A 115,343-nucleotide genomic window follows, 5' to 3' on the forward strand; every position below is an offset into this window, starting at 1 on the left:
AATCGCAGTTGTTGTTGAGCCAGCGCTTGCAATGGAAAAACGCTGCGAGCAAACACCCAGGGCTGGTCATCGCACCAAAGAATAACTTCACGCACCACACAGCTTTGCTGTTCACCCAGCCAGCGTCGTTCGTCGGTCAGCAAGGGCACCTGATGCTGGCCTAACAGCTGCACAGCGAAATCTGATGTACGGGCTTTTAGTTTGGCTGTAAGGGAAGCTGGATCCAGTAACCAGTCGCGCGCACACGCTGACCAGGAAGCAGTATTCTGTGGTGTATGCCAGCGCGCTTCACCACCCAACTGCACAACGGGAAAACCAACGGCGGGAAATTCAGCTGCCATGCGCGGTTTTGGTCTTATTGATATGTTCAATAATGCGAATGGCGATGCCCAGCACCAGCCCCGCTATGAGTCCAGCCGAGTGTGCGGTATTGGCAACATTGACCCAGAGCAGATCAGTGTAGCCAAGGAGTAACCACACCAGCATGAAACCTATTAATCCGATGGGCAAATACAATGGATGCCGGGGACGCTGCCAGGCGACGACAACGGCGATGCCGAACAGGCCATAGACCACGCCGGAGAGACCACCAAAATAAGGACCACTGACCATAAACTGCATCACATTGGAGAACACTGCGCAGCTAAACAAAGCGATAAGCAGGTATACCGAGCCATACGTGCGCTCAAAACGTCCGCCTAAATACCACCACCAGAACACGTTAAACAGAAAATGTAAGATGCTGAAGTGTAAAAGTGTGGGCGTCAGAAACCGCCACGGCTGTTGCCAGGGTAAGTCGCTGAAGGTATCGCTGATGCGCAGGTTTTCAAATAACGGCATCGCCAGTTGCGTATTAAGCGCGATAAAAACCAGACTCACTAGCACGGCATAAATAATGGTGACGATGCCTGCCTGCTGCAGTATCTGTTGTAGCAGTGACGCGTTTTTGCGCGGCGCCGTGGTGGCGGAGGAGGTGGATAACTCTGCCTCGGCACCTTCAGGGTCGGCTTTAAACTCAGCGATTAAATCTTTTGCCAGCGCGCTGTAACTGGACTGCACCAGCCAGAGCTCGAGTTGATTACCATGCTCACTGACCGTTACCGGGACCCCGCGGCGTTGGAGAAAACTGTGCAGGCGTTTCATCATATCGGCGTTACGGGTGGTCAGTAGTTTCTGCATGTTAGTTGCGCTCCACCGCTTCGGGGAAAAATTGTGCCCAGGCGGTAAAGCCGCCGTCGAGACTGCTCACCGGCTCAACGCCCTGTTGCGCCAGATACTGGGCAGCACCCTGGCTGCTGTTGCCATGATAACAAACCACGACGACGGGCTGCTCATCGGCTAAGTCAGCAAGAAAGTCACTGAGTGAAGCATCGGTCAGATGGACGGAGCCAGGTATATGGCCCAATTCGAATGAGCGGGCATCACGTATATCAGCAAAGGCTGCTTGCCCACTTTGCCACAGCTCGTGTGCTGTCGCGGTGTTGATACGACTGAACTCGCTCATTGAATTGTCCTTCTTTTTGCTGATTTAGCTTTGCTGACTTAGGCTTCCCAATCGAGAATAACCTTACCCGACTGCCCGGAGGTCATGATTTCGAAACCTTTTTCAAAATCGGCCACTGGCATGTGGTGGGTAAGAATAGGCGACAGGTCAAGTCCGGATTGCAACAAACTTGCCATTTTGTACCAGGTTTCAAACATCTCGCGGCCATAAATACCTTTGATCGTAAGACCTTTGAAAATCACCTGGTTCCAGTCGATCGCCACGCTCTGTGGTGGAATACCCAGCATAGCGATTTTGCCGCCATGATTCATGGTTTCGAGCATTTGGCTGAATGCTGAAGGCACGCCTGACATTTCCAACCCAACGTCGAAGCCTTCTTTCATGCCCAATTCGGTCATGACGTCACGGAGCTTTTCTTTGCTTACATCAACCGCGCGTGTGGCGCCCATTTTCGTCGCCAGCTCTAACCGGTACGGGTTCACGTCGGTAATGACCACGTGTCGTGCACCCACGTGCCGCGCTACCGCTGCAGCCATGATACCTATTGGTCCGGCGCCGGTGATCAGTACATCTTCGCCAACCAGATCAAACGCAAGGGCGGTATGTACCGCATTGCCAAAAGGATCGAAAATAGCGGCCAGGTCGTCACTGATATCATCGGGCAATTTGAATGCGTTTTCCGCCGGGATCACCAGGTACTCAGCGAATGCTCCGGGGCGGTTTACCCCGACGCCTACGGTATTACGACAGAGATGGCGTCGGCCCGCCCGGCAGTTGCGGCAATGACCACAGGTGATATGGCCTTCGCCCGAAACCCGGTCACCTTTTGCAAAACCACGGACGCCATCGCCCATCGCAGCCACTTCGCCGACGTACTCATGACCGACAACCATAGGTACCGGAATGGTTTTCTGCGACCATTCGTCCCATTTGTAGATATGAACATCGGTACCACAAATTGCAGTTTTCTTGATTTTGATTAAGAGATCGTTGTAACCGTACTCTGGCTTCTCGGTATCTGTCATCCAGATACCGGGTTCAGCATGTAATTTTGCTAAAGCTTTCATCAGCTCCTCCGCGTTTTAAATAACGCCTAAATCTTTGCCAATACTAATGAACGCGGCAATGGCACGTTCCAGTTGTTCGCGCGAGTGGCCGGCTGACATCTGGGTGCGAATACGCGCTTTACCACGTGGTACCACCGGGAATGAAAAGCCGACGACGTAAATACCTTGTTCCAGCAACCGATCCGACATCTCTGATGCCAGCTTCGCATCGCCAATCATAACCGGAATAATGGCATGGTCTGCACCACTTAAGGTGAACCCAGCTTTGGTCATTTCGGTGCGGAAAAAGTTGGCATTGTCCCATAAACGTTGACGTAACTCGTCACCTTCTTCAAGCATTTCTAATACGCGAATCGAAGCTTGAACGATCGCTGGCGCGACGGAATTAGAAAATAAGTACGGACGTGAGCGCTGGCGTAACCAGTCAATGACTTGTTTCTTGCCGGACGTGTAGCCGCCTGATGCACCACCAAGCGCTTTACCCAAGGTACCGGTAATGATGTCAACACGACCTAGAACGCCGCAGTACTCGTGAGTTCCTTTGCCGTTGGCACCTAAAAAGCCGGTGGCATGACAATCATCCATCATGGTCAGGGCGCCATACTGGTCGGCAAGGTCACAGATGGCTTTCATATTCGCGATCACACCGTCCATGGAGAATACGCCATCGGTTGCAATCAGGATGTGACGGGCGCCGTCGGCTTTTGCCTGTTTAAGCTGCGCTTCCAGGTCCGCCATATCGTTGTTCTTGTACCGGTAGCGCTTGGATTTACTTAAACGGATACCGTCAATGATACTGGCGTGGTTGAGCTCATCACTGATAATGGCGTCTTCCGGCCCCATCAAGGTCTCGAACAAACCGCCATTGGCATCAAAACACGACGAGTAAAGAATGGTGTCTTCAGTGCCAAGGAAGTCACTGAGTTTGCTTTCCAGGGTTTTATGGATATCCTGAGTGCCGCAAATAAAGCGCACCGAGGCAGTGCCGAAACCATGCTCGTCCAGGCCCTGTTTGGCTGCCGAGATAAGATCCGGGTGGTTGGCTAAGCCTAAGTAGTTGTTGGCACAGAAGTTCAGTACCGACTTGCCTTCACCTACCTGAATTTCGGCAGCTTGCTCGCTGGTAATAATACGCTCTTTTTTGTACAAGCCTTCTTGCTTAAGCTCTTCGAGCTGGGTATCTAGCTGTTGATAAAAATCGTTCTTCATGTAATTCTCCGTGCTTTGAATAGCGTACGCGGATGTAATAAATAGGATTTGTCCTATAGTTTACCTGATCTGCAGGGTATCGCGCATCCTCATTTCTGTTGCCGGAGAAAATTCATGCACAAGCGTGCTATCTATCCAGGAACTTTTGATCCCATTACTAATGGTCACGCTGATCTAATTGAGCGTGCGGCAAACCTGTTCAGTGAGGTTGTTGTCGGCATCGCTAACAACCCCAGTAAGAATCCCATGTTCACTCTCGAAGAGCGGGTTGAGCTGGTGCGTCAGGTGACGGATCAACTGCCCAACGTGAGTGTCGTCGGTTTTAGCGGTCTGTTAGTGGATTTTGCCAAAGAGCAGGGGGCAACTGTCCTGATCCGTGGCTTACGGGCGGTCTCCGATTTTGAATATGAATTTCAAATGGCGAATATGAACCGGCGACTTTATCCCGGACTCGAAAGTGTGTTCCTGACGCCGTCTGAAGAGAACTCATTTATCTCATCGACGTTGGTTAAAGAAGTGGCACTACATCACGGTGATGTACGGCAGTTTACTGATACCCGTGTGGCGAACGCGTTGAATGAAAAGATAAAATCACGTTAAAACCTCCATAGCGCGGCGTCAATGCGCCGCAGAAGCTACCAATTTTCATGGTTTCGGGTTAGAATCGCGCCCCAAAATTCGTTTCTTTATTTCGTTTCTATTTTTTTGCTCAGACTAGACCCGCAGGAGTCCGCCACATGACTGATCTGGATTTAAGCCAGTATGGCATTACAGACGTCAACGAAATTATTCATAATCCTTCGTACGACCAGCTATTTGCAGAAGAAACGCGTAGCGATCTGCAAGGTTACGAGAAAGGTGTCGTTACTAAGCTTGGTGCCGTCGCCGTAGACACTGGTATTTTTACTGGTCGTTCGCCAAAGGATAAGTACATTGTGCGCGATGAGACAACCAAAGACACACTTTGGTGGGCTGATCAGGGCAAAAATGATAACAAAGCTATTAGCCCGGAAGTTTGGGCGGATTTGAAAGCAACGGTCACTGAACAGCTTTCTGGTAAGCGATTATTTATCGTTGATACTTTTTGTGGCGCCAATGAAGATACCCGTTTATCGGTGCGCTTTATTACCGAGGTGGCATGGCAAGCGCACTTCGTGAAAAATATGTTTATCCGCCCGTCAGCGGAAGAGCTGAAGACTTTTAAGCCTGACTTTGTGGTCATGAATGGTGCCAAGTGCATCAATTCAAAGTGGCAGGAACATGGTTTGAATTCGGAGAATTTTGTTGCCTTTAACCTGACTGAGCGAATTCAGTTAATTGGTGGTACCTGGTATGGCGGCGAAATGAAGAAAGGTATGTTCTCAATGATGAACTACTTCCTGCCACTGCAGGGAATAGCGTCAATGCACTGCTCGGCCAATGTTGGTCAGGACGGCGATGTAGCGATTTTCTTTGGTTTGTCCGGAACCGGGAAAACCACGCTCTCGACGGATCCTAAGCGTGAATTGATTGGTGATGACGAGCACGGTTGGGACGACGACGGAGTATTTAATTTCGAAGGCGGTTGTTATGCGAAAACGATTAATTTGTCGCAAGAAGCCGAACCGGATATTTATAACGCCATCCGTCGCGATGCGTTATTAGAAAACGTTACCGTACTTGAAGATGGTACTGTCGACTTTAATGACGGTTCTAAAACTGAAAACACCCGTGTTTCTTACCCGATTTATCACATCGACAATATCGTCAAACCAGTTTCTAAAGCTGGTCACGCGAAAAAAGTTATTTTTCTGACGGCTGACGCTTTTGGTGTGCTGCCACCCGTCTCAAAACTGACCAAAGAGCAAACCAAGTATCACTTCTTATCGGGCTTCACTGCTAAACTCGCGGGCACAGAGCGCGGCATTACGGAACCGACACCAACCTTCTCCAGCTGTTTTGGCGCGGCTTTCTTAAGTCTGCACCCAACCCAGTATGCTGAAGTTTTGGGCAAGCGGATGGAAGACGCTGGTGCTGAAGCTTATCTGGTCAACACCGGTTGGAATGGTACTGGCAAGCGTATTTCGATTAAAGCAACCCGGGCAATTATTGACGCGATTTTAGACGGCAGCATTGAAGATGCTGAATTTGTGAATCTTCCTTACTTCAATCTTGCCATGCCAATGCAATTGGCAGGCGTAGAAGATACGTCGATTCTGGATCCGCGTAATACCTACGCAGACGCATCAGACTGGGACATGAAAGCGCAAGATTTGGCCCGTCGTTTTGTCGCCAACTTCGAGAAGTTTACCGATAACGAAGAAGGTAAAGCACTGGTTGCTGCAGGTCCACAGCTTTAAGCCGGAAAGAAGTACCAATGCATACAGAAACCCGCCCTACGGCGGGTTTTTTTATATCCGTCTGTGCGTTTGAAATATTTGTAAACATAATATTAAGAATAGGAGCCTAGGTTTTTGACTTGCTTATGGAATAATCGAGACCTGTCATTCAAAGTTCTGGAGCACCTAGCTAATGCATGTTGAAGTTCATGAAGTCTGCAAAGATTACGCAACAGTCAGAGCGGTCAATCAAGTCAGCTTGGTGGCGAAAGGCGGTGAAGTACTGGCGCTACTGGGGCCAAATGGCGCCGGCAAATCATCATTGGTGCGGATGATGGTGGGCTTGACGCAACCGGACTCGGGCCAGATTCGTTACCGCGCGGATGATACTCAACCAGCGCTGGCCACCCTTGAAACTACAGCTTTCGGCTATCTGCCAGAAGATCGTGGCCTTTACCAGGAGCGCACGGTTCTTGACAATTTGCGTTACATTGCGCGATTACGCGGATTGAATAAGGCGGTTGCGGACCGGAATACCAGCCGCTGGTTAGAGCGTTTTGAACTTAGCGATCGTGCCACCGAACCTATGCGTCAGTTATCGAAGGGTAATCAGCAGAAAGTTCAGCTGATAGCGACCTTGCTTCACGACCCGCAAGTTGTCATGTTGGATGAACCTTTTTCCGGGCTGGATCCGATGAATCAGGAATTTGTCCTGAGTGTGCTCAACGAGTTGCGCGAGGCCGGTACCACGGTGATTCTGAGTGCCCATCAAATGGCGTTAGTTGAGCGCATGGCAGATAAATTGGTGTTAATGAACAAAGGTAGTGTCGTCGCGCAGGGCAGTCTGCCAGAAGTTCGGCAACAGCTGTTGCAGCATCACCATCTGCAGGTTGAATTCGCCCACCCCGTAGCAATTGAAAAGCTCGCAGGGCTATCTGGTATCAATGACGTCTCGGTCTTAACTGACACGCTTTATGAGCTGTACTGTGATGAGCATTTGGCAACTGAGCAGTTGCTGAAAGAGCTACAGAAATTTGCCCCGGTTCGGCAATTTAGCCGTCATCAACAATCATTACACGACTTGTACCTACAAGCTGTTCGCGCGGAGACGAGCTGATGCAACACTGGCAACAAATTATCCGTATTGGTGGTTTTGAATTCCGTCGCTTTTTTAAGTGGAAACAAGAAATTTTCTCATTGTTGTTAATGGCCGCCCTGTTTGGAGTGACTATCGGGTGGGGCGTATTAAAGAGCTCACTTGAGGAGACCCAGACGGTGGCGGTTGTCGCCCCTGTAACTTTACCCGAATTACCGAACATCCGCTGGCAACCGGTTACCGATGCTGCAGCGGCACAAGCAGAACTTGGCTCGGCTTATTCTGGGGTATTGGAGGTAAGTGCCAATCCGGAAGACGGGTATCACGCTGAACTTTGGGCAGCCAACAGTGGCGGTTGGCAAGAGCGTTTACAAACGCAACTACAAGGTTGGCTACAACAGCAAAAACTTCAGGCGTTACCCTTGAGCGACAGCCAAATCGCGATGTTAAATCAACCCGTTGAAGTTACCCTTACGGTGCAACGTGGTGAGGAAGAAACCAGTCACTCAGCCAGTCAGGCAATTCCACTGATCATTCTGGTAAGTATTATGGTTGGCGTATTCGGCAGTTTTGGTCTGATGATGACCGCTATTACGCAAGAAAAACAGCAACGCGTAACCGAGCAACTGTTAACCATTATCCGACCTGCAGAATGGATAGACGGCAAAATTCTGGGTATTACCTTGCATTGCTTGAAAAGTATGGCGACGGTACTACTGATTATTGTCCTAGTCTCGACCTTAATGATGGTCATCGAAGGCGGTGCGTTTGAGCTGCCCGGCATCAATTGGACCGTACTGGGCGCGACCACGTTATTTGCGATAATTGGACTGGTTATGATTAACGCATTGATGGCAGGCTTTGCTGCGACTATAGATGACCCAAACCACTCGGGCCGGACCGCGATTATGTTGATCCCGGCACTTTTTGTTGGGGCCGGTTTTGGTGTGATGGACAATTTGCAGGGAATTCTGGCGCAGGTTTTATCATGGTTCCCGCTGACTTCTTTTGCTGTCATGCCTTTGCGTATTGCCGATGGCAGCGTCAGTGGCTGGGAAGTACTGATAAGCCTGATACTCCTATTAGCCACAACCTACGTTATTCGTTCTGCGGCGATTCGCCTGTTCACTATGGGGATTACAATGTACGGCAAAGAGCCCTCGTGGCGGATGATGGGACGCGCCTTTATTGGGCGTCGCTAATGGTGCGGTTGCGGCCCTGGGCTTTGGCTGCATAAAGAGCTTTATCTACGCGTCGAATGATGCTCGAGGCGTCATCTTCGGCGCGATAGCTGGCGACACCAAAACTTGCGGTAATCCGAATACCAGCGTGGAACTCAAACGCGGCGATGACGTTACGGATGCGCTCGGCGTGCATGACGGCCTGTTGGCGCGTATGTTCAGGCAGTACCAATAAAAACTCTTCCCCACCCCAGCGGCCTGCGACATCGGTGCTACGGACATTGCTACGCAACAACTGGGCGAGTTCTATCAAGATCAGATCACCAACCTGATGGCCATAGGTATCGTTAACTTTCTTGAAATGGTCGATGTCGAGCAGAGCAATGGCAAAATCGCGTTGTTCGCGCTGCGCGCGGGTGAGCGCGACACTTAGGGCATGGTCAAGTTTACTGCGGTTGCAGAGCCCGGTAAGGGGGTCTGTGACGGCAATATATTCGAGCCTTTGACTATGCTCCTCCAGAAAGTGGAATGCTTCCGCTCGGGTTCGTTCAATATGGCGCAGGATAACGATAAGTGCGGCGGTTGCGATCAAAATATTCAAAAATGAGTGAACAGAAAATGGTGCCGCTGCCCATTCCGCAGATACCCGGGATAGGTAGATAAAAATGCCGGTAAAAAAAGTAACACTTGTAAGGAAGCCCCATTTACCACCCAGTAAGAAGTAGCTTACTGGTGGGAAAATTGCGAGCCAATAAAGAGCGTAAGACTGTCCTTCGCTTAATGCCACATAAATACCTATGGCCAACGCGAGTATTGCAGTCACGATCCAGCTGATCACAATGACAGCCCCTGGCATGCGGCGCAACCAGATGTAGAGGCCAATCCCGCAAACGAACAGAAAGTACTCGAGTGCGACCATGGTCGGGTGCTGCTCGAACAATTGATTAAGCAGGGCAAGCAAAGGTGACACTACCATGAGTACCCATAGTAGTGATCTTAAGAATTGGACCCGCCGATAACGCGGGTCCAATGGTGAGTTGACGCTAGTCGATGTGCTCAGCATGTGGTAACTCGTGGGGTGGTGCTTCGCTTGCACCTTCTTTCAGGAAGTGCTCCATCCAGCGCATCAGTCGCATACTGTAATCGAGTTTCGCAGCGACGCGACGGTTGCCATGGCCTTCACCTGGGTAAAGTACCAGCCGTACAGGCACATTACCGTGAGTTTTCAGGTAGCGATACAATTCCATCGACTGACTTGGGTGGACGCGGGTATCTTCTTTACCATGCATGATTAAAATTGGCGTGCGGGCCTTTTCCGCGTGGTAGATCGGGCTGCGCTCAAGGTACCACTGCCATTTCTCCCACGGGTAGCTACGGGCGTGTACCGCATGCATTTCTTTGGCGATATCTGTGGTACCAAATTTAGAAATATTATCGCTGATACCAACGAACATGACGCTTGCCGCCCAGTGTTCAGTTTGTGCTGTGGCGCCCCATGCCGACGCGAAACCACCGTAAGAACCACCGGTAATACCGGCACGGTCGTTGTCAACCAGACCACGCTCTACCAGGTAGTTTTTACCATCTACAATGTCGTCAAACTCTTTACCGGCATAATCGTTTTGGCCAAGTTTCGAAAACTCAACGCCACGACCAGTACTGCCACGGTAGTTCGGGAAAAATAACGCATAACCGCGCTGTGCTGCGTACTTAACCGGACTCGAATAACGATCCAGCCAACCATTGCTGTAATGTGACTCGGGACCTCCATGAACCACAGTGATCAACGGATAGCGCGTTTCTTCCTGATAATCAGTGGGGTAAACCAGAATACCTTCGAGCTCAAGCCCGTCGCGAGCCTCATAGCGGACAGTTTCCTGTTTTGGCATGGTAATTTCTGTCAGCCAGGGATTGGAATCAGTGAGTCGGATCAAGTTTTGCATTTGCAGGCGGAAGAGTTCCGTTGGATGCTCAGGCCGGTGCGCCCGCACATAGACGCCAGACTGCCCTACGGTAGCTTCAATATCGACCACAATGGCTTCACCTGCCTCAAGTAGTGGACGAGTTTCCAGCCACTGCATCGTGATCGCGTGAACTTCGGATTCGGTGCCGATGTGGCCGAGGTAAATCAACTCATCATCGTTACGCCAGTCGATGTCCTGCACGTGGCCCGGATAGTCGGGTAACACGTCGCGCACGGTATTTTGGTTCTGCAGATCAAAAACCAGTAAACGGCCGGTTGCCGGGTCATTGTAATCAGCCGCAGCAATTACCGCGAGGTAGCGGCCATCGGGAGAGAACTCGGCTTTGCCTAATTTCCCAACGGTAGCAAAGCTCGACTCTTGCACTCCAGCAAAGGATATTAGTTCATACCGGCTGCTCATGTAACTGTCATCGACCAGTGGTGTTGGCGCAGTTCGAAGTAACAGCTGTTCCTGGTTTGGTCGGAAAGCTACCGAATAAACCTGGCGATCATCCGTTAACTGCACAGCGATTTGACTTTCGGCACTCAGATCAACAAACCAGGCGTGGGTAAACTCGTGTTCTTCTTCGTAAACTTCAGCTTTAAAGCCTTTTTTTTCCAGTTCTTTTTCTTTCTTGTCAGCCTCACTGCGCGCAGTAAAGCTGAGGTAACGACCATCGGCACTGAGCGCATAGTCATAAATGCTGTTGGCATGTGAGAAGACTTGTTGCGCTTCACCACCATTAAGTGAAATTTTGTACAGGCTGGTATGCTTGTCATCATCGCGTTTGCTGGTGAAATAAATTGCGTCACCGTGAATGCTCAAGTTACTGATGCCTTGCTTATCAGTGATGAAAGGTACGGGTTCACTTTCGCCACGGACGACATAAAGTTCGACGAAATTACCACCATCCTCATCTACATAAGGGGTGCGAGGTATAACTTTGGTAAACGCGGCAACTTCGCCATCTGCGCTGACCGCAACACTGTTTATAGATTGGGTGGTCACCGTTTCTACCAGCGAGATGTCACGCGCTGAAACACTCAAGCTTAGTGCCGCAAAAAGTGCTGTTAGACCTATCCGAAGGAACATCGTTTTCTCCTATACATGTTATTTTTCTTCAACATAGTACCAGTAAAATAGTTGACTTCCCACGAAATCAAGCCACTCTAACTCTAGTGAATTTTGGGAGGAAGTATTAGATGGCAGATCAAATCTGGATTGGCATTATTCTGATCACAGCTTTGGTACTTTTTGTGGTGGATCGCTGGCGCTACGACTTTGTCGCAATGGGTGCGTTATTTGCCGCGTACATCGCAGGGTTAGTGCCACGGCAAGAGGTCTTTTCCGGATTTGGTAATGCTGCTGTAATTACTGTCGCGGCGGTATTAGTGATTAGCCATGCGCTATGGCGGTCTGGTGTCGTTGACTCGATGGCCAGTAGTGTTAAGAAAGTAGGCGACAGGGTCTGGTTACAGATGATTGTGCTGACCGGGTTAACGACGTTTGTGTCTGCGTTTATTAGTAATACCGGCGCCATGGCCATTATGATCCCCGTCGCCCTTCACTTGTCGCGCAACGGCGCCGGCCATGCTTCTCTGATGTTAATGCCGATGGCGTTTGGTTCACTGCTGGGTGGTACCATCACCATGATCGGAACCCCGCCGAATATCATCATTTCAGATATACGGGCCAGCCATGGGGCGGAACCCTTCGGTATTTTCGATTTCACTCCCGTTGGTCTAAGCGTGGCTGTCGCCGGATTGCTGTTGATGTGGCTCACCGCCCACTTTTTAGTGCCACGCAGTAAGAGTCGGGATACTTCGCACTCCCCCTATGATGTGAGTGCTTACTTAACCGAGTTATACCTGCCTGAAGGTGCCAGTTTAGTCGGCGATACGCTGTTTGAATTCGAGTCAAAGATCAAAGAAAACTTCGCAGTGATTGCGCTAAAACGTGGCAAACAATTGATCACTGCACCGCCACGTTACCAACGCTTAAAAGCTGAAGATGTTCTCATCGTTGAAGCGGATGCTGAAACATTGCAGCAAATTCTCGATATCACCAGGTTTGAGCTTAATGCTGAAGAAAAGCTGGATCCGCGTTTTCTAGTGTCCGACGAGATAAAAGTTATTGAAGGTATTGTTGGCCATGACTCGCGGCTGATCGGCCGCTCAGCGTCGGACTTGCGTTTACGCCATCGTTTCGGCGTCAACGTTCTGGCCGTAGCCCGTGAGGGGCAACCGCTAAAGCCGACGCTCGCCAATGTCAGGTTTAAACCCGGTGACGTACTGTTACTGCAGGGGGATGCCGAAGTTCTGAACGATGTGTTTAATCGATTTGGTTGCTTTCCGTTGGCACAGCGCAGTATGCGGCTAGGTAGCAAAAGAAAACTGATGTTGCCGCTGGCCATTTTTGCTGGCGCAATTGCTTTGAGCGCGTTTAACATCTTAAGTGTGCCGGTAGCGTTTACGATGGCTGCGGGGGCAATGGTGTTAGCCAATGTGATTCCGATCCGTGAGCTGTACGAGCATATCGAATGGCCAATTATTGTATTGTTGGCTGCGACCTTACCTTTAGGCGATGCGTTGGAGCGCAGCGGAGCTGCAGATACTCTGGCCCATGCTGCGTTAATGGTCAGTGAAGGTGCGCCTGATTTTGTGGCTTTGAGCGTGTTGTTAGTGGTGACCATGCTATTGTCAAACGTGATCAACAATGCCGCCGCCGCGGTGCTGATGGCGCCCATTGGTATCAGTATGGCCGAGACCCTTGGCACGTCGATGGACCCGTTTTTGATGGCGGTTGCCATTGGCGCAGCGTTACCATTTCTGACCCCCATCGGACATCAGTCGAATATCTTAGTCATGGGGCCTGGCGGTTATCGGTTTGCTGACTACTGGCGATTGGGGTTGCCCTTATCGGTGGGGATGTCGGTGGTTGCTGTGACTATGATTTCGCTGACCTGGCCAATGTACGGGTAGCTTCTGCGCCGCGTGCCACTATACGCACCTGCGCTATGGTCATTTCCAGCAGCTCCTGGCGTTCGGCGCCGGAAGCGTCCAGCACATCAGCTCCTGCGCTAAACACGATGCGCACGATGGCATCCGCCTGCAGTGCAGCGAGCTCACGCGGGAATTGCTGTTCGGCGACCAGGTAATCAGCGAGCTCTGCGGTAAAGTGTTCAACCTCCCGCTGTACAGCCAAGCGGAACTCTTTGGAATTCCCCGATTTCTCCTGCAACAGAAGCCGGAAAATGGCGGTATTGTTGGCGACAAACTCCATAAAGGTTGTGACCGATGCGCGTACGATTGAGCCGCCTTTTGCGATTTGCTGGCGTGATTGCCGTAGTAATTGACGCAGGGCGAGACCACCTTCATCGACTAGGGTCAGTCCAAGTTCTTCCATATTCTGGAAGTGCCGGTAAAACGAGGTCGGCGCAATTCCCGCTTCCCGCGTGACTTCACGCAGACTTAATGATGCATAGCCGTGTTCAGCACTCAGCTGATTCATCGCCGCCTGAATCAGGGCGCGACGGGTTTTCTCTTTCTGCGCAGCGCGAATACCGGCCATAGATTGAACTTCCTCATGAGTTTTGTTGCCTAACAACTGTTAGCTGAAACGATTATGTCAGTGAACGCGTGTTCACGCAATTCATCGCTTTTTATCAAATAAACATTGCACGGAGAGTGGAATGTCGGTAAATTCAGCGTACACATGTTCGCTAATTTGAAAATGCGCAACATGCCGATTTTTTTAAGTAGGTAATTTATGTCGAAGTCGCAATCTGATAAACCAGGTATCATCTGGTTAAACACCCTCGTATTTGCCATCACCTTTGCGGTCGCCGCTATCGGTGTGCCTTGGTATGGGTTGACCCATGGCTTTTCCCTCGGCCTCTGGCTGGCGCTTATCGGCACCATAGCTTTTGCCGGAATTTCTATTACGGCGGGTTACCACCGGCTATGGGCGCATCGCACTTATGATGCCCATTGGTCGCTGCGGATACTATTTGCTCTGGGTGGCGCATTGGCGGTGCAAAATAGCGCGTTGCACTGGTCATCAGACCATCGTGAGCACCACAAGCACGTTGATGACAACGACAGAGACCCTTATTCGGCAAAACGCGGCTTCTGGTATTCGCATATCGGCTGGATGCTGCGTGAGTATCAGGCATCGCGCTACCACGACTACAATAACGTGAAAGATCTGCAGAAAGATCCGGTCGTGATGTGGCAACACCGCCATTATCTGGCGTTAACACTGCTGACGAGTATCGGTTGGCCCATTGCGATTGGCTTGCTGCTCGGCGATGTATGGGGTGCGGTGATCTTAGTTGGCTTTGCCCGTTTAGTGATTAATCATCACACAACCTTCTTCATTAACTCGCTGGCGCACATCTGGGGTAAACAACCCTATACCGATCGCAATACAGCGCGTGATAATGGCTTCCTTGCGTTCCTGACGTTCGGTGAGGGCTATCACAACTACCATCATATCTTCTCGGCCGATTATCGTAATGGTATCCGCTGGTGGCAGTTTGACCCGACTAAATGGTTAATTCGTAGTTGTTCGTGGTTGGGGCTGACAAGCAATTTGAAGCGCACGCATGGCTATCAGATTGAGAAAGCGAAAATCGAGATGCAGTTCAAGAAGCTGACCGCGAGAACACCAATTCGCTGTGAAACCACCTTGCAAAAGTTGCAGGACGAATACGATGCGTTATTGCTGCGTTTACGCGAATACTATCAGGCCCGCAAACAGCTTCTCGATAATAAAACCAAAGCATTGACCGAACAAATGCCAACGCTGGAAGAGATGCAGGACAAAGTCACTGAATTGCGTGCAGCTTTCCTTGAGCATAAGCATCATTTCAAGATGTTATTACGGCATCCACAAGCCTATTAACCGTTGAGACGGAGCGTCTTTAAAGACGCTCCGTTACTTCCTTCCTCGCTACTTTTTCGCTTTCGCGAACGCGTCAGCAAAGGCTGAGCCCATCGCTGAATTGCCGACCGGAGCAGGTTTCTTTGCCGCCGGTCGTTTGCCAGTGGTTTGTGATTTTGGCTTGCTGGCGGCTTTGCCTGTGGCATTTTTAGGTTCAGTACCGGTGCCACTGGTGACCTCATCGTGCATGCGCATGGAAAGGCTGATGCGCTTACGTTGCACGTCTACTTCGAGTACTTTGACTTTGACGATATCGCCGGCTTTTACAATTTCCCGCGGATCGCTGACGAAGCTATCCGATAGAGCGCTGACATGTACCAGACCATCCTGATGTACACCTACGTCAACGAAAGCGCCAAAGGCCGCTACGTTTGAAACTACACCTTCGAGGGTCATGCCCGGACGTAAATCCTGCAGTGTATCGACGCCTTCTTTGAAGCTTGCGGTTTTAAACTCAGGGCGAGGGTCACGACCAGGCTTATCGAGTTCGCGAATAATGTCGCGTACTGTCGGTAAACCAAAGTTCGCATCGGTGTAGGCTTGCGCATCAAGATTCTTCAGGAAAGTACTATCACCAATCAACTGCTCCACCTGCTTACCGTGATCGCTGGCCATGCGCTCGACTAAGGGATAGGCTTCCGGGTGTACCGCTGAACGATCCAACGGCTGATCGCCATCCATGATACGCAAGAAGCCAGCTGCTTGTTCGAAGGATTTGGGACCCATACGGCTAACTTTCAGGAGATTTTTGCGCTCGGCAAAACGGCCGTTGGCGTCACGGTGCGCAACCATATTCTGGGCAAGCGTTTTATTTAACCCAGCTACCCGCGCCAACAAGGCAACTGACGCAGTGTTGACATCAACCCCAACGGCGTTAACACAGTCTTCGACCACGGCATCAAGACTATGAGCCAGCTGTGCCTGACTGACATCATGCTGATACTGACCAACACCAATAGATTTAGGTTCAATCTTCACTAGTTCTGCCAGCGGATCCTGCAAACGGCGGGCGATGGATACCGCACCACGTAGCGAGACATCCAGATCAGGAAACTCTTGCGCGGCCAGTTCTGATGCTGAATAAACCGAGGCGCCCGCTTCGCTGACTATCACTTTACTCGCTTTTAGCTCTTGGTCGGCTTTCAGTAAATCGGTGATAAGCTTATCGGTTTCCCGTGAATGGGTACCATTACCAATCGCTATAAGTTCGACTTTGTGCTGTTTACACATGCCGGCAATGGTGCGCATGGCCTTGTCGACCTGGTTTTGTGGTTGGAACGGGAATACTGTGTTGGTGCCGAGCACCTTGCCAGTGCTATCAACAACTGCAACCTTAATGCCGGTACGTACACCCGGGTCTAAGCCCATGGTGGTTTTGGCACCTGCGGGTGCAGCCATTAACAGATCTTTCAGGTTATTGGCAAAGATCTTAATGGCATCCGCTTCTGCACGCTCACGCACTGTGCCAAACAATTCGGTTTCCATGTGCAGCAGCAGTTTGATGCGCCAGGTCCACTGAATCGTTTGCGCTAACCAGGCGTCCGCGGCGCGTGAGGCTGGGCTGAACTGAATATGGTCAGCGACAATTTGCTCGCCGTAACTGCGCGCTTTTGGGTCTTCCTGCTGCGGGTCCGCATTCAGTTTGAGCTGCAGCATACCTTCATTACGACCGCGGAATAACGCTAAGGCGCGGTGTGAGGGAATCTTTTTAATGGCTTCGTTAAACGCAAAGTAGTCGCGGTATTTGCTGCCTTCCTGCTCTTTCCCAGGCGCCACCACACTGGTGATTTCAGCGTTATTCCACAGGTAATCACGAACTTTTTTCAGTAACGCAGCATCTTCGGCAAAACGCTCCATTAAAATAAAGCGTGCCCCTTCTAAAACGGCTTTGCTGTCGGCAAAGCCGGCGTCGGCGTTGATATAATCCGCGGCGACTTGTTCTGGATCTTGCTCAGGATTATCCAGCAGACTGCTTGCTAAGGGTTCAAGCCCGGCCTCAATGGCGATTTGACCTTTGGTCCGGCGCTTGGGCTTGTAGGGCAGGTATAAATCTTCGAGTTCAGTTTTTGACTCAGTGCTGCGAATTTGTTGTTCCAGCTCCGGGGTAAGTTTTTCCTGATCCCGGATGCTGGCCAGAATGACTTCACGACGATCATTCAGTTCACGCAGATAAGTCAGACGCTGTGCCAGATTACGTAACTGGGTGTCGTCAAGGCCGCCGGTGGCCTCCTTCCGATAACGCGCAATAAAAGGTACGGTGGCGCCGTCGTCGAGTAGCGCGATAGCAGCTTGAACCTGTTGCGAGCTGACTGCTAACTCGTTCGCAATCTGCTGGGAAATCGAGCTCATGAATTCTCTCTCGTTTAGTTGAAGTCAAAAATGTGCGCGCCAGTATAGCAGTCATTGCGCGGAGGGTGCGACCTCTAGATGGATTCGGATTTGGTTCTTTGGTAACAAATAGCGGTGATGTACCAGACATGAGTGCCGGTCGGCGTCTGAACTTTAACTTCATCGTCAACCTGCTTGCCAATGGCAGCCCGGGCCATAGGTGCATCAATTGAAATCACGCGTTTGTCATCGTAAATTTCATCAGGACCGACGATAGTGAACTGCTTTTCATCGCCGTCATCATTTTCGATGGTAACCGTAGCGCCGAAAAATACTTTGCCTTCTTGCGACGGTGCGTAATCTACAATTTTTAACGCTTCCAGGCGTTTCCGTAAAAAGCGGATGCGCCGGTCAATCTGGCGTAGCTTTTGCTTATTGTACTTATAATCAGCATTTTCTGAGCGGTCACCGAGACTTGCGGCCCAGGTAACTTTTTCTGTGGTCTCGCGGCGCTCGACCCGCCATAAGTGATCGAGCTCCGACTGTAACTGGAAATAACCTTTGCGGCTAATTAGATTGGTTCGCGCCATGGTTGATTTAATCTTGGGGGCCAGACGCGAATGTTAGCATTTATTCTTTACCGTGCCCAAGCCGGGCAAAGTGTCGAATAGCACCCAGCACGTGCAGTGCCAGCAGAGTACCAAGAACCGGTACAGCAAGGGTTTTGTGAACGGTCTCGGCTGTTTCATGCAGGGTCTCGAGTTCGCCGCTTAAAGGTGATGGCACAGTGAACAATCCAAACACAGGGATCCCTTCACCTTCGGTAAATAAGTAGGTCGGTCCGCTTAGCACCAGCCCCAGCAGAGTTAGCAATAACGCCACATGCACGATGCGGCTAAGTACCCGTTCCCAGGGCTGCTGATGAGCCGGTGCTTGGGCGAATCCTTCAAAAATACGAACTCCAACGCGCCAGAACACAAATAAAGCGGTCAGAAAGCCAAAGCTAAAGTGTAACGGCATAATGTAGTTTTCGTTTGCATCGGTCGGTGCGTGATTACCGACGAGTCCTAGGGTCAGCATAATCGTGACCAGAATAACAGTTATCCAATGATTGATAATGCTATGTGTGCTGTAACGAGTTGCGGTTTTCATAACGACGTCCTTTGCGTTCGCGCAGTGTTTTCGTAAGTTTAACCATGGTCTAATTTTTAAATTAAGCCAAACTTAACTTAGACTTTTAGTCCAATACTCACTATCTTGTTGACATATATCAACTGGTCAGATGAGCTGAGAGTTAAATGAGGTGAGCACATGACAGATTGGCAGCAAGCAGAGCGTTTCCTGGCAACGACCCACCAGGTCGAGAATCAGCCACCAGCACTGGAAAATTATAATTTATTCACGCAAGACGTTGCACTGCAGGAGGCGCTTAAACGTGAAGGTGCTGAATGGGCTAAGGCTTCGGTCCATGTTATGGGTGAGCTGGCCGGGCGTGCTGAGACTATTCGACTAGGCTTTCAGGCGAATGCCAATAAGCCGCAATTTGAGCCACAGGACCGCTTTGGCCACCGCGTTGATTATGTAGATTACCATGATGCCTATCACCAGTTGATGACACTTGCCACGGAACATGGCTTACACGCGTCTCCGTGGGCGGATCCAAAGGCTGGTGCTCATGTCGCGCGTGCCGCGAAGTATTACTTACATACTCAGGTTGAAGCTGCCCACGGTTGCCCTATCACAATGACTTTTGCGGCAGTTCCTGCGCTGCAGCACCAGCCAGATCTGGCGCAGTACTGGATCCCTAAGATTTTACACAACAGCTACGACCCAAGAAACGTACCTGACACTGAAAAGCAAGCAGTGACCATTGGTATGGCTATGACGGAGAAGCAGGGCGGCTCGGACGTTCGCGCGAATACCACCCGTGCTTACCCGGTGGCAAAAGAAGGGCCCGGGCAGGTGTATGAGTTGGTTGGGCATAAGTGGTTCGTATCGGCACCTATGTGTGATGCATTTCTGGTGCTGGCGCAAACAAAAGCAGGCCTGAGTTGTTTCCTGTTACCACGTTGGCGTCCCGATGGCAGTAAAAATCCACTGCAGATCCTGCGCCTGAAAGACAAAATGGGTAATGTCGCCAACGCGTCCAGTGAAGCCGAGTTACGCGGAGCAATGGCATGGATGGTTGGTGAAGAAGGCCGCGGGGTACGGACCATCATTGAGATGGTGGCTATGACCCGCTATGACTGCATGATCGGCTCGGCGGCCGGGATGCGTCAGGCCACAGTGCAGGCGCTGCATCATTGTCAGCATCGCGCGGCATTCGGCGCGCGACTCATTGACCAACCTTTAATGCAAAATGTACTTGCCGATCTGGCTATTGAAAGCGAAGCAGCGATGACGTTGACGATGCGCATGGCACGTGCGATGGACAGCCAGCAGGATGAACACGAGCGTATGCTGGCACGGATTGCGGTGGCGGCCGGCAAATACTGGATCTGCAAACGTACTCCGGAACATGCCTATGAAGCGATGGAAGTCATCGGTGGTAGCGGCGTGATGGAAAACTGTATTATGCCGCGGCTGTATCGCGAAGCGCCGATAAACGCGATTTGGGAAGGAAGTGGTAATGTGCAATGCCTGGATGTGTTACGCGCTGTCCAAAAGCAGCCCGAGTGCTTCGCCGCTTTAATGACCGAAGTCAAGCGTGCCGCGGGCAGCCATAAGCAACTTGATGCCGCTATAGCGGCGTTACCCAAGCGTTTGGAACAAGCGCAGGAACAGCCTTTCTTCGCCCGGCAATTGGTCGAATTGATCGCGCGCACATTGCAGGGAGCGCTATTACAACAACATGCGCCCAATGAAGTGGCAGATGCGTTCTGTAACTCGCGCTTGGGCGCAAATGAGCATTTGGGGTATGGTAGATTAACTGACGCAGCAACGGCGAAACAGATCCTGTCACGGGCCTGGCCAAAGTGAAGAACAGCCACCTTTAGGCGAACGCGGTGAGGAGAAGACGAAACGATGACGGTTTATCAAATGCTGGCGCGTAATGCGCGTAAATACCCGGATCAGCTGGCAATCAGCGACGATAAGCAGGAGTTGTCCTGGGCGCAGCTCGCTGACCAGGTCGAGCAGCTTGCCGCATGGCTACAGCAGGAATACGGCGTAAGGGCGGGCGACCGGGTTGCCTTAGTGATCCCTAACAGCATTGCGTTTGTGGTCGGATTTTTTGCAATTCAACGGCTGGATGCGATTGCGGTTCCTATTAATGTTCGTCTTACCACACCAGAGCTCGAATATATTCTCGGCGATGCAGAAGCAGAGTTAGTACTTACTAGCAAGATGACGGATGCGGCACTCAAGCCTCTGGTCGAACAAGGTTTAGCTGCGCTATGGCTGGATGATCTTAGTGTAAGTGCAGATGCTGCTACCGATGGATTGCAGGAGCCGGCTGCTGATACCTCCAGTCCCTGCATTTTACTGTACACCTCGGGAACTACGGGACGGCCAAAAGGAGTACTGTTCCAGCAATCAGCTATTCATTCGGTCGCCACCATGATTGCTCTTGAAATGGCTATGACACCACAGAGTAAATTGCTGCATTTAATGCCCTTTACCCATTCAGCACCGCTCAATTTATTTCTGCTGGCCGGTACTCTGGTCGGTGCTAGCCACGTGGTCGCGCCTACCTTTAGTCCGGATTTACTGCTGCAATTGGTGCCAAAACACCAGGTGACTCACTTTTTTGGCGCGCCCGTTGCGTACTTATTGACCGCGCAACAGTCTGCCATAAAGACCACGGATTTAAGCAGTGTCAGCCACTGGATCTATGGTGGCGCAGCGATGTCGACCGAACATACGAAATTAGTCCAGCAGGCGTTTCGCTCCGACCAATTTTACTGTGTGTACGGACTTACCGAAGCCGGCCCCTCAGGCACCTTGTTATTACCCCATGAGCATGCGACAAAAGCCGGCTCGGTGGGACGCCGTGCGGCTTTTAACACCGAAGTTCGGTTGCGTACAGAAACCGGAACTGAGCCGCGTATTGGTGAGCCGGGAGAAGTAGAGATTGCCGGCGACGGCATGATGCAGTGTTACTGGCAAAACGCAGCGGCCACGGCGGAGACCTTTACTGCCGATGGCTGGCTAAAAACCGGCGATGTAGCGGTGCGTGATGAAGATGGCTTCTATTGGATAAAAGATCGCAAAAAAGACATTATCATTGCCGGTGGGGTAAATATTTATCCCCGCGAAATTGAAGATGCATTGTCGGAACATCCTGCAGTACTTGAGGCTGCGGTCGTAGGTGTGCCCCATAAAGATTGGGGAGAATCGGTAAAGGTTTTTGTGGTTTTACGCGACAAGCTGGACGATGCCCAGCAAACTCTTGCTGAGTTTTTACAGCAACGGCTTGCCGACTACAAACTACCGCGGTTTTATGAAATTATCGACGAGTTGCCCCGCAACGCCAGCGGCAAGGTGCTTAAGCATCAGTTACGTTAATTCTGGAGTTAGTAATGAGCGAAACCGATTTACAAATCATTTCCCGGAATCATGTACAGGAATTTGGCGAGGGCGATGAAACCATTGTCTTGTGCCATGGTTTTGGTTGTGATCAACAGATCTGGTTGCCGGTAATCGCACATTTGGGGTCCCGTCATCGGGTGATTACTTTTGATTTTGTTGGGTGCGGGCGTTCAGACTTTGCTGCGTACAGTATTGAGCGTTACCAAACGCTCAAAGGTTACGTACAGGATTTGCTCGAGGTGCTTGATGCTTTAGGTTCTCCCAAGGTCACCTTAGTGGGACACTCGGTTGGTGGTTTAATTGGGTTTCTGGCCGCGATTCAACGACCGGAGTTGTTTCGACAGATTATCGCCATTGGACCATCGCCTCGATATTTAGATGATCCGCCGGAGTATGAGGGTGGGTTTACTGCAGAAGATATTGGTCAGTTGCTGGCGATGATGGAACGGAACCACTTCGAATGGGCTGGCTATCTGGCACCTATTGTCATGAAAAATGCTCATCGGCCAGAGTTAGCAGAACGCCTGAAAGAGAGCTTCGCCAACTCTGATCCAAAGATTTCACGACGCTTTGCCGAAGCAACGTTCTACTGTGACCATCGCGAAGAATTAAAACATGTTCCAGTTCCGGTGAAGCTGCTTTATTGTGAGCAAGACGTCATTGTGCCTACTGAGGTCATCGCTTTTATCGCTGATCATTTGCCTGATTGTGAATCGATTCAGCTAAATGCGGCAGGGCATTACCCCCACATGAGCCATCCTGAGCAGGTTGCAGGTACCATAAACCAATGTCTGAACAAGCATTAACCGGCTGGATTGACCGCAGCCCCGTAGCTGCACTTATAGTCGATGCCAGAAGCCAGGTTGTTGCGGCAAACGTAACGGTGGTTGAGTTGCTCGAGTCTTCCGCTGAAGACATCATGAAGCAACCTTTTGTGCAACTGTTGTCACGTTCGGGTCGAATGTTCTACCTGGGACATATCCTGCCATCTTTGCAACAACACGCGGCGGTTGATGAAATCTATTTACGGCTTCGAACAAAAGCCGGGCAGGAAATTCCGGTATTACTCAACGCGACCTATCATAATACTGGGGGCGTCGATTACTATTATTTCGCAATGATGCCGATGCAACGGCGGAACATCCTTGAAGACCAACTGGTTGAAGCTAAGCAAGAAGCGGAGCACGCGTTGGCAGCAGAGCGTGAGGCACTGGCTGAGTTAGAACGCGCTAAGCTTGAACTGGAAAAACAACAAAGCGAATTAAAGCGCCTTAATACCCGGCTGGAACATCTGGCGACCACAGATCCCCTGACTAAACTTGCCAACCGGCGTGCCTTTGAAGCCCGCCTTGAAAACAATTTATCACTTGTTCGGCGGGACAGCATGGGGTTCAGCCTGTTGAGTCTGGATTTGGATCATTTCAAAGACATCAACGACCGTTATGGGCACGATACCGGAGATAAAGTGCTGGTAGCTATTGGCAGCTTATTGGCATCCATGTTCCGCACAGCTGACTTAGCCGCTCGCACCGGTGGCGAAGAATTTGCGGTCATCCTGTCTGATGCAGATCTTAGCGTGGCGTTGGGTATTGCCGAGCGTTTGCGCGGGTCCATAGAAGCGTTAGAGTTTGACGACTTCAGGGTCACCGCAAGCATAGGGGTGACGACCGCTCAATCTGAAGATACCCGGGAAGACCTGTTGCGGCGTGCCGATCAGGCTTTGTACAAGGCAAAGCGCGCGAGCCGTAACTGCGTTAAGTATTTGACCGGTTAAAACATTTGGATACAAAAAGCAGACCGATACGGACCGCGGTTCGTTGGCAAAGTGGCACGCTTCTTTTATAGTTGCAACATTACTATGGCCATAGGAGCAGCTCAGGCATGGCGCAAGAGACCTTTAAAATATTAGTTGTAGATGACGATGCACGGTTACGCAGCTTATTGGAGCGCTACCTGACGGAACAGGGATTTTATGTGCGATCAGCGGCCGAAAGTGAGCAGATGGACCGCCTGCTAGAACGCGAGAATTTTCATCTCATGGTACTGGATCTAATGCTTCCGGGTGAGGATGGCCTCTCCATTTGTAAGCGTTTGCGCCAGGCAAATAATGACATTCCTATTGTGATGTTGACCGCTAAAGGTGATGAAGTGGATCGCATTATCGGGCTCGAGCTAGGAGCCGATGATTATCTGGCGAAGCCATTTAACCCGCGGGAGTTATTGGCGCGGATTCGCGCAGTGTTGCGCCGACGCGGAAAATCTATTCCCGGTGCGCCATCAGCGGACGATGAAGAAATCAAATTTGGTGAATTCCGGCTGAACTTAGGCACCCGGGAGATGTTTCGTGGCGATGAGCCGATGCCCCTGACCAGTGGTGAATTCGCTGTACTGAAAGCGCTGGTGACCCACCCGCGCCAACCCATGTCACGTGACAAGTTGATGAATCAGGCGCGCGGCCGCGATTACAGTGCCCTTGAGCGTAGCATTGATGTTCAGGTTTCACGGTTGCGCCGGATGCTTGAAGTTGATGCAGCTAATCCGCGGTACATTCAAACAGTGTGGGGTCTGGGTTACGTATTTGTGCCCGACGGCAGCAAAAAAGGCAGCTGATGCGCATTCTCCCGCGTTCTGCCTTTGCCCGCACGGTCGCATTAATCGCGCTGCTGTTGTTAATCAACCAGATTGTTTCTTACATCATGGTCGGTGTATACGTGGTAAAGCCGACCATGCAGCAAATCAGCTCTGTTGTTTCCAAGCAGGTACAAGGCATTATCGTGCTTGATCAATGGTTGAGCAGCCATGAAATGTCTGCAGTTGAGAAACGCTCGCTGGCTGAACGTTACACACGAGCTGTTGGCATTGATGGATTCTCCGAGCAAGAAGCTATCGCGAACGGACTTGATCAGGCCACCACCTATAATTTCCTCTCAAATCAAATGAGCCAGCAGCTCGCGGCGACCACCGAAGTACGGATCTCGCAGCAGGACGTTTACTATGTCTGGATCCGTACCGAATCTCTCGCTGGCTACTGGTTACGCGTAGAGCTTGAAACCTTTGATGAAGCACGATTTTCACCATTGTTGTTCTATCTTATTTTGATCGGTGCGCTCAGTGTTTTAGGCGGTATGCTTTTTACCAACTGGCAAAACAAACCATTAAAATCCCTGGAAGCAGCGGCGTTGCAAGTGGGACGGGGTGATTATCCTGATGCGTTGCCGGAACGCGGTTCTACCGAAGTTATCGCAGTGACCAAGGCGTTCAACCAAATGGCCCAAGGGGTACGGCAGTTGGAGCAGGATCGGGTGTTGCTAATGGCCGGTGTTTCGCACGATTTGCGCACGCCGCTTACGCGAATAAGACTGGCAACAGAGATGATGCCGCCCAGCGAAGATTCTTTAGCGGAAGGCATCATCAGTGACATAGACGATATGAATGCCATCATCGATCAGTTTATCGATTATGTGCGGCTTGATAGTCTGGCAGATAGCGACTGTGAGAACCTGAATTATTTAGTGGAAGATGTGGTCGGGCATGTTCCGGAGAGTTGGCATGCGCAAATTAAGGTAGCATACGGCGATGTGCCGAAAATACCTGTGCGAGCTATCTCGATTAAACGGGTACTGCTAAATCTGCTCGAGAACGCTGAACGCTACGGTGGTGGGCGCATTGTTATTGAAACCGGGTATAACCGCAGTCTGGAGCGTGTTTGGGTAACTGTCAGTGACAACGGTGAGGGAATTCCTGCCGGTCAAATTGAACATGTGTTGCAGCCGTTTACTCAGGGCGACAAGGCACGGGCATCGAAGGGGTCAGGATTAGGGCTGGCGATTGTTAAACGCATCGTAGAACGCCATGGCGGACGGATTTCTTTTGGTCGTAGTCAAAAACTGGGCGGCTTAGCAGTCCGCTTCGAACTGCCAAGCGCCAAACCCGAGTGAATTACTCGCGGATCCGGTTAAGGCCGTTGAGCGCAGCTACGCGATATGCCTCAGCCATAGTTGGATAGTTAAAGGTGGTGTTGACGAAATACTCGATGGTATTGCCACCATTTTTCTGTTCCATGATGGCCTGGCCGATGTGAATGATTTCTGCTGCCCGCTCACCAAAGCAGTGAACCCCAAGAACTTCCTTGGTTTCACGATGGAATAACAACTTCAAACTACCTACTGCCATATTGGAAATCTGTGCCCGCGCTAAATGTTTGAAGTGCGCGCGGCCGACCTCGTAAGGTACTTTCTGATCGGTAAGTTCTTCTTCCGTTTTACCCACCGAACTAATTTCCGGGATGGTATAAATACCGGTGGGGATGTCATTAATCAAACGCTGTGCAGAGTCGCCGTGAATAATCGCAGTCGCACTGATCCGCCCCTGGTCATAAGCCGCTGAAGCTAATGATGGGAAGCCCGTGATGTCGCCTACTGCGTAGATGTTTTCAACTTCGGTCTGGTACTTACTGGAGACATCAAGCTGGCCGCGCGAGTTTGGCTTTAAACCAACCGCTTCGACATTGAGGTCTTCAATGTTACCTGAGCGGCCATTAGCGTATAGCAAGCAATCAGCATCGATGCGTTTACCTGATTTCGTATAAAGTGTGACACCATCGTCACTACCTTCAATGCGGTCGTACTCTTCGTTATGACGAATAACGACACCATTGTTACGAAGGTGGTAGCTCAATGCATCGGAAATTTCTGCATCCAGAAATGACAGCAACCGATCGCGGGTATTGATCAAATCAACTTTTACCCCGAGGCCACGGAAAATACTGGCGTATTCACTACCAACCACACCTGCGCCATAGATGATAATACTGCGTGGCTCATGTTTCAGCGAAAGTACCGTATCAGAATCGTAAATACGCTCATGATCGAAATCGACGTCGGGCGGATGATAGGGCCGCGAACCCGTTGCGATGACAATGTGCTTGGCGCTGACGTGTTCAATGGTACCGTCGGCCTGCGTAATTTTTATGGTATTGGCATCTTCAAAGGTTGCAGTACCATGGAGTACGGTGACGTCGTTGCGCTGATAAAAGCTACTACGCATCTGCACTTGCTGCTGAATCACACCCTGGGCGTGGCGAAGAATATGCGAGAAGGTTAAACCGTTCTGAATATGTTCACCGGAAAACAGTGGGTTACCGTTGAATTCAATCAGTCGGCTCACAGAGTGACGGAGTGCTTTCGAAGGGATGGTGCCCCAGTGCGTACAGCCACCGCCAAGTGATTTATGCTTTTCAATCATGGCAACATTGAGGCCATTTTTGGTCAGTTGCATTGCGGCGCCTTCGCCGCCTGGGCCGCTGCCGATGACAACTGCGTCGAATTGTGTTGTCGTTTCGCTCATGAAAAGCTCCTCTGTGTTGTACCGCTTGTTACAAGCCGTTATAGTAACCGAAACAGCAGTTCGGAAGCCAGTAACCTGGGCTTATTCTGGATATCAGTTTGACAGATTCCAAATGGTGGCGATGAAATGGCGCGACAACCTATCCCGGAAATTCTTCAAAGACAAATTGTAGCCCGAAGTCGTTTGCTGCGCATTGAAGCGGTTGACTTGCGCTTTAGCAATGGTGTCGAACGCCAGTTCGAACGCATGCAAAGCAGTGGCCGCGGTGCTGTTATGATTGTGCCCTTTGTTGACGATGAAACCTTAATGTTAGTGCGGGAATACGCGGCGGGTTTGCACAACTATCAATTGGGCTTCCCCAAAGGTTTAATTGATCCGGGCGAAACCCCGGAAGAGGCGGCTAATCGTGAGTTGAAAGAAGAAATTGGCTTTGGTGCTAAACAACTTATTCCGCTGAAAAGCGTAACTATGGCGCCACAATTTTTCTCGGCAACGATGCATATTTTTATTGCCCGCGATCTGTACCCCGAACAACTTGAAGGTGACGAACCTGAACCCCTGGAGCGGGTACCTTGGTTGCTAAGCAAAGCTGAAGCCTTGCTGGCACAGGATGATTTCACCGAAGCACGCAGCATTGCCGCACTACTCATGACGTTGAGGAAAATTGCTCGTGACTCCAACTAAGCAACTGCAAAAGTGGTTGGAAAGCGCAGCTGCGATCGCCCAGCAGGCGGGCGATTTAATTATGGAAATCTATGAAGAGCAAGCGTACGACACCTACGAGAAGAGCGATAACTCCCCGGTCACCAGTGCCGATTTGGCGGCACACAAATTCATACTCCGCAAGTTACAGGAACTGACCCCGGACCTACCGGTTTTATCTGAGGAAGGCGCCCATCTGTCGTTAGAAGAACGGCAGAGCTGGCCGCGCTACTGGTTAATTGATCCCATCGATGGTACCCAGGAGTTCATAGCGCGCAGCGGCGACTTCACCGTCGTGATTGCGTTGGTCGAACAAAACCAGCCGACGCTGGGCGTGATCTATTGGCCGGCGGGCGACAAGCTGTACCTTGCCCAAAAAGGCGCGGGTGCGTTTCGGCGTGACATTAACGGCGAGCAGCAACTTGCTGTGCGTAAGTTAGTAGATCCGGACAATGATCCGGTGATCCTCGCGATAAGCCGCAGGCAACCCCGTGAGCGGGTGCTACAACGAATGAATCCAGAGCGGGAACTCAGTACCTTACCTGCTGGCAGTTGTTCATTGAAAGCCTGTCTCATAGCAGAGGGACAGGCGGATTGTTTTTTGCGGGTGGGGCCCACAGGTGAGTGGGATACGGCTGCGGCAGATGTGATTGTCGGTGAAGCGGGCGGGAGGATCGTCAGCGAGAATTTTCAGCGCATCACCTATAATGAAGAGCAGGAACTGGGTAACCCGAACTTCTTAATTCTTGGTGATGCTGAGGTACCCTGGCGCGATGTATTTACCCATCATCGAAGCCATCCCGGGGCATGATGTTAACCGTCTCATGCAGTTCGGACCAAACCAGCACGGCGTCACCGCGTTCCAGCTGCGCTCGCACATCAGCAACCTTTTCTGCCAGTGACTTCTCTTCTAAGCCGTAATCCGTACCTTCACGTAACACGAAGGCTTCGATAATGTTGTCGAGCAGTTCTGCATCAAGTTGTTGCCAGGGAATCTGCATAATTTAGAGTTCATCCTCCGCTTCTGCTTGTTGTAAGGCTTCTTCTGCCGTCATCCACTCTTCTTCCGCTTGCTGCAACGCCTGCTGGGTGCGCGCTTGTTGCTGCAACAGTTCCTGCAGCCGTGGTTTGTTCGCGTCCTCATATAAACTACTGTCACCTAACAGCGTATTGAGCTGTGTCAGCTTGGATTCATTTTCTTGCACCGCTCGCTCATGCCGTTCGACCGCATCCTTAAGAGGTTTCAGTCGTTTACGACGTTCCGCGGCCTCGCGTTTTTCTGCTTTACGGTCGGCTTTACCTGAATTGGCTTCGCTGGTCGTTTTAAGCGGTTGTTGACGTTCCTGTAACCAGCGATGGTAGCCATCCAGGTCGTCATTAAACAAACCGACCTGGCCGTCAGCAACCAGGAAAAAGTCATCCACCGTGGTGCGCAACAAATGTCGGTCGTGCGACACGATCACCATCGCACCTTCGAAATCCTGCAACGCATAAACCAGCGCTTCGCGCATAACGCTGTCGAGATGGTTGGTCGGTTCATCCAGTAATAACAGGTTAGGCTTCTGGTAAACGATAATAGCTAACACCAGACGAGCTTTTTCACCACCCGACATAGGCGCAACCAGTCGCGTTGCCTGCTCGCCGGTAAAGCCAAATCCGCCCAGATAATCACGCAATTGCTGTTCACTTGCCTGTGGGTCAAGTCGTTGTATGTGCTGCAAAGCACTGGCTTTCAGATCAAGAGTTTCCAGCTGGTGCTGCGCAAAATAGCCCAGTTTTACGCCGGAATTAAGTTCTACTGTGCCGCTTTGCGGCGCCAGCTCTCCGGCCAATAACTTGACCAGGGTTGATTTACCGGCACCGTTACGGCCGAGCAAGCCAATTCGGCTGCCGGGTACTAAGTCAAATTTTATCGAGCGCAGAATGACGGTATCACCGTACCCCGCTTGTACGTTTTCCAGGGTCAGCAATGGGTTAGGCAGTTGCATGGGCTGGCGAAAACGGAACTGGAACTGGCTGTTCGCGACTATTGGTGCACTGGCCTGCAGCCGTTCAAGCGCCTTAATCCGGCTTTGTGCCTGTTTGGCTTTACTGGCTTTGTAGCGGAAACGGTCGATGTAGGTTTGCAGATGTTTACGTTGGGCCTGCTCTTTTTCAAACTGCGCTTGTTGTTGTGCAATTTGTTCTGCCTGCTGGCGCTCAAAACTACTGTAGTTACCGTTATAAGCAGTCGCCGTTTGCTGCTCAATATGAATGATTTGTTGGCAAATCGCGTCGAGAAAGTCGCGGTCGTGCGAAATCAATAACAAGGTGCCCGGAAAGCGTTGTAACCAATCTTCCAACCAGAAAATGGCATCAACGTCGAGGTGGTTGGTCGGCTCATCCAGCAGCAGGAGGTCGGCCCGCGAAATCAGCGCCTGAGCGAGGTTAAGACGCACCCGCCAGCCGCCGGAAAAAGCCTTCACTGGTTGCTGAAACTGAGCATCAGCGAAACCTAAACCGGCTAACAGCGCTGCCGCTCGTGAAGGAGCTTCATATGCACCAATGGTGGCAAGCTGATCATGTAAGCGACCGATGGCATGGCCATCGTCGGCGCGCTCGGCAGCGGCAAGTTGATCTTCGAGCTGGCGTAATTCCGTATCGCCATCCAGCACATAATCGAGGGCACTGCGGTCCAGCGCCGGAGTTTCCTGCTTTACACTGGCTATGCGCCAGTGTTGTGGCACGTCACATTCACCTTGTTCAACCTGGAGCTCACCACGCAGCAGGGCAAATAATGACGACTTACCAGTACCGTTGCGACCGACAATACCGACGTGATGGCCCGGGAAAATAGCTAAATCAGTGTTCTCGAGCAAGACGTTGCCGCCGCGCATGAGCGCCATGCCACGGATTGAAATCATGACTAACCTTGTTGTGCTTGGTGTTGGTGAATGAATCTGCGACAATTATACCTGAAGCGACACGAGGTGAATATGGCACGGACACGTAAACGTTTTATCGCTGGTGCGGAATGCCCAGCCTGTCAGGCAATGGACACCCTGATGTTATTGATCACCCAAACTGAAAGTGGTGAACAGCAGGAACATGTCGAGTGTGTGGCCTGCCACCATCGTTTCACTGAGCAGGACAAGAAACCGCAAGAACAGCCCGCCGCAGAGCCAACTAAAGCTGTAAAAGATGACAATGTGATCGGCATTTTTAAACCCGAATAGAAACAACAAAAAGGGATAAGTTATGCAAGCGCAGACATTAGTATTTACTGGGGTATGGATAATTATTGCAACATGGGTGGTGCAGTGGGCGGTTGCCGCCGCAGTCAAAGCCAAGCAACCTGGCGCCATTCCAGGCAAAGTACCTAAAGATCTCAGTCATGACTCGCTGGTATTCCGTTGCCATCGAACTTTTATGAATTCAATTGAAAACGTGCCGATGTTCTTAGCCACGGTATTTTTAGGCGTGTTTTTAGGGCTTGAAAGTGACTGGTTTGGTTATTGGGTGATGCTGTTTGCCATCGCCCGGATTTTGCACATGGTGCTTTACTATGCGATAGCGACTGAGAAAAACCCAAGCCCACGTAGCTGGTTTTTCACCTTAGGGGCGATCGCCAACATTGCCATTCTGGTGCAGTGCGCAATGCAGCTTTGGGCGGCCTGACGGGCAAACGCGATGGACATTGCGCTGCTTGAGCTTGCCTACGCGCTTGCAATCGGTTTAATTCTCGGTCTTGAACGTGGCTGGAGTCAGCGCGGCAGGGCTGAAGGTGAGCGCTTCGCCGGACTGCGGACCTTCACAGTCGCAAGTCTGCTGGGCGGCGTGGTTACCTTGATTACGCAGTACCCGCCGGGCTCTATGACTTCACTGTTCTGGCTGTTGATTTTTGCCAGTTTCTCAGCACTAGTTATTGTTGCCCACGTAATGGAAGCACGGCGTGATAACGACGTCGGCATCACCACGCCGATCACATTGCTATTGACCTTTTGTCTTGGCGCTCTGTGTGTCATCGGACTCGTTGAGGTTGCCGTGCCTGTGGCAATCGTTGTGGCTTTATTGCTTGGGCTTAAGCCGGTATTACATGGCTGGGTTGAACGTCTTCAGCAGCGCGAGCTGATGGCGATTTTACAGATGCTGGTGATTAGCGTTGTGGTGCTGCCATTACTCCCCGATACAGGCTACGGTCCGGGGGGTGTCATCAATCCCTATCTTATCGGCTGGATGGTGGTGTTGATCACTGGTATCTCTTTCGTCGGTTATTTTTCTATCAAGTTGTTGGGCAGTCATCGCGGCTTGCTGTTGACCGGTTTGTTAGGTGGGATTGCATCGTCCACAGCGGTTACCCTGAGCATGGCACAATTAGGGCGGGCACAAACGGTGGGTCACCGATTACTGGTGGCAACCTTGCTCATTGCGGCGGGCACCATGTTCCCAAGAATGCTAATTGAGGTTGCGGTCGTCAACCGCGAGCTATTAACCCATGTCACCGGACCATTATTGAGTATGATGGTGGTAAGCCTTATTGGTGTTGGTTGGTTAGTGTTACGCGGCACCAGAGATGGCCAGCCGACCGCGGTTACAGTAAAAAACCCGTTTGACATTATAACAGCCCTCAAATTTGCAGCACTGCTGGTTATCATTTTGCTGGTTGCACATTACGCCCATCAGTATTTTGATGCCAACGGGATATACGCTGTCGCGGCCATTTCCGGATTATCCGATGTCGATGCTATTACCTTGTCGATGGCGAAAATGGCAAAAACTGACACTGTCGCAGGCGGCATCAGCGCAGATGTTGCGACCTACGCGATTGTGCTTGCTGCAAGTGTGAACACGCTGGTAAAAGCTGGTTTGGTCATTAGTCTGGGACATCGGTCAATGTGGCGTCCCACCCTGTTGGTATGCAGCGCTGCGGTGTTAGTGGGTTGGTTTACACTTTTTTTACTCAGTTAAGCCGAAACCAGCTGCTGGAGGCAGAGCCGGAAATAGCCTAAACTAAGTCATCTTTTTCTAAATCATTCATCTGTTTTTAATCTTGAGGGAGTAGTCAAGTATGACGCAGCAGTATCCTATAGGGACTCCGGGCAAACCGTGGAAAGATGCCGAGAAAAAAGAATGGTTCGAGCAACAGCGCAAACAGCGTGATTACAGCAATGACGTCATTCGCCGTATCGATCATTTGCGCGAACAGTTTGATGTTGAAACCTATGGCGAACTCAATTATGACGGTCGCAGTTTCCCGCTATTTGTCGTACGCAGCCGTAACTGGCATGTTGATCGTCCGACGGTACTAGTCACTGGAGGGGTACACGGATACGAAACCAGTGGTGTCCACGGTGCCTTATACTTTCTTGAAACTGAAGCGGTTAATCATTTGTCGCGCTTCAATATTCTGGTCGCGCCATGCATCAGTCCCTGGGGCTATGAAACTATTAACCGCTGGAATCCGGACGCGGTGGATCCTAACCGTTCTTTTGTTGAAGATAGCCCGGCACAAGAAACCGCGTTAATCATGAATTATTTAGCGAAGCACAAGATTGCGCCATGTGTGCATGTTGATCTGCATGAAACTACTGATACGGATAATTCTGAGTTTCGCCCGGCACTGGCTGCTCGTAATGGCACTACCAATGACAACTGGAACATCCCGGACGGCTTTTACCTGGTTGCTGATAGTTCGCGGCAGGAACCGGAGTTCCAGCGCGCAATCATTGAAACAGTCAAACCAGTAACCCATATTGCACCGCCCGATGATAGCGGTTGCTTAATTGGCGCACCGATGGTGCAAGAGGGCGTTATTGAATACGATGCCAGACCACTTGGCTTGTGTATGGGGATGACCGATGCAAAATTCGTCACCACCACTGAAGTTTACCCTGATAGCCCGAACACCAACCCGGTCGAATGCGTCGATGCGCAGGTAGCAGCGGTGCGCGGCGCGCTCGAGTATGCGGCAGGAAAATGTTGAGGTTATCGCGCCCGTGACGACTCAGCCAAGCACTTTGACACCGGCATGTGAGGCGGTGCGCGAATGGGTCGAGCGCGTTGTCGTTGGGCTCAATTTTTGTCCGTTTGCGCACCGTGAAGTTGAGCGACAAACTATCGTCTATCGCGAATGTGCCGCCGGCGACCTTGCCGGGGCATTGCAAGCTCTAGCGGATGCGGCTGAACAACTGGTTGCGGATACGCATACGGAAACCACGCTAGTGGTGCTCAGCAATGGCTTTGACGAATTTGACGACTACCTCGAGTTGCTGGATTACGCCGATGTGTATCTGCGTGAGGGTGGGCTTGAAGGAATCCTGCAGATTGCCAGTTTTCACCCGCGCTACCAGTTCGCCGGTACAGCACCAGAGGCTCCCAGTAATTACACCAATCGGGCGCCATATCCGGTTCTACATTTGCTGCGAGAGGCCAGTCTAGAGCGCGTACTTAAGCGTTATCCAAATCCTGAATCAATCCCTGAACACAACTGTGAGGAAGCTGAGAAACGCGGAGCACAGTACTTCGAAGCCATACTTGCAGACTGTCTGGCGAAAGCAGATAGACGCGCTTAAGCGTCGCGGGGAAGGCCTTTTTCAACTGCGCGGGTAAGGCGCAAAACTTGTTTGCTGGTCGTCGCATCTTTATTGCGCTGCCGGGTCAGCGCCCAGTCAATATGTTCATCGACCATCTCATTTACCGCGCCCCGCTGTGCTTCCAGGGCATCGATGATGGCAGGGTCATGAGGGGCGTTGCCCAGGGCAACAGCCAGATTACGTTGCCATGCGGCAAAGCCGATGCGCCGAATAGGTGAGCCTTCGGTGGTTTTTAGGAAGGTGGTTTCATCCCAGCCCCATAGTTCCAGCAACTCTGGTGCATGTAAGTCTTTCCTCGGGGCAAAGTCATCTTCACTGGTAAGTTGTGAATAGCGATTCCAGGGACAAATTAACTGGCAGTCATCACAGCCATAAATACGGTTGCCGATCAGTGGCCGGAATTCTTCGGGAATAGCCGACTTTAACTCTATGGTGAGATAAGAGATGCAACGCCGTGCGTCAAGTTTATAAGGTTCGACAATCGCCTGAGTCGGACAAATGGTGATACAGGCTTTGCAGCTTCCACATTTTTCGGTGACAGGTTGGTCGACAGGTAATGGCAGATTGACTAACAATTCGCCCAGGAAAAACCATGACCCACCTTGCTCGTCAAGCACAAGCGTATGCTTTCCAGTCCAGCCTAAGCCTGCCTTAACGGCCAATGGACGTTCGAGAATCGGCGCGGAATCGACAAAGGGGCGGTAGTCGAGGTCGGCACAAGCGGTTTTTATTTTCTCACCTAGCTGTTTGAGGCGTTTGCGCATTAATTTGTGATAATCGCGCCCTAGCGCATAACGACTAATGTAGCCTAAGCGGGGATTTTTCAGGGTTTTGGCGAAGCCTGCTTCGGCCGGCAGATAGTTCATTCGTACGGAAATTGCGCGGACGCTGCCCTGGTGAAGCTGCTCCGGACGCGTCCGCAGCTCAGCATGACGCTCCATATAATCCATTTCACCGTGCATGCCGTCGGCGAGCCACTGCGCAAGGGCATCACGCTCAGCGCTCAGGTCGAGATCAGTGATACCGACTTTCTGAAAGCCAAGTTCCTGACCCCAACGTTTAATATCTTCAGCGAGTTGGTGAAAATCCATACAATTCGTCTTATGCTTAGAGGCAAGTGCACAAAATAACAAAAAACACAGGGAGATGCACCGATGCCGGTTAGCATGCAACATCTTGTTTATCTCACCGCCCAGGTTCGGGAACGCGAACTTGAGGCAGCGGAATCACTCTCAGTCTCTGCAGCGCAATTGATGCAGCGGGCCGCCAAGAGTTGTCTGGCTGCGCTGGAACGGCAACATCCGGCGCCTGCACGAGTCATGATCTTATGTGGCCCGGGTAACAATGGTGGCGATGGCTGGGTGCTGGCGCGTCTGGCTCATGCGCAGGGCTATCGGGTACAAGTGGTTGCCGCAGAGCCAAAAACCGAACTGGCAAAGGAAGCCGCTGCAGCCTGGGAGGATGAACACGGCACCGCGGAGCCACTGGAGCAACTGGATCGTACCCATGTTGCTGAATACGACGTTATTGTCGACGCCATGCTTGGCACGGGGCTGAGCCGTGATCTCGATAAGATGTACTGCCGTGCGGTTGAGACGTTGAATGACGCGAAGAACTTTCACAAGCTGTGGGTACTCAGTATTGATTGTCCAACGGGACTGCAGAGCGATCGAGGTGTGGCGATTCCGGTCGCAGTCGAGGCGGACTACACGGTGACCATGGTCGCCCTTAAGCCCGGTTTACTGACTGCTCAGGCGGCCCACTATGTAGGCCATCTGGAGCTGGCGGAATTAGGCATTGCACCAGCATTTCGCCAGCTCGAGCAGCCGTTTGCTACGCTTGTCGAACAGGACGAGATCGCCCGACAGCTGCCGCCTCGCGCCCGTAGCAGTCACAAGGGTAGCCATGGTCATGTCGTTATTGTCGGCGGAGCGCCGGGTATGTCAGGCGCAGTGGTTATGGCCGGCCGGGCGGCATTGCGTTCCGGAGCCGGGAAAGTCTCAGTTTTAACCCATCCCGACAGTCAAAACATCATTGCCAGTGCGCAACCCGAGTTAATGGTCTCAAGTACAGCAGCGGAGTCGGCGGATGATGTGAAAGAATTCCTGGCGCGAGCTTCAGCAGTGGTGCTAGGGCCGGGCTTAGGTCAAACGGAGTGGGGGCGGAAGCTGTGTGAGTGGGTGCTTGCAGCAGATGTACCGGTTCTGCTTGATGCCGACGGCCTCAACTGGCTGGCTAAAAATCCAGCATGGGCGAAACGTGCGGCGCCCCTATGGTTAACCCCTCACCCGGGTGAAGCAGCGCGCTTATTGAATAGTAGTGCTAACGAGGTGGAGCAGGATCGCTGGCAGGCGGTTAAAAAATTAGCTCAACGCTTCGATGCACAGGTACTGCTTAAAGGAGCTGGATCGTTAGTCGCACAACCCGACTCGTCTTCTATTCGTATTTGCAGTCGCGGTACACCGGCGCTTGCGGTCGGCGGCGCAGGTGATGTGCTGAGCGGGATTGCCGGCAGCCTTATTGGTCAGGGACTGGACGTTGAAGCAATTTTACCCTGCGCCGCATGGTTGCACGGTGTCGCCGGAGAACACGCTGCAATCGCAGGCGAACGTGGTACACTACCGAGCGATTTAATGGAGCCGTTGCGGAAGTTAGTTAATCCATGATTGAAAAACAGTTTTTTCTTGCTGATGAAGCCGCGCTACTGGCACTGGCAGAACGTCTGGCACGCTTGGTAGATGGAACGAAAGGGCGCTACCAGGCCGCCCTCACGGTGTATTTGTTGGGGGAATTAGGTGCCGGTAAAACCACTTTTAGCCGAGGTTTTATTCAAGCGTTAGGGCATCAGGGTAAGGTCAAGAGTCCAACCTATACACTGGTTGAAAGTTATCAATTGGGAGCCTGGCAGGTTCATCATTTTGATTTATATCGACTGGCAGACCCTGAAGAACTTGAATTTATGGGCATTCGTGATTACCTTGACAGTAATACAATAATTCTGGCGGAGTGGCCCCAGCGTGGAGCTGGGGTGTTACCAGAGCCAGATTTGAAAATTGTCATCGATTACGTGGATACGTCCCGGTCGTTGACGCTTGGTGCGCTAACAACAAGAGGTCGGGAACTTCTCGATAAACTCTAATGCAACGCTTGATCACTGTTCTGTTTACACTCGTGTTAGTGTGTTTTGCTGTACCTGCTGCAGCAGATAACACCATTGAGAACATCCGTATGTGGCCGTCTCCCGACCGCACGCGGGTGGTCTTCGATATGGGTGACGAGCCAGTGTTTAGCTATTTTCACTTAAACCAGTCACATCCATATCGGTTGGTTGTTGATTTTCCGGACACCAAGCTTAACTTCAATCTCGACCAGTTTGACTCCAATTCGCTGTTAGTAAAAACCATCCGCACCAGCACACCAAAAGACACGGGCGGCACACGGATCGTACTGGAATTGGATAAAATTGTAGAACCCCAGATTCAGTCGCTGGGACCGCAAGAAAACTACGGTCATCGTCTGGTTGTTGATCTACCCGGCACGTCGTTAGAGCGCGATCGCAGCGCGTTACGCGCAGAAGACTTACAGGAACGCAAAGTTACCGTAGCTATTGACGCTGGGCATGGCGGTGAAGATCCCGGCTCGATCGGGCCTCGCGGTACCTATGAAAAAGACGTGGTATTGAAGATTGCCCGCGCACTGGCGAGTATGATTAACTCTGACCCCGCGATGCAAGCCTACTTGATTCGTTCCGACGACTATTACGTTGATTTGAATGAGCGGCCGCGCAAAGCGGAACGCGTTGACGCCGATTTATTCGTGTCCATTCATGCTGATGCTTTTGTTACTCCACAACCTCGTGGCGCATCCATCTGGGTGTTATCAAATCGCCGTGCCAGTACAGAAATGGGTCGCTTATTAGAGAATAAAGAGCGGCTCTCTGATGTACTCGCCGGTGTTGAGCCTGCGGCTGATGAACAAGAATTTCTTAATGAAACATTGGTTTCGATGAGCATGGATCATGCGATGTTAAGCGGCTACGAAGCTGCCACAGAAGTTTTGGCGGAATTAAAGCGCATCACCAAAATGCATAAGACCAAACCGCAACATGCGAGTCTGGCCGTGTTAACGTCGACCGCCATGCCGTCGATGCTGGTGGAAACTGGATTTATCTCTAATCCTGGCGAAGAGCAACTGCTGCGCAGCAATCAACATCAGCAAAAGCTTGCGCGCGCTATTTATCAGGGCGTGCGGGGCTTTTTCATGCGTCGCCCACCGGATGGCACAATGTTCGCATCCAACCGTGCCAGCCGCCATGTGGTCAAGTCCGGTGAGTCATTATCTATTCTGGCACAACGATACAATACTTCGGTAACTGCCATAAAGTCGCGGAATAAACTAAGTAGCTCGGTCATTCAGGTTGGCCAGGTTCTTGAAATTCCTTCTCCTGAATAGGCGTTACCAATGCCCATCCGTCTGTTACCTATTAGTTTGGCGAACCAGATTGCCGCCGGTGAAGTGATTGAACGGCCGTCATCGGTGGTGAAGGAGTTGGTGGAAAACAGCCTCGATGCCGGTGCCATGCAGTTGGTCATTGATATTGAAAAAGGGGGCCGCCGGCGCATCCGCATCCGCGACAACGGTAGTGGTGTGAGCAAGGACGAGTTGGCATTGGCGCTGGCGCGTCATGCAACCAGTAAAATAGCATCCCTTGATGATCTTGAGGCGATTCAGAGTCTGGGTTTTCGCGGTGAAGCATTAGCAAGTATCAGTTCGGTCTCACGGCTCACGCTCACCTCAAAACCTGCGGATCAGCAACAAGCATGGCGGGCCTGGGTTGAGGGCCGCGACATGCAAGCTGAACTTGCACCAGCAAGTCACCCCAATGGCACCACGGTGGACGTGGAAGATCTATTTTTTAATACCCCGGCCCGGCGGAAGTTCCTGCGTACTGACAAAACAGAGTTCAACCACATCGATGAACTGCTAAAACGCATCGCCCTAAGTCGTTTCGACGTGCGATTAACGCTCAATCATAATCAAAAAATGGTTCGCAATTATCCTGCGGTGGATTCGGCGCAGGTGGTAGACAGGGTCGCGCGCGTGATGAGCTCGCAGTTTACTGAGCACGCGATAGCTCTTGACGTTGAACATCTGGCCCTGCGCTTATGGGGTTGGGTCGCGCCGCCTGATGGCTGTCGGCATCAGGCGGACGGTCAATATTTTTATGTGAATGGTCGTATGATGCGCGATCGGATGTTGAACCATGCAATTCGTCAGGCTTATGGCGATACACTGAATGACGACCGAGTGCCGACCTATGTTCTCTATCTCGAATTGCCAGCCACAGAGGTGGACGTCAACGTGCATCCGGCGAAACACGAAGTGCGCTTTCAACAAGGCCGTGAGGTTCATGATTTTGTTTTACAAAGCGTGCGCCAGGCATTAGATACAAAAGCATCAGCTAAAGGTTCGTCAACACATAGCTATCAACCGTCGTCCAGCGAACTGCAGCAGCAAGTTGCAGAGTTACAACCACGTAATAAACTGCCGTTGCCAGGTATTATGGGCGGTGATTCAGTTACACAGCCTGTGCCGCCCAGACCATCAATGCCATCAGTGCCTGAGCCAGCGGAAGTATCCCTGAGTCCGGGGACAGCGCCTGCCAGCGTACTGGCAGTTGTAGAGCAACGCATGGCGTTGCTGCAGCAGGAGGGCAGATTAACGTTGCTGCATTTACAGGCCATAGAGCAGGCATACCTTGTAACGCAACTACAGCGACAACACGCAACCGGATTAGCGGGCCAACCCTTACTTATTCCGGTGAGACTAACTGATAACGATAGTTTGCAGCGCTTAACTACCATCGCGCCCGAACGGTTAGCCCGCCTCGGCATCATGCTAAACCGGGAAGCGCGCTCGGTGGTGGTAAAGCAAGTGCCAAGTGCACTTCGGCATACGGATATCAATGTCAGTCTGGCTCGGGTAACCCAAATGCTGGCCGATCACGCAGAGCTGCCAACTACGTTCTGGGATTGGCTCGCCAGCCAGCAACTTAGCACCAGCTACACAAAAGTACAGGCGGAGCACTGGTTGGCAATTTGGCGTGATCAGTTAGACGCTGATCCGGCCTATTGTACCCCGGTAGAACTGCCCGAGTTACCGGAGCGATTGCGATGACAGAGCCTCATGTGATTTGTCTTTATGGTCCCACCGCAGCAGGGAAGACCGGACTCGCGATTGAGTTAAGTCAGCGTCTCAATGCTGACATCGTTTCCGTCGATTCAGCACTCATTTACCGTGATATGGATATCGGTACGGCAAAGCCGACCGCGGAAGAGCTCGCCAGAGCACCACATCGGCTGATTGATATTTGTGACCCAAGTGAGCGCTACTCTGCTGCTCAATTTGCTAGTGATGCGCGCCGGGAAATCGAACACATTCTTGCTGCCGGACGCACACCGCTGCTGGTCGGTGGCACTATGATGTACTTTAAGACCTTGCTCGAAGGCATGTCTGAGTTACCGGAAGCTGATGCGGAACTGCGTGCCCAACTAACAGCTGAGCTGCAACAACAGGGTAATCAGAAACTACATGATGAATTAAAGCAAGTTGATCCGGTCAGTGCAGCGCGTATCCATCCAAATGACCCCCAGCGCTTAGTCCGTGCTCTTGAGGTTTACCGTTTGTCGGGCCAGTCATTAACGGACTTAAGCCAGACCCGACAAAATGCGCTGCCCTATCCAGTCATACAGCTCGCGGTCGCCCCGCAGGAACGGAAGCTGTTGCACGATCGAATTGAACGACGATTTAAACAAATGCTCGATGAAGGCTTTGTGGATGAGGTGAAAAAGTTGCGCCAGCGCGGCGACCTGCATCTTGATCTGCCGGCGCTGCGCTGCGTGGGTTACCGTCAGGTCTGGCAATACCTTGACGGCGAGTATGACGAAGCAACAATGATCGAAAGGGGCATTTTTGCCACGCGACAGCTGGCTAAACGACAGCTGACCTGGTTACGGAAATGGCCTGGCGTGCAATGGTTTGATAGTTTGGACGAGTCATTGTTTGAATCGGTTTTGCGCTATTGTGAACAGGTTCCGGAAAACTTTACGCGATTCAAACCTTGAAAGAAGGTAAATTGGCCTTATAGTTAATCTAGAGAAAATGAATAATAACAAAAAGAACATCTGACACTGCTGCTAAATCGTACGTGTTAGACTATAGTTGAACGGACTGGCACTTAAGGTCGGAAGTACAATGCCGGACTCAAAACAATAAAAAGAAAAAGGATGCAACCAATGGCTAAAGGGCAAACATTACAAGACCCATTTTTAAACGCTTTGCGTCGGGAGCGCGTACCGGTTTCAATTTATCTGGTTAACGGCATTAAATTACAGGGACAGATTGAATCTTTCGACCAATTCGTAATCTTACTGAAGAATACGGTCAGCCAAATGGTCTACAAGCATGCCATTTCGACTGTGGTGCCGGCTCGAATCCCACAAAATTACCTCCCGCAACAAGAAGTGGGTAGTGAAGAGGCTATTGATTAACACAAAATTCTTGAAGGAGCAGTGATAGCTTGTTTGATAGATTTGAAAGCGGTGAACAGGCTATCCTGGTGCACGTTGATTTCCCAGTCGAGACCGATCGGGAAGACCTTTCTGAACTTAAATTGTTGGTATCGTCGGCGCGGGTAGAAACGCTCGCGGTAATTACTGCTGCACGATCGACGCCGAGTTCGCGATACTTTGTCGGCAGCGGTAAAGCTGAAGAGATTGCCGAAGCCGTCAAACTCTATAATGCTAATATTGTCATCTTTAATCACAGTTTATCGCCGACCCAAGAGCGAAATCTGGAGAAACTGTGTCAATGCCGGGTACTCGACCGTACCGGCCTTATCCTGGATATATTCGCGCAGCGCGCACGTACCCACGAAGGTAAATTGCAGGTTGAACTGGCGCAATTGCGGCATATTTCCACCCGACTGGTACGGGGGTGGACGCACCTGGAGCGGCAAAAAGGTGGTATCGGTTTACGTGGACCGGGCGAAACTCAGCTTGAGACGGACCGTCGATTAATTCGTGGCCGGATTAAAAATATTTTAGGCCGTCTGGAAAAGGTGCAAAAGCAACGCCAGCAAGGCCGTCGCGCCCGGCAACGCGCCGAAATACCGACGGTTTCGCTGGTGGGGTACACGAACGCGGGTAAGTCGACGCTATTTAACCGGGTGACGGAATCTAAAGTTTACGCGGCTGATCAGTTGTTTGCGACACTAGATCCTACGCTTCGGAAAATCGAGCTTGAGGATGTAGGTGCAGTTATTTTGGCGGATACCGTTGGTTTTATTCGCCATTTGCCTCATGAACTTGTCGCCGCATTCAAAGCGACCCTACAAGAAACACAAGATGCAGACTTGCTGCTGCATGTCATCGATATTAGCGATGAACGACAGCAGGAAAATATCGAGCAGGTGACTGAAGTGCTCGAAGAAATTGGTGCCGACGAAGTACCGCAACTGTTGATTTGTAACAAAATTGACCAGCTCGCTGACGGCAGTGCGCGTATCGATTATGACGATAATGGCCGTCCCTTTAGGGTATGGCTGTCAGCCCAGACCGGAGAGGGCATTGAGTTGCTGGAGCAAGCACTTGTGCAGCGCTTGCGACCGGAGATGATGAATTTGACGTTGCGTCTCCCGCCATCAATGGGTAAGTTACGCGGGCGTTTGTATGCAATGAATAGTGTGACCGAAGAAGAAGCCTGTGACGACGGGGCGATGGCATTAAAAATACGAATGTCAGCAGTCGATTGGCGTCGATTGTGTAAACAAGTTGCCGAAGAGTATGGCGATAGTTTGCAAGGCTTTGTAGAATAGGTAGCAACGAGAACGTAATTACACCTTTAATTCGATCCAAATTTGGAGTAGTCAATGGCCTGGAATCAACCGGGAAACGGTAATAATAACGACCGTGATCCATGGAAAAATCAAGGTGGTCGCGACCAAGGTCCTCCTGACCTTGATGAAGCGGTCAAAAATCTATTAGGTAAACTTGGCTTTGGTGGCAAAGGCAATAAAGGTAGTGGTAAGTCAAGCGGTGGCGGTTTCCCGAGCAAAGGCTTTGGGATCATCGCCGTACTTTTAGTTGTGGTCTGGTTTATTGCCGGTTTTTACACAGTGAAAGAAGCTGAGCGCGGCGTAGTGCTGCGTTTTGGTAATTTCTATAACCTGGTTGACCCAGGTCTTCATTGGCGTCCAGTCTTTGTGGATAGCGTCGAAACCGTAGATGTAAGTAATATTCGTCAGTTTCAGTCTGAAGGCTTCATGTTGACGCAGGACGAAAATGTTGTGCAAGTCGAACTTGATGTGCAATATCGCGTTATTAATCCACGCGACTATTTGTATGCCGTTGAGAATGCGGACCGTAGCCTGGCACAAGCAACTGACAGTGCATTGCGCTATGTCGTTGGCCATACCACGATGGACGAAGTGTTGACCATCGGTCGTGAAAACGTTCGTGCGAATACCCTTGAGTTGCTTGAAAATATCATCGCACCCTATCAACTAGGTATTCAGATTGTTGACGTGAACTTATTACCAGCACGTCCGCCTGAAGCAGTTAAAGATGCGTTTGATGACGCAATTGCTGCACAGGAAGATGAGCAACGCTTTATCCGTGAGGCGGAAGCCTACGCAAGACAGCGGGAGCCATTAGCACGTGGTCAGGTAAGCCGCGTTCTGCAGGAAGCTCAAGCTTATCGTGAGCAGCAAATCCTGAAAGCACAGGGTGAAGTAGCTCGCTTTAACGAATTATTACCTCAGTACCAGGCGGCGCCTCGTGTTACCCGCGAGCGGATGTATTTAGAGACCCTGGAGAAGATCTATTCAGAAACTCCCAAAGTTATGGTTGATGTTGAAGGCAGCAATAACATGATGTACTTGCCGCTCGACAAGATTCTCGAGAAACAACGCCGGACAATGGGTGGTGCGAGCGAAATGGAGACGCAAGGGCAGAATTCAGGCTCTTCGGATACCTCGAACACCGGTCGCAACAGCACTCAGAGCACGACAAACTCAACGGGCCGTACCAGCGACCGTTTTAACGGAGGTCGGGGCTAGACTATGAAAAATTTAATTGCAATATTAGTTATTATCGCCGCGTTATTGGGTTTTTCATCGCTATTTGTAGTGAGTGAAGGTCAGCGTGCAATTGTAATCCAGTTCGGTAAGGTACAGCGTGATGCTGATACTGGTATGCCAACGGTTTATCAGCCGGGCTTGCATTTCAAATTACCTTTTATCGAGCAGGTTAAACGCTTAGACGCGCGTTTTAAAACTCTTGATGGTGACCCTGATCGCTTTATTACCAGCGAGAAAAAAGATCTTATCGTCGATACCTATGTTAAATGGCGTATTTCAGATTTTGCCACCTATTACTTGTCGACCAACGGCGGTAATCAGGCTCAGGCAGAAGCATTGTTAACGCGTCGTGTGAACAGCGGTCTTCGTGCTGAGTTTGGTAACCGCACGATCAAAGAGATCGTATCCGGCGAGCGTGATGATTTGATGCGAGAAGCTCTGATCCGGGGTGCAGATAGTGCCCAGGAACTTGGCATTGAAGTTATTGACGTGCGCGTGATGCAAATCAACTTACCGACCGAAGTCAGTCAGTCGATTTATCAACGTATGCGCGCTGAACGCCAAGCAGTGGCCATGGAACATCGTTCTGAAGGTCGTGAGCAAGCCGAATTAATTCGTGCCGATGTTGATGCCCGCATCACCGTAATGTTAGCTGATGCAGAACGTGAATCACGTGAATTACGTGGTGAAGGTGATGCGGAAGCTGCTGGCATTTACGCTGAATCGTACCAGCAGGATCCTGAGTTTTACGCATTTGTCCGTAGCTTGCAGGCTTATCAGAAGAGCTTCGAGAACGGTAATGACGTATTAGTACTCGAGCCCGACAGTGAATTCTTCAAATACTTGAAGAATATGTCAGGTAACTAAATAAAAAAGCCGGCTCACGCCGGCTTTTTTTATAACTTCAAATACGGTATTGGTTATTAGATACTAGTTATTAGATGGTAGTTCCTTGCGCCAATAACCAGTATCTAATAACCAATAATCAGTATCTAATAACCAATAACGCAGTCGCCTTTATATTATGAGTTACAAAAAACATTATCAGCATTTTCTTAAGCTGCATCCGGAAACACTGCACTGTGCGCCCCATAGCCATCATTATTGGCCCGACGTGACGCGCGAGGCGCAACTGGCGTACTGGGATGACAGTGCCAAAGGTGCGGATCATAAATGGGACGTGATTTTTGGTGAGCGTATTCCGGCAGTTCAGAAGCTGCTGGCTGGACTGCTGGACCACCCGGCACCTGAGCAGTTCGTCTTTGCTCCCAATACACACGAGCTAGTGTATCGTGTACTCAGTTGCTTCGATCCCGAGCGACCGTTGCGCATTCTGACCACCGAGGCCGAGTTCTATAGCTTTTCACGGCAAGTCAGACGAATCGAAGAGCGCAGTAATGTCACCGTTGAGCGGGTGGCTTGTGAACCTTTTGCGAGCCTTTCAGAACGCTGGGAAGCGGCATTAAAAGCTGGGTCTTACGATTTGGTTTTCATCAGCCAGGTGTTTTTCAATTCGGGAGTTGTCGCCCCCGCAGCTGAATCCTGGCTGTCGCTGTTACCTGAGTCCACAGTGGTCGTAATCGATGGCTATCACGGTTGCGGTGCCTTGCCGACCAGTTTGCGCGCTAATGCTGACCGGGTGTTTTATCTGGCCGGGAGTTATAAATACCTTCAGGCTGGTGAAGGCTGCTGTTTCATGACAGTGCCACGCAACTGCGAACTGCGCCCCGAGTACACCGGCTGGTTTGCTGACTTTGCCAGCCTGGCTAAGCCGCAGCAGGCACAAATTGGCTATGCAGACGACGGGCTCCGGTTCGCTGGCGCAACCATGGATTATACTGCTTTGTACAGATTACAGGCTGTATTGAACTGGTGGCGGCAGGAAGGGATTACTGTCGCGCAAGTGCATAGCTATGTGCAATGCTTACAGGAACGTTTCCTGCAAGTTATTGACGCATTGCAGCACCCTTTATTGAATCGCGACAGGCTGCTGGCGCATAACCTGGAACAGCACGGGCATTTCCTGACCTTCGAATTTGAAACCGAGCAGCAGCTCACTGAGTTGGCTGATACGCTGCGTAACGCTGGGGTTGAGACGGACTCAAGAGGCCGGCGACTACGATTTGGCTTTGCTCTCTATCATGACGCTGAGGACTATGAACAGCTGAAAAAAGCGTTCGCTGTGCGCTGAACGGGCTACCGAAGGGCGCGAATTCCTGTTAAAATCGCCGCCTGTTTTTTCAACAGTAAAGCTGGTGGCAGGTATCATGGGTAAAAACGTTGTAATTCTCGGCACGCAATGGGGCGATGAAGGTAAAGGTAAGATCGTAGACTTACTTACCAACAAGGCTTCGCTGGCCGTTCGCTATCAAGGGGGCCACAACGCTGGTCACACTCTGGTCATCGATGGCGAAAAAACCGTTCTGCATTTAATTCCATCAGCCATTTTGCGTGATAACGTAAAGTGCGTGATCGGTAACGGCGTAGTATTATCGCCAGAAGCATTGATGGAAGAAATTGCGATGCTGGAGAAGCGCAATGTGCCAGTGCGTGAGCGCTTGCTGATTAGCGAAGCTTGCCCACTTATCCTGCCTTACCATATTGCGTTGGATAAAGCGCGCGAGAAAGCCCGTGGCGATAAAGCCATTGGTACGACTGGTCGTGGCATTGGTCCTGCGTATGAAGATAAAGTTGCCCGACGCGGTCTGCGGGTTGGCGATTTATTCAATTTTACCCGGTTTGAAGAAAAACTACGTGAAGTTGTCGAGTTCCATAACTTTACCCTGACCAATTACTATCAGGTTGACGCTGTCGACGTCGAAGAAGTATTAGCATACTGCAAAGAAGTAACTCAGCAGTTGCAAGGTATGGTCGCCGATATTCCATCGTTACTTGATGACGCCCGCAAGGCCGGCGAAAACATCATGTTTGAAGGCGCACAGGGCACCTTACTCGATATCGACCACGGTACCTACCCTTATGTAACATCATCGAATACAACCGCTGGCGGCGTATCCACCGGTGCCGGTTTCGGGCCACGTTACATCGACTACGTATTGGGTATTGTGAAAGCTTATACTACCCGTGTTGGTAGTGGTCCTTTCCCAACCGAGCTTGATTGCGAAGTGGGCGAGCATTTAGGTGTTAAGGGCCATGAATTTGGTGCCACAACCGGCCGCAAACGCCGTACCGGCTGGTTTGACGCGGTTGCCGCACGCCGCGCAGTGCAGCTGAACTCAGTGAGCGGCTTCTGTCTGACCAAGCTGGATGTACTTGATGGCCTGGAAGAATTGAAAATTTGTATTGGCTATAAACTTCCAGATGGTAGTATTACCGAATACCCGCCGATGGCAGCGGAAGATTACGATACCGTTGAACCGGTTTACGAATCGATGCCAGGTTGGAATGACAGCACAGTAGGCATTACTGAGCATAAAGATTTACCGACTGCAGCGCTTGCTTATATCAAGCGTATTGAAGTACTGACTGGTGTTCCTGTGGATATTATTTCAACAGGTCCAGACCGCGCTGAAACGATTATTTTGCGCCATCCGTTCGCAAATTAACCAATCAGTCGCGGAATAGTAAAAAAATCGGCATTTCCTATTGCATCATCAAAATCGATACAATAGAATGCGCTCCACCTAACCGGGGTGCCGGCATAGCTCAGTTGGTAGAGCAACTGACTTGTAATCAGTAGGTCCCGAGTTCGACTCTTGGTGCCGGCACCAACTCAAAATTTGTACGGAGGGGTTCCCGAGCGGCCAAAGGGATCAGACTGTAAATCTGACGGCTCAGCCTTCGCAGGTTCGAATCCTGCCCCCTCCACCAATTTGCATTTCTAAAGAATGCGGTGAGTCCCGAATGGTTTGAGGTGGCCCGATTCTAGGCATGCGGGTATCGTATAATGGCTATTACCTCAGCCTTCCAAGCTGATGATGTGGGTTCGATTCCCACTACCCGCTCCACATAATCTGTCGTGCTGATATAGCTCAGTTGGTAGAGCGCACCCTTGGTAAGGGTGAGGTCGGCGGTTCGAATCCGCCTATCAGCACCATTTCTTCGGTCTATCCCCTCAGGCATTCACTCGGTTACGTAATAAATTTAACTGTATCAGGTGTTCAACCACCGTACGTTGTCTAAAGAGAGGCTGTCATGTCAAAAGAAAAATTTGAACGTTCGAAACCCCATGTGAACGTAGGTACAATTGGCCACGTTGACCATGGTAAAACTACTCTGACTGCTGCCATTACAACAGTATTGGCAAAAACCTACGGTGGTTCTGCGAAGGACTTCGCAATGATCGATAACGCGCCAGAAGAAAAAGCGCGTGGTATCACCATCTCAACTTCACACGTTGAGTATGACACGCCAGCGCGTCACTACGCACACGTTGACTGCCCAGGACACGCTGACTATGTGAAAAACATGATCACCGGTGCTGCGCAGATGGACGGCGCGATCCTGGTTGTAGCAGCGACTGACGGTCCAATGCCACAAACACGTGAGCACATCTTGTTGTCACGTCAGGTAGGCGTACCTTTCATCGTTGTATTCATGAACAAATGTGACATGGTCGACGACGAAGAGTTGTTAGAGCTGGTTGAGATGGAAGTTCGTGAACTTCTTTCAGAGTACGATTTCCCAGGTGACGACTTGCCAGTAATTCAAGGTTCAGCGCTGAAAGCGTTGGAAGGCGAAGAGCAGTGGGAAGCGAAGATCATCGAACTGGCAGAAGCACTGGATACTTACATCCCAGAGCCAGAGCGTGATATCGATAAGCCGTTCATCATGCCAATCGAAGACGTATTCTCAATCTCAGGCCGTGGTACTGTAGTAACTGGTCGTGTAGAGCGTGGTATCGTTCGCACAGGTGATGAAGTTGAAATCGTAGGTATCAAAGATACTACGAAGACTATCGTAACTGGTGTTGAGATGTTCCGTAAGTTGCTTGACGAAGGTCGTGCAGGTGAGAACATCGGCGCATTGTTGCGTGGTACTAAGCGTGACGAAATTCAACGTGGTCAGGTATTGGCGAAGCCAGGTTCAATCACTCCGCACACTAAATTTGAAGCGGAAGTATACGTATTGAACAAAGAAGAAGGTGGCCGTCATACGCCATTCTTCAAAGGCTACCGTCCACAGTTCTACTTCCGTACCACTGACGTAACTGGTGCAGTCCAGTTGCCAGAAGGCGTGGAAATGGTCATGCCAGGCGACAACCTGAAGTTTGTTGTTGAACTGATTCACCCAATCGCGATGGACGAAGGTTTACGCTTCGCAATCCGTGAAGGTGGCCGTACAGTAGGCGCTGGCGTAGTATCGAAAATTCTCGATTAATCACGCCGCGTTGAACTGACGCAATTGAAAAGGGAGCCTCGGCTCCCTTTTTTGTTTTGGAAAGCAAAGGCGTTCCTAGATATCAGATATTAGTTATTAGAAAGGCAAAAGCGTTAATGGCTATCAGATATTAGTTATTAGAAAACCAATAACTATTAACCAATAACTGCCAACGCTCTTGTTTTTATCCTCCAGTAACTAGTATCTGATAGCTAATAACGCTCTTGTATTACAACACTAATAACGCTCTTGTTTTAAGCGCCTTGATCGGTATAATACAGCGTCCATTTTCCGATGAAGAAAGCGGGAAATATTAGGGGTGTAGTTCCAATTGGTAGAACAGCGGTCTCCAAAACCGACGGTTGGGGGTTCGAATCCCTCCACCCCTGCCATAAATTCAAATGCGTTATTTGTTATTCGAACGCTACGCTTTTGGTTATTAGCGAAAACCAAGAACGAATAACGGATAACGAATAACGGTTTATCTTAATTAGGATTGAATAATGAGTGCAACTTCCGAAACGCAAAGCAGTTCTTTCGATGGCATCAAATGGTTTGTCGCTATCGCGCTTTTGGCTGCAGCTGTGCTGGGTAACTACTATTATGGCGAAACAGTTTCTGTATTGTATCGCGCAATTGCGGTTGTCTTGCTTGTTGCGGTAGCTGGTATTGTCGCAGGAATGACCGGCAAAGGTCGCCGTTTCCGTACCTTCGCGAAGGAAAGTCGTACTGAGGTGCGCCGCGTTGTATGGCCAAGCCGCCAGGAAGCCACTCAAACCACCATCATCGTGGTTATCGCAACCGCGATAGTATCATTGATTCTATGGGGTATGGATGCCATTCTAGTACGTGTTGTTGGCTTTTTCACCGGACTGGAGTTTTAAATAATGAGCGATAAGAAACGCTGGTACGTCGTGCAGGCATTTTCTGGTTACGAAGGTCGCGTCGCGAATTCGTTGCGCGAGTACATCAAAATGCATGGCATGGAAGACAAGTTTGGTGAAGTGCTGGTACCAACCGAAGAAGTGGTTGAAATGAAAGCCGGTCAGCGCCGCAAGAGTGAGCGCAAGTTTTTCCCTGGCTACGTGCTGGTGGAAATGGTGATGGACGAAGAGACCTGGCACCTAGTGAAAAGCATCCCACGGGTACTGGGCTTCATTGGCGGTAAACAAGATCGTCCGGCAGCAATTTCACAGAAAGAAGCTGACGCTATTCTTAACCGGTTACAAGAGTCTGTTGATAAGCCACGGCCGAAAACCTTATTTGAGCCAGGTGAAGTGGTTCGGGTTAACGACGGCCCATTTGCAGATTTCAATGGTACTGTTGAAAGCGTGGACTATGAAAAGAGCCGCCTGACCGTGTCAGTATCGATCTTTGGCCGTGCAACGCCAGTAGAACTCGAGTTCGCCCAAGTCGAAAAAGCTTAAAAGATCAAAGGCGTTATTAGATAACAGATATTAGTTATTAGATAACAGATATTAGTTATTAGATAACGGATATTGGATAAACAAAGCGAGGGCGCTACTGGTTACGAGATATTTTTAGTGGTGTTCTAATAACTAATATCTAGTAACCAGTAACGCTCTTGCTGTTATGTATTGCAATAGGGTGCGAATGCAGCTATAATTCGCGTCCTTTTTTCCGTCGGGGAGCCGTTTGAGTAAGTCACCCCTTGGTTTTCAAAGTCAGCTAATGATTGCGAAAATTGAAGACTTACAAGGCGTTAGACCCAAACCAAGAGGTAAAGAAAATGGCTAAAAAAGTAAGTGCTATCATCAAGCTGCAAGTTGCAGCTGGTGCAGCTAACCCGTCACCTCCTGTTGGTCCAGCACTTGGTCAACACGGTGTGAACATCATGGAATTCTGTAAAGCGTTCAACGCAGCAACTGATCAGCTTGAAAAAGGCGCGCCAGTTCCCGTTGAAATTACAGTATTCGAAGACCGTTCTTTCACGTTTATCACTAAGACTCCTCCAGCAGCCTTCTTGTTGAAGAAAGCAGCCGGAATCAAAAGTGGTTCAGGACGTCCTAACACCGAGAAAGTGGGTACAGTTACCCGTGCTCAGTTAGAAGAGATTGCCAAGGTAAAAGAGCCAGACTTAACAGCGGCTGACCTTGATGCAGCAGTACGTACTATCGCCGGCTCAGCTCGTGCGATGGGCCTGAATGTGGAGGGTCTGTAAGATGGCTAAATTAAGCAAACGCGCTCGCATGATTGCTGAGAAAGTTGAAGCTCGTGATTATGAAATCAACGAAGCGATCAGCCTGTTGAAAGAATTGGCAACTGCAAAATTTAAAGAAAGCGTTGATGTTTCAGTAAACCTCGGCATCGACGCTCGTAAATCGGACCAAAACGTACGTGGTGCAACTGTACTGCCAAACGGTACTGGCCGTGACGTTCGCGTAGCTGTATTTACCAGCGGCGCAAACGTAGAAAAAGCTAAAGCAGCTGGTGCTGATCTAGTGGGCATGGAAGACCTTGCTGAGCTAGTGAAGAAAGGCGAAATGAACTTTGACGTTGTTGTTGCTTCGCCTGATGCAATGCGTGTAGTTGGCCAGTTAGGTCAAATTTTAGGTCCACGTGGCCTGATGCCAAACCCGAAAACGGGTACGGTTACACCTGACGTTGCAACCGCTGTACAAAACGCTAAAGCTGGTCAGATTCGTTATCGTAACGATAAAGCGGGTATCATCCACGCGACTATCGGTAAAGTCGATTTTGATAACGACAAACTGAAAGAAAACTTAGAATCGTTATTGGCTGCATTGAAGAAAGCAAAACCTTCTTCAGCGAAAGGCCAGTACATCAAGAAAGTAAGCTTGTCGACAACTATGGGCGCTGGCGTAGCCATCGACCAGGGTTCTCTGGACAAGTAAAGGTTTGTGGGTTGGGGTCGCCACTTCAGTGTAATAGCTAAGTGAATGTGGCTCCCGTCCAAGACCGCAGGTGTATCGCGGTAGTTGCTGAGAAGCAACGATAGCGACACTTAATTTCCTGCGCAGACGGTGTAATCCGGCTCAGACTCTCTGGGTAAGAGATTCACCGTGACAACGTGGTAGATGCAGTTCCGGTCTGCCAATTTGTAACGATGGTCCGCGGCTTTGCCAAGGACTAAAAGAAGAGGTGATGTCAGTGGCACTAGGTTTAGCAGCAAAAAAAGCAATCGTTAAAGAAGTTAACGAAGTTGCTTCAAACGCTCTATCCGTCGCTGTTGCTGAGTATCGCGGAATGGAAGTTGCGGACATGACCGTCCTGCGCCGTCAAGCTCGTGAGCAAGGTGTGTATCTGAAAGTTATTCGGAATACGCTTGCAAAACGTGCACTTGAAGGTACGCAGTTTGCGGACATGGACGAAGTACTTAAGGGCCCGCTAGTTTACGGCTTTTCTTTGGATGCACCAGGCGCTTCAGCGCGTCTTTTCAAAGATTTCAGCAAAACCAGTAAGCACCTGAAAGTGACTGCACTACATATCGGTAACGGTGTGATGGGCGCAGACAAACTTGATGCAGTTGCATCACTTCCGACGCGTGACGAAGCATTGGCGAAATTGCTAGCCACCTTCAAAGCACCTGTTAGTAAGTTCGTTCGTACAGTTAACGAAGTTCCTACTAAATTTGTGCGTGTGTTGGCGGCAATTAAAGACGCTAAATAGAAGCGGTTTAATTAACCAATTTTTTGTAATTTTTAACCCAGGAGTTTAGAGTTATGGCTCTTACTAAAGATGATATTTTGAATGCAATCGCTGAAATGCCAGTTATGGAACTGGTTGAGTTGATTGAAGCTGCAGAAGAAAAATTCGGTGTTGACGCATCTGCTGCTGTTGCAGTAGCTGCTGGTCCAGCTGCCGCTGCTGAAGCTGCAGAAGAGAAAACTGAATTTGACGTAGTGTTGAAATCAGCTGGTTCAAACAAAGTTGGCGCGATCAAAGCAGTTCGTAGCGCAACTGGTCTTGGCCTGAAAGAAGCGAAAGCTATGGTTGAGTCTGCACCTGTTGCCGTTAAAGAAGGCATCAGCAAAGACGACGCTGAAGCACTGAAGAAGCAGCTTGAAGAAGCTGGTGCAGAAGTTGAAGTTAAGTAAACAACTGCATACAAAAAACTTGGCCGTTTAGGCCTGGGCCTGGTGACTTTTTGAGTCACCAGGCTTTTTGCGCTGTTAAGCATGTATCATTTTTGCCCGTTATTGGGGTGCATGCTCGCGGTGACAAAAACGGGAACGACAAGCTATAACAAGCTTGTTTTTAACCATCGACTCCCCGGTGGTTAGGGTCATCAATCAGCTAGCTGAGGAACCCCATGGCGTACTCCTACTCTGAGAAAAAACGTATTCGCAAGGATTTTGGTAAGCGGCCTCATGTACTTGAAGTGCCTTACCTGTTGTCAATCCAATTAGATTCATTTAAAAAATTTATTGAGCTGGATCCAGAAGGTAATAATGGTCTGGAAGCAGCTTTTAGCTCAGTTTTTCCGATTACAGCGTATTCAGGTAATTCGGAATTACAATATGTGAGCTATCGTCTTGGTGAGCCGGTATTTGACGTTCAAGAATGTCAAATTCGGGGTATCACCTATTCTGCTCCATTGCGAGTAAAACTGCGTTTGGTTCTTTATGATAAAGAAGCAGCTGCAGGAACCGTTAAAGATATGCGCGAGCAAGAAGTGTACATGGGTGAAATTCCACTCATGACCGAGAATGGTACTTTTGTAATTAACGGTACCGAGCGCGTTATCGTTTCTCAGTTACACCGTTCGCCGGGCGTGTTCTTTGATCATGACAAGGGTAAAACCCACTCGTCAGGCAAAGTGCTCTACAACGCACGTGTAATTCCTTACCGTGGTTCGTGGTTAGATTTTGAATTTGACCCGAAGGACAACGTATTCGTACGTATTGACCGTCGTCGTAAATTACCGGCGTCGATTATTTTGCGTGCGCTGGAATACAGCACTGAAGAAATCCTTGAGATGTTCTTCGATACCACCTACTTCCAGTTCCGTGGTAAGAAAGTATTTATGCAGTTAGTGCCAGAGCGTCTGCGTGGCGAAACTGCGAAGTTTGATATTAAAAACGATGACGGCGAAGTTATCGTTGATAAAGGCCGTCGTATTACCGCGCGCCACATCAAACAGATTGAAGGCTTGAACCAACCAGAAATGGAAGTTCCATTAGAATATCTGGTCGGTAAAGTGCTAGCGAAAGGATACACCAATAAGAAGACCGGCGAAGTTGTGGCTGAGGCTAACGCTGAGTTGACCCTTGAATTATTGGCTGAATTACGTGAAGCGGGCTTCAAGAAATTTGAAACCTTGTTCGTGAATGATTTGGATCACGGTCCATACATGAGCGAAACCTTGCGCATCGATCCAAGCAGCAACCGTATGGAAGCTTTGGTTGAAATTTATCGCATGATGCGTCCGGGCGAGCCACCGACTAAAGAAGCGGCGGAATCCTTGTTCGACAACTTGTTCTTCAGTGATGACCGTTATGACTTGTCAGCGGTGGGTCGGATGAAGTTCAACCGTCGTTTAGGTCGTGATGATTTGACTGGTCCGGGTACCCTGACCAAAGAAGACATCATCGAAGTCATGCGTAAGTTGATCGAAATTCGTAACGGTCTTGATGAAGTGGATGATATTGACCACTTAGGTAACCGTCGTATTCGTTCAGTTGGCGAAATGGCCGAGAACCAATTCCGTGTAGGTCTGGTACGTGTTGAACGTGCAGTTAAAGAGCGTCTGAGTTTAGGCGATCTTGATGCGGTAATGCCGCAAGACCTGATCAACGCGAAGCCGATTAGTGCCGCGGTGAAAGAGTTCTTTGGCTCAAGCCAGTTGTCACAGTTCATGGACCAAAACAACCCGTTATCAGAAGTTACGCACAAGCGTCGTATTTCTGCTTTAGGTCCGGGTGGTTTGACTCGTGAGCGTGCCGGTTTCGAAGTTCGCGACGTGCATCCAACTCACTATGGTCGTGTGTGTCCGATCGAGACTCCTGAAGGTCCGAACATCGGTTTGATTAACTCACTGTCGACCTTTGCCCGTACCAACGAGTATGGTTTCCTTGAGACCCCGTACCGTCGGATCGACAATGGTGTAGTGACTGACGACGTTGATTACTTGTCAGCGATCGAAGAAGGTCAGTACGTCATTGCCCAGGCGAATGTCGTATTGAACGACAAAGGCGAATTGGTTGATGACCTGGTTCCGTGTCGTCACAAGAACGAATTTACCTTAATGTCGAAAGAACAAGTTCAATACATGGACGTCGCGCCGCAACAGATCGTATCGATCGCTGCGAGCCTGATTCCATTCCTTGAACACGACGATGCTAACCGTGCCTTGATGGGTTCGAACATGCAACGCCAGGCTGTGCCAACCCTGCGAGCTGATAAGCCGTTAGTAGGTACAGGTATTGAGCGTACCGTAGCGGTTGACTCGGGTGTAACCGTAGTCGCCAAGCGTGGTGGTGTGGTCGATAAAGTTGATGCCAGCCGTATCGTGGTAAAAGTTAACGAAGAAGAGATGGTGCCAGGCGAAGCCGGTATCGATATCTACAACCTTGTTAAGTACACCCGTTCGAACCAGAACACCTGTATTAACCAGACTCCGACAGTAAATGTTGGTGAACCGGTAATGCGTGGTGATGTACTGGCCGATGGTCCGTCAACAGACATGGGTGAATTGGCACTTGGCCAGAACTTGCGCGTCGCATTTATGCCGTGGAATGGTTACAACTTCGAGGATTCAATCCTGATCTCGGAGCGAGTGGTACAGGAAGACCGCTTAACAACTATTCATATTCAAGAGCTGAGCTGTGTTGCCCGTGATACTAAGCTGGGTGCAGAAGAAATCTCCTCTGATATTCCGAACGTTGGTGAGTCCGCACTGAACAAACTTGATGAGTCAGGTGTTGTTTACGTCGGTGCTGAAGTCAACGGCGGTGATATTCTGGTTGGTAAAGTGACGCCTAAAGGCGAAACCCAGCTGACTCCGGAAGAGAAACTGTTGCGAGCTATTTTTGGTGAGAAAGCGTCGGACGTGAAAGATAGTTCGCTACGTGTACCAAATGGTGTCACCGGTACGGTTATCGATGTCCAAGTTTTCACCCGTGATGGCGTGGAAAAAGATAAGCGTGCCCTGGATATCGAAAGCATGCAGTTGGAGCAGGTCAAGAAAGACTTAACCGACGAATTCAAGATCCTTGAGCGTGGTATCTACGAGCGTGCTCGCAGTCTGCTGCTTGCTAACGGTTTTGATGAGTCAAAACTTGCTGGTCTTGAACAAAGCAAATGGCTGACGCAAAACTTGAAGAAAGAAGATGCGCAGATGCAGCTTGAGCAAATTGCTCAGCAGTATGAAGAATTGCGCACTGATTTTGATAACAAGTTCGAAAACAAGCGTCGCAAAATCACCCAGGGTGATGACCTTGCGCCAGGCGTTTTGAAGATTGTTAAGGTTTACCTTGCGGTTCGTCGTCGTATCCAGCCGGGCGATAAGCTTGCTGGTCGTCACGGTAACAAAGGTGTTATCTCAACCATTCAACCGGTTGAAGACATGCCTTACGACGCTGATGGTAATCCGGTTGATATCGTACTCAACCCGTTGGGCGTACCTTCGCGTATGAACATCGGTCAGATCCTTGAAACCCACTTAGGTTTTGCGGCTCGCGGTATCGGTACCAAGATCGAAAAAATGATGAAGCAGCAAGCGAAAGTGGCTGAAATGCGTGAGTTCTTACAGAAGGTCTATGACCTTGGTTCGACTCGCCAGGACGTCGACATCAGTGAATTCAGTGATGACGAAGTCATGCGTCTGGCAACCAACCTGAAAAAAGGTTTGCCGACGGCGACGCCAGTATTCGATGGTGCTGTAGAAAGTGAAATTAAAGAACTCCTGAAACTGGGTGATTTGCCAGAGTCTGGCCAGATTACTCTGTATGACGGGCGTACTGGTGAACGCTTTGAGCGTGATGTAACCGTCGGTTACATGTACATGTTGAAACTTAACCACTTGGTTGACGACAAGATGCACGCACGTTCTACCGGTTCGTACAGCTTGGTTACCCAACAACCGTTGGGTGGTAAAGCGCAGTTCGGTGGCCAGCGCTTCGGTGAGATGGAAGTTTGGGCATTGGAAGCATACGGTGCTGCGTACACCTTGCAGGAAATGTTGACAGTGAAGTCGGACGACGTAAACGGTCGTACGAAGATGTACAAAAACATTGTCGACAACGACTTGCGAATGGAAGCAGGTATGCCGGAGTCCTTCAACGTATTGCTGAAGGAAATCCGCTCACTCGGTATCAACATTGAGTTGGACCAAGACTGAGACCACACCGGACGCTAATTGCCAGGAGATAAATCGTGAAAGACTTATTAAAGTTTTTAAAACCGTTAAACCAGACTGAAGAGTTCGATGCGATTCGCATCGGACTTGCTTCTCCGGATATGATCCGCAGCTGGTCTTTCGGTGAAGTGAAAAAGCCAGAAACGATCAACTATCGTACGTTCAAGCCTGAACGTGATGGTTTGTTCTGTGCGCGCATTTTTGGCCCGGTGAAAGACTACGAGTGCTTGTGCGGTAAGTACAAGCGCTTGAAGCATCGTGGCGTGATCTGTGAGAAGTGTGGTGTTGAAGTCACACTGACCAAGGTACGTCGTGAGCGCATGGGTCACATCGAATTGGCTAGCCCGGTTGCGCACATCTGGTTCCTGAAATCACTACCAAGCCGTATCGGCTTGATGCTTGATATGACCCTGCGTGATATCGAGCGGGTATTGTATTTTGAATCTTATGTCGTTACTGAAGGCGGTATGACTACGCTTGAGCGTGGCCAGATCCTTACTGAAGATGAGTATCTTGACTCGTTGGAAGAAAACGGTGACGAATTCGAAGCGAAAATGGGTGCCGAAGCAGTACTTAGCTTGTTGAAGCATATTGATATCGAAGCCGATATCAAAACCTTGCGTGAAGAGTTACCTGAAACCAATTCAGAAACCAAGCGTAAGAAAATCAGCAAGCGTCTGAAGTTGCTGGAATCGTTCCATAACTCTGGTAACAAACCAGAGTGGATGATCCTGAAAGTGCTACCTGTGTTGCCACCAGACCTGCGTCCGTTGGTACCACTTGATGGTGGCCGTTTTGCAACCTCAGACCTGAACGATCTGTATCGCCGTGTCATCAATCGTAACAACCGTTTGAAGCGTTTGTTGGACTTGGCGGCACCGGACATTATCGTGCGCAACGAAAAGCGTATGTTGCAGGAAGCTGTGGATGCATTGCTGGATAACGGCCGTCGCGGTCGTGCGATTACCGGCACTAACAAGCGTCCATTGAAATCACTTGCAGACATGATTAAAGGTAAGCAAGGTCGTTTCCGTCAAAACCTGCTAGGTAAGCGTGTCGACTACTCAGGCCGTTCAGTAATTACTGTTGGTCCTAAGTTACGCCTGCACCAGTGTGGTCTACCGAAGAAAATGGCATTGGAACTGTTCAAGCCGTTTATCTATGGCAAGCTTGAAGGCCGTGGTTTAGCGACCACCATCAAAGCTGCGAAGAAAATGGTAGAGCGCGAAATCCCGGAAGTATGGGACGTGCTTGATGAAGTGATCAAAGAACACCCAGTGATGCTGAACCGTGCACCAACGTTGCACCGTTTGGGTATCCAGGCGTTCGAACCAGTACTTATCGAAGGTAAGGCGATTCAGTTGCACCCACTCGTGTGTGCGGCATACAACGCCGACTTCGATGGTGACCAAATGGCCGTTCACTTGCCATTGACACTGGAAGCACAGCTTGAAGCGCGTGCGTTGATGATGTCAACGAACAACATTTTGTCACCTGCCAGTGGTGACCCGATTATCGTTCCATCACAGGACGTTGTCTTGGGTCTGTACTACATGACACGCGAAAAAATTAACGCGAAGGGCGAAGGCATGATCTTCAAAAACGCCAAGGAAGCTGAAAAAGCTTACCGTACTGGCGCAGCTGAATTGCATGCCCGCGTGAAAGTGCGTTTAGACGAAGTGCTGATCAGTGAAGAAGGCGAGCGTAGCGAGTTAACGACAATTTATGACACCACCGTTGGTCGTGCCATCTTGTCGCTGATTCTGCCAGAAGGTATGCCATTTGACATGATCAACCAGTCAATGGGTAAGAAACAGATCGGTCGCTTGTTGAACCGCTCTTACCGTGACATTGGTTTGAAGCCGACAGTTATTTTCGCCGACCAAATCATGTACACCGGTTTCCACTACGCAATGATTGCGGGTGCATCGGTTGGTATTGATGACATGGTTATTCCTGATGCGAAGAAAGAAATTATCGACGCAGCAGAAGAAGAAGTTGCTGAAATCCAGGAGCAGTTCGAACAAGGCTTGGTTACAGCAGGCGAGAAATACAACAAAGTTATCGATATCTGGTCGACCGCGAACGAGAAAGTTTCTAAGGCAATGATGGAAAACCTGTCGAAAGAAACTGTTATCAACGCGCAAGGCGAAGAAGAACAGCAAGACTCGTTTAACTCGGTCTACATGATGGCTGACTCAGGCGCTCGTGGTAGCCCTGCGCAGATTCGTCAGTTAGCTGGTATGCGTGGTCTGATGGCGAAGCCGGATGGCTCCATCATCGAAACGCCAATCACCGCGAACTTCCGTGAAGGTTTGAACGTACTTCAGTACTTCATCTCAACTCACGGTGCGCGTAAAGGTTTGGCGGATACGGCATTGAAAACAGCGAACTCAGGTTACCTGACGCGCCGGTTGGTCGATGTCGCACAAGACGTTGTAATCGTTCAGGAAGACTGTGGTACCCACGATGGCCTCTTCATCAAACCATTGATTGAAGGCGGTGACATTGTTGAGCCATTGCGTGAGCGTGTACTTGGTCGTGTGGTTTGTGATGATGTGTTGGAACCGGGTAGCAACGAAGTATTGATTCCACGTAATACGCTTCTCGATGAGAAGATGTGTGACGTGTTGGAACAAAACTCGATTGATGAAGTTAAAGTACGCTCGGTTATTACCTGTGATACTGACTTCGGTGTTTGTGCGAACTGTTACGGTCGTGACCTGGCACGTGGTCACCTGGTTAACCAGGGTGAGGCAGTGGGTGTTATTGCTGCGCAGTCCATCGGTGAGCCGGGAACCCAGCTGACCATGCGTACCTTCCACATTGGTGGTGCGGCATCGCGTGACTCAGCAGCCAACAACATTCAGGTGAAAAACAAAGGTACGTTGAAGTTACATAACGCTAAATATGTTACTAACAGCGAAGACCATATTGTTATCACTTCGCGGTCAACAGAACTGACGTTGATCGACGAGTTTGGTCGTGAGCGTGAGCGTTACAAAGTACCTTACGGTGCCGTCCTGAAGAAAAACGAAGGCGACACTGTTGAAGCTGGCGAAATCGTCGCGAACTGGGATCCGCACACGCACCCAATCGTTACCGAGGTGGCAGGTCGTCTGAAATTCGTTGATTTGATTGATGGTGTCACTATGACCCGTCAAACTGACGAATTGACTGGCCTTTCAAGTATCGTTGTACTGGAAACAGGACAACGGACCAGCGCCGGTAAAGATATGCGTCCAATGGTTAAATTGGTCGATGCCAAAGGTAAAGATGTCAACATCGCTGACACGGATATGCCAGCTCAGTACTTCTTACCGGGTAATGCGATCATTAACCTTGAAGATAACGCTGAGGTGAAAGTCGGTGATACGGTCGCGCGGATTCCGCAAGAGGGATCAAAAACGCGAGACATCACCGGTGGTCTACCGCGGGTTGCGGACTTGTTCGAAGCACGTCGGCCAAAAGAGCCTGCCATTTTGGCAGAGGTCACAGGTACGGTGAGCTTTGGTAAGGAAACGAAAGGCAAGCGTCGTTTACTGATTCTGCCAAGTGATGGTGATCAGTATGAAGAGATGATTCCTAAGCATCGTCAGCTGAACATCTTTGAAGGTGAATCGGTAACCAAAGGTGAAGTTATCGCCGATGGTCCAGAGGCTCCGCACGATATTTTACGTTTGCGTGGCGTCAGCGCCCTGGCAAACTATATCGTGAACGAGGTTCAGGAAGTTTATCGCTTACAAGGTGTTAAGATTAACGATAAGCACATCGAGACCATCGTGCGTCAGATGTTGCGTAAAGCGATTATCTTGAACCCAGGTGAGACTGAACTGCTTGAAGGCGAGATGATGGAGCTGTCAGAAGTGCTTGCTGCCAATGCGAAAGCAGAAGCAGACGGCAAACTGCCAGCGACCTATGAGCGTCAATTGCTGGGTATCACCAAAGCTTCATTGTCGACAGAGTCGTTCATTTCCGCGGCGTCGTTCCAGGAAACGACACGCGTACTGACCGAAGCTGCTGTGCAAGGTAAGCAGGATCCATTACGCGGTCTGAAAGAAAACGTTATCGTAGGTCGTTTGATTCCTGCTGGTACCGGTTTCGCTTACCATCGCGAACGTGCGCGCAAGCGTATGGAAGCGCTTGGCCAGGCGGATGCTCCGAAACTGACCGCGGAACAAGCAGAGCAGCAACTTGCTGACGCGCTTAACTTCGGTGATGAAGAGAGCGAAAACGGTAACAACGCTGAATAATCAGTCACCTGCCGTGCAATAAGTGAGGAGCCAGTACCTTGATCGGTACTGGCTCTTTTGTTTTTACCTTGACAGGTGAATTTCTGACCATTAAAATTCGGCCTCCCCATATTTAGGGCATTTAGCCCGTGGTGTGGGGAAACTTGGATTTTCACTCTGTTGAGCGACATCAACAAAATCAGGAGTAATGAATGGCAACAGTTAATCAGCTGGTGCGCAAAGGTCGTCAAAAGCCGGTTGTTAAAAGCAACGTTCCGGCACTTGAGGCTTGCCCACAGAAACGCGGTGTATGTACCCGTGTTTATACAACCACCCCGAAAAAGCCGAACTCAGCGCTACGTAAAGTATGCCGTGTGCGTTTGACGAACGGTTACGAAGTATCTTCGTACATCGGTGGTGAAGGTCACAACCTGCAAGAACACTCTGTCGTATTGATTCGCGGCGGCCGTGTAAAAGACTTGCCAGGTGTTCGCTATCACACAGTGCGCGGTGCGCTTGACTGTGCCGGCGTAAACGATCGGCGTCAAGGCCGTTCGAAATATGGCGCGAAGCGGCCGAAGTCTTAACGGTTCTCCGTTAGTAAGGCCAAACACTGTAATTTTTATGTTTTGGGGAAACCCTGAATTAATCGGAGAATATTAAGATGCCTAGAAGACGCGTCATTGGTCAACGTAAAATCCTGCCGGATCCTAAGTTCGGATCAGAGTTGTTGGCTAAATTTATCAATGTCGTCATGGTAGACGGCAAAAAATCTGTCGCAGAACATATTATCTATGGTGCTTTAGATATCATGGCTGAAAAGTCAAAGAAAGAGCACTTAGAAGTATTTGAAACGGCACTGGACAATGTACGTCCTACAGTTGAGGTTAAGTCGCGCCGCGTTGGTGGTTCAACTTATCAGGTTCCTGTAGAAGTTCGTCCGGTGCGTCGTAATGCACTGGCTATGCGCTGGTTAGTTGATGCTGCGCGTACTCGGGGTGAAAAATCCATGGCTCAGCGCCTAGCAGGTGAAATGCTAGACGCATCTGAAAATAAAGGCTCTGCTGTGAAGAAGCGTGAAGACGTCCACCGTATGGCCGAAGCGAACAAAGCGTTCGCCCATTACCGCTGGTAGACTCACAGTTAACCCAAAGAGGAATTTATGGCCCGTAAAACTTCGATTGAGCGCTATCGTAATATCGGTATCTGTGCTCACGTAGACGCAGGTAAAACAACCACCACAGAACGTGTGTTGTTCTACACCGGTCTATCTCACAAAATTGGTGAGGTACATGACGGTGCAGCAACCACTGACTGGATGGAGCAGGAACAAGAGCGTGGTATCACAATTACCTCAGCTGCAGTAACCTGTTTCTGGCGTGGTATGGATGCGCAGTTCCCAGAACACCGCGTCAACATCATCGACACCCCAGGACACGTAGACTTCACCATTGAAGTTGAGCGTTCTTTGCGTGTACTTGATGGTGCTGTTGTTGTTCTTTGTGCATCATCAGGCGTGCAGCCGCAAACCGAAACTGTTTGGCGTCAAGCTAATAAGTACGAAGTTCCACGTATGGTCTTCGTCAACAAGATGGACCGTGCAGGTGCGGACTTCTTGCGTGTTGTTAAACAGATCAAAGGTCGTCTGAACGCAACTCCAGTCCCAATTCACTTGGCGATCGGTGCTGAAGAAAACTTCAAAGGCGTCGTGGATCTGATCAAAATGAAAGCGATTAACTGGAACGAAGAAGATTCCGGTATGACCTTTACTTACGATCCAATTCCAGAAGACCTGGTTGACGAAGCTGAGCAGTATCACAACGAGTTGGTTGAAGCAGCAGCGGAAGCTAACGACGAGCTGATGAACAAGTACCTTGAAGAAGGTGAGTTGACTGAAGCTGAAATCAAATTTGGTCTTCGTCAGCGTACCCTGAACAACGAAATCGTATTGTGCTTGTGTGGTTCTGCATTTAAGAACAAAGGTGTACAGGCAGTACTTGACGCAGTTATCGAGTACCTACCGGCACCTACAGAAGTTAAAGCGATTCGCGGTATTCTGGACGATGAGTCAGAAGGCTTACGTAAGTCTGACGATGCTGAACCGTTTTCAGCATTGGCATTCAAAATCGCCACTGACCCGTTTGTTGGTACCTTAACCTTCTTACGCGTCTATTCAGGCGTTGTAAAACAAGGTGACACGGTTTACAACCCGGTGAAGAGCAAGCGCGAACGTATCGGTCGTATGGTACAGATGCACGCAAACGATCGTCAGGAAATCAAAGAGATTCTGGCGGGCGACATCGCGGCAGCAATCGGCCTGAAAGACGTAACTACTGGTGACACTTTGTGTGACCCGAACAACATTATTACGCTTGAGCGGATGGAATTCCCTGAGCCAGTAATCTCTGTTGCTGTAGAACCGAAAACTAAAGCTGACCAGGAAAAAATGGGTATTGCTTTAGGTAAATTGGCTGCAGAAGATCCGTCTTTCCGCGTCAAAACCGATGAAGAGTCTGGTCAAACGATCATCTCAGGTATGGGTGAGCTTCACCTGGACATCATCGTTGACCGTATGAAGCGTGAATTCAACGTTGAGTGTAACGTAGGTAAACCTCAGGTTGCTTATCGTGAAACTATCCGTAAAGCAGTGGAAGTTGAAGGTAAGTTCGTACGTCAATCAGGTGGTCGTGGTCAGTTTGGTCACGTTTGGTTGAAGATCGAGCCGATGGAATTCGATGCTTCTGACGAAGAGACCGCAAACTACGAATTCGTTAACGAAATCGTGGGTGGTGTGGTACCGAAGGAATATATTCCTGCGGTAGATAAAGGTATCCAAGAGCAAATGCAGAATGGTGTACTTGCTGGTTACCCGCTTCTCGGCGTTAAGGCAACCTTGTATGATGGTTCATACCACGATGTTGACTCCTCAGAAATGGCGTTTAAAATCGCGGGTAGCATGGCGTTCAAGAAAGGCGCATTGCAAGCTAACCCAGCGATTCTAGAGCCGATGATGAAAGTCGAAGTTGTTACTCCTGAAGACTTCATGGGTGACGTAGTTGGTGACTTGAACCGTCGTCGCGGTATCATCGAAGGCATGGAAGATGCTGCAGGTGATTTGAAAGAAGTCCGCGCGCAAGTTCCATTATCAGAAATGTTCGGTTACGCTACTGACCTGCGTTCGCAGACTCAGGGCCGTGCATCTTATGCAATGGAATTCTTGAAGTACGCTGAAGCACCTAACAACATTGCTGAGCAGGTAATTGCTGCTCGTCAAACTAAAGATTAAGTAGAGTCTGGTCCGGTTCTCTACGGGACCGGACTTTTAACTTAAGTTAAGGAAAAGTCATGTCAAAAGAAAAATTTCAACGTTCAAAACCCCATGTGAACGTAGGTACAATCGGCCACGTTGACCATGGTAAAACTACTCTGACTGCTGCCATTACAACAGTATTGGCAAAAACCTACGGTGGTTCTGCGAAGGACTTCGCAATGATCGATAACGCGCCAGAAGAAAAAGCGCGTGGTATCACCATCTCAACTTCACACGTTGAGTATGACACGCCAGCGCGTCACTACGCACACGTTGACTGCCCAGGACACGCTGACTATGTGAAAAACATGATCACCGGTGCTGCGCAGATGGACGGCGCGATCCTGGTTGTAGCAGCGACCGACGGTCCAATGCCACAAACACGTGAGCACATCTTGTTGTCACGTCAGGTAGGCGTACCTTTCATCGTTGTATTCATGAACAAATGTGACATGGTCGACGACGAAGAGTTGTTAGAGCTGGTTGAGATGGAAGTTCGTGAACTTCTTTCAGAGTACGATTTCCCAGGTGACGACTTGCCAGTAATTCAAGGTTCAGCGCTGAAAGCGTTGGAAGGCGAAGAGCAGTGGGAAGCGAAGATCATCGAACTGGCAGAAGCACTGGATACTTACATCCCAGAGCCAGAGCGTGATATCGATAAGCCGTTCATCATGCCAATCGAAGACGTATTCTCAATCTCAGGCCGTGGTACTGTAGTAACTGGTCGTGTAGAGCGTGGTATCGTTCGCACAGGTGACGAAGTTGAAATCGTAGGTATCAAAGATACTACGAAGACTATCGTAACTGGTGTTGAGATGTTCCGTAAGTTGCTTGACGAAGGTCGTGCAGGTGAGAACATCGGCGCATTGTTGCGTGGTACTAAGCGTGACGAAATTCAACGTGGTCAGGTATTGGCGAAGCCAGGTTCAATCACTCCGCACACTAAATTTGAAGCGGAAGTATACGTATTGAACAAAGAAGAAGGTGGCCGTCATACGCCATTCTTCAAAGGCTACCGTCCACAGTTCTACTTCCGTACCACTGACGTAACTGGTGCAGTCCAGTTGCCAGAAGGCGTGGAAATGGTAATGCCAGGCGACAACCTGAAGTTTGTTGTTGAACTGATTCACCCAATCGCGATGGACGAAGGTTTACGCTTCGCAATCCGTGAAGGTGGCCGTACAGTAGGCGCTGGCGTAGTATCGAAAATTATCGATTAATAACGCCGCGTTGAACTGACGCAATTGAAAAGGGAGCCTCGGCTCCCTTTTTTAATGGGCAAAGCAAAAGCGTTATTCGCTATTAGATATTAGTTATTAGAAAACCAATAACTATTAACCAATAACTGGTAGCGCTTTTGTTTTTATCCTCCAATAACTAATATCTGATAGCTAATAACGCTCTTGGTTTTTGCAGACTTGACTTTCGTGGGGCTGGGAAGGAAGATAAATTTAATTTAAGCCATGCCGGGACTATCGTGCGCTGGATCCTTTTTTGCCTACTCATTGTTGTTGCTAACACCTCAGCTATTAGCCATGCAGCCGAACGCGTGGTCGTTGCAGCTTACGATTTTCCTCCTTATTTCTCCGCCTATGAAGACCAGCACCTCGTTGGTGACCTGTTAGAGGCTCTCAATCAACGTCAGAGCGATTATCACTTCATACTCGAGGATGTCCCTTCCAAAGCTCGTTTCCGTGCTCTTAGCGAGCCTGGGTGCTGCCAGATGATTCTTTTTGAGTCGCCGAAATGGGGCTGGCCACAGCAGTTACCGTCGGTGACGGCGGGGCGGGTTCTGGTACTTGGCTCGGAACGGCTGGTTACCGTTAAAAAGGGCAAACGCGGACAGGAATATTTCAGTCGTCCGGGATTGCGTTTTGGCGGGTTGACCGGTTATCACTATCCGTTCCTTGAGAACCATACTGATCAAGGTGTTTTGGAAGATCGCTATAACGTCTACCTGTCGCTTAGCCACGAGGTAAACATCAAGATGTTGCTTAACGGCCGTCTAGATGTCGTAATGTTGCATGATGAATACCTCCAGCAGCAACGAGACGAGCCTTGGTTCGACAAGTTATTGCTGAAACAGGAACCCTATGACAATTATGATCTCAGGACATTAGTAAATCCCGCGAAAGGGTTTACCCTTGAGGACTGGCAAACAGTGCTGCAGCCGCTCATTGACGACGGAACTTTTGCCGAAATCCTTGGTAATTACGGTCTGCCCTGGCCGCCGCAACAACCTGACATTCCAAATCTAATAGACACTGAGACCTAACTGATTGGCGAGGTTGCGAATCATCGCCATGCCTCTGGCCGAGTTACCATAACTGTTCAACGGTGGCGACCATGCCGCGATAACCCCGTACTCGGGGACAATAGCAACAATTCCGCCGCCAACCCCACTTTTTGCCGGTAACCCTACAGTAAACGCAAACTGACCTGACTGATCATACATTCCACTGGTACTCAGTAATGCGTTGATCCGTTGGGCGTCGCGGTGGGAAGTTATTTGCTTGCCACTGCGCGGACATTTACCACGATTGGCTAAAAACGCCAGGCTGCGGGCAAGATCCTCGGTGTTCATGGTAAGCGCACATTGCCAGAAATAATGGTCGAGTACCTCCTCAACGTCAGCTTCGATATTACCAAAGCTTTTCATCAGATAGGCTAGCGCAGCGTTACGTGAACCGTGCTCACGTTCGGACTCATGTACACGACTGTCAGCCATTACCGAGTCGTTATTACAAAGGCCCCGTACCATGCTTAGTACCGCTGATTTACTTGCTGAGTAATGGCTCACGAGCACATCGCTGACAAGTATGGCTCCGGCATTAATCATAGGGTTGCGCGGTATACCGCGTTCCCACTCCAGCTGCACGATAGAATTAAACGGCTGGCCTGAGGGCTCCATTTGCACCCGTTCCCACAAACTCTCCCCGGTCCGCTCCATGGCCAGCATTAAGCCAAAAATCTTAGAAATTGACTGAATTGAAAAGGCACTATCAGTGTCACCGACGGAGGTCACCATACCGTCAAGTGTGGCGACGGTAAGCGCACAATAGTCTGGCTTCACTTCCGCCAGCGCAGGAATATAATCCGCGACTTTGCCGTCAGTGACACTTAAAGCTTGCTGCAAAATTTCTTGCAGCAAGGGTTTGAGGTTCTCCGGGGCATTTATCGATTGCCCACCACTAATCACATCATTGGTCATAAAATTTACTTTAACATTGGTGCCAAAAAGCGCGCAGTGTGTGATCGATCATTTGAGATGATCTTCTCTGGTGCGCCTTCGGTGAGAATTTCACCACCGCCGGCCCCGCCTTCAGGACCGAGGTCGACAATCCAGTCGGCGGTTTTCACAACATCCAGGTTGTGCTCAATAATCACCACTGTGTTGCCATGATCCCGTAAGCGGTGCAATACCGTGAGAAGCTGCTGAATATCGTGAAAATGCAAGCCTGTGGTTGGCTCATCGAGAATATACAGAGTTTTGCCGGTATCGCGCTTCGATAATTCGCGCGAAAGTTTTACCCTTTGCGCTTCGCCGCCTGATAAGGTGGTTGCCGACTGTCCTAAGCGAACGTAACTGAGACCGACATCCATTAAGGTTTGCAACTTACGCGCGATTGCCGGCACTGGCGCGAAGAACTCATGCGCATCTTCGATGGTCATGTCTAACACTTCGTGAATATTTTTGCCTTTATATTTGATTTCCAGGGTTTCGCGATTGTAGCGTTTGCCCTTACAAATATCACAAGGCACATAGACGTCGGGTAAGAAGTGCATTTCGACCTTAATTACACCATCACCCTGACAGGCTTCACAACGACCGCCGCGCACGTTGAAACTAAAGCGGCCAGGCTTATAACCCCGTGAGCGCGCTTCTTCAGTTCCTGAAAATAACTCGCGAACAGGCGTGAAGATACCGGTGTAGGTCGCTGGATTTGAGCGCGGCGTCCGACCAATCGGGCTTTGATCAATATCTACTACTTTATCAAGGTATTGCATGCCGTCGATCGCGGTGTAAGGAGCAGGTTCTACTGCCGTTGCCTTGTTCAGATCACGATGCGCGATGCGGAACAAGGTGTCGTTGATCAGCGTCGATTTACCCGATCCCGATACGCCAGTGATGCACGACATTAAGCCGATCGGCAGTCGCAAAGTGACATCTTTCAGATTGTTGCCACTGGCGCCGCTAAGGGTAAGCCATTTGTCGCCTGGCTGGTGGCGCTCGGCAGGGATAGCAATTTCCTTACGTCCGGACAGGTAGTCTGCGGTTAGCGAGCGCTCACTTGCAAGGATGTCATCGATTGTGCCCTGAGCGACAATCTCGCCGCCATGCACACCGGCCCCGGGACCAATATCGATCACGTGGTCAGCAGAGCGGATGGCATCTTCGTCATGCTCGACCACGATCACGGTGTTGCCCAGGTCACGCAAACGGGTAAGGGTATTCAATAAGCGTTCGTTGTCGCGCTGATGTAGGCCAATGGACGGCTCATCAAGCACGTACATGACACCTACCAGACCGGCACCAATCTGACTGGCCAGACGAATGCGCTGCGCTTCGCCACCGGAAAGTGTATCGGCACTGCGCGACAGACTTAAGTAATTAAGGCCAACATTGACCAGGAAGCCGAGACGGTCGTTGATCTCTTTTAAAATCTTTTCCGCAATTTGTGCGCGCTGGCCATCAAGCTGCAGACCCTGAAAAAATTCAAGTGCCGCGCCAATAGATTGGTCCACCACTTCTGGTAAGGTGGTGTCATTGACAAAGACATTACGTGCTTCCTGCCGCAACCGTGCGCCGCCACAGCTTTTACAGGGCTGAGAGGCAAGGTATTTAGCAAGTTCCTCACGTACCGCGGTCGAATCTGTTTCGCGGTAGCGCCGCTGCATATTGGGGATGATGCCTTCAAAGACATGTTTACGCACTACGCGGTCGCCACGGTCATTCATGTAGGTAAACTGAATTTCTTCACGACCACTGCCAAATAAGATAACGTTGCGATGCGCCTCACTCAGCGCATTAAAAGGCTGGTTCAGATCGAAGCCATAATGCTTGGCCAGCGATTGCAGCATCTGATAGTAGTAGAAATTGCGTTTATCCCAGCCGCGAATGGCACCACCGGTAAGGCTTAGCTCGTCGTTATTGATAACGCGCTGCGGGTCAAAAAACTGTTCAATGCCCAAACCGTCACATGAGGTACAAGCACCAGCTGGGTTGTTGAAAGAGAACAGCCGGGGTTCCAACTCCTGCATGCTATAGCCACATTGTGGACAGGCAAAGTTAGCCGAGAAAATCATCGCAGCAAGTTTCGAGTCGCTATCAAGCGGCGCGACAATTGCAGTGCCGCCGCTTAATTCCAGCGCAGTTTCGAACGACTCGGCAAGACGCAGTTCGAGGCCCTCGCGAACTTTGATGCGGTCGACTACCACCTCAATGGTGTGTTTCTTTTGTAATTCGAGTTTCGGCGGATCGCTGAGATCACAGAGTTCGCCATCAATCCGGGCACGGATAAAGCCTTGTGCCGCAAGGTTATCGAGAACCTTGTTATGCTCACCCTTACGGTCCTGAATAATTGGCGCCAGAATCATGAGCTTTTCACCTTCCGGTAACGCCAGCACCTGATCTACCATTTGCGACACCGTTTGCGCAGCAAGCGGTTGGTGGTGGGTTGGACAGCGAGGCTCACCAACCCGGGCGAACATCAAACGCAGATAGTCATAAATTTCGGTAATGGTACCGACCGTCGAGCGCGGATTATGCGAGGTCGATTTTTGTTCAATTGAAATGGCTGGTGACAAACCCTCGATGCTATCAACATCAGGCTTTTCCATCAGCGATAAAAACTGTCGCGCGTACGCTGAAAGTGATTCGACGTAGCGACGTTGCCCTTCTGCGTAGAGCGTGTCGAACGCCAACGAGGATTTCCCGGAACCTGACAGGCCGGTGATCACGATAAGTTTATCGCGAGGGATTGTCAGCTGCAGATTTTTTAAGTTATGGGTGCGTGCGCCGCGTACTTCAATAAAGTCCATAGTGTAACCTGTAACTCCGTTGGCGAAAATGAATCGAGCATTATCGCACAGTGACCACCTTCTGGTACAATCACCAGCGAATTTTTCTAGCAACGCCGAGAGATAGATGCCTAAGTCTTCGAACGATCAACGTCTTACCACCGTAGAACGCCGTGCTTCGGGTGCGTTAGCTGCCGTCTTTGGGTTACGGATGTTAGGTCTGTTTCTGATCATGCCGGTGATGGCAATTTACGGAAAAAACTACCCTGACTACACGCCGCTGCTGATTGGTTTGGCTATTGGTGCCTATGGTTTAACCCAGGCATTGTTGCAAATCCCGATGGGCATGCTGTCGGATCGCATTGGCCGACGCCCGGTGATTATTGGTGGCTTGATTGTCTTTATTGTGGGCAGCCTGGTTGCAGCCTATGCAGAAACCTTAACGGGAGTTGTCATCGGCCGTGCGATGCAGGGCATGGGTGCAATCGCGGCAGCCATTCTGGCGCTTGCGGCAGATATTACACGTGATTCACAACGGCCCAAAGTGATGGCGATGATCGGCATGTGTATCGGCCTTTCCTTCGCTCTTGCACTGGTTCTCGGGCCGCTACTCGGACAGTACATCGGCTTATCCGGATTATTCCTGTTTACTGCAATTACCGCCGTGTTCGGATTACTGGTATTTGCTTTTGCGGTGCCTAAAGTCGAGCTGCGTGCAGCGCGCGGCGACTTGCTGCCGAATCTTGCTGAGCTAGGGCAAATCGCCAGACATCCGCAACTTGCCCGGTTAAACGGTGGGGTGTTTATTCTGCACTGCCTGCTGACGGCGTTTTTTGTCGTAGTACCGACTCAGCTCGTGGCTGGCGGCTTAGCTAGTGAGCAACATGCCTGGTTGTATCTGCCAACGTTGTTTTTGTCGTTTGTGTTTATGATCCCGATGCTCATATGGGCGGAGAAACGGCGCAAACAGCCGATGTTTTTCCGAATCGCAATTTTATTGCTGCTAACTGCTGTAGCCATTATCGGATGGGCACAGGGTAGTTGGCTGATTTTTATCATCGCAATTGTCCTGTTCTTCACTGGTTTTAACTTTCTGGAAGCGACCTTACCCTCGAGTCTTACCCGCTTTGCGCCCGCGGGGCGTAAGGGCAGTGCCAGTGGAGTCTATGCGACGGCTCAGTTTGGCGGCGCCTTTGTTGGCGGTCTGGCAGGGGGTCTATTACTGCAAGCTTATGGCCTGAGCGGCGTTGTCTGGTTTAGCGTTATCTTGCTAGTATGCTGGTTTGTGATTTCGTTTGGTATGAAACCGCCACCGCAGTGGCAGAATGTCAGCTTTAAATTGCGCGCTTTAGGTAACGATGAAATTCAAGCGCTTGCGGATAGTCTGGCTGACGCCGAAGGGGTGGAAGAAGTTCGAATCGTGACTACCGAGCAAACCGCCTATTTAAAAGTTCACAAAACCGATTACAATGAACAAGCGATTACGGCGCTGGTTGCGTCGTACCAATAGACAAGATAGGAGCAGGGCATGGCCAGTCGTGGCATTAATAAAGTTATCCTTATCGGCAACTTAGGCGCCGATCCAGAAATTCGTTACACGCAGAATAATACAGCGATTGCCAACCTGTCGATTGCCACCAGTGAAACCTGGAAAGATAAGCAAACCGGCGAACCGCGCGAGCAGACCGAATGGCATCGTTGTGTTGCCTATCGCCGGTTAGCGGAAATTGCCGGTGAGTATTTGAAGAAAGGCTCAAAGGTTTACGTTGAAGGCCGCCTGCAAACACGTAAATGGCAAGGTCAGGATGGCGTAGAACGTTACACGACCGAGATCGTCATCAACGAAATGCAAATGCTTGATGGTCGTCCGGGCAGTGGTCAGGGCGGCGGCTATCAGAGCCAGGGGCAAAGCCAGAATCAAGGGCAAAACCAGAGCGGGCAAAGTGGCCAGTTCCAGCAAGGTGGCCAGCAGCGCCAACCAGCGCCATCGCAGTCACAGCAACGTCCGGCACAGCAGCCTGAGCCAGAGCCTTTTGTTCCGGATCAGGAATTTGACGACGATATTCCGTTCTAGGTTTCACTCTCTGCTTAGTGAAAAATGTTCCTCCAAAGCCCCTTTTATCAGGGGCTTATTTTTTAATTAAGCAAGGAGCTGGCGCATCTTGGTCCGGGCTTGGTTGACTTGAAGGATAGAAAGCTTATTAAATAGGTTTTATGAAACAGCATTGGCAACCGTACAGTTTCATCTCATCATTGTGCTGCCTGGCTTGCCAAGACATGCAATGTAAGTTTCCCTCAGGAGACATGTTATGACTCATACTTCCCGGCTCGTCATGCTCATCATCTTATTCCTGACCGGTTGCAGCGACCCGTCTCAATTCGCGGTAGTAGGGACACTGGAACGTGACAGTATTCGTGTCAGTGCTGAATTTGGTGAAAAAGTCACTGTAATTCATGTGCGTGAAGGACAGCAAGTAGCCGTTGGTCAACTGTTGATTGAACAGGATACTGCAAGGGCGAATACCGAGTTGGCGCGGCTTCAGGCCGTGGCGGATCGCGCACAGCGACGGTTGGACGAGCTGGTACGGGGGCCACGCCAGGAGTCAATCGATGAAGCGCGCGGTCATCTTTTAGCGGCCGAAGCTGAATTGGATACGACGCAAAACGAATTGCAACGCATTGCACCACTTGAGCAACAGAATCTCGCCAGCCGCGACCAGCTCGATCGCGCCCGTAATGCGCATAGGCAGGCCTTGGGTAAGCTAGCTGCGGCGCGTGCAGCACTAGCTGCACTATTAGCTGGGACTACCGTCGAACAGTTAGAGCAAGCACGCGCATCTGTACGCGAGGCAGAAGCTGCTATCAACCAACAACAACTAACGTTAGACCGTCTTACTCACGCAGCACCTCGTGCAGCGCGTGTTGAGTCGTTGCCGTTTGAACTGGGTGAACGACCAGGTATGGGTGATGCGCTGGTGATTTTGCAAGCGACCGATCAAGCACCCTATGCCAGAGTTTATGTGCCTGCAGCGGTTCACCATCAGCTGCAGCCGGGGGATAAGGTAAGGGTAAAGATTGACGGTCACGGTGAACGAGAAGGCAAAGTTCGCTTTGTTAGCAGCGAAGCATCCTATACGCCATATTTTGCACTCACCGAACACGATTCAGAGCGGCTCAGCTACCTTACTGAAATTGCGCTGAGTGATGCCAGAGAACTACCAAGTGGTATACCGGTCCGTATGCTGATGACTTCACCCAGCGCCGGAGGACAAAATGAGTGAGTCAGTGGCGATCAGCGCCAAAGGGCTCACCAAACGCTTTGGTGATTTGACTGCAGTCGACAGTATTGATCTGGAGATTCCAGAGGCTGCAATTTATGGCTTTTTGGGCCCCAACGGTTCGGGCAAATCAACGGCAATTCGAATGCTTTGTGGCTTGCTCACGCCAAGCGCCGGAGAGGTTGAGGTGCTTGGCTATAAGGTGCCGGGCCAGGCGGAAAAAGTTAAGCGCGAAATCGGTTATATGACTCAGAAGTTTTCCCTGTATGAAGATCTCACAGTTACTGAAAACCTGAAATTTCTGGCAACGGTTTATGGTGTGCCAGCAAACAAGCTGAAAGAAACCGTAGATGGTGCAGTCGAGCGTTATTGGCTGACTGAACAGCGTAGCCAGTTCGCAGCCACCTTAAGCGGTGGTCAGAAACAGCGGTTGGCGCTCGCCGGTGCAACGCTACACCGTCCGCGGCTTCTCATTCTTGATGAACCAACATCAGCAGTTGATCCGCAAAGTCGTCGTGACTTTTGGGATATCTTATTCGGTCTGGCGGAAGAGGGCACAACGGTGCTGGTCTCCTCCCATTATATGGACGAAGCTGAGCGATGCCATAGATTAGCTATTCTCGATGAGGGTCGGGTTGTTGCTGAAGGACGGCCGCGGGATCTAATCCGTGATATCGGCGCCGGGGTAGTTGAAATTGAGACGTCAGCGCCACGTGCAGCCAGGGATTGCCTGGAAAAGATTGACGGCGTGCAGAGTGTGGCCCAGCTTGGCGCCCGTTTGCATGCGCTGACGGCTAAATCCGTCGAAGATCCAGAGGGATTAGTCAGTAATGCGCTGAAGCAGGCTGATGTTGATGCTGAGGTGGCTACTGTTATGGCCAATCTGGAGGATGTGTTCGTTGTAGCTACCCGACTCAACCACGAACAAGGAAAAAGTAACGATGCTGCGTAGACTACTTGCGATAGCAGGTAAGGAAATACGGCAACTGAAACGGGACCGTCTTACCTTCGGTATGATTGTTGGCGTACCGTTACTGCAAATCCTGTTGTTTGGCTATGCTATCGATTTGGATGTGCGAAATGTCGAGGCGGCGGTTGCTGACCATGCCAATACCAGTCTTTCGCGACAGCTGATCGCGTCTGCAGATGCCAGCCAGGTAGTAAAAATAACTCGATCTGCCAGCGGACCGGAGGAGCTCAGGGAGTTGCTGGATACGGGTCAGATCGACGTCGGAATTTTTATCCCGCCTGACTTCGAGCGTCGTGTCATTGATGGACATCGCCCAGTGGGACAGTTACTGATCAATGGCTCAGATCCGACCGTTGAACGCATTGCCCGCGGGTTAAGCGAGATGCCCTTGCCGGGCCAGCGAGCGAGGCAACTTTTGTTCGCACCCCGTACCTATTACAATCCAGAGCGGCGGTCGCCCGTCAATATAGTCCCAGCGCTAATCGGCGTAATCTTGCACATGACGATGGTGCTGTTTACCGCGATCGCCATTGTTCGTGAGCGTGAGCGCGGTAACCTGGAAATGTTGATCACCACGCCAGTGAAACCTGCCGAGCTTATGTTAGGCAAGATCACGCCCTACGTACTGATCGGCTTAATTCAGGTGACGTTAATTGTGTTGGTGAGCAGATGGCTGTTTGATGTTCCCGTACGCGGCAGCATAACTGATCTTTACCTTGCTTCAATGTTTTTTATTCTCGCGTCGTTGGCTCTGGGATTAACCGTTTCGACTTTCGCCAAAACTCAGTTTGAGGCCATGCAACTTACTGTCTTTACCTTTTTACCGTCGATATTACTGTCGGGATTCATGTTTCCTTTCGAGGGAATGCCGCGTGCTGCACAGTGGATCGGGGAAGTTATACCATTGACGCATTTTGTACGGCTGTCGCGCGGGATTTTGGTACGCGGTACAGAGATTGGTGCATTGCATAGGGAGATCTGGCCACTTTTGGTTTTTTTCGCGGTGTTTATGGTGGTAGCGACCTTGCGTTTTAAGAAACGTCTGGACTGAAGATTCCAGTAAACAAGGGCGGTACGCTTAATTGACAAGATAAAGCTCGAAAACGAAGCCGTTCTTCCTTAAACTGTTATACTATATGCGCATGAATTTTTTAGGGTTAGCGCTTTCGCAATGAGATTCCTACTTGCTAGTCTATTCGCTTTTTTTCTGATGGGGTGCAACCCACCGCAGGATGATGTCGTCATTGTCGGCAACGCTTGGTTGGGCACAATGCCGATAATCACGCTAGCTGCGATAGATCCGCAGACGCGACCGGCTGGTTTGAAAACCGTTATGCTGGTTTCCGATACCAGTGTTTTGCACATGCTCGGCAATGGCGCTGTAAGTGGCGCGATCCTCACCCTGGATAATGCTTTAAGCGTGAATACCGTGACCGACGGTGATTATTGCTTGGCTATGATACTCGACCGCTCGCTGGGCGCGGACGCGGTTTTAGTGAAGGAAGGTTGGAGTTGGCAGTCTGACACGACCATTTCAGTCGGTATGGAAGATAGCACTCTTGCGCGCTACATGTTGTCGCGCTGGCTTGAGCATGAACAGATCCCGGCGAGTGCTGTAATCCCTCGAATTTTACTGCCTACTCAGCACATTGCCGCTTTTACAAATGGTCAAACTGACGCGATTGTTACCTATCAGCCGTTCGTTGAACGTTTGCGGTCAAGAGGGGCAAAGGTTATTTTCGACTCTTCGACTGAAAATGTTGCCGTGCTGAATGTTCTCATTGTGCGTAAAGCCGTCTGGCCGCGAGCTGAGCCCCGGGTGCAGCAGTTAAAAACTAAACTATGGCCACAGGCGCTAACACGTTTGCGTCAGCGGGATGAAGCGTTCTGGCAGGGGCTGAGTGAATTGACCGAACTCACCACCGATGGCCTGGAACTGGCTCTGGAAGGTATTCAGTTCGTCGATCTGGCAGATCAGGAAAACGCTATGCAGCGATTGCTGGCACATGACATGCCGGCAACGTCTGAGTATCTTATTGCCAGCGGTGTACATGAATCTATAGTGCCTTTAACACCTTGTGGAGCCAGTCAATGAGACGAATCCCTTGGTGGAAGAAGTTATCGGTCCAGTTAACTTTACCGATTCTGCTCGCAGTTTTTACCATTTTTGCCGGATTAATGTACTTCCTCATCAGCGCTCAGCAGGACAGTGCGCTGCGCTCGGCGCGGCTCGAACTATTTAGCAGTCTGACAACTGCACAAGGTTCGTTTAACCGTATGCATGCCTGGAACCGTAAAGCCGCGGTTCCGGAACTGATAAGTGAAATGCACGTCCACCCGCGGGTAGATAATGCGGTTATTGTCAATAAACAGGGCGGCGTGGTTGCCAGTTATGAGCCGCACCTGGTCGGTGGACAACTGCAGCAGCTGGTCACTACGCTGGACCCGGCGTTGCTTGCGCAAGCGGCAACAAGCGCGACAACACGGATCGAATTTGAACCTGAACATGACCGCTTTATCGCTATTGTGCCGATTTTGCAAAGTATGAACGTGGCGCAACGACCACAGCGTAATTTGTTGGTGGTGGAATACCGGCATTCCGCCGATTGGTATCGTTTAGAAAATCTACCGTGGCTTCCGCTCGGCTTATTATTGGCGTTGCTTGCCAGTGTGGGACTTGCATTGTGGTGGGCGTTACAACGCTTTGTGGCGATTCCTGCGCAACAACTGGCTGCTGCTGTGACCCAGTTTGGTGATGGTAACTTAGATCCTGCCGCCTTGCCTACACGGCTCCCGAACGAGTTTGGTTTTCTTGCTCAGCGCTTTAAATTAGCGCTGCGCGAACGAAAAAAACAGGAAGCGCGGCTACGTAAATTATCGGCAGCCGTGGAACAGGCGAGTGAAAGTATCATGATCACCGACCTCGACGGCAAAATTGAATATGTGAACCCCGCGTTTGAACGTACGACAGGCTTCAGTGCTCAGGAAGTGATGGGTGAAAACCCGCGCATACTCGCCTCGGGCCGGACCCCGGATGAAGAATACGAACATCTGTGGCAGGAACTCGTGAAAGGCAAGACCTGGCAGGGCGAGCTGTATAACCGGACCAAAGAGGGTGTCGAGTTTCGCGAGTGGGCGACGATTTCACCTTTACGGGATGAAACTGGGCAAATCACCCACTACTTAGCGAGCAAACTGAATATTACTCAACGGGTTGAAGCCGAAGCCAGAGTCGAATATCTCGCCTACTTCGATGCGCTTACCGAATTGCCTAATCGCACCAGTTGTATCCAGCATCTCGCTCAGCGCTTGCAACAGCATCCTTCAGGCTGGCATGGCTCGGTAGTATTGCTTGATTTAGACGGCTTACAGCGCATCAATGATGTGCGTGGGTTTGAGTTTGGTGACGAAATTTTGAAGACTGTAGCGAAGCGAGTCCGCGGTTTGTTGGCGAACGAAGACGATACCTTTGTTGCCAACCTGGGCGGGGATTTATTTGCTGTGCTGTTACCGGTAAAAGATGAGTCACAGGACAGGGTTCTGGCAGATACCCAAGTACTGGTAAAACTGCTGCTGACTGAAGTTGGACAGTCAATTCTGGTGCACGACGAACGGGTGTCTGTTACCGCAAGTGCCGGTATTGTAATCTACAAGGAAAATGCCGAGTCCGCCGATGCTATTATCCGCCATGCTGAAACCGCAGTGCATACAGCGAAGGATGCCGGCGGCAACCAGACCGCAGTTTATGATGTGTCTTACAGTGCGGAACTTGAAAAACGTTATGAGATCGAACGTGAGCTGCGGTTGGCTCTGAACGACGAAGGTTTAGAGCTGTATCTGCAACCAAAGGTCACCGCTGATGGTCAACTGGTCGGGGCAGAAGTCCTGATCCGCTGGCAGCATCCGGAGCGAGGGATGATTTCACCTGCCGAATTTATTCCGGTGGCGGAACAAACTGATCTCATCGTCGATCTGGGTAAATGGATTGTGAATGAGGCGCTGGCGCAACTTAAGCAGCTGCCGCCGCCGCTGACGTTGGCGATCAATATCAGTCCACGCCAGTTTCGTAAATTTGATTTCGTTTACTTCATCGAACATGAGCTGCAGCAAAGTGACGTGGATCCGACGCGACTCATTCTGGAAGTGACCGAAAATCTTTTTGTCGAAGATATCGGCGATATTGTAAGCAAAATGGAAGCATTGCAGGAAAGTGGCGTGCAGTTTTCCATCGATGACTTTGGCACGGGTTATTCGTCGCTTTCTTATCTCCAACGCTTGCCATTGCAAGAGCTGAAGATCGACAAGAGCTTTATCCAGGCGATAGGGGATAATGAGCAGCAAGCCATCATCGACTCGATTCTGGCGATTGCGACCAACCTCAAATTACGTGTTGTCGCCGAAGGCGTAGAAACCCAGGAGCAGGTTGATTACTTGGCTAATCGCGATACTGACATCATATTGCAGGGATTCAAGTTCGATAAACCATTACCTATCAAAGAGTTTCACAAAAAATATTGTCCGCACTAGCGGATTTATCGCTTTAGGCTAAACTTAATCCGCTAATTTGGCCTGGAGCATCCTATGTCTACGATCCGTATCTTAAATCTTTCTTGGGTTTTGTTGCTGAGTTTAGTTGTTAGTGGCTGTTCGCCAGCAGGGCAGGATACAGCCGACCCTGCCGAAGCTGGTGCTGCGGAGACCGTGTCCGTTGAACAGTACAGTGCAGAAACCTTTTTTGCCACGACCACGCTGTTTGGCTCCTCGGTGAGTCATGATAATTCGGCAGTGCTGGTGACCAGCGATGCCGATGGTATTTTTAACGTCTACAGCTACCCCCTGGATGGCTCTGCACCGACCCAGTTGACGGGTTCGGACAGCGATGCAAATCGCGCTGTAAGCTGGTTCCCCAACGATAAAAGATTCCTGTTTACAGCCGATCAAGGTGGCAATGAGCTCAATCATTTGTTTGTCCAAGACCCTGATGGCACGATTTTAGATTTGACCCCCGGTGAAGAACTAAAAGCGGAGTTTCTGGGGTGGCGCGAAGATGATCAGGCATTTTATGTGATGACTAATGAGCGTGACCCCGCAAACTTTGATATCTATCGCTATCAGGTTGAGGATTACAGCCGCGAGTTGGTTTTTGAGAATACCGCCGGCTGGGCCGGTATGGTGTTATCCCCGAACGGGCAGTGGCTGGCGCTTGCCAAAGTGAACAGCAACACGGATACCGACCTGTTCTTACTGGATTTATCCACAGATGCCATTGAACCACAGTTGTTTACTGATGTTGATGGCGATGTGAGCCATTCGTTGTTTGGCTTTACGCCAGATAATCAGGCACTCATTTATGGCACCGACGGCCATGGCGAGTTTATCCAAGCCTGGCGCTATGAGCTGGCGACCGGGCAAACCAGCCAAGAATACAGCGACGAGTGGGATGTATCTTTTGTTTATTACTCTGATTCGGGCCGTTATCAGGTCATAGGTGTGAATGCCGATGCAAGCACAGAGCTATCGATAATCGATACCACAACAGGCGTGATGCTAGAGCTGCCTGATTATCCGGCCGGAGATTTACGCGGCGTGAATTTCTCTGATGATGAGTCGGTGCTGGTATTTTATGTAAACTCCGACACCTCCCCGTCGAACCTGTATGCCTGGAAGGTCGGGAGTGAAGCTATCACCCGTCTTTCGGATACCCTGAGCGCGGCAATCAATCCGGAACATCTGGTTGCGAGCGACGTGATCCGCTTTTTAGGGTTTGATGGGCTGGCTATTCCAAGCTTGCTGTATCAACCGCATCAGGCTAGCGCGGAACAACAAGTACCAGCGATAATTTTTATTCACGGAGGACCTGGCGGACAGACCCGTAAAGGCTACAATCCGTTGGTGCAGCACCTGGTGAATCATGGCTATGCCATGCTGGGAGTAAATAATCGCGGCTCATCTGGCTACGGCAAAACCTTTTACCATCTTGACGATCGTAAGCACGGTGAAGCAGACTTGCAGGATATTGTTTATGCGAAAAAATACCTGCAAACCTTACCCTGGGTAGACGGTGAGAAAATTGTAGTTATGGGTGGCAGCTATGGTGGTTATCTGACTATGGCAGCGCTGGCATTCACCGATGAGTTCGATGCCGGCATTAATATTTTTGGGGTGACCAACTGGGTGCGAACCCTGGAAAGCATTCCGCCGTGGTGGGCCAGTTTCCGTAAGTCACTTTACGATGAACTGGGCGATCCGGCTGAGGATCGCCAACGGCTGGAACGTATTTCGCCATTATTCCATGCTGATCAAATCCAGGTGCCGGTGCTGATTGTTCAGGGCGCCAACGATCCGCGGGTCTTGCAGGTAGAAAGTGACGAGATGGTGGCGGCGATTCGCGCGAATAATGTGCCAGTCGAGTACGTTCTCTTTGAAGATGAGGGGCACGGTTTTGCTAATCGTGAAAACCGCATTGAAGCACAACAAGCCTACCTCGACTTTCTCGAGACTTACGTGGCCAATAACGAGCAATAAAGACGAACAAATGGAAAAAGAGCGGCAAATTTGCCGCTCTTTTTTATGAAGCTGATGGTGTTAATCGCTGACGTTATGTTCTGCGGCGACTTTGTCGAAATATTGCAAAGCATGTTTGGCATAGGCGCGCTTTGCCAGATAATCAGCGGGAAAAAAGTTCTTTTTAAAGCCGTAAGCAACGATGTCTTTCAGCCGTTTTAGCGGAATATCTGCAGCTTGTAACGCAAGCTCATATTCGCGGGTCACTGTGGTACGAGATACCAGCCGGTTATCCGTACAAATTACCGTTGCCAGGCGGTGGGCGTACATGTGCTTGAAATTATGATTGCTGACATCGCCGATAGTGGGGTTAGTCTGCAAATTACTGGTAATACAGACTTCCACAGCAATACGCCGGTCGGCAATGAAGGACGCCAACTGACTCGCATATCCCTCTTTATCTGTTATAGCTTCATCCTGAATCATTTCTGGTGAGAATAACGAGTAGCCATGGCCCAGGCGGTCGGCATAACATTGGGTGAGTGCTTCAAAGATACTTTCCGCACCGTAAGCTTCGCCTGCATGTACAGTTTTCAGTAAGAAGTTCTGGTGTGCGTACTCATAGACTTCTTTGAACTCGTGCGCCGGATAGCCCATTTCCTGCCCGGCAATATCTAACCCGACAATCGGCAAACCTTCTTCATCGCGTAAACGAATGCTGGCACGGATCATGTCCATGGCGGCAATTTTGATAACGTGCTTTGGCTCATGATCGCGCAAGGTTTGAAACAGTTGGGTGTAGTAGGGCGAAAAACCTTTTTTACCAAACATGCGCATGGCGCAGTTAATAATGCCGTAATCGAACGGAGGTTTGTCACCGTTACGCACTTCGGACTGACTATTGTATTCGTCTTTAGCTCGCTTGAGACCGGCATTGGTGGTGTGCATCACACGGTCGAAATCTATGCCACGGCCAGGATCCATCATAAGCTGGGGCGCGAAACGGACTTCAATATAGATGACGCCCTCGGCGAGATTATCCATTGCCAGTTCATAAGCCGCCTGCTCCAGATTTTCCATATCCCGCAGTACTGCACAGGTGTACTGGAAGCCGTTCAGGTATTCACCAAGATTGTTGTAACTCTCTTTAAATACCTGGTCGTAGAGACCATCCACAGTATAGGACGGTAATTCAATGCCACTGCGTTTTGCCATTTCGATAAGCCCGGCTGGCCGCAAACTACCGTCAAGGTGCAGATGCAAATCTGCTTTGGGCATGGCTTTTAAAAATGCTTCGGTGTAACGCTGTGACATAACGACTCCCTTATTGAGTTTGCGCGATTATAGCAAAAATGCTCTTTGCATTCAGCGCCTAAACTCAGTATAAACCTGAAATACAGAACGCAAAAAAACAATTAGATGATCACCCTATGGCTTCACTTTATTACACTTACTCCGCGATGAACGCAGGCAAAAGTACCTCGTTACTGCAAGTTGCTCATAATTATGAAGAGCGCGGTCAGCGCGTACTATTGCTCACGCCCGCAATTGATGAGCGGGCGGGAAAAGGCAAAATTGCTTCGCGCTTAGGTATCGATCGGCAAGCTCTGGCGTTTACTAGTTCTACTGATCTGGCGGCGTTAATTGAAGCGCGTCATAGTCAAACTGCTATTGATTGTGTACTCATCGATGAAGCCCAATTTCTCACTGAAACCCAAGTCTGGCAACTTACTGATGTTGTCGATCGCATTGCTATTCCGGTGATGTGCTACGGCATCCGCACCGATGCGTTTGGCCAGGCCTTTCCTGGTAGCGCTGTGCTGTTAGCAGTCGCCGACAAAGTGAATGAAATGAAAACCATCTGTCATTGCGGGCGCAAGGCGACTATGAATTTGCGGATTGACGAAAATGGCGAAGCCGTAAAAGTAGGTGAACAAATCGCCATTGGCGGTAATGATCGCTACATCTCCTGTTGCCGTAAACATTGGAAAGAAAAGCTCGGGCTTAGCTAGATTTTTCCAGGACGGTTCGCTACTTAGCTTCAGCGTTTTAAACGATGTCTGCTATGCTTGAAGTGAAACCGAACATCAGGAGAAGATAATGAGTTCAGTGCCGCTGCCAAAAAATGAGCAGGCTCGTCTGCAGCTCTTGCATGAACTCGAACTTCTGGATACCGAAGCAGATCCAATTTTCGACCGGATTACGCAGTTGGTCAAAGAAGTTCTTGGAGCTGATGCGGCGTTGATTACCTTGGTTGATGAGGAACGGCAATGGTTCAAAGCAAAAGTTGGCTTTGATGAGCCGGAAACCGACCGGGACGACTCTTTTTGCACACATGTCATCGCCGCCGGTAAAACCATGGTGGTTGAGAATGCCCTCGAGGACGATCGCTTCAGCAGTAATCCTTACGTGTTGGCAGAAGGTGGAGTACGCTCTTATGCTGGCGCTCCTATTACCTTATTTGATGATTATCACTTAGGCACCCTGTGCGTCATCTCGCAATCACCGAATAAATTTCCTGCTGCACAGGTCCGTTACCTTGAAGTGCTGGCAGATTGGCTGTCAGCAACCATTGCCGATCGTTATGAGATTGATAATTACCAGGCCGAGCGTGAAGTTCTAGCGCAAGGCCCAGTTTGTGCCGTGGTGTGGCGGGTTGAGCCTGAGGTTCACTTGAGTTATGTCGCGGAGAATGCCGAGCGCGTGCTGGGCTACCCCAATGAATATTTGCTTCGCGATGATGTCAATTATGAGTCCATTGTGCATCCTGACGAACGCGCTGATTTACTGGACCGGATGCAGCGGGTGCTTGATGGCGAGCAGGAATTTCTGGACATGGACTACCGTATCCTGCGTAAGGACAATGGCCAGGATACCTCTCACTGGGTTCATCATTATGCGCGCGCGGACAAGGATAAAGCCGGCAATGTATTGCGGGTACGCGGTTATTTACTCGATGACAGCAAGGGTAAGAAGCTCGAGTTGGCGCTGCGCGAAACCAACCAGAATTTCGAATTGGCTCTGGCGGCCGGTGAGTTCTTCACCTGGTCCTGGACGCTGCCTAACGATCAGCTTAAGGTTAGTCATCCGTGGTCGCTGATGGCGGGCTATAGCTCCAAAGACGAACAGCAATTAAATTGGCAGACGCTGGTTCATCCTGATGATATGACTAAAATGCAAGAGCGGATGAACGACCACGCCCAGGGTAAAACTGATCGTTTTGAAGTACGTTTTCGCATTCGTCATAAAGAGGGGCACTACCTCTGGTTGCATAGCGTTGGCAAAATTGTCTCACGTGATTCGTCTGGCCGTCCGCTACGAATGACCGGTATTCATCACGACATATCACAACAAGTCGCCAATGAGAATTTTCTTGAGCAGCAGGCACAAGTACTGGAGCTGGTCTCCCATGTGCAGCATGAATTTATGCTGGCTAAAGATTTTAGCGAGGTCTGCGATCACGCATTACCGAAAATGATGGCAATGACCGGCAGCAAAGTGGGGTTTGTCGGCGAGTTACCGCCAGGTTCACGGCAGCGAAATCTGCTGTTGGTGCACGGTTTACGGATCGGTAGTGATCAGTATGAATCAGAGTCATTACAAGATCTGGTGAAGCAATCATTAGAAGTAGAGGTCGCAGGTGATGTGATACGTTCGGTGTTATTGCGCGGCGAACCTGAGTTTTGTCATGAACCACTGTCTGAACTTGAAATGACGCTTACCCCAATCACTTTACCAGCGCTGAAAAATGCACTGATTATGCCGTTGTATTTTAAACGCGAAGTGATAGGTTTGATGATTCTGGCGAATACCGAAAGTCACTATTCGCGCAAGTATCTGGGATTGTTGCGGCCGATGCTGGACACCCTTGGTACATTAATGCACATGCGACGCATGGATGAAGAACGCCAGCAGGCGGTTGAGGAATTACGGACACTGGCAACTACCGACGAATTGACGGGCGTTGCAAATCGGCGGGTCTTCTGGGAAGCCATTGAACAACGCTACGATGAATTCATGCGCTACGAAGTACCCATGACAGTCGCAATTATCGATCTCGATTACTTTAAACAGGTCAACGATAACTACGGTCACGCCGCCGGTGATGAAGTACTGCGTGAGTTTTGTGAACGCACCCAGGTGCAGCTGCGCGATATGGATTTATTTGGTCGTCTTGGTGGCGAAGAATTTGCGGTCTTGCTGCCCTACACGCCTGAGGATGAAGCGCTTCTGGCATTAGAGCGCATTCGCAAAGCGATTGCAGCAGATCCCTTTGTTGTAGAGGACGAGAAGATTACAGTAACTATGAGTGCAGGTATCGCTCAGTTAAAGCAAGCCGATGGCAAGCTCGATCATTGGTTGGCGCGCGCCGATGAGGCACTTTACAAAGCAAAAGATCAAGGTCGTAATCAATGTGTGACTGCATCTAAGCGCTAGTGCAGGTATACTAAAGCTAACAACAGATTCATGTTTTTAAGAGGTTTTCATGCAGCAAATATCCCTTCCCCGTCCTGACGATTGGCATCTTCATTTGCGCGATGACGAACTGTTGGCGACAACAGTTCCAGCATCTGCAAAAGTGTTTGGGCGTGCGGTTATTATGCCAAATCTGGTGCCGCCGGTGACCAGTGTGGCGCAAGCCATGGCCTATCGAGATCGGATTTTAGCGGAGGTGCCAGCTGGCGTCAGTTTTCAACCGCTGATGGCATTGTATTTAACCCAGGAGACGTCAGTCGAAACGGTTAAAGCCGCTGCTGCGGAAAGCGAGGTGATTGGCTTTAAACTTTATCCGTCAGGCGCAACCACTAACTCGGCAGCGGGAGTTACTGATATCGAAGCGCTGGACAGCGTGTTTGCAGCAATGGCCGAGCACCAGGTACCTTTGTTAGTTCATGGTGAGGTTACCGCCGCGGAGATCGATATTTTTGATCGTGAAAAAGTCTTTATCGATACTAAACTGCGCCCGTTAATGGTGCGTCACCCAAAGCTCAGGCTGGTGTTGGAGCATATCACTACCAGCGATGCCGTGTCCTTTGTCGAGAGCATGGGACCTAATGTTGCTGCCACTATCACCCCGCAACATTTATTGATGAACAGAAATGATCTGCTGATCGGTGGCATCCGGCCGCATAACTATTGTTTACCTATCCTGAAACGACGTGAGCATCAACAGGTGTTGCAGAAAGCAGCAGTTTCAGGAAGTCCGAAATTCTTTTTAGGGACGGATTCTGCACCACACGCGCAATCGAAAAAAGAAGCGGCATGTGGTTGTGCCGGATGTTACTCAGCACCTGCAGCATTGCAGCTTTATGCAGAATTTTTTGAGCGGATGGAGGCACTGGATAAGCTGGCAGATTTTGCCAGTCATTTTGGTGCTGATTTTTACGGTTATCCGCGTTCAAGCGAGACGGTCACGTTACGGCGTGAATCCTGGCAAGTGCCAGGCACTGTTAATACTGCCGTGGGGCCGATGGTGCCTTACTGGGCCAATGAAAAATTGAACTGGCAAGTCGTAGAATAATACAATATTAAAACATGCGTATCTGACAGATAGCAGTGCTTGTTTTTCACGCGAAAAGTGTCAAACTTACGTTAAGAAGTCGAGTCCAGGCTTTAATAAAAATTATAATATGAACAGGGACTGAGATTTGTTTAATTTTCTTCGTGCGCGCAAGTCCAATCAGCTCATCGTCACCTTTGCCGTGCGCAAAGGTGCGGTGCATCTTGTCGTTCTCGAGCCAAATGCTGAAGCATCACCAAGTCTGGTGGTTTCCGACGAGCGTGCGATAAAAGAAGATGATTTCGCCACGGGCATCAGACAGCTTGCGCACGAGTACTCGCGCTATTGTCGCCATCACCCGCGGGTGTCGCTGGTTCTAGGTAGCGGCCTGTATCAGAGTGTTACCCTCGATCGACCTAACCTGCCGGAAGAAGAAATCGCGACAAGCCTGCGCTATAACCTTCGCGACTTGGTTGAATTTGAACCTGAAGACTGTATCGCCGACTACTATGAGTTGCCAGTTCAACTGCCGGGTCAGAATAAAATCCATGCGATAGCGGCCAGCAAAAAGCAGCTTGAGAGCGTTTTACAAGCTATCCACGAAGTGTCTGATAACGTTTGCGCTATTATTGCCGAAGAACAGGCCGTCACCGAAATGTTTGCTGCACTCACTGACCCCGCCGTGGTGGTTTACCAGCAATCCCAGCAACCGGCATTACTTCAGGTTTACCGCGAAGGTGTACTGCAGGTGAATAGATCTGTTCGCGCGTTAGAGAAAATGAGCGAACTTAGTATCGAAGAAGTCCGCATGGGCGGTTTACAGCCGTTAAGTGTGGAGATTCAACGTTCTGCAGACTATTTCGAGCGTCAATTGCGACAACGGCCGGTTACCGATATTGTACTGGCTATGGCAATTTCCAAGCATGACGACGTGCTGGCTAAGTTACACGAAGATTTAGGTTTAACTGCGAGCTGGGCAAGCTATCCCGAGTGGGCACAAGAACTCGGTGCCGGTGACTACAGTGACTTCGCCGCCTTAGGCGGTGCGCTGATCACAGATAAATTAGCGGAGACCAGCAAATGAAGACATTTGCCAACCTCTACGTGAATGAACTGCAACCGAACCGGGAATGGCTGACGCTACGGCGTTTTATTGCTATTAATGGTGCCCTTATTGTCGCATTGTTCGTGGCATGGTTGTTAATTACACTGATTGCCGGTCAGCAGCAATCTGACCTCGCCGCGAGTGTCGCGCAAGCCAACCGCATTGAAGTCGAGCTGCGTCAGCGTCAGGCGACCCTTGAAGAAGCGTTAAATGATAGTTCGTTGAATGAGGAAATAGACAGCGTACAACAACAGCTAACCTTGCGGCAGCGCTTGTTGATACAAATGCAACAACTTACCGGTCGCAATAACGTTAGCTTCTCGGAATTGCTCGCTGACATTTCAGCTGTCGATAATAATGCCGTTTGGTTGCAGCGCATTCTGATGCAGGACGATGCTTTGACTCTGCAAGGGCATACGCTTGAACCCCAACAACTCCCCGTCTGGCTGGCTGATTTTAGTAAGTTTTCAACCTTAAAAGATCGGCCTTTTGGTGTGTTTGAGTTACGTGAAGAAGGCGATCAGGGTTTGCGCTTTGTCGTTGGTCACATTGAAAACAGCGGGAATGTCAGCGCCAGTTCAGGGAGTACTAAACGATGACCCAATGGCAGCAATTGCAATTAAAATTTAACGAGCTACCGCTGGGCCGACGTAGATTCTGGTTTGTCCTTACGCTGGCGTTTATTCTCTACCTTGGCGTTTGGATCGTTCTCTTACCCAGTTGGCAGAATTACCAAACCGAGCAAAGCAAACTTGCCCAGCAGCAAACGCGGGTTGGTTTGTTGCAACAACAATTGCAGGCGATTGATATTCGACTCTCGGGTGATCCTCAGGCACCTTTACGGCAAAAGTTAAGCGATTTGCAAGCACGACTGAACGAGCTGAATCAGCGCCTGCAAGCAGAAACAAACTATGTCAGCGCAACGGATAATCGTGAATTATTAAAAGCATTGCTAGGTAACGCTGGCGCACTGGAGGTACAGTCTGCCCAGGCGTTGCCAGCAGAGCGCGTGTACGGTGACGGCGAAGCAACCGCCGGTGCTATCTATAAGCATCGTTTACAGCTTGTTTTCAGTGGCAATTACAATGAAATTTACAACTATTTTCAAAGACTGGAGCAGTTGCCATGGTCATTTTACTGGCAACGCATGGATTATGAAGTCCGGGAACATCCGACAGCTGATGTACTGCTCGAAATTTATACCCTGAGTCTGGAGCGCGATTATGTGGCAAGCTAAGGCACTGCTCATCCTTGGTTGCTCATTTGTGACGATCGCGCAGGGGCAAGATCTGCGTGACCCGACCGCCCCGCCGCAACAGCGCATGGCAGCGGCACAGCAGGCTCAGGTGACCGATCTGCGGCTCACTGCGATTCAGCGTCGCACCTCAGGCATGACAGCTTATATTAATGGCCAACGGGTGGAACAGGGCGATCAACTACCACCTTATACAATAACCAAAATTACAATGGACCATGTCATCGTGCGCCATGCCGGAAATGGCGGCGAGTTAAAACTATCACTCTATACTCAGAGTCCATTAGTGAGTGACACTAAGAAGGGTTCAGGGGGACAGAACTAATGCGGATTGCCACTCTTATTGCAGCAACGCTGGTACTTACAGCATGTGCGCATCAACCTGAGCGTAAACCTGTTGAGGCACAACAAGCCTTGAACCAGGGTGAACAAGTGAAGGAAGCAAAACGTCCACCACTACCTGAGTCAGTGCGTGCGAGTCTGCGACCTACAGCGTTGGAAGCGAGTCGCGCAAGTGAACAGTTACTCGCGCAGCCGCGGTTTTCGGTAAACGCCAACGGTATCGACGCAAGTGACTTTTTCGCCGGTTTAGCGGCTGATTCTCCTTACAACATCGTGGTACATCCCGATGTAAGTGGCAGCATAACCCTGAGCTTGAAAGACGTCACACTTACAGAAGCACTTGAAGTCATCAGCGACATATACGGCTACGAGATTAAAAGTGAAAACCGCATGATTCGCGTGTTCCCGGCAGGCTTACGCACCGAAACCATCACCCTGGATTATTTGGCATTACAACGCATGGGATTGTCTCAGACCAGTGTTACCTCGGGCGGTGTCAAAGACAATGATGACCAGAACGGCGGCGTTTATGGTGGAGCCGGTGGTTACAACAATGCGCTGCTCGGTGGTGTAGGCGGTATTGGCGGTCAGGGTAACTTGTCCGACAACAGCCTGAACGGTATGAATACAGGTATGCAGACCAACGGTACGTCTATCTCCACCCAGTCAGAAACCGATGTGTGGGGCGATTTGCAACAAATCGTTCAGGGCATTGTTGGCGAAGGTGGGGGACGTCGTGTAGTGGTTGCTCCGCAAGCCGGCCTGGTCACTGTTACAGCGTTTCCGAGTGAATTACGCGCAGCCCGTGAATTTCTGCGTTCAGCCGAAGAACGCTTGCAACGCCAGGTGATTTTAGAAGCCCGGATTGTTGAGGTGGCACTTAATGACGACTACCAACAGGGCATTAACTGGAATGATTTGTTCAGTTTAGGTAATGCCAACGGCAGCATCGGATTCACTGGCGGCAGTGTAAGTGGTACCAATGGCGTATTTGGCGTATCGCTGGATGTTGGCGACTTTAGCGGCGTGCTGAACCTATTGCAGGATCAGGGCAACGTACAGGTTCTCTCCAACCCCAGGGTCAGCGCAAGTAACAATCAGAAAGCTGTAATTAAAATTGGTGAAGATGAGTATTTCGTGACCGATGTCTCTACTACGACGGTGACAGGTACAGCGACGACCTCGACGCCAAATATTGAACTGACACCATTTTTCTCAGGTATATCGTTGGATATTACCCCACAGATCAGTGATAACGGTGAAGTGATTTTACATGTACACCCGTCGGTTGTTGAAACCACCGAACAGAATAAAACCATCACGCTGAATCAGGAGTCTTTTATCCTGCCATTGGCACAGAGCAATATTCGGGAGAGCGATACCATTGTTCGTGCTCGCAATGGTGAAATCGTGGTGCTCGGCGGTTTAATGCAAACCAGTTTTACCGAAAATGAATCTAAAGCCCCGATGCTGGGCGATATTCCAGTCCTGGGTAACCTGTTCAAGAATAAACGTCGCTCTGAACAGAAAAAAGAACTGGTGATACTTATTCGGCCCGTAGTGGTCGGAGTTGATACCTGGCAACAAGAACTCGAGCGTTCGAGTGATTTGCTAAACCGCTGGTACAACGACTAATTAGCTAACTAACGAGTAACGATAAATTACAATGTATCAAGCGCATTATGGACTGACAGAATTGCCATTCACGCTGACCCCGAATACCAGTTTCTACTGTGATCTCGAGGGCCATCGTTCGGCATTTGAAGTTCTGCTGACAGCGCTTGAAGCAGGTGAAGGTTTCATTAAGGTGGTCGGTGAGGTGGGGACGGGAAAAACTCTGCTTTGCCGTAAGTTGTTAAATGAGTTGCCTGAGCACTACGTGACAGCTTACATTCCGAACCCTTATCTGAATCCGAGCGAAATGCGTGCGCATATCGCTCGGGAATTACAGGTGGAAGCGCCTGCCGAGCAAAGTGAGCAGTTACTCACTCAGGCCATCCAGGAGCGTCTGGTCGAGATCAGTCGCGCTGGGCAAATCGCTGTCATCGTGGTCGATGAAGCCCAGGCGTTACCCGCCGAGAGTCTTGAAGCATTACGACTGATTTCCAATCTGGAGACTGAGACCCGTAAATTGCTGCATATTGTTCTGTTTGGCCAACCGGAGCTTGATGAACGTCTGGCGACGCGCGAGCATCGGCAATTACGGCAAAGAATAACGTTCAGTTACAGCTTGCAGGCGATGACGGTTAATGAACTCGCGCGCTATATTTCTCATCGACTACACATTGCCGGTTATGAGGGCGCACCGCTGTTTTCTGCACGGGTGGTGAAAATGTTGCATCAGGGTAGTCGTGGCGTACCGCGGCTGGTGAACGTGTTATGCCACAAGGTTTTAATGCTTTGTTATGGCGAGGGTTGTTACCAAATAAAGCCACGGCACGTGCGTTATGCAGTTGCAGATACTGAAGACGTTACATTGCGATCGCATACCGTGCTGTGGTGGAGTGCGGTTGGCCTTGGCGGCGTGCTGGTTGCACTGCTATGGTCATGGCAGCAAGGCTGGTTGACGGAGTATCTGCCATGAGTGTGATTAACCGTATGTTACGTGATCTTGATAAACGCCAACAAAAAGAACGCAAGGATGGCTTTATCCCAGCCGCCGCAGCGCCATCTGGATTTCCCTGGGCCTGGCTACTCGGCGCTTTTGTGATTGCCGCAATCGCCGTGGTCGCGTTCATGGCCATCTATCAGGGAATGAAAACGTCGGAATCTGAACTCATCGAAAAATCATCACCGACACCAATAAAAGTTTCCGAACCTGACACAGTGGTCAAGCGTGATGAGCAAGAAACGACCAGGGTGAGTGACACGAATGCACCGGTAACCGAAGCCTCGCAGCCGCAAAGTCGACTTGAGCCACAACCTGTGCAGATAACACCAGATTTAGCCACCACTTCGGATTCAGCAACAGCAGAGGTTGCATCAACGTCCGATTCATCAGCAGCATCCGCCCCGGCGACGACGCCAGGGCCGAGAAATGAAGCTGAAACACAGGCCGACGTAGGCACGGATACTGGCAACGCGGTGGTGGGTGTGCCACAACAGCAAGTACCAGAGCAAACACATCAGCAGTCGCGAGAGCAAACCCAGGAGTCAGCAAAGTCTGGCGGCTCCATGGAAGTGACGCGCGTTGAGTTAAGCGCCGAAGAACTCGCCGAAGTTAAGTTGAAGCAAGCGCGCGAAGCTGCCCAGAAAGGTGAGCGTGAGCGGGCTGGCAGTTTGCTGGAACAAGTTATTGCGTTGGCGCCCGACCATGTCGATGCCCGCAGTGAATTGGCTGCCTATTGGTATGGACGAGGGCGGGTTCGATCGGCTTTGGCGGTGCTCGATGAAGGCTTACAACGCCAGCCACAGCAACCTGACTGGCTAGTGTTGTATGGACGGATATTATTGGAAAACGGTGCTTATGAGCAGGTATTGGTTTCGCTGGCTGAGCTGCCTGAGGAGAGCGCTGAAACCTCGGAGTTATTGCAAATGCGAGCCACTGCAGCCAGTGAACTCAATCGCTTTGCCCAAGCCGCCACTGACTATCAGCACTTGGCGGAGCGTACCGACCAAGGGCGCTGGTGGATAGCTGCAGCAGTTGCTTATGAGGATGCAGAGCAACCGCAGCAGGCGCTATGGAGTTATCAGCAGGCCCTGCAGGATGATGATTTAAGCCAAGATGCACGACGCTACGCAGCGCAACGGCAACATGCTTTAGGAGGCCAATAGCAATGCGCCCTCGTTTAAAAATGCGCCTTGGTGACCTCCTGGTGCAAGAAGATATTATTACGGAGTCGCAGCTGCAACAGGCTCTCGACGATCAGCGGGAGAATGGCCGTAAGCTGGGTGTCACTCTGGTTGATCTGGGTTTCATCAGTGAACAGGAGCTCCTGGAATTCCTGGCTCGCCAGTTGAATATTCCTTTTGTCGAACTTGGTGAGCGGAAGATCCCGGACGAGGTCGTCAATTTACTGCCTGAGATACAGGCACGGCGGCATCGGGCGCTGGTGGTTGAAGCAAGCGACAGTGAAGCGCTGGTGGCGATGAGTGATCCGGCCGATTTAGGTGCCGTTGATGCGATTAGCCAGATTCTGCAGCCGCGCTCAATTAAGCTGGCAGTTGCGCCTGATCATGAATTGCTGGAAGCGTTCGATAATCTCTATCGACGCACCAAGGACATTGCGCAGTTCGCCAGTCAGTTGCAGACCGAATATGAACAGGATGATGCGTTCGATCTTGCGGCTTTGTCACTCGAAGACGAGGGTGATGATGCGACGGTTGCCAAGTTGCTGCAATCCATTTTCGCCGATGCGGTGCAAGTACGTGCCTCAGATATTCACATTGAACCTGACGATCGTGCTTTACGCATTCGCATGCGGGTCGATGGTGTTTTACAAGAGAACGTGTTGAATGAGACGACCATCGCCAGTGCCCTGGTGTTGCGCCTGAAGTTGATGGCCGGCCTCGATATTTCAGAAAAGCGTATGCCGCAGGATGGCCGTTTTCATATCAACGTGCGCGACCACGCCATTGACGTGCGGATGTCGACCATGCCGGTGCAGTATGGCGAGTCTTGTGTTATGCGTCTACTGGATCAATCCGCCGGTATCCTTGAACTGGAGCAGACCGGGTTACCGGAGAATTTGCTCGAACGGGTACGTAATTTGATTCATAAGCCTTATGGCATGCTCATTGTTACCGGGCCAACCGGGTCGGGTAAAACCACCACTCTTTATGGCGCGCTGAATGAATTAAATAAAGCTGAGAAAAAGATTATTACCGTCGAAGACCCGGTGGAATATCGTCTGCCGCGTATTTCGCAAGTGCAGGTAAACAGCAAAATCGGCCTGAGTTTCTCGCGTGTGTTACGCACCAGCCTGCGGCAGGATCCAGACATTATTATGGTTGGTGAGATGCGTGACACCGAGACCGTAGAGATTGGTCTGCGCGGTGCAATTACCGGTCACCTGGTACTGACCACTTTGCACACCAACGATTCGATTACCAGCGCACTGCGCCTTATCGACATGGGGGCTGCCCCATATTTGGTTGGTGCAGCGGTACGTGGCGTGCTGGCACAGCGCTTGATTCGTAGAGTCTGCGATAACTGTAAAGTGGAGGCAGAGATTGAAGCAAGTGATTTGGCGCTGATTCGCCGCATGGCGCCAGATATACCTGAAGACGGTAGTGGATTTGTCAAAGGCAAAGGTTGTCGGAATTGTAATCACACGGGCTATAAGGGGCGACTTGGGGTCTTTGAGCTGCTTGAGTTAAACGAGGCAATGGTCAATGCCTTGCGCGATGCGAATATGCGTGAATTCGCCGGCGCGGCCCGTGCGGCGGAAAATTTCCGGCCGCTGGCGCTGGCCGCACTCGACTATGCGCGCGAAGGCATTACCAGCGTGGATGAGGTGCTGTTCTTAGCTGAAACGGTAGAAGAAGAGGAATTACGCGGTACCTTAATTGAAGCTGAGGAAGAAGAGCATGGCTGAGTATAGCTATCGTGGCCGCGACGCTGCGGGCGAGCTCATCACTGGAGCACTCGAAGCGACCTCAGAGAAATCCGCAGCGGATACCTTGATTCGTCGCGGCGTCACACCCTTAGTCATTCAGCAACGCAGGGCGCAGTCGACAAGCGGATCGGGTTTTCGCCTATTTGACGAGAAAATCACCCTTGACGATTTAATTGTTTTTACCCGGCAGATGTACTCGTTAACCAAAGCAGGCATTCCGCTTTTACGCGCTATCGAGGGCCTGGCAGAAAACAGTCCTAAGCGGCGCATGCGCGAAGTTCTCGGCGATGTGGTCGAGCAACTCGAACGCGGTCGCGAACTGTCGGTGGCGATGGCGGCGCATCCGAAAGTCTTTCCGCGGCTGCTGGTGGCAGTGGTTCACGTTGGTGAGAACACCGGGCAACTAGAAGAAGCCTTTGAACAGCTGTCAGATTATTTAAGTAAGGAGCAAGATACCCGCAAGCAAGTGAAATCGGCATTGCGCTACCCAATGTTTATCGTTTCGGCATTGGTTATCGCAATGTTTATTTTGAATATCTGGGTCATCCCAACCTTTGCCAGAATGTTCGAGCAGTTTAATGCTGAATTACCGTTACCGACACGTATTTTGATCGGTGTTTCAGAATTTTTTGTGGCCTGGTGGCCGTTGATGATTCTTGCGATCTTCGGCGCCTTATATGGTCTGCACAGGTTCAGGACCAGTGAAACCGGACGGGTACGTTGGGATCGCTGGAAAACTCAGATGCCGATTTTTGGCGATATCGTTTTGCGCAGTTTGCTCGCGCGCTTTTCCCGCAGTTTTTCGGTAATGTTGCGTTCGGGGGTTCCGCTTACCCAGTCATTAAACCTGGTCGCGGATGCCGTTGATAACTACTGGATGCACGATCGTATCGAGGATATGCGACGGACGATTGAAAAAGGCGAAGGTTTGACCCGGGCAGCGCAAGGTACCCAGTTGTTCACGCCGTTAGTGATGCAGATGATCAGCGTAGGCGAGGAAACCGGCCGGGTTGACGAGTTATTAAACGAAGTAGCTGATTATTATGAACGTGAAGTCGATTTTGATTTGAAAAGTTTAACCGCTCGCATTGAGCCGATTTTACTCGTGCTTGTTGCGATTATGGTGGCTGTAATGGCACTCGGTATATTCACGCCGATGTGGGATATGATGGATGCGTATAAAGGGCGTTAAGTGAAATCAACGATGAACAACAAAACGGTGAAGAGGATATTATTATGAACGCCGAGCAAGTGAAGCAGCAGCGCGGCTTTACCTTAATTGAGCTGATTATTGTTATCGTCATACTGGGGTTGCTAGCTGCCTCGGCATTACCACGTTTTACCAGGGTAAGTGCCGATGCTGAAGATGCGGCTCTGGAAGGCGTTGCCGGAGGCTTTGCCAGTGCGGTAAGTCTGGTTCGCGCGGAATGGGAGCTGCGCGGCAGGCCGCAAGGCTCTGCTACTGGCTCTGGTGCGGTGATCGTAATGGATGGCGTGCCCGTAAACGTAGACGGTGATACGGGCTACCCGGTAAGCGGGAACGACAATACAGAAGCGCATGACCAAAATATGAGTAGCGAAGATTGCCGCACCATTATGCAAGCTATTCTGCAGGGTGCGCCAACAGCGACGACCAACTATGCGTTGCTAGGTGAAAATCGCTATTACGTTACGCGAGAGAATAATGGTACTAATGATATTTGTGTATATTTTCTAGCGATTACGATACAAAGCCTTAATTCGGCGCCGGCGGGCAACGATTATCTGCGTGTTGGCAATGCATTCGTATATAATCCACGCACCGGTGGTGTGAGTATTTTCAGTAACAACTAATGTTTCGGTATCGTTCGAGTGAGGAGAATGGGATGAATTCGCAAAAAGGTTTTACTCTGATTGAGTTGATTATAGTTATCGTGGTATTGGGTATTTTAGCGGTAACTGCAGCTCCTCAATTTATTAATTTTTCGAGCGATGCCCGGGAAAGCACGATAAAAGGGCTGGAAGCGAGTATGAAGTCCGCAGTCGAGCTGAGCTATGCCAAGGCCGCAATCAATGGTAATTTATCTGGTGAAGCGACGGTGCCAACCAATTCAGCGACGGTCGTTATTGCCATTGCAAATGGTTATCCCAAGGCCACTGAAATAGCCAAGGCTGCTGGTGCCGGCAGCGACTGGACCTTTGCCGAGAAAACGGCCGGTAGTTATAGCGGCACTGTAACCAACGGCGTATATGTTGGAACTTTAACGAGCGTTGCTGACGCAGGTTCAACGGCTACAGAAATTGAAGCCACAAACTGTTATATTACATACGAAGATAACGCTGACGATACGGGTAAACCGCTGCCTGTTGCGACCATTTCAGGTTGTTGATTTTAATTTAGGGGAGAAGTTCTTATGAAGCGCCAACAAGGTTTTACATTAATTGAGTTAATCATTGTGATTGTTGTGCTCGGTATCTTAGCGGTTACTGCAGCGCCACAATTTATTAATTTTTCATCAGATGCGCGTGAATCTACGGTGAAAGGTGCGCAAGCCTCTATTCAGGGTGCGATGCAGTTGGTTTATGCAAGTAGCTTGGTTAAAGGTACTGAAGGTGATACTGGTGCGACTGTTGCTACAGAAGGTGGCAACGTAACTACCGATTACGGTTATCCGGTTGCTGCCGAAGGTGGCATCGACGTAGCTGCAGGTTTAGTCGGTGACTGGGCGCGCTACGATAGTGGTGACGACAGTAACATTGCGGCGGAAGCTGTAGCATTTGCCCCTACCGGTGTCACACCAGATTTCACACCCGGCGCTGAAAGTTGTCACGTGCTGTACACTGAAGCTGCGGATGAAGATACTCCAGCGACGGTTACGGTGAACACCGCCGGTTGCTAATCCAACCAGGTGAACGAAGTAAGATAAAAGGCGCTCAATGAGCGTCTTTTTTATTGGGTGAGATCTTTCTCTGTGGCTTTACGGGTATTGCCGCGGTATAAGCCAAAGCCACCAAAAGCCCTCGGGTCGTTAAAGTTGTTACCGTCGGCGTCCTGCCAGGGATATTCTAAATAGTCTGGGGCATTGAATTCAAAGATAAACTCACCTTGCGCCGGCGTACTGGTCGGCGCCTGCCAGAACAGTGGACTGGTGCCAACAGTACCCTCAATGAGGGTGCCCGAGGCGCCGTCAGCTGTGGTGGTGATGGGATCAATGTAGCTGACAATCGCAAGTTCCGCCGGTGCGTAGCCCGTGCATTGATCGAGGCCATGGGTGGTAAATAAATCGCCATTCCAGTACTCGGCGCGCAGTGCAACAGGTAAGTTTTCCGTCTCCGGGCCGTAGCTATTATCTAATACTAAGCGACCGTAACGCAGCTCAAGCGAACCCGAAAGGGGCACGGCGTCACCACTGAGGGTGACTAAAGTTTTAGCACTGGCGGGAAAGTCACGGGTATCCATCTCGCTCGCTATTTGCAAGCCTACTTCAAGTTGGGCAAAGGGTCCGTCGGGCTTTTCATCACTGCGCTTGGTAAGGCCGGCGTCAGTGGCCGAGGCAAGAAGTTGCCCGGCATTCCATACCTCAGGCAGCGTGGCTTGCCAGCGTGTAGCAAAATTATCGCCCGGCTGATCGGCCGGAGTGTTGCGTGCTACCGACTGCAATACTGCGGTATTGGCGTAATTGGCGGTGTCATTATCATAATTGCGCAGTCGCTGGCCATTCAGTGCCTGAGCCTCAACTAAAAAGTCGAGACCGGCAGCCGCCTGGCTCATGTAGGTAAACGCCGTGCAACTATTGTTCAGACTACTGTTAATCAGCGCAAAATGGTGCGGGTAAAAGCGTCCCACCGGGCTGGCAGGACGTTGCAGTGCGTCACCACCGCCGAGATAGTCATTGCCGGCAAGTGCTGCCTGTAAATTCACCGTGCCGGCTTCTAACCACGTCGCATTATCGGTTTGATAGGCTGCGGTGATGGTGCTGCTGGGCGAAAACGGGTTATTGATTATCAGTTTACTGCCGTCTGAACTGGCATCGGCTGGTAACGGATAGGCCATAGAGACAAAACTTGCACTCACCCCCACAGGGCTTACTTCGTTGCCAAAGTTGGGCGTCACGTCACCCGAAGCATTACGACTTTGCACCACCATGCTAAAGGCTTCACCCGCGGCGACGAAGCCAGGGCCAGTGGCGGTGGTTGCGTTCCACAGCTGATCATTTTCGTCAAGCGCTACCACGGATAAGGTATGCGGCTTAACAACGTAGTCATTGAGACTGGTCCCCAGCAAGGTGGTGTCGGGGTCGTCTATGCTTCCTTCGGCTGCCGAAGGTTCGGCAGCGAGGTTGAGACGGGCATGCATCTGTAACAGACCAACGTCGGAATAATTATTGTTGAGAGTGACGGCACCTGCGCTATCAAAAGTCAGATTCACGCTGGCATAGTTCAGTGTGGTGCCGGCATCATTTAAGGGGAGCTGATTTCCATTTACGCTATAGGCCTGGCCCGCCTGACAGGTCAATGGATTGGTACATTCGACCGCAAGTTCCACCGCCTGGTTACCGCTGACCCGGGCTTCGCAGGCGCCCGTTGTGGTATTGGTTTGTACCGCGCGTAGCACGGTGTCGAATGGGATACCCGCATGTTGACCGGGAATCACACTCTGCCCATCAGCTGCTGTGATCACCAGCCCAGCAGTAGTGAACGTCAGGCTACAATTTGTCGCTACCGTGCCGCTGCTATTCACGCATTGGGTTGGTGCGGTGGGTGCCGGCGAGCTGGCCGGTGCTGACAGTGTGGCGGTACCGCCTGCAACCCATTGCAGACCTGCCACGCCACTGCCGTTGGTAAAGTTAAGGGTCGCGTTGGCGCCGCTACTGCTGGTGACATTGCCACCCTGCCAGGTCGGACCGTTGGCGCCAGCGTTAAGATCTACCGCGACATTGCCGGCGTACAGCTGTGAGCAGTTGGCGTCGGCGCAGGCGAGAACTTCAACCACAGCGCTATAACAGCTGACAATGGATTCAGGGTGGCGAATGCGTAAATGATGGATGCTGGAGGTCGGCTCGCAACCAATGGCATCATACAGCTCGTCCTGCACTTCCGGACTGTAATTAAAATTGGTATTGGCACCGACGGAAACAGTGCCGGGGGTCAGAATCGCGCCCTGATAATTATTATTATTACCTAGGGTGACGGAAGTCGACGCGTAAGGACTGTAAATTAAGCCATTGAAGTTGACAACGGTGTTACTGGCACCGCCTTCGTTGAAATTACCCAGGTCAACGTAGGCGTTATCGTAGAGGTACACCAACATATCACCGACGGGCCCACTGCTGTTCACAAAAATATTATTGTCGCCGATGATGTAATCACGCACATATAACCGCACCTGCTCTTGGGGAACAATATTAATGTAGGTGTTGTTATCAAGCTCTAAGCGCTCAATAAAGTAGTCACCTGGTGCCAATTCAGCAGTCGAGTCACGGCCATTAAAAATAAGCTCTTCAATGTAATAGGTGCCGCCTGAAAACGAGACCAGCGGCGTGGCGTTGCCCCGGGTATCGGTTTCAATGGTACCGTAGCTGCCAGGTGCTATGCCCGTCGCATTGGTAAGATCAGGACCACCGGTTTGCCCATCAGGAAAGGTACTCGGATTAAGCGGTGGAAAAACTAAATCGACGGTATCAACCTGACCCTCAGGGGTAGGTGTGTTCCCCGAACCATTAATTGGATTACCATTAATTTCTGAGTTATTGCCGTAATCGAAGCCACCTTCGCCTATGATGCCGTAGTCGAGTAAATTACCAAACTGATCACACTGTGTCGGAGAAGGAGAACTTTGTGCCTGAGCTGTCGGGGTCACTGATAACAATGTAAACCCCAGCACCGTACTGATGAGGCCGACAACGACTGGCTGTAGAGCCTTACTTAATCGCATCGGCGACCTCCACCAAAATACGTTTTGAATAGACCATAGAGCCTCCCTCGCAGCTGCCGTCGGCAATAATACGAATATGCGTGCCGCTATAGGGGCTTGTTAAGTCTAGTTGATTGCAGCGCAGTTGTGCGGAACATTGAGTTAACCCTTGGGCGGTAAAGTTGTAACTGCGTACTATTGGCGGTTCGCTGCTAGTACGTGTCGGGCAGATGGACGAATCAAAACTGGCATTGAGAGGATACAGTTCGACCATCAGCGTTTGTATACCACTGGTTGCGGCAAGTTGCGCCCGCGTACCCAGAACATCACTGGCGACCGCACTGGCCGTATCATTCAGGGAGCGCACCAGGGTGAGTCCGACTAAACTCATCACCAGCAGCACAAATAATGCGATAGCCAGAGCTGCACCGTTTTGTTTTACTTTATGCTGTGAGGAGTTAGGGCACATTAGGAATATACACCTCATGGATAATTTCGATAGCTGGCGCAGCTGGTTCTGATGAGTTGAAGGCCAGCAGAATGCGTACTAAGTTGTTGCGCTGCAGTGTCGGCGCCATAGCCTGAAAGGGTTGTTGACCCAGACTCAGGTCATTAACAACATCGACCGCCATGACCTCCTGGCTTGTCGCTGCAACACTCAGGGAACTAAAGTCGGGCTGATTCATCAGTAAACCATAATTGGCAAAACGCACCAGCGTCTGATTGGCGCTATCGAGACACCAGCTGACGGGACTACCGCCGATGTAGTAGGTTCGATCAGGACTATCGGTAAAAAACTCGGCTGGTGTCGCAGACAAAGATAAAGTACTCAGGCCATTTTGTGGCGCATCATTGCTCACTGCGGTGATCAACTTGCGGCGTTGTTGATTATTACCATAGATATAATCCGGGCCGGTCGCGTAGACCAGCACATAGTTCCCCACCATGTCGCCGAGCTGTATAAGAGGTGTGACGACGACCATCGGCTCATTTCCGCCCGGACCGGGTCTGGGTAGCGTTAAGTAAACATTACTGCCGATCAGTGGCATATACTCGAGACATGCTGCGTTGGCACGTGCACTGCGGGGAACTGAAGAACGAATTTCACGAGTCAGCCGTTCAATGGCAAAGCGCTGTTCAGCCACCAGCTGGTTGCGCTGGTTTACCTGTATCACCATATCACTGCCTAACCCGAGAAAGCCAAACGAGTAAATCGCCAGGGTAGCGAGTAATAAAATGACAATGATAACTTCTATCAGCGTGAAGCCGCGGTACCGGGAGCGGCGGAGCGGGCGCATCAATAGTTCCCCTTGATGAAGGAAAAGACAAAGTCTTGTGACTGCGACGTGGCGAGTGCTACCTGTACCCGTTTAAAGGTGGTGATGCCGGCAACACAGGTGCCTTGACTATCGCTATAGCAGACATTTATTGCATAGCTGAAGCCACGATAATCATCTGCCAGATTTGCGCCCAAAACATCGGCCAGGTCAGGCTGGCTTTGCTCTAACTGGTGATAATCATCAACGTCGTCAAACCGATCCCGGTTTTCGCCATCAGGTCCGAATGTGGTACTGCAGGCTGGCGCGCCGGCCTCGCCGCAGCGCAGTGTGCCGCCGCTCTTTGCGCTATTGTCATCGAACGCTTTACCCTGGATTTCTTCCATGAAGGCTTGCGCTAAGTTTGCCGCGCGTACTTGCAGCACAGGTTCTGCGCTACGGATTGCCTGGGGAAAAATAAGTGTCGCGATAAGAGAAAACGCAAAGGCAAGAACCACTACGCCAATAATCAACTCGATCAGGGTGAAACCGGTTGCGACCGGTGTCGGCTGATCCTGTCTGGAATGAGTTGAAAGTCGCATAAGCAAGCTCGATAGTGGTTGCGTACAGGTTGATTTACCGTCAGTTTATCAACAATCTTTAACTTGTTAAGCCAATACTATACTCTTTTTGTACATTGTGCATTGCAACCTGGGCGTGGTCATGAACAAATCCGCAAGTGTAAAGAAATGGCAAGGCTTCTCGGTAATCGAGTTAATTGTCGTTATCATCATTCTGGGCATCATAGCTGTCACCGCGGCGCCGGTGTTTTTGAGCGATGATGGTGTTGATGAGCGGCTAATAGAGGTTGAGCTTGTCAGTGCACTAAGATTAAGCCAGGAACGGGCCATGCAGGATGTGCAGCGGCGTTGCTACGGGCTGTCGATAACCACGAGTGAGATTTCACCGCTCGAATGCGGAGCGGGTAGTGTTGCAGAGCGCGTTATTCCGCTTGGTAGTGAGGTAAATTTAACCGTGAATTCAGACCTGCCCGCAGCTGCGACTGGATTCTTGTTTAACAGTTGGGGCTGTCCTGTTTCAAATCAGCATACCGCCACCGCGGAACCTTGTGGCCAGAGTAGCGTCGAAATCGTTATCACTGGCGCGGCGACACGCTCTGTTTGTGTGCAAAGTCATGGCTACATTCGCACGGGGACCTGCGGCTAATTATTTAGAATGCGGATGAGGCTAAATCTCTAGTAAATCCATGCAAAAAATATGCAATAATACGTACAAACTAAGGGGAGTTCGCTTGCTCGAAATATCTTCAGTTGCTAAAGTTAGCGCGACTCTCCCACCAACCAGACGAAATTAAAGACCAGTAAAGGGAATACCCCTGATGTTTAAGAAATTGCGCGGAATCTTTTCCAACGATTTGTCCATCGATTTGGGAACAGCAAACACACTTATTTATGTAAAAGACGAAGGTATCGTCTTGAATGAACCTTCCGTGGTCGCGATTCGTCAAGAACGCTCGGGCGGTCCGAAAAGTGTTGCTGCAGTAGGTCAGGCGGCCAAACAAATGCTGGGTCGTACACCTGGCAATATCAAAGCTATCCGGCCCATGAAAGACGGCGTTATCGCTGACTTTTACGTCACCGAAAAAATGCTTCAACATTTCATCAAGAAAGTCCACGACAGCCACTATTTTCGCCCAAGCCCGCGCGTTTTAGTTTGCGTTCCCTGCGGTTCAACGCAGGTTGAGCGACGAGCGATTCGCGAGTCGGCACTGGGTGCAGGTGCGCGCGAGGTGTATTTGATTGACGAGCCTATGGCAGCAGCAATCGGTGCCGGCCTGCCGGTATCAGAAGCGACCGGCTCAATGGTGGTTGATATTGGTGGCGGTACTACTGAAGTCGCCATCATCTCGTTAAACGGCGTGGTGTATTCATCGTCAGTTCGTATCGGTGGTGACAAATTCGATGAAGCCATCGTTAATTACATCCGCCGTAACTTTGGCTCATTGATTGGTGAAGCAACAGCAGAGCGGATCAAACACGAAATTGGCTCAGCATTCCCGGGTGACGAAGTCCGTGAAATCGAAGTTCGCGGCCGCAATCTTGCCGAAGGTGTTCCGCGTTCATTTACCCTCAACAGTAACGAAATACTCGAAGCTTTGCAGGAGCCGCTGATGGGTATCGTCAGTGCGGTCATGGTCGCGCTGGAGCAATCACCTCCTGAGCTTGCCTCAGACATCTCTGAACGTGGCATGGTTCTGACCGGCGGTGGCGCCTTGTTACGCGATCTCGACCGGTTATTGATGGAAGAAACCGGAATCCCTGTGATTATTGCTGATGACCCGCTGACCTGCGTTGCACGCGGTGGTGGTAAAGCTCTTGAAATGATTGATATCCATGGTGGTGATCTGTTTAGTTATGAGTAACACCGCATGAAGTCGCTGTTCGAACACGGCCCTTCATTACGAACACGACTGCTGCTGGCGTTAGTTGTTGCTGGCAGCCTGATGTTCCTCGACCACCGGTTGCAGACCATGCAACCGGTGCGTTCATTTTTGAGTACCGCAACAGCGCCGGTGCAATACCTGGCAGTTCTTCCCGAAGAGGTGTTAGATCGGCTGGTGTATCTGGCCACCACACGTTCAGCATTGCGGGAAGATAATCAACGCTTAAGAGATGAGCTGCTTGAGTTGCAAATGGCGGTGCAACGGCTTAATTTCCTCGAAAATGAAAACGCCCGTTTGCGACAGTTATTGGGTTCAGATGTGCGCGCTGCCAGTCGCCGGATGGTGGCTGAAGTGGTTGCTGTGGCAACGGATCCATTCTCCCATCAGGTGGTGATCAACAAAGGTTATGCCAACGGGGTTTACGAAGGGCAGCCAGTGCTCGATAACCGTGGCATCGTCGGACAAGTTGCCAGTGTTGGCCGCACCACCGCCAGGGTATTGTTAATTTCCGATCAGAGTCATGCGCTTTCACTGCGCGCAGAACGTAATGATATTCGTGTTATTGCCAAAGGTGTCGGTGACCTTAACCGGCTTGAGTTAAGTTTTATTCCCCACAGTACCGAGCTGCAGGAAGGTGATGTGCTGATGTCGTCCGGTCTTGGGGGCGTGTATCCCGAAGGGTATCCGGTGGCGCAAATCACCGCGATTGACCGCGATGAGCGCTTACAATACGCCAAGGTCGAGGTCACTCCGTTCGCCCAGCTCGATCGCATCCGGACCTTGCTGCTGTTATGGCCCGCTAACGCAACAGAAACACCGGTTTTTGATGATGAGGTGAGCGATGTGGATTAAGTCGGGTTTACTCCCCTTATTGTTAAGTTACGTTGTCGCTTTAGTGCTGACCGTAATGCCGATCCCTGCGATGTTTGAGCCCTGGCGGCCCGATTGGATCAGCTTAGTACTGATTTACTGGCTGATTGCCATTCCACACCGGGTGGGGTTTGGCACAGTACTGATTTTGGGCCTGCTCACTGATATTCTGATGGGCACCACCTTTGGTATTTATGCCACCGCACTGGTGGTGATGGCGTACCCTGCATTGCGTCATTTCCAACGCATCCGCAATTACTCGTTGACCCAGCAATTACTCATTGTTGGGGTGCTCATCCTGATAAAACGTGCACTGGTCTACGAATTGGAACATGTATTGAACGATGCGGTATTTAACTGGCCTTACTTTTATCCGGTACTGTCCTCAGCGATCATCTGGCCGTGGGTATTTTTAGTCATGCGCAGGTACCGGCGGCGCTATTTGATCCGCTAATTTAGTCAGGGTAATTACAAGGAATTCGTTATGCAGCTCGTTCTTGCTTCAAGTTCACCGCGCCGCCAAGAGCTTTTACAATTATTGGATCGCCCATTCAGCGTGGTTAAACCTGAGGTGATGGAGCAACAACAGGACGGCGAAGCAGCTGAACGCTATGTCGCCCGCTTAGCAATAGATAAGGCATTGGCAGGGGCAAAGCTAAGTGCCGCAGATGCTGCCGTCATCGGCTCTGACACAGTGGTAGTATGCGATGGTGAGGTGCTCGAAAAGCCGGTCGATGAAAACGACTTTCGCGCGATGATGACGAAGCTTTCGGGGCGCGCCCATCAGGCGATGACTGCTGTCGCATTGCACTATAACGGTGCAACAAACGTCAAAGTGGTGTCCACAGTGGTGCATTTCAAGCCCCTTACGGAAGCGGAAATCGGTGCCTACTGGCAAACGGGCGAGCCGGCAGATAAAGCCGGTGGCTATGGCATTCAAGGGCGCGCAGCGAAGTTCGTCACCCATATTGAAGGTAGCTATCTGGCTGTGGTCGGTCTACCGTTATATGAAACCGAGCAACTGATACAAACAGCGGAGCGTAGCTAATATGAGCGCTGAAATCCTGATGAACGTAACTCCGACGGAAACCCGGGTGGCGTTAATTGAAAATGGTATCTTGCAGGAGATTCATATTGAACGTCAGGCCAAACGTGGTCTGGTGGGCAATATTTATGTTGGTAAAGTGGCTCGTGTGCTACCCGGAATGCAAGCGGCGTTTGTCGATATAGGTTTGGACAAAGCGGCTTTCTTACATGCCTCGGATATTGTTTCGCCGCTTTCCGCAGCCGAAGGCGTTACGCCGCGGCCTGATTTGGCGCCAGATATCGCCACCCTGGTTCGCCCTGGCCAGCAAATACTGGTGCAGGTGGTGAAAGATCCGCTGGGTACCAAAGGCGCACGTTTGACCACTGACATCACTATTCCATCACGCTACATGGTGCTGATGCCGCAATCGCCGCATGTTGGCATTTCTCAGCGTATCGAAGATGATAGTGAACGTGAACGATTGAAAAAAGCAGCACAACCCTATTGTGACGAAGAAAGTGGATTTATCGTCCGCACCGCCGCTGAGGGGGCCAGTGACGAGGAACTGAAGCGCGATGCAGCCTTTTTGCGTCGGCTCTGGGATACCCTGCAAAAACGTCGCAAGGGCATGCGTAAAATCGGTGTGGTTTACGAAGATTTGAATCTTTCCTGCCGCATCTTGCGAGACTTCGTCGGTGATGAGATCGAGCGTATTCGGGTAGACTCGAAAGTGACTTACGAGTTGTTGCATGAGTTTGTTACCCAGTTTATTCCGGAGCTAACCGATGCACTTGAGTACTATGCCGGTGAGCGGCCTATTTTTGACATGTTCGATGTTGAAAACGAGGTTCAACGGGCACTCGATCGCAAGGTCGAGTTGAAGTCAGGTGGCTCGATTATTATTGATCAAACGGAAGCCATGACCACTATTGACATCAATACCGGTGGTTTTGTCGGTCATCGCAACCTGGAAGAAACTATATTTAACACCAATATTGAAGCGACTCAGGCAATCGCCAGACAACTTCGTTTACGCAATCTTGGCGGCATTATCATTATTGATTTTATCGACATGCAAAACAGTGATCATCGCCGGCGTGTGCTCCATAGTCTGGAACAAGCTCTGGCGAAGGATCGGGCAAAAACCTCAATCAATGGTTTCACTTCTCTGGGTTTAGTCGAAATGACACGCAAGCGCACCCGCGAGAGCCTCGAACACGTATTGTGCTCAGAATGTCCGGTATGTGGTGGGCGCGGCAGTATGAAGACCGTCGAAACCGTATGTTATGAAATCATGCGCGAAATTGTGCGGGTGAATCGCGCATATGCGGCCGATCATTTTGTGGTTTACGCTTCCGCGGCCGTTACCGAAGCGCTACTCAATGAAGAATCCCACGCCCTTGCTGAACTGGAAGTTTTTATCGGCAAGCAAGTTAAAATTTCCGTTGAGACGCTCTATCACCAAGAGCAGTTCGACGTAGTCATGATGTAACCACTATGTGGCGAGTTTCAGCTAAAGTAGCCTACCGGACCCTTCTCTACACTATAGCGACAGCGTTAGTGCTGTTTGCGGTGCTCTTAAGTGTGCTGCGCTACCTGTTACCGCAGTTGCCAGATGTCACCGCCAATGTGGAACAATTTCTTAGCCAGAACTACGCGGTCGAAGTCACCATAGACAAACTTGGAGCGGACTGGAATACCGCCGGACCACAGCTTATTTTAAGGGATATTGAGGTAAGTAAAATCGGTACTGAGGAGACCAGTCTGCAGCTGAATGAGGCGCGTGTGGTTTTCAACTTCTGGCGCAGTCTGCGTTCCTGGTCAGTGCAGTTTGAGCAGGTGACCCTGGCGGATCTGCACGTTACCTATGATTTACGTGACTCGTCGCTTACCAGCAATACCGGGGTGGGGGACCAGTTACCGCGCTTTTTCCTTAATCAACTTGATCATGTGGCCATTGAGAACAGCACCCTGGAGTTAGTGAATTTAGTGGGTGTCAGGCGTGCCATCGTCATTGACCGCCTGAGCTGGAGCAACCAGGGGCGCTCGCATCAGGGCATCGGCAGCTTTCGCATCGACGGCCTGGCCAGCAATGCGCTGGACGTTATGATTGAGGTCGAAGGCAACGACCCGGCTGATTTAGCGGGGCAGATTTACGTGCAGGCATCGAATCTGGATATCGCCGCCTGGTTACAACAAAAGGTGGTGGATTCAAAAGTTCTTCAGGCAGAATTCAATTTCACCATGTGGCTCAATTTTGCCGGTAGTGATTTTCGTAACGGTACCTTGCAGCTGGCACGTAACGAACTGCACTGGCAGGTTGGGGAACGTCAGCATCAACTGGTTATCCCGAAAGGTCTGTTGCGTTTACGACCACAGGGAAATGGCTGGCTGGTCAATAACAATCCAATTACGTTTATCCAGGATAGCACTACCTGGACATTGCCGACAGCGAGCTGGCTGCAAACCCCGGAACTGCTTGCGTTTAGCGTTGAAGATGTGCCTATGGCGCCATTTTTCAGGCTGGCCAGCCTGACGGGCGGGAAAGGTCAGAGGTTCGCGGATGCAGTACAGCAAAGCGCTCTGGCAGGCACCGTGGACTTTAGCTTACAGCACCAGATTGAACAGTCGCCGCAATGGCAAATTAGCGCAAATAATGTGGTCTGGCAGCAGACTAATGGCGTACCCGGACTTGATCAGGTTGAGCTGAATGCTATTGGCAAAGGCACAGCCGCGCGCTGGTCGTTACAGGGCAGTCAGGTCGCCATCAGTAGCTCGGCTTTGAGCGACTCGGCACCCTGGCGTTTGCAGGAACTAAACTTGGCCGGCGACTTCGCCTGGCAGGAAGGGTTATGGGAACTCTGGGTCGATGGTGACAGCCGCGCAGATCTTGAAGGGTTACCGTTAGCGCTGCGTGGGCGTATTCGCCAGCGTGATCAACTTGAGCTTGCTGTGCGAGTCAACGACGCGAGTGCGGAGCCTATTCCTGCCGAGGTATTGCGACGCTACTTGCCGAGCGTCATGGGCGGCAATTTAAATGACTATCTGCAAACCTCGCTGATTGAAGGCGCCGCTGATGATCTGGCCATGGTCTGGCGCGGGCCGCTGGCAAATTTCCCATACCCGGATGCGACGGGCGTTTTTCAGGCGCAGGCAAATCTGCGCGATTTGGTTTATCGTTTCCAACCCGAATGGCCCTCAGTAACGGATGCCACAGCGCAGTTGAATTTCACCAACGAACGTATGCACATCGTCACTACTGCCGGCAAACTCGGCGATATTGGGTTGACGCGGGTTGATACGGTTATCCCTAATCTTCTGGCAGCGCCACCGACCTTACGGGTTACCAGTGTAATTAGCGGTGACGCGACTGGTTTACAGCCCATTTTTACCGCCAGCCCAATGGCCTCGAGCCTTGGCGAGACCTTCACACAGCTGCAATTAAGTGGTCCTGTTGAGGGTACTCTGGAGTTAACCATTCCACTGGATAACTCGCAGTCGGTGGTGGCGGAAGGCGTGGCTGAACTTATCGGCAACCAGCTCTACGTGAACAATCTGCAGCAAGAGTTTAACAATGTCCGGGGCCAGATACGTTTCCGTAATGATGTGATTCAAAGTGATGAGCTTAACTTTACCTGGCAACAACTTCCGGTCGTTGCAGAGTTAAATGCTGAAGCCAGAGAGGATGATTATCACGTGCAGCTCATTACGCGTGGCCAGTGGTCTATGCAAGAACTAACCGAGCGGGTGCCATTGACAGCGCAACTCGCCAGTGGTGAGTTTGTCTGGCAGGGACGGCTTGCATTGTCGCTACCCGACAACGGCGGTTACTCTTTCCATTGGCAGCAGCAATCGGATCTGGAAGAATTTGCGCTGCACTTTCCAGCGCCCCTTGAATCGGCAATGGGTCAGACCTTACCCTGGCAACTGCAGGTGTCAGGCGGTCCGGAGAGCTTGCTTATCAACAGCAGTCTGGGCGATGACAGCCTGATTGAGCTGCAATATAACGGCGATGCCAGCGAATTGCAGCAGGGCTACGCACGCGTGGGCGACAGAGTTGGGCAAACGCCGAACCCTGATTTGCTGGGATTGAATCCAGGCTTTCCATTAGAAGTCGGGCTTAGTGAAGTTGATGCCGGTGTCTGGCTGCGACAACTGGCCGCTGCAGCGCAGTGGATTGAAGATGTCAGTAGCAGCGCTGATACAGGGCGTGGTGCAGAACTGAACTTTGCTGCTCCGGTGCCTGACTTGCTTGAGCTACGGGCCGACCGGTTGATTCTCGGCGGCCATGAGCTGACTGATAACGCGGTCGTTGCCTGGCGTCAGGAGGAGCCCACCAACGAAGGTAGTGTTACCACCTGGCGCTATCGCTGGCGCGCGGAACAAGCAGCGCTTGCCGGCGTCTACTGGCCAGAAGACGGGGAACAGCGAGCGCGGTTGGAAATCGACGCGGATTATCTGGAATTAGCCATTCCGCCAGAGCCAGAGGAACAGATCGTTGCAGAGGTTGAACAAGCTCAGGATTACAGTTTGTGGCCGACAGTCGAATTCAATTGTAAGCGTTGTCAGTACGGGAGCTATCCTTTGGGAGAAGTCGCTTTCCGTTTGCAACCCAGTAGCGAACTATTGCGTTTTGAAACCCTCGCGATCTCTAGGGGGGAACATCAACTGGATGCAACACTGGACTGGCAGGTTGCAACTGCGAACACTGATGCAGAGACGCGGTTTGAGGGTAGCTTTAGCAGCGGTGATCTCGGCGCTTTTCTGAGCGAATATGAAATAACCTCCATTATTCGGGATAGTCCGGCAGAGTTCGATTTCCAGCTGTCCTGGCAGGGCAGTCCGGAAGCATTTGATGTCGCAAATCTGGATGGTGAGATGGATTGGCAACTGGGGCAGGGTTACCTCAACGATGTCAGTGATCGTGGTGCGCGCTTGTTCTCGTTATTAAGCCTGGAAGGGATCTTACGGAAATTGCGGTTCGACTTCCGCGATGTGTTCGCCAATGGTCTGTTTTTCACAGAGTTTAACGGGCGTTTCGACATAGAAAATGGCGTGGTGACTACGCGCAATGCTAAGATGGATGGCTCGGCAGGTAACATGGAGATCAGCGGCACCAGTAATCTGGTGACGGACGAAATCGATTACCAATTGTTCTATGTGCCGAAAGTCACGTCGAGTCTGCCGGTTATTCTGGCGTGGATGGTGAATCCACCATCGGGCTTAGCTGCACTGCTGATCGACCGGATGCTACAGGATGCGGAAGTGATCAGCCGGCTTGAATATAAAATTTCTGGCACCATTGATGAACCGGTAGTTGAGGAAGTGTCACGCGACAGTCGCGAAGTTACTATTCCGGTTGACGAACCACCCCAGGAGGAAGGCAATGACAGCAACCAAGACAGTGCAACTGACAGCGGTACAGATGACCAGCCTGCCAACCCCCAGGGACAACCTGAAGATAATTGAGCAACTGCTCGGTCAGCTGCCGCCCGCGCGCCCGCAACTGGTGGTTTTGCCGGAGGCCTGTCTTTGCTTTGGCGCAGGTGACAAGCAGCAACGTGAGGTGGCAGAGATTTTCGCCGAAGGCGAGTTGCAGCAGCGCCTAAGTGAACTTGCCAAACAACATAACATCTATTTAGTTGCCGGCACCGTACCTGTTATCGATAGTCAGGACGACGCAAAATTTTCTGCCGCTTCGCTGGTCTATGGTCCCAACGGCGACTGTCTGGCGCGGTACAATAAAATTCACCTATTTGATGTGGATGTTGCCGATAACACCAAACAATACCGTGAATCGAAGTGGACCGAAGCGGGTCGTGAGGTGGTGACTGTGGCGACCGAATTTGGCGTGTTGGGTCTGGCAGTATGTTATGATGTGCGCTTTCCAGAACTGTTTCGTGCATTGCGTTCAGCAGGGGCTGAAGTTATTGCCCTACCGTCCGCCTTCACTAAGGTTACCGGCGCTGCGCATTGGGAAGTTTTAACCCGTGCACGGGCAATCGAGCAACAATGCGCATTGGTTGCAGGCGCTCAGGTCGGCACCCACGCAAACGGCCGGGAAACCTACGGACACGCCCTGGTTATTGATGGCTGGGGCAAAGTGCTAAGCGCCTGTGACGGACAACAGAGCCCTTGTTTAAGTACTGCCAGCGTCGATTTAAATAAGCTCGGCGACATTCGAAAAAATATCCCTGTGGCAAAGCATTTTGCCAGTAGTAAGAAGGTCATTCATGAGTCATCACAATCAGGTCATTGAACATCTACTGACCGCCAATAATCTCGACGTCGATGCACTACAAAAGCGCTTAGCGAATGTTTACAGCGGTGCTATCGATTATGTCGACATCTATCTGCAACACAGCACCAATGAATCCTGGGTGTTAGAGGATGGCATCGTAAAATCTGGCAGCTTTCATATTGAAAGCGGGCTGGGTGTGCGCGCGTTGCATGAAGAAAAAACCGGTTTCGCTTATGCCGATGAAATAACTGCAACGGCGTTGCAAAATGCTGCGAATGCTGCGCGAGGTATTGCTGGCGCGGGGCAGGCAAAACAAGTGCAGGTGCCTAGTGAAGTTCACAGCACTGCGCGATATCAGCCGGGCAATCCGTTAGCGAGCTTGGATGAAGCGGCAAAGATCGAATTGCTGCGTGAAATAGATGCCTACGCGCGTTCTCTGGATTCCCGTATTGTTGAGGTAATTGCCAGTGTCAGCGGTAGCTACGATGAAATTCTGGTGATTGCGACCGATGGTACTCTGGCGACAGATATACGCCCTCTGGTGCGGGTAAACTGCACCGTACTCGCCGAACAAAACGGTCGCCGCGAACGCGGTAGTGCTGGCGGCGGTGCCCGGGTCGATTATCAGTACTTTTTCGCTGCAGAAGCTCAGGATCAGGATCAGTTTCCACGCTGGCAGACCTATGCCAAAGAAGCGGTACGTCAGGCGTTGGTGAATCTCGATGCACGACCTGCTCCAGCGGGCACTATGCCGGTAGTGCTGGGCGCAGGTTGGCCCGGCGTGCTGTTGCATGAGGCGGTAGGCCATGGTCTGGAAGGCGATTTTAATCGTAAAGGCGCCTCGGCTTACTCCGGAAAAATGGGTGAGCTGGTAGCCTCAGAGCTGTGCACGATCGTTGATGACGGCACCCTGGCAGACCGCCGTGGCTCACTGAGT

At 50.6% G+C, this 115,343-nt stretch carries 98 protein-coding genes and 5 tRNA genes (2 of these 103 cut by a window edge); 81 read left to right on the top strand and 22 right to left on the bottom strand.

Going from position 1 to position 115,343, the window contains the following annotated elements; translation table 11 throughout:
- The 5 genes in view from CWI69_RS07630 to CWI69_RS07650 are tightly spaced (at most 38 nt apart) and all read right to left on the bottom strand, a layout consistent with a single transcriptional unit that may run on beyond the window.
- A protein-coding gene (locus CWI69_RS07630; protein WP_126763446.1) for a chorismate--pyruvate lyase family protein crosses the window boundary here: on the bottom strand, nucleotides 1–341 show its 5' portion. It extends 247 nt beyond the left edge of the window; only the first 341 of its 588 coding nucleotides appear in the window; the start codon lies at nucleotides 339–341; its stop codon lies off the left edge, out of view.
- Entirely contained in the window at nucleotides 331–1,179 is an 849-nt protein-coding gene (locus tag CWI69_RS07635) for a rhomboid family intramembrane serine protease (protein ID WP_126763448.1), read from the bottom strand. The genes CWI69_RS07630 and CWI69_RS07635 overlap by 11 nt, the downstream gene beginning before the upstream one ends.
- 1 nt (nucleotide 1,180) lies before the next feature.
- Complete coding sequence (glpE, locus tag CWI69_RS07640) at nucleotides 1,181–1,504, bottom strand: thiosulfate sulfurtransferase GlpE (RefSeq protein WP_126763450.1); 324 nt, start codon at nucleotides 1,502–1,504, stop codon at nucleotides 1,181–1,183.
- 38 nt (nucleotides 1,505–1,542) lie between these two features.
- The gene (gene tdh, locus CWI69_RS07645; protein ID WP_126763452.1) at nucleotides 1,543–2,571 is read right to left on the bottom strand and encodes an L-threonine 3-dehydrogenase; all 1,029 of its coding nucleotides are present in this window, start codon (nucleotides 2,569–2,571) and stop codon (nucleotides 1,543–1,545) included.
- Between the two features lie 15 nt (nucleotides 2,572–2,586).
- Nucleotides 2,587–3,780: a glycine C-acetyltransferase gene (locus tag CWI69_RS07650; protein WP_126763454.1), complete on the bottom strand. Its 1,194-nt coding sequence runs from the start codon at nucleotides 3,778–3,780 to the stop codon at nucleotides 2,587–2,589.
- Nucleotides 3,781–3,894: 114 nt separating this feature from the next.
- Between CWI69_RS07650 and coaD the strand changes: the two genes are divergently transcribed.
- The 4 genes from coaD to CWI69_RS07670 all read left to right on the top strand — a co-directional run bounded on the left by coaD (nucleotide 3,895) and on the right by CWI69_RS07670 (nucleotide 8,396).
- Nucleotides 3,895–4,380 carry a pantetheine-phosphate adenylyltransferase gene (gene coaD / locus CWI69_RS07655; RefSeq protein WP_126763456.1) on the top strand — a complete coding sequence of 162 codons (486 nt, stop codon included), beginning with the start codon at nucleotides 3,895–3,897 and terminating at the stop codon, nucleotides 4,378–4,380.
- A 137-nt stretch (nucleotides 4,381–4,517) separates the two neighbouring features.
- The gene (pckA, locus tag CWI69_RS07660) at nucleotides 4,518–6,119 is read left to right on the top strand and encodes a phosphoenolpyruvate carboxykinase (ATP) (protein ID WP_126763458.1); all 1,602 of its coding nucleotides are present in this window, start codon (nucleotides 4,518–4,520) and stop codon (nucleotides 6,117–6,119) included.
- A gap of 172 nt (nucleotides 6,120–6,291) precedes the next feature.
- A complete protein-coding gene (locus CWI69_RS07665) occupies nucleotides 6,292–7,215 on the top strand; it encodes an ABC transporter ATP-binding protein (protein ID WP_126763460.1) in 924 nt (307 codons plus the stop codon).
- Nucleotides 7,215–8,396, top strand: coding sequence for an ABC transporter permease (locus tag CWI69_RS07670; RefSeq protein ID WP_126763462.1), 1,182 nt, complete (start codon nucleotides 7,215–7,217; stop codon nucleotides 8,394–8,396). Before CWI69_RS07665 ends, CWI69_RS07670 begins: the two co-directional genes overlap by 1 nt.
- On the opposite strand, the gene CWI69_RS07675 is transcribed toward CWI69_RS07670, so the two are convergent.
- The gene (locus CWI69_RS07675; RefSeq protein WP_126763464.1) at nucleotides 8,380–9,438 is read right to left on the bottom strand and encodes a GGDEF domain-containing protein; all 1,059 of its coding nucleotides are present in this window, start codon (nucleotides 9,436–9,438) and stop codon (nucleotides 8,380–8,382) included. The two genes, CWI69_RS07670 and CWI69_RS07675, sit on opposite strands and share 17 nt — an antisense overlap.
- Nucleotides 9,419–11,431, bottom strand: coding sequence for a S9 family peptidase (locus CWI69_RS07680; RefSeq protein WP_126763466.1), 2,013 nt, complete (start codon nucleotides 11,429–11,431; stop codon nucleotides 9,419–9,421). Before CWI69_RS07680 ends, CWI69_RS07675 begins: the two co-directional genes overlap by 20 nt.
- A 110-nt stretch (nucleotides 11,432–11,541) precedes the next feature.
- Between CWI69_RS07680 and CWI69_RS07685 the strand changes: the two genes are divergently transcribed.
- Complete coding sequence (locus tag CWI69_RS07685; RefSeq protein WP_126763468.1) at nucleotides 11,542–13,320, top strand: SLC13 family permease; 1,779 nt, start codon at nucleotides 11,542–11,544, stop codon at nucleotides 13,318–13,320.
- Here CWI69_RS07685 and fabR read toward each other — a convergent pair.
- Nucleotides 13,286–13,909, bottom strand: a complete 624-nt coding sequence (gene fabR / locus CWI69_RS07690) for an HTH-type transcriptional repressor FabR (protein WP_126763469.1) — start codon at nucleotides 13,907–13,909, stop codon at nucleotides 13,286–13,288. The two genes, CWI69_RS07685 and fabR, sit on opposite strands and share 35 nt — an antisense overlap.
- A gap of 198 nt (nucleotides 13,910–14,107) precedes the next feature.
- Here fabR and CWI69_RS07695 point away from each other — a divergent pair, with 198 nt between their 5' ends.
- Nucleotides 14,108–15,244: an acyl-CoA desaturase gene (locus tag CWI69_RS07695; protein WP_126763471.1), complete on the top strand. Its 1,137-nt coding sequence runs from the start codon at nucleotides 14,108–14,110 to the stop codon at nucleotides 15,242–15,244.
- 48 nt (nucleotides 15,245–15,292) lie between these two features.
- On the opposite strand, the gene CWI69_RS07700 is transcribed toward CWI69_RS07695, so the two are convergent.
- The 3 genes from CWI69_RS07700 to CWI69_RS07710 all read right to left on the bottom strand — a co-directional run bounded on the left by CWI69_RS07700 (nucleotide 15,293) and on the right by CWI69_RS07710 (nucleotide 18,763).
- Nucleotides 15,293–17,632 carry a Tex family protein gene (locus tag CWI69_RS07700; RefSeq protein WP_126763473.1) on the bottom strand — a complete coding sequence of 780 codons (2,340 nt, stop codon included), beginning with the start codon at nucleotides 17,630–17,632 and terminating at the stop codon, nucleotides 15,293–15,295.
- Nucleotides 17,633–17,706: 74 nt separating this feature from the next.
- Entirely contained in the window at nucleotides 17,707–18,201 is a 495-nt protein-coding gene (gene greB / locus CWI69_RS07705) for a transcription elongation factor GreB (RefSeq protein ID WP_126763475.1), read from the bottom strand.
- 40 nt (nucleotides 18,202–18,241) lie between these two features.
- Nucleotides 18,242–18,763 (bottom strand): cytochrome b, encoded by a 522-nt coding sequence (locus tag CWI69_RS07710; RefSeq protein ID WP_126763477.1) that lies wholly within the window; start codon nucleotides 18,761–18,763, stop codon nucleotides 18,242–18,244.
- A gap of 159 nt (nucleotides 18,764–18,922) precedes the next feature.
- Here CWI69_RS07710 and CWI69_RS07715 point away from each other — a divergent pair, with 159 nt between their 5' ends.
- The 6 genes from CWI69_RS07715 (at nucleotide 18,923) to envZ (ending at nucleotide 26,079) form a co-directional block, all read left to right on the top strand.
- On the top strand, nucleotides 18,923–20,590 hold the full coding sequence (locus tag CWI69_RS07715) for an isovaleryl-CoA dehydrogenase (RefSeq protein ID WP_126763479.1): 1,668 nt from the start codon (nucleotides 18,923–18,925) through the stop codon (nucleotides 20,588–20,590).
- A 45-nt stretch (nucleotides 20,591–20,635) separates the two neighbouring features.
- Nucleotides 20,636–22,117: a class I adenylate-forming enzyme family protein gene (locus CWI69_RS07720; protein ID WP_126763481.1), complete on the top strand. Its 1,482-nt coding sequence runs from the start codon at nucleotides 20,636–20,638 to the stop codon at nucleotides 22,115–22,117.
- A 14-nt stretch (nucleotides 22,118–22,131) separates the two neighbouring features.
- Nucleotides 22,132–22,947 (top strand): alpha/beta fold hydrolase, encoded by an 816-nt coding sequence (locus tag CWI69_RS07725; RefSeq protein WP_126763483.1) that lies wholly within the window; start codon nucleotides 22,132–22,134, stop codon nucleotides 22,945–22,947.
- Nucleotides 22,929–23,915 carry a GGDEF domain-containing protein gene (locus CWI69_RS07730; RefSeq protein WP_126763485.1) on the top strand — a complete coding sequence of 329 codons (987 nt, stop codon included), beginning with the start codon at nucleotides 22,929–22,931 and terminating at the stop codon, nucleotides 23,913–23,915. The genes CWI69_RS07725 and CWI69_RS07730 overlap by 19 nt, the downstream gene beginning before the upstream one ends.
- Nucleotides 23,916–24,022: 107 nt before the next feature.
- On the top strand, nucleotides 24,023–24,751 hold the full coding sequence (gene ompR, locus CWI69_RS07735; RefSeq protein ID WP_126763486.1) for an osmolarity response regulator transcription factor OmpR: 729 nt from the start codon (nucleotides 24,023–24,025) through the stop codon (nucleotides 24,749–24,751).
- Nucleotides 24,751–26,079: a two-component system sensor histidine kinase EnvZ gene (gene envZ / locus CWI69_RS07740; protein WP_126763488.1), complete on the top strand. Its 1,329-nt coding sequence runs from the start codon at nucleotides 24,751–24,753 to the stop codon at nucleotides 26,077–26,079. Before ompR ends, envZ begins: the two co-directional genes overlap by 1 nt.
- 1 nt (nucleotide 26,080) lies before the next feature.
- Here envZ and sthA read toward each other — a convergent pair whose 3' ends face one another.
- A complete protein-coding gene (gene sthA, locus CWI69_RS07745; RefSeq protein ID WP_126763490.1) occupies nucleotides 26,081–27,487 on the bottom strand; it encodes a Si-specific NAD(P)(+) transhydrogenase in 1,407 nt (468 codons plus the stop codon).
- Nucleotides 27,488–27,613: 126 nt separating this feature from the next.
- On the opposite strand from sthA, the gene nudE reads away from it, so the two are divergent.
- Nucleotides 27,614–28,171 carry an ADP compounds hydrolase NudE gene (gene nudE, locus CWI69_RS07750; protein ID WP_126763492.1) on the top strand — a complete coding sequence of 186 codons (558 nt, stop codon included), beginning with the start codon at nucleotides 27,614–27,616 and terminating at the stop codon, nucleotides 28,169–28,171.
- On the top strand, nucleotides 28,158–29,000 hold the full coding sequence (cysQ, locus tag CWI69_RS07755; RefSeq protein WP_275070094.1) for a 3'(2'),5'-bisphosphate nucleotidase CysQ: 843 nt from the start codon (nucleotides 28,158–28,160) through the stop codon (nucleotides 28,998–29,000). The genes nudE and cysQ overlap by 14 nt, the downstream gene beginning before the upstream one ends.
- Here the strand turns inward: cysQ and CWI69_RS07760 are convergent.
- Together CWI69_RS07760 and CWI69_RS07765 are read right to left on the bottom strand one after the other, a co-directional pair.
- Nucleotides 28,969–29,190 (bottom strand): YheU family protein, encoded by a 222-nt coding sequence (locus CWI69_RS07760; protein WP_126763494.1) that lies wholly within the window; start codon nucleotides 29,188–29,190, stop codon nucleotides 28,969–28,971. The two genes, cysQ and CWI69_RS07760, sit on opposite strands and share 32 nt — an antisense overlap.
- Nucleotides 29,191–29,193: 3 nt before the next feature.
- Nucleotides 29,194–31,092 carry an ATP-binding cassette domain-containing protein gene (locus CWI69_RS07765; RefSeq protein ID WP_126763496.1) on the bottom strand — a complete coding sequence of 633 codons (1,899 nt, stop codon included), beginning with the start codon at nucleotides 31,090–31,092 and terminating at the stop codon, nucleotides 29,194–29,196.
- A gap of 72 nt (nucleotides 31,093–31,164) precedes the next feature.
- On the opposite strand from CWI69_RS07765, the gene CWI69_RS07770 reads away from it, so the two are divergent.
- From CWI69_RS07770 to CWI69_RS07790, 5 genes are all read left to right on the top strand, one after another.
- A complete protein-coding gene (locus tag CWI69_RS07770) occupies nucleotides 31,165–31,404 on the top strand; it encodes a YheV family putative zinc ribbon protein (RefSeq protein WP_126763498.1) in 240 nt (79 codons plus the stop codon).
- A 22-nt stretch (nucleotides 31,405–31,426) separates the two neighbouring features.
- The gene (locus CWI69_RS07775) at nucleotides 31,427–31,846 is read left to right on the top strand and encodes an MAPEG family protein (protein WP_126763499.1); all 420 of its coding nucleotides are present in this window, start codon (nucleotides 31,427–31,429) and stop codon (nucleotides 31,844–31,846) included.
- A gap of 12 nt (nucleotides 31,847–31,858) precedes the next feature.
- Nucleotides 31,859–33,136 (top strand): MgtC/SapB family protein, encoded by a 1,278-nt coding sequence (locus tag CWI69_RS07780; RefSeq protein ID WP_126763501.1) that lies wholly within the window; start codon nucleotides 31,859–31,861, stop codon nucleotides 33,134–33,136.
- Between the two features lie 100 nt (nucleotides 33,137–33,236).
- The gene (locus CWI69_RS07785) at nucleotides 33,237–34,151 is read left to right on the top strand and encodes a M14 family metallopeptidase (protein WP_126763503.1); all 915 of its coding nucleotides are present in this window, start codon (nucleotides 33,237–33,239) and stop codon (nucleotides 34,149–34,151) included.
- Complete coding sequence (locus CWI69_RS07790) at nucleotides 34,132–34,740, top strand: DUF1415 domain-containing protein (RefSeq protein ID WP_126763505.1); 609 nt, start codon at nucleotides 34,132–34,134, stop codon at nucleotides 34,738–34,740. Before CWI69_RS07785 ends, CWI69_RS07790 begins: the two co-directional genes overlap by 20 nt.
- On the opposite strand, the gene queG is transcribed toward CWI69_RS07790, so the two are convergent.
- Complete coding sequence (gene queG / locus CWI69_RS07795; RefSeq protein WP_126763506.1) at nucleotides 34,737–35,852, bottom strand: tRNA epoxyqueuosine(34) reductase QueG; 1,116 nt, start codon at nucleotides 35,850–35,852, stop codon at nucleotides 34,737–34,739. The two genes, CWI69_RS07790 and queG, sit on opposite strands and share 4 nt — an antisense overlap.
- 63 nt (nucleotides 35,853–35,915) lie before the next feature.
- Between queG and CWI69_RS07800 the strand changes: the two genes are divergently transcribed.
- The 30 genes from CWI69_RS07800 to CWI69_RS07945 all read left to right on the top strand — a co-directional run bounded on the left by CWI69_RS07800 (nucleotide 35,916) and on the right by CWI69_RS07945 (nucleotide 68,397).
- Nucleotides 35,916–37,427: an NAD(P)H-hydrate dehydratase gene (locus tag CWI69_RS07800; protein WP_126763508.1), complete on the top strand. Its 1,512-nt coding sequence runs from the start codon at nucleotides 35,916–35,918 to the stop codon at nucleotides 37,425–37,427.
- Nucleotides 37,424–37,900 carry a tRNA (adenosine(37)-N6)-threonylcarbamoyltransferase complex ATPase subunit type 1 TsaE gene (gene tsaE, locus CWI69_RS07805; RefSeq protein ID WP_126763510.1) on the top strand — a complete coding sequence of 159 codons (477 nt, stop codon included), beginning with the start codon at nucleotides 37,424–37,426 and terminating at the stop codon, nucleotides 37,898–37,900. The genes CWI69_RS07800 and tsaE overlap by 4 nt, the downstream gene beginning before the upstream one ends.
- A complete protein-coding gene (locus CWI69_RS07810) occupies nucleotides 37,900–39,213 on the top strand; it encodes an N-acetylmuramoyl-L-alanine amidase (protein ID WP_126763512.1) in 1,314 nt (437 codons plus the stop codon). Before tsaE ends, CWI69_RS07810 begins: the two co-directional genes overlap by 1 nt.
- Nucleotides 39,214–39,222: 9 nt before the next feature.
- On the top strand, nucleotides 39,223–40,938 hold the full coding sequence (gene mutL, locus CWI69_RS07815; RefSeq protein ID WP_126763514.1) for a DNA mismatch repair endonuclease MutL: 1,716 nt from the start codon (nucleotides 39,223–39,225) through the stop codon (nucleotides 40,936–40,938).
- Nucleotides 40,935–41,885: a tRNA (adenosine(37)-N6)-dimethylallyltransferase MiaA gene (gene miaA, locus CWI69_RS07820; RefSeq protein ID WP_126763516.1), complete on the top strand. Its 951-nt coding sequence runs from the start codon at nucleotides 40,935–40,937 to the stop codon at nucleotides 41,883–41,885. Before mutL ends, miaA begins: the two co-directional genes overlap by 4 nt.
- Nucleotides 41,886–42,056: 171 nt before the next feature.
- Nucleotides 42,057–42,311, top strand: a complete 255-nt coding sequence (gene hfq, locus CWI69_RS07825) for an RNA chaperone Hfq (protein WP_126763518.1) — start codon at nucleotides 42,057–42,059, stop codon at nucleotides 42,309–42,311.
- Between the two features lie 29 nt (nucleotides 42,312–42,340).
- Nucleotides 42,341–43,636: a ribosome rescue GTPase HflX gene (hflX, locus tag CWI69_RS07830; RefSeq protein WP_126763520.1), complete on the top strand. Its 1,296-nt coding sequence runs from the start codon at nucleotides 42,341–42,343 to the stop codon at nucleotides 43,634–43,636.
- Between the two features lie 54 nt (nucleotides 43,637–43,690).
- Nucleotides 43,691–44,878 carry an FtsH protease activity modulator HflK gene (hflK, locus tag CWI69_RS07835; RefSeq protein WP_126763522.1) on the top strand — a complete coding sequence of 396 codons (1,188 nt, stop codon included), beginning with the start codon at nucleotides 43,691–43,693 and terminating at the stop codon, nucleotides 44,876–44,878.
- Between the two features lie 3 nt (nucleotides 44,879–44,881).
- Nucleotides 44,882–45,766, top strand: coding sequence for a protease modulator HflC (hflC, locus tag CWI69_RS07840; RefSeq protein WP_126763524.1), 885 nt, complete (start codon nucleotides 44,882–44,884; stop codon nucleotides 45,764–45,766).
- A gap of 157 nt (nucleotides 45,767–45,923) precedes the next feature.
- Nucleotides 45,924–47,090: an aminotransferase class V-fold PLP-dependent enzyme gene (locus CWI69_RS07845; protein ID WP_126763526.1), complete on the top strand. Its 1,167-nt coding sequence runs from the start codon at nucleotides 45,924–45,926 to the stop codon at nucleotides 47,088–47,090.
- Between the two features lie 76 nt (nucleotides 47,091–47,166).
- Nucleotides 47,167–48,465: an adenylosuccinate synthase gene (locus CWI69_RS07850; protein ID WP_126763528.1), complete on the top strand. Its 1,299-nt coding sequence runs from the start codon at nucleotides 47,167–47,169 to the stop codon at nucleotides 48,463–48,465.
- Between the two features lie 89 nt (nucleotides 48,466–48,554).
- A tRNA-Thr gene (locus tag CWI69_RS07855) sits at nucleotides 48,555–48,630 on the top strand.
- 15 nt (nucleotides 48,631–48,645) lie between these two features.
- Nucleotides 48,646–48,730: transfer RNA gene (locus tag CWI69_RS07860), tRNA-Tyr, on the top strand.
- A 62-nt stretch (nucleotides 48,731–48,792) separates the two neighbouring features.
- Nucleotides 48,793–48,867, top strand: a tRNA-Gly gene (locus CWI69_RS07865).
- Between the two features lie 13 nt (nucleotides 48,868–48,880).
- A tRNA-Thr gene (locus tag CWI69_RS07870) sits at nucleotides 48,881–48,956 on the top strand.
- 98 nt (nucleotides 48,957–49,054) lie between these two features.
- Nucleotides 49,055–50,239 carry an elongation factor Tu gene (gene tuf / locus CWI69_RS07875; protein ID WP_126763530.1) on the top strand — a complete coding sequence of 395 codons (1,185 nt, stop codon included), beginning with the start codon at nucleotides 49,055–49,057 and terminating at the stop codon, nucleotides 50,237–50,239.
- Between the two features lie 315 nt (nucleotides 50,240–50,554).
- Nucleotides 50,555–50,631, top strand: a tRNA-Trp gene (locus tag CWI69_RS07880).
- Between the two features lie 111 nt (nucleotides 50,632–50,742).
- A complete protein-coding gene (gene secE, locus CWI69_RS07885; RefSeq protein WP_126763532.1) occupies nucleotides 50,743–51,123 on the top strand; it encodes a preprotein translocase subunit SecE in 381 nt (126 codons plus the stop codon).
- Nucleotides 51,124–51,126: 3 nt separating this feature from the next.
- The gene (gene nusG, locus CWI69_RS07890) at nucleotides 51,127–51,666 is read left to right on the top strand and encodes a transcription termination/antitermination protein NusG (protein WP_126763534.1); all 540 of its coding nucleotides are present in this window, start codon (nucleotides 51,127–51,129) and stop codon (nucleotides 51,664–51,666) included.
- Between the two features lie 323 nt (nucleotides 51,667–51,989).
- On the top strand, nucleotides 51,990–52,421 hold the full coding sequence (gene rplK / locus CWI69_RS07895; RefSeq protein ID WP_126763538.1) for a 50S ribosomal protein L11: 432 nt from the start codon (nucleotides 51,990–51,992) through the stop codon (nucleotides 52,419–52,421).
- 1 nt (nucleotide 52,422) lies between these two features.
- The gene (rplA, locus tag CWI69_RS07900; RefSeq protein ID WP_126763540.1) at nucleotides 52,423–53,115 is read left to right on the top strand and encodes a 50S ribosomal protein L1; all 693 of its coding nucleotides are present in this window, start codon (nucleotides 52,423–52,425) and stop codon (nucleotides 53,113–53,115) included.
- Nucleotides 53,116–53,371: 256 nt separating this feature from the next.
- Nucleotides 53,372–53,890 (top strand): 50S ribosomal protein L10, encoded by a 519-nt coding sequence (gene rplJ / locus CWI69_RS07905; protein WP_126763542.1) that lies wholly within the window; start codon nucleotides 53,372–53,374, stop codon nucleotides 53,888–53,890.
- A 53-nt stretch (nucleotides 53,891–53,943) separates the two neighbouring features.
- On the top strand, nucleotides 53,944–54,318 hold the full coding sequence (gene rplL, locus CWI69_RS07910; protein WP_126763544.1) for a 50S ribosomal protein L7/L12: 375 nt from the start codon (nucleotides 53,944–53,946) through the stop codon (nucleotides 54,316–54,318).
- Between the two features lie 215 nt (nucleotides 54,319–54,533).
- On the top strand, nucleotides 54,534–58,562 hold the full coding sequence (gene rpoB / locus CWI69_RS07915) for a DNA-directed RNA polymerase subunit beta (RefSeq protein WP_126763546.1): 4,029 nt from the start codon (nucleotides 54,534–54,536) through the stop codon (nucleotides 58,560–58,562).
- Between the two features lie 35 nt (nucleotides 58,563–58,597).
- Entirely contained in the window at nucleotides 58,598–62,833 is a 4,236-nt protein-coding gene (gene rpoC, locus CWI69_RS07920; protein ID WP_126763548.1) for a DNA-directed RNA polymerase subunit beta', read from the top strand.
- Nucleotides 62,834–63,024: 191 nt separating this feature from the next.
- On the top strand, nucleotides 63,025–63,399 hold the full coding sequence (rpsL, locus tag CWI69_RS07925) for a 30S ribosomal protein S12 (RefSeq protein WP_126763550.1): 375 nt from the start codon (nucleotides 63,025–63,027) through the stop codon (nucleotides 63,397–63,399).
- A 77-nt stretch (nucleotides 63,400–63,476) separates the two neighbouring features.
- Nucleotides 63,477–63,947 carry a 30S ribosomal protein S7 gene (rpsG, locus tag CWI69_RS07930; RefSeq protein ID WP_126763551.1) on the top strand — a complete coding sequence of 157 codons (471 nt, stop codon included), beginning with the start codon at nucleotides 63,477–63,479 and terminating at the stop codon, nucleotides 63,945–63,947.
- A 27-nt stretch (nucleotides 63,948–63,974) separates the two neighbouring features.
- Nucleotides 63,975–66,098 (top strand): elongation factor G, encoded by a 2,124-nt coding sequence (fusA, locus tag CWI69_RS07935; RefSeq protein ID WP_126763553.1) that lies wholly within the window; start codon nucleotides 63,975–63,977, stop codon nucleotides 66,096–66,098.
- A gap of 59 nt (nucleotides 66,099–66,157) precedes the next feature.
- On the top strand, nucleotides 66,158–67,342 hold the full coding sequence (tuf, locus tag CWI69_RS07940; RefSeq protein ID WP_126763555.1) for an elongation factor Tu: 1,185 nt from the start codon (nucleotides 66,158–66,160) through the stop codon (nucleotides 67,340–67,342).
- A gap of 257 nt (nucleotides 67,343–67,599) precedes the next feature.
- Entirely contained in the window at nucleotides 67,600–68,397 is a 798-nt protein-coding gene (locus CWI69_RS07945) for a hypothetical protein (protein WP_126763557.1), read from the top strand.
- Here the strand turns inward: CWI69_RS07945 and glsA are convergent.
- Nucleotides 68,377–69,333, bottom strand: coding sequence for a glutaminase A (glsA, locus tag CWI69_RS07950; protein ID WP_126763559.1), 957 nt, complete (start codon nucleotides 69,331–69,333; stop codon nucleotides 68,377–68,379). The two genes, CWI69_RS07945 and glsA, sit on opposite strands and share 21 nt — an antisense overlap.
- Nucleotides 69,334–69,338: 5 nt before the next feature.
- Nucleotides 69,339–72,164 (bottom strand): excinuclease ABC subunit UvrA, encoded by a 2,826-nt coding sequence (uvrA, locus tag CWI69_RS07955; RefSeq protein ID WP_126763561.1) that lies wholly within the window; start codon nucleotides 72,162–72,164, stop codon nucleotides 69,339–69,341.
- Between the two features lie 106 nt (nucleotides 72,165–72,270).
- Here uvrA and CWI69_RS07960 point away from each other — a divergent pair, with 106 nt between their 5' ends.
- The 8 genes from CWI69_RS07960 to CWI69_RS07995 all read left to right on the top strand — a co-directional run bounded on the left by CWI69_RS07960 (nucleotide 72,271) and on the right by CWI69_RS07995 (nucleotide 82,916).
- The gene (locus CWI69_RS07960) at nucleotides 72,271–73,653 is read left to right on the top strand and encodes an MFS transporter (protein ID WP_126763563.1); all 1,383 of its coding nucleotides are present in this window, start codon (nucleotides 72,271–72,273) and stop codon (nucleotides 73,651–73,653) included.
- Nucleotides 73,654–73,671: 18 nt separating this feature from the next.
- Nucleotides 73,672–74,217, top strand: coding sequence for a single-stranded DNA-binding protein (gene ssb, locus CWI69_RS07965; RefSeq protein ID WP_126763565.1), 546 nt, complete (start codon nucleotides 73,672–73,674; stop codon nucleotides 74,215–74,217).
- A gap of 235 nt (nucleotides 74,218–74,452) precedes the next feature.
- Entirely contained in the window at nucleotides 74,453–75,424 is a 972-nt protein-coding gene (locus CWI69_RS07970; RefSeq protein ID WP_126763567.1) for an HlyD family secretion protein, read from the top strand.
- Nucleotides 75,417–76,373, top strand: a complete 957-nt coding sequence (locus tag CWI69_RS07975) for an ABC transporter ATP-binding protein (RefSeq protein ID WP_198678922.1) — start codon at nucleotides 75,417–75,419, stop codon at nucleotides 76,371–76,373. The genes CWI69_RS07970 and CWI69_RS07975 overlap by 8 nt, the downstream gene beginning before the upstream one ends.
- On the top strand, nucleotides 76,363–77,442 hold the full coding sequence (locus CWI69_RS07980) for an ABC transporter permease (protein WP_126763569.1): 1,080 nt from the start codon (nucleotides 76,363–76,365) through the stop codon (nucleotides 77,440–77,442). The genes CWI69_RS07975 and CWI69_RS07980 overlap by 11 nt, the downstream gene beginning before the upstream one ends.
- A 219-nt stretch (nucleotides 77,443–77,661) precedes the next feature.
- Complete coding sequence (locus CWI69_RS07985; protein ID WP_126763571.1) at nucleotides 77,662–78,486, top strand: type 2 periplasmic-binding domain-containing protein; 825 nt, start codon at nucleotides 77,662–77,664, stop codon at nucleotides 78,484–78,486.
- On the top strand, nucleotides 78,483–80,918 hold the full coding sequence (locus tag CWI69_RS07990; protein WP_126763573.1) for a putative bifunctional diguanylate cyclase/phosphodiesterase: 2,436 nt from the start codon (nucleotides 78,483–78,485) through the stop codon (nucleotides 80,916–80,918). The genes CWI69_RS07985 and CWI69_RS07990 overlap by 4 nt, the downstream gene beginning before the upstream one ends.
- Before the next feature lie 54 nt (nucleotides 80,919–80,972).
- Nucleotides 80,973–82,916: a S9 family peptidase gene (locus CWI69_RS07995; RefSeq protein ID WP_126763575.1), complete on the top strand. Its 1,944-nt coding sequence runs from the start codon at nucleotides 80,973–80,975 to the stop codon at nucleotides 82,914–82,916.
- A 60-nt stretch (nucleotides 82,917–82,976) separates the two neighbouring features.
- Here the strand turns inward: CWI69_RS07995 and CWI69_RS08000 are convergent, their stop codons facing one another.
- Nucleotides 82,977–84,209, bottom strand: coding sequence for an adenosine deaminase family protein (locus CWI69_RS08000; protein WP_126763577.1), 1,233 nt, complete (start codon nucleotides 84,207–84,209; stop codon nucleotides 82,977–82,979).
- A gap of 116 nt (nucleotides 84,210–84,325) precedes the next feature.
- On the opposite strand from CWI69_RS08000, the gene CWI69_RS08005 reads away from it, so the two are divergent.
- From CWI69_RS08005 to CWI69_RS12365, 15 genes are all read left to right on the top strand, one after another.
- A complete protein-coding gene (locus CWI69_RS08005) occupies nucleotides 84,326–84,907 on the top strand; it encodes a thymidine kinase (protein WP_126763578.1) in 582 nt (193 codons plus the stop codon).
- 88 nt (nucleotides 84,908–84,995) lie between these two features.
- Nucleotides 84,996–87,332, top strand: coding sequence for a sensor domain-containing diguanylate cyclase (locus CWI69_RS08010; protein WP_126763580.1), 2,337 nt, complete (start codon nucleotides 84,996–84,998; stop codon nucleotides 87,330–87,332).
- A gap of 49 nt (nucleotides 87,333–87,381) precedes the next feature.
- Nucleotides 87,382–88,416, top strand: coding sequence for a dihydroorotase (gene pyrC, locus CWI69_RS08015; protein ID WP_126763582.1), 1,035 nt, complete (start codon nucleotides 87,382–87,384; stop codon nucleotides 88,414–88,416).
- 127 nt (nucleotides 88,417–88,543) lie between these two features.
- Entirely contained in the window at nucleotides 88,544–89,479 is a 936-nt protein-coding gene (locus CWI69_RS08020) for a hypothetical protein (protein WP_126763584.1), read from the top strand.
- Nucleotides 89,476–90,099 carry a hypothetical protein gene (locus CWI69_RS08025; protein ID WP_126763586.1) on the top strand — a complete coding sequence of 208 codons (624 nt, stop codon included), beginning with the start codon at nucleotides 89,476–89,478 and terminating at the stop codon, nucleotides 90,097–90,099. Before CWI69_RS08020 ends, CWI69_RS08025 begins: the two co-directional genes overlap by 4 nt.
- The gene (locus CWI69_RS08030; protein ID WP_126763588.1) at nucleotides 90,096–90,737 is read left to right on the top strand and encodes a hypothetical protein; all 642 of its coding nucleotides are present in this window, start codon (nucleotides 90,096–90,098) and stop codon (nucleotides 90,735–90,737) included. Before CWI69_RS08025 ends, CWI69_RS08030 begins: the two co-directional genes overlap by 4 nt.
- A complete protein-coding gene (locus CWI69_RS08035; RefSeq protein WP_126763590.1) occupies nucleotides 90,724–91,080 on the top strand; it encodes a hypothetical protein in 357 nt (118 codons plus the stop codon). Before CWI69_RS08030 ends, CWI69_RS08035 begins: the two co-directional genes overlap by 14 nt.
- Nucleotides 91,080–92,732, top strand: a complete 1,653-nt coding sequence (gene mshL, locus CWI69_RS08040; protein WP_126763592.1) for a pilus (MSHA type) biogenesis protein MshL — start codon at nucleotides 91,080–91,082, stop codon at nucleotides 92,730–92,732. The genes CWI69_RS08035 and mshL overlap by 1 nt, the downstream gene beginning before the upstream one ends.
- A 31-nt stretch (nucleotides 92,733–92,763) precedes the next feature.
- Entirely contained in the window at nucleotides 92,764–93,681 is a 918-nt protein-coding gene (locus CWI69_RS08045; protein WP_126763594.1) for an ExeA family protein, read from the top strand.
- Nucleotides 93,678–94,871 (top strand): tetratricopeptide repeat protein, encoded by a 1,194-nt coding sequence (locus tag CWI69_RS08050; protein WP_157984256.1) that lies wholly within the window; start codon nucleotides 93,678–93,680, stop codon nucleotides 94,869–94,871. Before CWI69_RS08045 ends, CWI69_RS08050 begins: the two co-directional genes overlap by 4 nt.
- 2 nt (nucleotides 94,872–94,873) lie before the next feature.
- Nucleotides 94,874–96,634, top strand: a complete 1,761-nt coding sequence (locus CWI69_RS08055; RefSeq protein ID WP_126763598.1) for a GspE/PulE family protein — start codon at nucleotides 94,874–94,876, stop codon at nucleotides 96,632–96,634.
- Entirely contained in the window at nucleotides 96,627–97,847 is a 1,221-nt protein-coding gene (locus CWI69_RS08060) for a type II secretion system F family protein (protein WP_126763600.1), read from the top strand. The genes CWI69_RS08055 and CWI69_RS08060 overlap by 8 nt, the downstream gene beginning before the upstream one ends.
- Nucleotides 97,848–97,891: 44 nt before the next feature.
- Entirely contained in the window at nucleotides 97,892–98,488 is a 597-nt protein-coding gene (locus CWI69_RS08065) for a prepilin-type N-terminal cleavage/methylation domain-containing protein (protein ID WP_126763602.1), read from the top strand.
- A 32-nt stretch (nucleotides 98,489–98,520) separates the two neighbouring features.
- Nucleotides 98,521–99,024, top strand: coding sequence for a type II secretion system protein (locus CWI69_RS12360; RefSeq protein ID WP_126763603.1), 504 nt, complete (start codon nucleotides 98,521–98,523; stop codon nucleotides 99,022–99,024).
- 24 nt (nucleotides 99,025–99,048) lie between these two features.
- On the top strand, nucleotides 99,049–99,534 hold the full coding sequence (locus CWI69_RS12365; RefSeq protein WP_126763605.1) for a type II secretion system protein: 486 nt from the start codon (nucleotides 99,049–99,051) through the stop codon (nucleotides 99,532–99,534).
- A 50-nt stretch (nucleotides 99,535–99,584) separates the two neighbouring features.
- Here CWI69_RS12365 and CWI69_RS08080 read toward each other — a convergent pair whose 3' ends face one another.
- From CWI69_RS08080 to CWI69_RS08095, 4 genes are read right to left on the bottom strand one after another with little or no spacing between them, the layout of a single operon-like run.
- On the bottom strand, nucleotides 99,585–102,569 hold the full coding sequence (locus CWI69_RS08080) for a DUF6701 domain-containing protein (RefSeq protein ID WP_126763607.1): 2,985 nt from the start codon (nucleotides 102,567–102,569) through the stop codon (nucleotides 99,585–99,587).
- On the bottom strand, nucleotides 102,556–103,017 hold the full coding sequence (locus CWI69_RS08085) for a pilus assembly PilX family protein (protein ID WP_126763609.1): 462 nt from the start codon (nucleotides 103,015–103,017) through the stop codon (nucleotides 102,556–102,558). The genes CWI69_RS08080 and CWI69_RS08085 overlap by 14 nt, the downstream gene beginning before the upstream one ends.
- On the bottom strand, nucleotides 103,007–103,846 hold the full coding sequence (locus tag CWI69_RS08090; protein WP_126763611.1) for a PulJ/GspJ family protein: 840 nt from the start codon (nucleotides 103,844–103,846) through the stop codon (nucleotides 103,007–103,009). The genes CWI69_RS08085 and CWI69_RS08090 overlap by 11 nt, the downstream gene beginning before the upstream one ends.
- Complete coding sequence (locus CWI69_RS08095; protein WP_126763612.1) at nucleotides 103,846–104,406, bottom strand: type IV pilus modification PilV family protein; 561 nt, start codon at nucleotides 104,404–104,406, stop codon at nucleotides 103,846–103,848. The genes CWI69_RS08090 and CWI69_RS08095 overlap by 1 nt, the downstream gene beginning before the upstream one ends.
- 121 nt (nucleotides 104,407–104,527) lie before the next feature.
- Between CWI69_RS08095 and CWI69_RS08100 the strand changes: the two genes are divergently transcribed.
- The 9 genes from CWI69_RS08100 to tldD all read left to right on the top strand — a co-directional run.
- Nucleotides 104,528–105,031: a prepilin-type N-terminal cleavage/methylation domain-containing protein gene (locus CWI69_RS08100; protein ID WP_126763614.1), complete on the top strand. Its 504-nt coding sequence runs from the start codon at nucleotides 104,528–104,530 to the stop codon at nucleotides 105,029–105,031.
- Nucleotides 105,032–105,203: 172 nt separating this feature from the next.
- A complete protein-coding gene (locus tag CWI69_RS08105; RefSeq protein WP_126763616.1) occupies nucleotides 105,204–106,247 on the top strand; it encodes a rod shape-determining protein in 1,044 nt (347 codons plus the stop codon).
- A 6-nt stretch (nucleotides 106,248–106,253) separates the two neighbouring features.
- On the top strand, nucleotides 106,254–107,120 hold the full coding sequence (gene mreC, locus CWI69_RS08110; protein ID WP_126763618.1) for a rod shape-determining protein MreC: 867 nt from the start codon (nucleotides 106,254–106,256) through the stop codon (nucleotides 107,118–107,120).
- Complete coding sequence (mreD, locus tag CWI69_RS08115) at nucleotides 107,110–107,592, top strand: rod shape-determining protein MreD (protein WP_126763620.1); 483 nt, start codon at nucleotides 107,110–107,112, stop codon at nucleotides 107,590–107,592. Before mreC ends, mreD begins: the two co-directional genes overlap by 11 nt.
- A 30-nt stretch (nucleotides 107,593–107,622) precedes the next feature.
- Nucleotides 107,623–108,186, top strand: coding sequence for a Maf family protein (locus CWI69_RS08120; RefSeq protein ID WP_126763622.1), 564 nt, complete (start codon nucleotides 107,623–107,625; stop codon nucleotides 108,184–108,186).
- A 1-nt stretch (nucleotide 108,187) separates the two neighbouring features.
- Complete coding sequence (gene rng / locus CWI69_RS08125) at nucleotides 108,188–109,657, top strand: ribonuclease G (RefSeq protein ID WP_126763624.1); 1,470 nt, start codon at nucleotides 108,188–108,190, stop codon at nucleotides 109,655–109,657.
- A gap of 5 nt (nucleotides 109,658–109,662) precedes the next feature.
- Nucleotides 109,663–113,634, top strand: coding sequence for a YhdP family protein (locus CWI69_RS08130; RefSeq protein WP_126763626.1), 3,972 nt, complete (start codon nucleotides 109,663–109,665; stop codon nucleotides 113,632–113,634).
- Nucleotides 113,552–114,424: a carbon-nitrogen hydrolase family protein gene (locus tag CWI69_RS08135; RefSeq protein WP_241971067.1), complete on the top strand. Its 873-nt coding sequence runs from the start codon at nucleotides 113,552–113,554 to the stop codon at nucleotides 114,422–114,424. The genes CWI69_RS08130 and CWI69_RS08135 overlap by 83 nt, the downstream gene beginning before the upstream one ends.
- On the top strand, nucleotides 114,399–115,343 hold the 5' portion of the coding sequence (gene tldD / locus CWI69_RS08140; protein WP_126763628.1) for a metalloprotease TldD. 516 nt of this gene lie beyond the right edge of the window; only the first 945 of its 1,461 coding nucleotides appear in the window; it begins with the start codon at nucleotides 114,399–114,401; its stop codon lies beyond the right edge, outside the window. Before CWI69_RS08135 ends, tldD begins: the two co-directional genes overlap by 26 nt.

Source organism: Pseudidiomarina halophila (genome assembly GCF_003987215.1).
GTDB lineage: Bacteria > Pseudomonadota > Gammaproteobacteria > Enterobacterales > Alteromonadaceae > Pseudidiomarina > Pseudidiomarina halophila.

What these genes read in the sequence shown, in the direction of transcription:
- CWI69_RS07635 (WP_126763448.1), bottom strand. Translation starts at nt 1,179, where the DNA reads ATGCAGAAACTACTGACCACCCGTAACGCCGATATGATGAAACGCCTG.
- glpE (WP_126763450.1), bottom strand. Translation starts at nt 1,504, where the DNA reads ATGAGCGAGTTCAGTCGTATCAACACCGCGACAGCACACGAGCTGTGG.
- tdh (WP_126763452.1), bottom strand. Translation starts at nt 2,571, where the DNA reads ATGAAAGCTTTAGCAAAATTACATGCTGAACCCGGTATCTGGATGACA.
- CWI69_RS07650 (WP_126763454.1), bottom strand. Translation starts at nt 3,780, where the DNA reads ATGAAGAACGATTTTTATCAACAGCTAGATACCCAGCTCGAAGAGCTT.
- coaD (WP_126763456.1), top strand. Translation starts at nt 3,895, where the DNA reads ATGCACAAGCGTGCTATCTATCCAGGAACTTTTGATCCCATTACTAAT.
- pckA (WP_126763458.1), top strand. Translation starts at nt 4,518, where the DNA reads ATGACTGATCTGGATTTAAGCCAGTATGGCATTACAGACGTCAACGAA.
- CWI69_RS07665 (WP_126763460.1), top strand. Translation starts at nt 6,292, where the DNA reads ATGCATGTTGAAGTTCATGAAGTCTGCAAAGATTACGCAACAGTCAGA.
- CWI69_RS07670 (WP_126763462.1), top strand. Translation starts at nt 7,215, where the DNA reads ATGCAACACTGGCAACAAATTATCCGTATTGGTGGTTTTGAATTCCGT.
- CWI69_RS07675 (WP_126763464.1), bottom strand. Translation starts at nt 9,438, where the DNA reads ATGCTGAGCACATCGACTAGCGTCAACTCACCATTGGACCCGCGTTAT.
- CWI69_RS07680 (WP_126763466.1), bottom strand. Translation starts at nt 11,431, where the DNA reads ATGTTCCTTCGGATAGGTCTAACAGCACTTTTTGCGGCACTAAGCTTG.
- CWI69_RS07685 (WP_126763468.1), top strand. Translation starts at nt 11,542, where the DNA reads ATGGCAGATCAAATCTGGATTGGCATTATTCTGATCACAGCTTTGGTA.
- fabR (WP_126763469.1), bottom strand. Translation starts at nt 13,909, where the DNA reads ATGGCCGGTATTCGCGCTGCGCAGAAAGAGAAAACCCGTCGCGCCCTG.
- CWI69_RS07695 (WP_126763471.1), top strand. Translation starts at nt 14,108, where the DNA reads ATGTCGAAGTCGCAATCTGATAAACCAGGTATCATCTGGTTAAACACC.
- CWI69_RS07700 (WP_126763473.1), bottom strand. Translation starts at nt 17,632, where the DNA reads ATGAGCTCGATTTCCCAGCAGATTGCGAACGAGTTAGCAGTCAGCTCG.
- greB (WP_126763475.1), bottom strand. Translation starts at nt 18,201, where the DNA reads ATGGCGCGAACCAATCTAATTAGCCGCAAAGGTTATTTCCAGTTACAG.
- CWI69_RS07710 (WP_126763477.1), bottom strand. Translation starts at nt 18,763, where the DNA reads ATGAAAACCGCAACTCGTTACAGCACACATAGCATTATCAATCATTGG.
- CWI69_RS07715 (WP_126763479.1), top strand. Translation starts at nt 18,923, where the DNA reads ATGACAGATTGGCAGCAAGCAGAGCGTTTCCTGGCAACGACCCACCAG.
- CWI69_RS07720 (WP_126763481.1), top strand. Translation starts at nt 20,636, where the DNA reads ATGACGGTTTATCAAATGCTGGCGCGTAATGCGCGTAAATACCCGGAT.
- CWI69_RS07725 (WP_126763483.1), top strand. Translation starts at nt 22,132, where the DNA reads ATGAGCGAAACCGATTTACAAATCATTTCCCGGAATCATGTACAGGAA.
- CWI69_RS07730 (WP_126763485.1), top strand. Translation starts at nt 22,929, where the DNA reads ATGTCTGAACAAGCATTAACCGGCTGGATTGACCGCAGCCCCGTAGCT.
- ompR (WP_126763486.1), top strand. Translation starts at nt 24,023, where the DNA reads ATGGCGCAAGAGACCTTTAAAATATTAGTTGTAGATGACGATGCACGG.
- envZ (WP_126763488.1), top strand. Translation starts at nt 24,751, where the DNA reads ATGCGCATTCTCCCGCGTTCTGCCTTTGCCCGCACGGTCGCATTAATC.
- sthA (WP_126763490.1), bottom strand. Translation starts at nt 27,487, where the DNA reads ATGAGCGAAACGACAACACAATTCGACGCAGTTGTCATCGGCAGCGGC.
- nudE (WP_126763492.1), top strand. Translation starts at nt 27,614, where the DNA reads ATGGCGCGACAACCTATCCCGGAAATTCTTCAAAGACAAATTGTAGCC.
- CWI69_RS07760 (WP_126763494.1), bottom strand. Translation starts at nt 29,190, where the DNA reads ATGCAGATTCCCTGGCAACAACTTGATGCAGAACTGCTCGACAACATT.
- CWI69_RS07765 (WP_126763496.1), bottom strand. Translation starts at nt 31,092, where the DNA reads ATGATTTCAATCCGTGGCATGGCGCTCATGCGCGGCGGCAACGTCTTG.
- CWI69_RS07770 (WP_126763498.1), top strand. Translation starts at nt 31,165, where the DNA reads ATGGCACGGACACGTAAACGTTTTATCGCTGGTGCGGAATGCCCAGCC.
- CWI69_RS07775 (WP_126763499.1), top strand. Translation starts at nt 31,427, where the DNA reads ATGCAAGCGCAGACATTAGTATTTACTGGGGTATGGATAATTATTGCA.
- CWI69_RS07780 (WP_126763501.1), top strand. Translation starts at nt 31,859, where the DNA reads ATGGACATTGCGCTGCTTGAGCTTGCCTACGCGCTTGCAATCGGTTTA.
- CWI69_RS07785 (WP_126763503.1), top strand. Translation starts at nt 33,237, where the DNA reads ATGACGCAGCAGTATCCTATAGGGACTCCGGGCAAACCGTGGAAAGAT.
- CWI69_RS07790 (WP_126763505.1), top strand. Translation starts at nt 34,132, where the DNA reads ATGCGGCAGGAAAATGTTGAGGTTATCGCGCCCGTGACGACTCAGCCA.
- queG (WP_126763506.1), bottom strand. Translation starts at nt 35,852, where the DNA reads ATGGATTTTCACCAACTCGCTGAAGATATTAAACGTTGGGGTCAGGAA.
- CWI69_RS07800 (WP_126763508.1), top strand. Translation starts at nt 35,916, where the DNA reads ATGCCGGTTAGCATGCAACATCTTGTTTATCTCACCGCCCAGGTTCGG.
- tsaE (WP_126763510.1), top strand. Translation starts at nt 37,424, where the DNA reads ATGATTGAAAAACAGTTTTTTCTTGCTGATGAAGCCGCGCTACTGGCA.
- CWI69_RS07810 (WP_126763512.1), top strand. Translation starts at nt 37,900, where the DNA reads ATGCAACGCTTGATCACTGTTCTGTTTACACTCGTGTTAGTGTGTTTT.
- mutL (WP_126763514.1), top strand. Translation starts at nt 39,223, where the DNA reads ATGCCCATCCGTCTGTTACCTATTAGTTTGGCGAACCAGATTGCCGCC.
- miaA (WP_126763516.1), top strand. Translation starts at nt 40,935, where the DNA reads ATGACAGAGCCTCATGTGATTTGTCTTTATGGTCCCACCGCAGCAGGG.
- hfq (WP_126763518.1), top strand. Translation starts at nt 42,057, where the DNA reads ATGGCTAAAGGGCAAACATTACAAGACCCATTTTTAAACGCTTTGCGT.
- hflK (WP_126763522.1), top strand. Translation starts at nt 43,691, where the DNA reads ATGGCCTGGAATCAACCGGGAAACGGTAATAATAACGACCGTGATCCA.
- hflC (WP_126763524.1), top strand. Translation starts at nt 44,882, where the DNA reads ATGAAAAATTTAATTGCAATATTAGTTATTATCGCCGCGTTATTGGGT.
- CWI69_RS07845 (WP_126763526.1), top strand. Translation starts at nt 45,924, where the DNA reads ATGAGTTACAAAAAACATTATCAGCATTTTCTTAAGCTGCATCCGGAA.
- CWI69_RS07850 (WP_126763528.1), top strand. Translation starts at nt 47,167, where the DNA reads ATGGGTAAAAACGTTGTAATTCTCGGCACGCAATGGGGCGATGAAGGT.
- tuf (WP_126763530.1), top strand. Translation starts at nt 49,055, where the DNA reads ATGTCAAAAGAAAAATTTGAACGTTCGAAACCCCATGTGAACGTAGGT.
- secE (WP_126763532.1), top strand. Translation starts at nt 50,743, where the DNA reads ATGAGTGCAACTTCCGAAACGCAAAGCAGTTCTTTCGATGGCATCAAA.
- nusG (WP_126763534.1), top strand. Translation starts at nt 51,127, where the DNA reads ATGAGCGATAAGAAACGCTGGTACGTCGTGCAGGCATTTTCTGGTTAC.
- rplK (WP_126763538.1), top strand. Translation starts at nt 51,990, where the DNA reads ATGGCTAAAAAAGTAAGTGCTATCATCAAGCTGCAAGTTGCAGCTGGT.
- rplA (WP_126763540.1), top strand. Translation starts at nt 52,423, where the DNA reads ATGGCTAAATTAAGCAAACGCGCTCGCATGATTGCTGAGAAAGTTGAA.
- rplL (WP_126763544.1), top strand. Translation starts at nt 53,944, where the DNA reads ATGGCTCTTACTAAAGATGATATTTTGAATGCAATCGCTGAAATGCCA.
- rpoB (WP_126763546.1), top strand. Translation starts at nt 54,534, where the DNA reads ATGGCGTACTCCTACTCTGAGAAAAAACGTATTCGCAAGGATTTTGGT.
- rpsL (WP_126763550.1), top strand. Translation starts at nt 63,025, where the DNA reads ATGGCAACAGTTAATCAGCTGGTGCGCAAAGGTCGTCAAAAGCCGGTT.
- rpsG (WP_126763551.1), top strand. Translation starts at nt 63,477, where the DNA reads ATGCCTAGAAGACGCGTCATTGGTCAACGTAAAATCCTGCCGGATCCT.
- fusA (WP_126763553.1), top strand. Translation starts at nt 63,975, where the DNA reads ATGGCCCGTAAAACTTCGATTGAGCGCTATCGTAATATCGGTATCTGT.
- tuf (WP_126763555.1), top strand. Translation starts at nt 66,158, where the DNA reads ATGTCAAAAGAAAAATTTCAACGTTCAAAACCCCATGTGAACGTAGGT.
- glsA (WP_126763559.1), bottom strand. Translation starts at nt 69,333, where the DNA reads ATGACCAATGATGTGATTAGTGGTGGGCAATCGATAAATGCCCCGGAG.
- uvrA (WP_126763561.1), bottom strand. Translation starts at nt 72,164, where the DNA reads ATGGACTTTATTGAAGTACGCGGCGCACGCACCCATAACTTAAAAAAT.
- CWI69_RS07960 (WP_126763563.1), top strand. Translation starts at nt 72,271, where the DNA reads ATGCCTAAGTCTTCGAACGATCAACGTCTTACCACCGTAGAACGCCGT.
- ssb (WP_126763565.1), top strand. Translation starts at nt 73,672, where the DNA reads ATGGCCAGTCGTGGCATTAATAAAGTTATCCTTATCGGCAACTTAGGC.
- CWI69_RS07970 (WP_126763567.1), top strand. Translation starts at nt 74,453, where the DNA reads ATGACTCATACTTCCCGGCTCGTCATGCTCATCATCTTATTCCTGACC.
- CWI69_RS07975 (WP_198678922.1), top strand. Translation starts at nt 75,417, where the DNA reads ATGAGTGAGTCAGTGGCGATCAGCGCCAAAGGGCTCACCAAACGCTTT.
- CWI69_RS07980 (WP_126763569.1), top strand. Translation starts at nt 76,363, where the DNA reads ATGCTGCGTAGACTACTTGCGATAGCAGGTAAGGAAATACGGCAACTG.
- CWI69_RS07985 (WP_126763571.1), top strand. Translation starts at nt 77,662, where the DNA reads ATGCCGATAATCACGCTAGCTGCGATAGATCCGCAGACGCGACCGGCT.
- CWI69_RS07990 (WP_126763573.1), top strand. Translation starts at nt 78,483, where the DNA reads ATGAGACGAATCCCTTGGTGGAAGAAGTTATCGGTCCAGTTAACTTTA.
- CWI69_RS07995 (WP_126763575.1), top strand. Translation starts at nt 80,973, where the DNA reads ATGTCTACGATCCGTATCTTAAATCTTTCTTGGGTTTTGTTGCTGAGT.
- CWI69_RS08000 (WP_126763577.1), bottom strand. Translation starts at nt 84,209, where the DNA reads ATGTCACAGCGTTACACCGAAGCATTTTTAAAAGCCATGCCCAAAGCA.
- CWI69_RS08005 (WP_126763578.1), top strand. Translation starts at nt 84,326, where the DNA reads ATGGCTTCACTTTATTACACTTACTCCGCGATGAACGCAGGCAAAAGT.
- CWI69_RS08010 (WP_126763580.1), top strand. Translation starts at nt 84,996, where the DNA reads ATGAGTTCAGTGCCGCTGCCAAAAAATGAGCAGGCTCGTCTGCAGCTC.
- pyrC (WP_126763582.1), top strand. Translation starts at nt 87,382, where the DNA reads ATGCAGCAAATATCCCTTCCCCGTCCTGACGATTGGCATCTTCATTTG.
- CWI69_RS08025 (WP_126763586.1), top strand. Translation starts at nt 89,476, where the DNA reads ATGAAGACATTTGCCAACCTCTACGTGAATGAACTGCAACCGAACCGG.
- CWI69_RS08030 (WP_126763588.1), top strand. Translation starts at nt 90,096, where the DNA reads ATGACCCAATGGCAGCAATTGCAATTAAAATTTAACGAGCTACCGCTG.
- CWI69_RS08035 (WP_126763590.1), top strand. Translation starts at nt 90,724, where the DNA reads ATGTGGCAAGCTAAGGCACTGCTCATCCTTGGTTGCTCATTTGTGACG.
- mshL (WP_126763592.1), top strand. Translation starts at nt 91,080, where the DNA reads ATGCGGATTGCCACTCTTATTGCAGCAACGCTGGTACTTACAGCATGT.
- CWI69_RS08045 (WP_126763594.1), top strand. Translation starts at nt 92,764, where the DNA reads ATGTATCAAGCGCATTATGGACTGACAGAATTGCCATTCACGCTGACC.
- CWI69_RS08050 (WP_157984256.1), top strand. Translation starts at nt 93,678, where the DNA reads ATGAGTGTGATTAACCGTATGTTACGTGATCTTGATAAACGCCAACAA.
- CWI69_RS08055 (WP_126763598.1), top strand. Translation starts at nt 94,874, where the DNA reads ATGCGCCCTCGTTTAAAAATGCGCCTTGGTGACCTCCTGGTGCAAGAA.
- CWI69_RS08060 (WP_126763600.1), top strand. Translation starts at nt 96,627, where the DNA reads ATGGCTGAGTATAGCTATCGTGGCCGCGACGCTGCGGGCGAGCTCATC.
- CWI69_RS08065 (WP_126763602.1), top strand. Translation starts at nt 97,892, where the DNA reads ATGAACGCCGAGCAAGTGAAGCAGCAGCGCGGCTTTACCTTAATTGAG.
- CWI69_RS12360 (WP_126763603.1), top strand. Translation starts at nt 98,521, where the DNA reads ATGAATTCGCAAAAAGGTTTTACTCTGATTGAGTTGATTATAGTTATC.
- CWI69_RS12365 (WP_126763605.1), top strand. Translation starts at nt 99,049, where the DNA reads ATGAAGCGCCAACAAGGTTTTACATTAATTGAGTTAATCATTGTGATT.
- CWI69_RS08080 (WP_126763607.1), bottom strand. Translation starts at nt 102,569, where the DNA reads ATGCGATTAAGTAAGGCTCTACAGCCAGTCGTTGTCGGCCTCATCAGT.
- CWI69_RS08085 (WP_126763609.1), bottom strand. Translation starts at nt 103,017, where the DNA reads ATGTGCCCTAACTCCTCACAGCATAAAGTAAAACAAAACGGTGCAGCT.
- CWI69_RS08090 (WP_126763611.1), bottom strand. Translation starts at nt 103,846, where the DNA reads ATGCGCCCGCTCCGCCGCTCCCGGTACCGCGGCTTCACGCTGATAGAA.
- CWI69_RS08095 (WP_126763612.1), bottom strand. Translation starts at nt 104,406, where the DNA reads ATGCGACTTTCAACTCATTCCAGACAGGATCAGCCGACACCGGTCGCA.
- CWI69_RS08100 (WP_126763614.1), top strand. Translation starts at nt 104,528, where the DNA reads ATGAACAAATCCGCAAGTGTAAAGAAATGGCAAGGCTTCTCGGTAATC.
- CWI69_RS08105 (WP_126763616.1), top strand. Translation starts at nt 105,204, where the DNA reads ATGTTTAAGAAATTGCGCGGAATCTTTTCCAACGATTTGTCCATCGAT.
- mreC (WP_126763618.1), top strand. Translation starts at nt 106,254, where the DNA reads ATGAAGTCGCTGTTCGAACACGGCCCTTCATTACGAACACGACTGCTG.
- mreD (WP_126763620.1), top strand. Translation starts at nt 107,110, where the DNA reads ATGTGGATTAAGTCGGGTTTACTCCCCTTATTGTTAAGTTACGTTGTC.
- CWI69_RS08120 (WP_126763622.1), top strand. Translation starts at nt 107,623, where the DNA reads ATGCAGCTCGTTCTTGCTTCAAGTTCACCGCGCCGCCAAGAGCTTTTA.
- rng (WP_126763624.1), top strand. Translation starts at nt 108,188, where the DNA reads ATGAGCGCTGAAATCCTGATGAACGTAACTCCGACGGAAACCCGGGTG.
- CWI69_RS08130 (WP_126763626.1), top strand. Translation starts at nt 109,663, where the DNA reads ATGTGGCGAGTTTCAGCTAAAGTAGCCTACCGGACCCTTCTCTACACT.
- CWI69_RS08135 (WP_241971067.1), top strand. Translation starts at nt 113,552, where the DNA reads ATGACAGCAACCAAGACAGTGCAACTGACAGCGGTACAGATGACCAGC.